Consider the following 115,343-nt stretch of genomic DNA (forward strand, 5'->3'; position numbering starts at 1 on the left):
ATTTTACTTTCTGAAAACAATAAAAATATTTTAGAGACAGTTTTATCTAGGGTAAAAAGTTATTACTTTGCTCCTATAGAAAGTTCAAAAATAATAGAATACTTAGTTGATAACTATAACATTACTGACAAAGAAGCAAACTTTTATGCCAAGTATTCAAACGGCTCAATTGGGTTGGCAATAAAAATGGCCAAAGACCCAGACTTTAATGAAAAAAGACTAAAAAACTTAGAAATATTTCACAGGGCCCTAATGGGGGAAAAAGACTTTGTTCTTAGTGAGATAAAAAGTTTTAAAGACCAAGACAATATAGACCTTGTCTTAGATATGTATCTTTCTTGGTTAAGAGACCTTTTAATTTATAAGGAAACTAAGGATAGGTTTTATTTATATAACTCAGACTTAGAAAAGAAACTTGTAGGCCAAAGTAATTTAGATTATGAATTTATAAACTATGTAAAAGAAAAAATTATAAAGCTAAAGTCAATATTAAAATTTAATGTAAATAAGGACTTGGCTTTAGACTTATTTTTTATTGATATATTGGAGGAATGTCAGTGAATAAGGCAATAGGTGTTAGGTTTAAATGTGCCGGAAAAGTTTATTACTTTTCACCTAACGGTTTAGATATAAAAAGAGGAAACAAGGTAATAGTTGAAACATCCAGGGGAATTGAGTACGGCTCATGTGTTACAGAAATTCTAGATGCAGATATTCTAAAACTTGAAAGTCCTCTTAAAGATGTAATTAGAATAGCCAGTGAAGAAGATAATCAAACTCATTGGGAAAATTTAAAAAAGGCCAAAGAAGCTGAGAAAATTTGTAGGGAAAAAATAGAAGAACATAAAATAGATATGAAACTATCATCTGCAGAATATACTTTTGATAACAACAAGCTTTTATTTTACTTCACCTCTGACGACAGAGTAGACTTTAGAGAACTTGTAAAAGATTTGGCAGCTATTTTTAAAACTAGAATAGAACTTAGACAAATTGGTGTTAGAGACGAGGCGAAAATAATTGGAACTATGGGCTACTGTGGTAGAGAATCATGCTGCTCAACTTTTCTTTGCGACTTTAATCCAGTGACAATTAAAATGGCCAAAGATCAAAGTTTTTCCCTAAATCCAAGTAAGATTTCAGGTATTTGTGGCAGGCTAATGTGTTGTCTTGCTTATGAACAAGAAGCCTATGAATACGCCCTAAAGAAAATGCCAAAAATTGGAACTGTTGTTAATACAAAATTTGGACCAGGAACTGTGGCCCAAGTTTCCCCACTTCAAGAAATGATAAAGGTAAAATTTGTTGAAGATGACGAAATTAATATAGAAAACATTCATCTAGATGACCTAATTACTGACGACGAAATTGATAACAACAATCAATTCTAAACCAGTTAATTACACAGATTTTACTTGAAAAATTTTAGACTCTGTTGTATAATGTAATCAACAAAAATAATAGGAGGTATGTTAATTATGGCATATGTAATTCATGATAACTGTACAGCATGTGGAGATTGCAAACCTGAATGCCCAACTGAAGCTATTTCAGCAGGAGACATTTATGTAATTGATCCAGATACTTGTATCGATTGTGGAATGTGTGCAGATGTTTGCGCAGTAGGAGCACCACAAGCAGAATAATTAAAAAGTACTTATAAAAGATCAGCTTAAATTTTTAGGCTGATTTTTTTGTTGGGGAACTTTGCTAAAAAATTAAAAACACTTTACATACAAAAATCACTATTGTAACAAAAACGTAATAATGGATGACATTGCCAATGCTACAATTAAAGTATAAGAAAATCTTAATATAAAAAGAAAACTTTTAAAGATTTGCAAACGTTGAAAAGAAAAAGAATATGGAGGAAGAAAGATGAGCAAACTTATTAAAAAAGAAGTAAAAATAATGTCAGCAATAATTTTCGCTTTGTTAATGGTTTTTACTTCAAGTCTAATTAATGTTTTTGCTATGGATAAGACACTAAAAAATGTAGAGTTAGATTATTTTGCAAATACAATAATTGACTTAGATAATTCTGAATTACCAGCAGAGAATAATAATATTGATATTGAAAATAATTCAATAATTCCAGTTGAAAATTCATTATTAGAAGTAAATTTAACTAAAAAGCCTATATCATTAAGGAGTGGCAATCCTTTAGAAGAGAAAGCAATCACTCTTATTAAAGAAAGAGAAGCCATTGGCGACTACGACACTTTAAATCAAGCCATCAACAAAATGTATGAGCTTACAAACGGCGGCTCGAAATTCAATTTTATCGTTCAGGTAAATAAGGACATTGACTTATCGGAATACACTCAGTTTGGCTTTCCCTACGGTACAGCGACATTAACAAGTAAGGACCCGGCGAGCCCTAGGACCATCAAGGCGAAAAATTTAGTAAACGATAGAGTGTTTGATGTTGTTAACGGGGCTCATCTCACCGTGGAAAATATTATTATCGACGGAAACAAAGAAAAGCGTCTGCTTTGGGTGGATGGCAGTGAAAAAAATCCTACCGACCTGACCATCAACAAGGGCACCGTTTTGCAAAACGGAAAAGGTGACAATGGAGGTGCTATCTTTTGCCAAGATGTAGGCAATGTGACCATCAACGGCGGGGAAATTAGAAATAATGAAGCCACAGGTAATGGTGGTGCCATTTGCTATATCGGCAAGGGAACCTTGACCATTAACGGCGGCGAAATCTATGGTAATAAAGTCCCGTCAGGAAATGGCGGAGCAATTGTTTTACAAGGAAAAGGTTTAATTAACGGCGGTAAAATATATGAAAACGTCGCGAGAAACGGAGGAGGTATTTCCACAGGCAATAACGCAAACCTTGATATTACAGGCGGCGAAATCTATGGGAACTCCGCGTCCTATGCCGGCGGTGGAGTTTATTGTGGAGGTAACTCAAAAGTTAAGCTTTCCGGTGGACAAGTTTCTAAAAACACAGGAAAATACGGCGGTGGCGTAACAGCCGTATATAACAGTGAGTTTATTATGGAAGGCAACAGTGTTATTTCAGAGAATGAGGCCGAAAGAGGAGGAGGCATTTATGCTTGGGGAAGTAAATATGGGCAACCTACTTGTAATCTGAAATCCGGAACAATAGAAAAAAATGGTGCACCTTATGGGGGAGGCATCTTTCTACAATCGCAGAATGCTACAATAAGCGGTGTCGTAATTCAAGAAAACGTCGCAAACTTTGGCGGCGGTATTTATTCAAGTTTACCTGCCGGCGAAACCCTAACTGTTGACGGTGCGAAGTTATATAAAAATGAAGCGAGATCCGGTGGAGGAGTGTGCTTAACTAAAAAAGGCGGCAGCTTGAACTTTAAAAATGCTGAATTTAAAGAAAACAAAGCCTATTATGGCGGCGGCATCTGGACGAGTAACACCATGACCATAGAAAATACAACTTTTACAGGCAATGAGGCCATGAAATCCGACGAACCTGGAGATGCTGAAGGAAATCCTCAAAATTTAGGCCACGGGGGAGCTATTTATGTAAATACAAGATTGGCTGACGACGGAGTCGTTACGGTAGACGGCTGTACATTTACCAATAACAAGGCTGATAAATCAGGCGGAGCTATTTCTGTCGATGAAACCCACGGGCTATTAAAAGTAATCAACAATACTGTTTTTGATGGAAACCAAGCAACTGGTGAATTGGGACACGGCGGTGCAATATATAGTAATCTTCATGCCTATATGCCAGAATATGATGACGGATCTACAGGTGGTCTGGTACAACCACCGACAGCAAAAGATTATTATTATAATATAAATACAGATGCAACAACTGTATTTAAAAATAATAAGGCCTTTAAAACATTTACACCACCAAGTACAAAGGATGAATTTGTTAAACTTTTATACAAATCAACATCTCATCCAGGCACTAAATATGATCATCCTCTAAATAATGATGATGTCAATTTAATTGTATTTAAAGAAGTAATATTTGATAAAAATTACGATACAGAAAATCCGATTCATGATGCATTTTTATTATTAGAAAAGAGCAAATTAGAAGATTTTCCTGTTGATCCTGTAAGAGATGGATATATTTTCAAGGGATGGAACACTCAAAAAGACGGCAAAGGCACAGAGTTTAAACCGGGCACTGTCATTGAAAATGACATCACTGTTTATGCTCAATGGGAAGAAGAGAAAAAACCAAAGCCACAACCAGAGCCAAAGCCAGAACCACAACCACAAGAAAACTATATAAACTACGACTTTATCTTTAGTCCAGTCTTAAACCTAGAAGATCACTACCAATATCTAATAGGCTACGAAGACCAAAGCTTTAGGCCAGAAAACAATATGACTAGAGAAGAAGTAGCAGTGATGTTTTCAAGATTACTAAAAAACAGACCAATCAAAGGAAAAGTTTACTCTTATGACTATTCAGATGTTGAAAATGACAGATGGTCAATAACAGCAATTTCATATATGAACGAGCTAGGAATAATAAAAGGCTATCCAGACGGAACTTTTAAGCCTACAAGGAGCATAAGCCGTGCAGAATTTGCAGCAATAGCAACAAGATTTTCTAAAATCACTGGCGGAAACAAAATATTCTCAGATCTTTCAAAGGACCATTGGGCCTATGACCTAATTCAAAAGGCCGCAACAGCAGGTTGGATATCAGGCTACCCAGACGGAACCTTTAAGCCAGACAGAGAAATAACAAGAGCAGAAGTAGTAACAATAACAAACAGAATGTTAAATCGCTACGCAGACGAAAACTATGTAGATAGGAACCTATATAAAATTATCCACTACACAGACATGGATAAAAGCCACTGGGCCTACTATCCAGTAATCGAAGCCTCAAACGGCCATAAATTCGAACGCAAAGCAAACGGCAAAGATGAAAAATGGACTGAAGTAAACGATAGAACTTTTGTCTATGACAAGTAAAAATATTGTAAACAAATAAGCAAAAAGACTCAGCACAAACCTGGGTCTTTTTTAATGACTCTTTGTCAAATAGTGTTGATGAAGAGAAAATAACTAATAAATGGCTCAGGCAAAAGCATCTGGGCCAATTTTAATTTAGCAAAACTTTTCAATTAGCAAAATAAATTTTTAATTTATAAAAATTCCTATGAAGAAAATTATTAAAGAAGATTAAAATTAGAAAAAGCAAAATCCTTAGACAAAATCTGAGATTAAAAGATTTTTGCTCTAAAGTAATTCTGTAAGGAAGTTTTATTTATGGTAAAATATAAGTAAGAAATAAAAGAAAGTAGGAAAAATAATTGAAGGGAATTTATTTATGTCCAACTCCAATTGGAAACTTAGATGACATTACTTTAAGAACTTTAAAAACTTTAGAAAATATAGACATCATCGCCTGTGAGGATACCAGAGTATCTAAGGCCTTGTTAGACCATTATAATATTAAAAAGCCTTTAATTTCCTACCATAAATTTAATTATATGACTAAGATTCCTGAAATTATAAATGACCTTGAAGATGGAAAGACCTATGCCTTTATTTCAGATGCAGGTATGCCAGGAATTTCAGATCCAGGAACAGAAATTTTATCTGCTTGTATTGAAAGAGACATTCCAATAAACGTGTTACCTGGTCCAAGTGCCTTTGTAGTTGGCCTAGTTCTTTCAGGATTATCAACTGATAGATTTACTTTCATTGGATTTTTGCCAGAAAAGTCCAATCAAAGAATTAAAGAATTAGAAGAATTAAAGACCAAAAAGGAGACCCTAATATTTTATGAGGCTCCACACAGAATCCATAAATTTTTAAAAGACCTTTATCAAGTCTTTGGCAATAGGAAAGTTTCAATTTCCAGAGAAATAAGTAAATATTACGAAGAAACTATTAGAAAAGACTTAGTTGACCTAGTTGAAGATGAAGACTTAGTCAAAGCCAAGGGAGAGTTTGTAGTTGTTGTTGAAGGCTACCAAGAAAAAGAAATAGAAGTCAATATAGAAGCCGAGCTTCAAAAGTTATTAGACCGTGGTCTTTCAAAAAAAGATGCAGTCAAAGAAGTTTCTAAGAACTTTAATATAAAAAAGAATTTAGTTTATGAAAAGAGCCTTGACCTATAATGGAAAGTTTAAATATAAAATTAGCAGAAAAAATGAAAGAATTAAATAATAAGCTTGGCTATGACCTAAGTAATATTAAGAACTTTAACAGAGATTATTTAAGGGACCAACTTAAATGTTATGGCAGTTTTATTAATTTAAGAAAACTTGAAAGAGACGAGCTTGAAAAATTTTCTAAAATGGCTTGCATTGACGGGTCAGTAAATAGGTTTGGGTCATCTCATCCTCACTATATAGATGTTTATCAGGGCCTTGCTAAGGTTAGTAAGTCCTCTTTAGCAGATGTAATTTTATCAGATGTTTATAGCCCTTTAACTTCTAATCTTTCTGATGACGAAGAAGACTTAAAGAAAAAACTTTTAGCCAGGATTGAAATTTTAACAGGCCTTGAAACTTTAAAGACCTATGACCTAGATTATCTCTTAATGGATGGAAATTTAATTCGCTATACCATTGAAGACAAGGAAAATTTTGACAAGTTAATTGGCCTGTGTTTAGAAAAAAATGTACTCCTAGCAGGTTTTATTAAAGAGCCAAAGACCAACATTCTTGGCGAACTTATTTTTAAAGACAGCCAGGAAATAAAACTTTATGACAAAGACATTCTATATGGAATTTTAAATGAAGGAGAAGGGTATATTTTAGATGACAGCTACAATAAAAAAGTAGACCAAGGCTTTTCGTCAATGTTTTTAAGGATGGCATCTTATCCAGGTGTAACTGGCCTTGAAGTTTTAGAAGGACAAAGGGCAAACCTATATAATATTGCCAACCTTTGTTACAGCCTAACTCCACAAATGTCTAGGGGAGTTCCACTTATAATTGACATGGTAGACAAGGAAGTAAAAATAGACGATAAGTTAATGCGAGAAATCGTTTTAGCATATTTAGATAGTGACCTAGTAGAAAGATTTTTTAGAAGTGAAAGAAGTATGAGGAGATAAATGGACGATATGAAAGTTCTAGGGCTTACAAGTTCATCTGAGTTTTATGTAGGCTCTAAGGAGAGAAATTTTAGAATAAATGAATACCTAATTGTTGAAGACAAGAGACAGGGAAGTCTAGTCTTTGAAGTTATGGAAGCAAATACCTATAACAGGTACCTGCCTTTAAATATTGGTGGGGACTTAGTTGACTCCTCTGTAATAGAATCCCTTCAAGCCATTGGCTATATAGTTGACGACGAAACAGTTTACATAGGTAAGTGCCGATTATTAAATGAAGCTTCTTATCCAATTGAAACTGGGTCTAGGGTTAGAGAACCAAAATTCGATGAAATAAAATCTTTTTTATTAAATGGCAACTTAGACTCATCCTTACTTTTAGGGGCCATAAAAAACACAGACAAGGTCTATAACCAAATGGATGAAAGTTTAAAAAATCTCTACCATACCTTAGAAGATAGTATTTCTTATCAAGGAGATGTTCCATTTTTATTTAATATAAACGAGATGAATCAATATCCTCATATTGGAGTCTTTGGAGGATCTGGATCAGGAAAGTCTTATGGCCTTAGGGTCTTTATAGAAGAATTAATGAAAAAGAGAATACCAACAATAATCTTTGACCCTCATTATGAAATGGACTTTCAACTGAATTCTGAAAATCCATCGGCAAAAACTTCTTATGGCGACAACTATAATACTTTTGTTATCGGCCAAGATGTTGGAATTGACTTTAAAGATGTTAGGCCAGCTGATTTAAAGAGACTGCTTTCATCAACTAGCCAACTAACAGAGCCAATGGAGTCTTCAATAGACTTACTTTATAGCCACTTTGGCCTAGGTAAGGGACCTGCTGATATAAGGACCTTTGAATTATTAATTGACGATCTTTTAGAAATGAAGAGCTTTTCATCTGCTGATGCTATCCAAACTGAAATTAACAATAGCACAGGAGAAACTCAGGCTAAATACAATAGACTTTTAAGCCTCTATAAAAAGTATGATAAAAAAACCAACGAAAGTACTTTGAGAGGCTTATCGTGGAGGATTAGGTCTTTAATAAACGATGGAGTATTTACTAGAGATTCGCAGGAGGTTGCTGAGACTTTATTTGCAGGAAAAACTGCAGTAATCCAAGGTTCAACAAGACTTTTACAAGTTTATGGTTCTTACCTAATGAGTAAGTTTTATAATAACAGAAGGTCTTACAAGGACAAGGACCTAGATTATTTTCCACCATTTGTAATTGTTACAGATGAGGCCCACGAGTTTGCACCTAAGGGTCTGCCTAAACCTTCAAAGTCAATTATAAAAGAAATTGCCCAAGAGGGGAGAAAGTATGGAGTATTTTTAGTCTTAGCAACTCAAAGACCAACTCTCTTAGATGAAACAGTTACTGCCCAATTAAATTCTAAATTTATTTTTAGAACAGTTAGGGCCACAGACATTCAAACTATTAGAGAAGAAACTGATATTTCATCTGAAGAGGCAAAGAGACTGCCTTATTTAAAAACAGGTGACCTTTTTGCATCTATTGCATCAATGGGCAGGACAATATTTTCTAGGGTTAGACTGGCAGAGACCATAAAACCAAATATGGAAAATCCTTTTGATGAACTTAGAAAAATGGCAGACGAAACAGATGATAAATTTTTTAAACTTATTGAAGGAGAGCTACCGATTTCATCAACAGACCTACTACCTCTAATAGAAATTTTAGAGAGAAATGGTATGAAAATGAACGTAAATATTTTAGAAGACAAACTTAACGACCTTGTATCTAAGGGCAGGTTAGAAAAAGAATCTGGCATATTTGGAGATGAATTTAAACTTAAAAAATAGGAGGAGGTCCTATGGAGTTAAACTATCACTATGAAAGAGATATTTCTTATGAAGCCTATCTCTTTAACCAAGGAAAAAATTTTGAAGCCTATAAGTTTTTAGGGGCCCACAGAGAAAAAACTGGAGTGTCTTTTAGCCTTTGGGCACCAAGAGCAGCGGAAGTTTATTTAGTTGGAGACTTTAACAACTGGGAGGACACAAGTCTACCAATGCAGAGATTTGAAACTACTGGTATTTGGCAAATCGTCCTTGAAGGTGTTGAAGTTTTTGATGCCTACAAGTATAGGATTATAACAGAAGCAGGGGAAGTTTTATACAAGGCAGACCCCTTTGCTTTTCACGCTGAAGAAAGGCCTAAGACAGCTTCAAAATACTTTGATATTAATGGTTACAAGTGGACAGACAAAACCTGGCAAAAAAATAAAGAAAAGACCAACCTTTATAAGAGTCCAATAAATATTTATGAAGTAAATCTTTTATCTTGGAGGAAAAATCCAGATGGCAGCCAGTACTCTTATGAAAAATTAAAAGATGAGCTAATAACCTATGTAAAAAAAATGGGCTACACTCACATAGAGCTAATGCCAATAATCGAACATCCCTATGATGGATCTTGGGGCTACCAAGGAACAGGTTACTTTGCTCCAACTTCTAGGTTTGGAACTCCCTTTGACTTTATGGACTTTGTAAATGCCTGCCACAAAAATAATATTGGCGTGATTATGGACTGGGTTCCAGTTCACTTTGCAGTTGATGACTTTGGCTTGAGAAAATTTGACGGGACCTATCTTTACGAATCACTAGACCGAAGCAAGGCCAACAATGAAGCCTGGGGATCTTATAATTTTGATTTTACAAAAAACCAAGTCAGATCTTTTTTAATATCTTCAGCTATATTTTGGCAAGATTTTTATCACATTGACGGCCTAAGAGTTGATGCAGTTGCCTATATGATTTATGAAGACTTTCCTCATCAACAAGATAACTTTAAGGTAGATGAGCCAGCTATAAGGTTTTTACAAGAACTAAATACTGAAGTTTTTAAAAGATTTCCTTACAGTCTAATGATAGCAGAAGAATCTTCTGCCTGGCCAAATGTTTCTAGACATGTAGACATTGGCGGCTTAGGTTTTAATTTTAAGTGGAACATGGGTTGGATGAATGACATTTTAGACTATATGGAAACAGACCCGATTTATAGAAAGGACATGCATAACCAACTAAGATTTTCCTTTACCTACCAGTACAGCGAAAATTATATTCTGCCATTTTCTCACGATGAAGTCGTCCACGGCAAAAAATCTCTTTTAGATAAAATGCCAGGTACCTATGAAGAAAAGTTTGCATCTTTGAGATTGCTTTTAGCCTATATGATTGGCCATCCTGGAAAGAAACTTTCCTTTATGGGTAATGAATTTGGACAATTTATAGAGTGGAATGAATGGAAGGAGTTGGATTGGTTTTTACTTGACTATGATAGCCACAAAGGCATTCAAGACTTTGTAAAAGACTTAAATAATTTTTATAAGGACAATTCGGAATTTTTCCAAGAAGACTTTGACCCTAAAGGCTTTGAGTGGGTAGAGCACGAAAACGCCAATGAAAGTATTTTAGTCTTCGATAGGATAAATACCAAGGGAGAAAAGATCACTTGTATTTATAATTTTACCCCAGTTGACAGGCCAGCTTATCCTATTGGAGTAGACTACCAAGGAACTTATAAGACTCTTCTTTCAACAGACAAGAAAAAATACGGAGGAAAAACTCCAAGGGTCAAGACCTATAAGACAAAAGATGAAGCATTTAATGGACGAGATTACGGCATAAGAATTGATATACCAGGCCTAAGTGCCTTGTTTTTAAAGCATAAAAGCTAAAGGAGGAAAAATGGGAAAAAAGAAAATGGTAGCCTTGTTATTAGCAGGTGGCCAAGGCTCAAGACTAAAATTACTTACTAAGGACATTGCTAAACCTGCTGTAGCCTTTGGAGGCAAATACAGAATTATAGACTTCGCTCTTTCTAATGCAACTAATTCAGATATTTCTGACATTGCAATTCTAACCCAATACAAACCCTTTGAACTAAATTCCCACTTAGGCATAGGTGCTCCTTGGGACTTTGATACCAATGCTGGAGGACTGGTAAAACTTTCTCCTTTTGCTTCAGAAAGTGGCGGCAGGTGGTTTACTGGAACAGCCAATGCAATTTATGAAAATATAGACTCTATTGATTTAATGAATCCAGAATATGTATTGATTTTATCTGGCGACCACATCTATAAGATGAATTATAAAAAAATGCTAAACTACCACATTGAAAACAAGTCTGACTGTACAATTGCAGCTATTGAAGTTCCAATGGACGAGGCATCTAGATTTGGGATTTTAAATACTGATGAAAACAATATGGTTTACGAATTTGAAGAAAAACCAGAGCATCCTAAAAACAATCAGGCTTCTATGGGAATTTATATTTTTAAATGGGACAAACTAAAAGAATATCTAATAGAAGACGAAAATGACAAAACTTCTGCAAATGACTTTGGAAAAAATATTATTCCAAAGATGTTAAAGGCAGGAGAAAGACTTTTTGCCTTTAACTTTAAAGGTTATTGGAAGGATGTTGGAACAGTTAGGTCTTATTGGGAATCTAATTTAGACCTTTTAGACGAAGACAATAATCTAGATATTTTTGATAGGTCTTGGAGAATTTATACCAACAACTTAAATCTTCCGCCTCAATATATAGCTCCATCAGCTTATGTAGACCAGGCCATGATTAATGAAGGCTGCTTTGTAGCAGGTAGGGTAGAAAACAGCGTATTATTTTCAAATGTCACCATTGAAGAAGGAGCCCAAGTAAAAAACTCAGTTCTTCTTTCCAATTCAGTAATAAAATCTGGTGCCAAGGTATACAATGCCATTATTATGGAAGATGTAATAATTGAAAAAGACAGAATTGTAGGTAGTGAAAATGATGACTTGGTTCATCTTCTTTCACAAGACGAAGAAATTAGCGAATAGGAGGCAGCTATGGACAATTGTTTTGGTTTAATATCTTATAACAACAAAGATGGAGAATTTGCTTCTCTATGTAAAAGCAGACCATCCTATATGCTTCCCTATGGCAGCAGGTATAGGCTAGTAGATATAATAATTTCTAATATGGTAAATAATGGCATTAGAAGTGTCGCCTTATATACAGGAGAAAAAATAAGGTCAACTATGGACCACCTATCTGATGGCAAACCTTGGTCTTTAAACTCAAGATTCCACGGTTTATTTCTCTATCCGCCTATTAGACAAAATAGTCTAATAGAAAGATTAGGAGACATTGCAGACTTTTATTCAACCTTAAACTTTTTTAAAGTCTTAAGGGAAGAAAACGCCCTTATAGTAAAGTCAAATGTAGTATTTATGGAAGATCTTGACCAGGCCTATAATGAGTTTATTTCATCAGATTCAGATATAATGCTATTTTATGTTAGAAAAAATGATGAAAAAAAAGAATTTGTAAATACAAATAAACTCCACTTAGATGAAAATGGTTTTGTTACAAATATAGGAGTAAACTTAGGAACAGAAGATTCTTTCAATATGTTTGCTGAAGCTATGTTTATAAAAAAAGATGTTTTAGTTTCCCTAGTAAAAGAAACTGTTGAAAGGGGAAATGCAAATTCCCTAAAGGATGCAATTATTAAAAACAAAAACTCATTAAAAATAAACTCTTATGAACTAAATGAGCCTCTTGTTTTAATAAATGATATTAAATCATATTATGATGCAAATCTTCATCTTTTAGACAGGGAAAACTTTAATGATATGTTTATTAATAATGGCAAGGTAATGACAAAGACCAAGGACGAACCTTCAACTATTTATAAAAACAACCCAGAGGTTAAAAACTCACTAATTGCCAATGGTTGTATTATTGAAGGAGACGTAGAGTCTTCTATAGTCTTTAGAGGAGTAAAAATTGGCAAGGGTGCCATAGTTAAAAACTCAATAATTATGCAAAAATCAGAAATCCAAGAAGGCGCCGTTGTTATAAATTCAATTATAGACAAATATGCAGTTATTGAAAAAGACGTAAGTTTAGTTGGTTCAACTAACCAACCTGCAATTATTGAAAAATATGGAAAAGTACAAAAGGAATAAGCTATGAATATTTTTTATATGACTTCTGAAGCCAGCCCCTTTATAAAAACAGGGGGGCTAGCTGATGTATCTGGCTCACTGCCAAAAGAATTTAAGAAAAAAGGCCATGAAATTTCTGTAGTCTTACCTCTTTATGGCCAAATTCCATTTGAATACAAAGAACAAATGGAATACTTAGGCTACTATTTTGTAGACTTAGATTGGAGAAGGCAATATGCTGGAGTCTTTAAAATAAATTATGACGGAGTAAATTTTTATTTTATAGACAATGAATTTTACTTTAAAAGACAAAGCCTTTATGGCCAAGGAGACGATGGAGAAAGATTCATTTTTTATTCCAAGGCCTGTGTTCAACTTTTAAGATTCTTAGATGTTAAATTAGATATAGTTAATGCTAACGACTGGCATACTGGCCTAGTTCCTCTTTATATAAAAGACTTTGCCAGAGGCGATGACTTTTATTCTAAGATAAAAACAGCCTATACCATTCACAACATTAAGTACCAGGGAATTTTTCCTAAAGACATTATGTCTATAACAGGACTTTCTATGGATTATTACAATGAAGATGGCCTAAAATACTATGATGGAATAAATATGATGAAGGCAGGAATTGTCTATTGTGACCTTTTAACTACTGTGTCAAAAACCTATGCCAATGAAATTACCTATCCATATTTCGGCGAAGGTCTTGATGGCATAATTAGAAAAAATAAGCATAAGTTAGTAGGAATAATAAATGGCATCGACTATGACAAGTACAATCCAAAAAAAGATCCACTAATTCCTTATAATTATTCTGCTGATGATCTGACAAGTAAGGCTAAAAATAAAACTGACATACAAAAACTTTTTAATCTGCCAGTAAATGAAAATATACCAATGTTTGCTATGGTAACAAGACTCGTTGATTTAAAGGGGATTGATCTTTTAGATTTTATTATATCTGAACTAATGGAAGAGGACATTCAACTGGTAATTTTAGGAACTGGAGATAGAAGATACGAAGACATGCTAAGATTTTATGAAAGATGTTTTCCAAATAAATTAGCAGCGAGAATTTATTTTGACGAAGCTCAGTCTCATAAAATTTATGCAGGGGCAGACTTTTATTTAATGCCATCTATTGCAGAACCTTGTGGAATTTCTCAACTTATAGCAATGAGGTATGGAACTTTACCAATAGTTAGAGAAACTGGCGGTCTAAGAGATACAGTTGAACCTTATAACAAATACACAAAAGAAGGAACGGGTTTTTCATTTTCGAATATAAATGCCCACGAGCTTTTATTTACAATTAAAGATGCCATTAATCTTTATAGAAACAAGGAAGACCTTGACACTCTTATAAAGTCAGCTATGACAAGAGATTTTTCCTGGGATGTTTCTTGTGACGAATATTTAGAAAATTATAAGAAAGTTTTAAAAAATAAATTTTAAGAGAAAGATAGTATGATAGAAGAAGAATTATACAAGACTTATGTAGACTTAGACACAAAACTTGGTCTAGACTATTCTAAAGACCAAGCGACTTTTAAGGTTTATGCACCTAGCTTAAAGTCCTTAGCCTTAAGAGTATTTAAATCAGATTCAGATATTGTTGGAAAGACATATGAAATGGGAAAAGACCCTAGTGGAATTTTTTCTCTTAAACTAGAAGGAGATTATGACGGATTTTTCTATTCATATATTACAGATTCTTCTTTAGAAATTTCTGATCCTTATTCTATAGCCTCGATGATAAATTCAAAAAAATCAGCTATTGTAGATTTAGGAGACACAAATCCTGAGGGGTTTTTAGACCACAAAAAACCAGATACAAAAGCAGATGAAGCTATTATTTATGAACTTCACATAAAAGACTTTACCTATAATAAAAACTCTGGAGTAACAAACAGAGGAAAGTATCTGGGACTTTTGGAAGAAAATACTAATTATGAAAATGAAAAAACAGGCTTAGATCATTTAGTTGACTTAGGTATAAGTCACGTTCATCTCATGCCAGTCTATGATTTCTTAACAGTTGACGAAGACGAAGATAGCTTTTATAAAGACGACAACTACAATTGGGGCTATGACCCAAAGTTTTATAATGTTCCAGAAGGATCATTTTCTACAAGTCCAGTAGATCCAAAAAATCGAATAAGAGAACTAAAGTCATTAATTATGGCCCTTCACTCTAAGGGCTTAAAAGTAGTTGTCGATGTAGTTTACAACCACACTTATAGGGGAGAAAAATCCAACTTTCAAATGCTCTGCCCAAACTACTATTACAGAACTGACGACCAAGGAAGGTTAACTAACGGCTCAGGCTGTGGCAACGAATTTAGAACTGAAGCAAAAATGGCCAGAAAGTTTATTTTAGATTCAATAAAATTTTGGCTTGAAGAGTATAAGGTTGATGGCTTTAGATTTGATTTAATGGGCCTTATTGATATTGAGACAATGAAAGAAATATCTAGCCTAGCTAGGTCAATAGATCCAGATGTTTTACTTTATGGCGAGCCTTGGCTAGGGGGAGACTCTCCACTTCCATTAGAATTAAGAACTCTTAAAGGTAGCCAAAGATCCCAAGGATTTTCTTGTTTTAATGACGATTTTAGAAATGCAGTTAAGGGAAGCAATAGAGGCTATGGAATAGGCTTTATAAGTGGAAAGTCAGAAGAGAAAATTTCTGTTGAAACGGGAATAACAGGCTCAATAGATTTTGATGCCAACCACAAAGGATTTGCCAACGAACCGAGAGAGTCAATAAATTATTTAAACTCCCACGATGATTTAATTTTATGGGACAAAATTGACCTAAGCCTAGGGTCTAGGTCTTTTGAAGATAAAAAAGATATTTACAAACTGGCAAATTCTATTTTATTTTTATCCTTTGGCCTACCTTTTATCCACGAAGGCAATGAATTTTTGCGAACAAAACAAGGAAGAGCCAATACCTATAAGGATCCTATTTCAATAAATCAAATTGACTGGGACTTAAAAGTAAAAAACCAAGATGTCTATAAATTTTTTAAAGATCTAATTTCTCTTAGAAAAAGCCTTAAATTTTTTACAAGCTTTTCAGCTGCTGACATAAGAGAAAATTTAATTTTTTTAGACCTTGGCCAATTGCCTACAATATCTTATGTAATTAGATATGGAGATAAATTTTATTTTATTTCCCATAACAGCGGCCAAGAATCCCAAACTATTAACACAGAAGAACTTATAGAAACAATAAATGCTAAGTTTAAAGAAGAATTAAAAATGGAAAAGATTGACCTGAGAAGGATTTTCAATAAAAATGGATCCACAAATGAAATTATTGAAGATACTAATAAGCTAAACATAAACCCTCTAGGAAGCGAGCTAATAATTATAGAAAAAAGATGTGATTAAAGTATGAAGTTAGATGTCTCACTAAAGCAAAGTCAAAAACTTGCAATGACAACTGAATTAAGACAATCTATAGAGATTCTACAATTTAACATACAAGAACTTCAGGAGTTTTTATCTAATCTAGCCTTGGAAAATCCAACCATGGACCTTGAAATAAAAAGAAATAGTATAGAAGACTATTCCTATAAAAAATCAAGAAAAAGCCAAGACGAAGACGAAGATTATTTTTTTGAAAAATATATATCTCAAGAAGAGACCTTGTTTGATTACTTGTATGAGCAGCTTTTATCCTTGAAATTAAATAAAACAGAGAGACAAATAGGAAGATTGCTTTTAGAAAATATTGACGACAAGGGCTATATAATAATTGACCTCTATGAATTTTCTAATAGATACAAGTTTTCCTTTAGTTCAGTTTTAAAGGTTTTAAATCTCATGAAAGATTTCTTACCTGTAGGTATATGTGCATCTAGCTTAGAAGAATGTCTTTTAAAACAAGCCCAAGCCAAGGGCCTATCAAAATTAACTCAGGCTCTTATAAATTGGAATCTTGTAGACCTGGCAGAAAATAGAGTTGGACTTTTAGCTGGCAAATATGGAGTTGAAAACGAAGAAATACAAAAGTCTTTTGACGAAATTAAAAAATTAAATCCAAAACCTGGTAGCTTTTTAAATAGAGACCCAAAACCTACAAAGTTCATTATCCCCGATGTGATTTTAGAATTTGAAGGCGAGGAAATAAAATTATATTTAAATGAAGAAAATAAAATTTCTATTGCTAGAAACCAAGACTATTTAAATATGTTTAAAGCAGACGTTGATTTAGAGACTAGAACTTATCTTAAAGATAAATTTAAAGAGACCAATTGGATTATTAGATCTCTTAGACAAAGGGGAGAGACAATTTTAAAGGTAGCTGGAGCCCTTTGCCATATTCAGAAAGACTTTTTATTAAGTAAGGGTCCATTAAAGCCCTTGACTATGAAAGAATTAGCTAATAAACTAGACTTACATGAGTCGACAATTTCTAGGACTTGTAATGGCAAATATATTCAAACTCCGAATAAAGTTATGGAGTTAAAAGAATTTTTTACAAGAGGGCTAACTAGCGACCAAGGTCTAGTTTCAGCAAATGAATTAAAATTGTATATAAAAACTGCCATAAAAACAGAAGATAAAAGAAAACCTCTTTCTGACCAAAAGATTACAGATGACCTAAATGCCTTAGGCTATAATATCTCTAGAAGAACTGTACAAAAGTACCGTGATGAAATGGGAATCTTGTCGTCAACGAAGAGAAAAAGGTTTTAATGATAAAGTTTATTAAAATTGGGTATAAAAACCCTAGGAAAATTTGATATGAGGAGGAAATAAAATTATGTCTATTAAAGTTGGTATTAACGGATTTGGAAGAATAGGAAGAGATGTAACAAGAGGATTTTTTGAAGGCGGCAGAGAAGGCCTTGAAGTAGTTGCAATTAACGCAACTGGCCCATACGAAACTTTTGCCCATCTTTTTAAATATGACACTCCATACGGAAGATTTGATGGAGAAGTTGAAGCTTATGAAGAAGGTCTAATAATTAACGGCAAAAAAGTTAAATTCACTGACCACAGAGACCCAGCAGAAATTCCATGGAAGGACTTAGGAGTTGATTTAGTAATTGACTCAACAGGCGCCTTTAGAAACATGGAAGGTCTAAAGAAGCACCTTGATGCAGGAGCAAAAAAAGTAATTTTAACAGCACCTGGCAAAGACGTAGACAACACAATTGTTATGGGAGTTAACGAAGAAACTTATGACCCAGAAAAGCACAATATTATTTCTAATGCTTCTTGTACAACAAACTGCCTAGCACCTATTACTAAGGTTATCTTAGAAAACTTTGGCATTGAAAGAGGTTTAATGACTACAATCCACGCCTACACCAATGATCAAAACATTATGGACAACAAACACAAGGACCTTAGAAGGGCAAGGGCAGCAGCTCAAAATATTATCCCAACAACAACTGGAGCAGCCAAGGCAGTTGGCCTAGTTATTCCAGAAGTAAATGGCAAATTAACAGGTTTTGCTGTTAGAGTTCCAGTTATAACTGGTTCCCTAGTAGATGTAACCTTTGAAATCTCAAAAGACGCAAGTGTTGAAGAAATTAACAAAGCAATGAAAAATGCAGCAGAAAATGAATTGAAGGGAATTTTAGAATATACAGAAGAACCTTTAGTTTCTACTGACATTATTAAAAATTACAACTCTTCAATTTTTGACTCTAGCCTAACTTTAGTAAAAGATAGAATGGTTAAGCTAGTAGCTTGGTATGATAATGAATGGGGATACTCACAAAGAGTTTTAGACCTAGCAAAACTTGTTGCGGACAAAATGTAAGTAATAATGCTGTAGGATCTTAGATTCTACAGCTTTTTTTTGGAGGTTTATATGAACAAAAAAACTTTAAAAGATTATGACTATGCAGGTAAAAAAGTTCTAGTTAGATGCGACTTTAACGTTCCACTTGCAGATGGAAAAATAACAAATGACAAGAGAATTGTAGAATCACTTCCTACAATTAAATTTTTAATAGAAAACAAGGCTAGAGTAATACTTTTATCTCACTTAGGCAGACCAAAAGGCCAAGCAAAGCCTGAATTTTCTTTAAAGCCAGTTGCCGATAGATTAGAAGAATTACTAGGCCAAGAAGTTTTCTTCCTTGCAGACGACAAGGTTGTATCTGACAAGGTAAGAGAAGAAGTCAATAAACTAGCAGACGGCCAAGTTGCCCTTTTAGAAAATACTAGATATGTAGCTGGAGAAGAAAAAAACGATCCAGAATTTTCTAAGGACCTTGCTAGCCTTGGAGACTATTATGTAAATGACGCCTTTGGCACTAGCCACAGGGCCCATGCTTCAAATGTTGGCCTAGCATCAAATCTTCCTTCAGCAGTAGGATTTTTAGTTCAAAAGGAAATTGATATAATGGCCAAGTCCATTGAAGAACCAAAGAGACCTTTTGTAGCAATTTTAGGGGGAGCCAAAGTTTCTGATAAAATTGGCGTAATTGAAAATCTGCTAAAGAAAGTAGATAAAATAATTATTGTTGGCGCCATGGCAAATACTTTTCTAAAGGCTCAAGGTAAGGAACTAGGCAAATCTTTAGTTGAAGATGACAAGCTTGATCTAGCTAGAGAATTAATGGAAAAAGCAAAAGATTCTAAGGTAGACTTACTTCTTCCTGTAGACGCTCTTGTTGTAGATGAAATAAAAGAAGGAATAGCCTCTCAAGTTGTTAGCGTAGACCAAATTCCAGCAGATAAAATGCTAGTAGATATTGGACCAAAGACTCTAGAAGAAATTGAAAAGGCTCTAGCAGGAGCGAAAACTGTTGTATGGAATGGTCCAGCAGGAGTTTTTGAAGTTGATGACTTTGCCAAGGGAACCTTTGGTATAGCTAAGGCTTTAGCAGAATTAGATGGAACTACTATTATAGGTGGTGGAGATTCTGCTGCAGCTATAGAAAAAGCTGGCCTTGCAGACAAGGTAAGCCACGTTTCTACTGGTGGTGGAGCTTCACTTGAACTTCTTGAAGGCAAGGACCTACCGGGAATTTCAGCAATCGAGGACAAATAATGAGACAAACACTAATAGCAGGAAATTGGAAAATGAATATGACTACAGCAGAGGCTGAAAACTTTGCTGATGAGTTATTAAAGTTAAATCCTAAAAAAAATGGCGAAGTTTTAATTTGTCCACCCTTTACAGATCTTTATGCCCTAGGAAAAAAATTAGCAGGCAGTGGAATAAAACTTGGTGCTCAAAATGTTTTTGCAGAAGACTCTGGCGCCTATACAGGAGAAATTTCTCCAGCCATGCTCCTAGACCTAGGAGTTGAATATGTCATAATAGGTCACTCTGAAAGAAGGCAAATTTTCAACGAGTCTAATGAATTAATAAACAAAAAGCTTTTAAAACTCCAAGAAAAAAATTTAAAGCCAATTTTGTGTATTGGTGAAACCCTAGAAGAAAGAGAAGCAGGCAGGGAATATGACCTAGTAAAAAGCCAACTTTCAGCTTGTTTAAAAGACGTAAATGCAAATAAGTTAAAAGACTTAGTTATTGCCTATGAACCAATTTGGGCCATAGGAACAGGCAGGTCTGCATCAGCTAATGACGCTGAAGCCATATGCAAGTTTATAAGACAAGAGCTAGAAAAGAACTTTGGAGACCTTGCTAAAGAAATTAGAATTCTCTACGGTGGATCAGTTAAGCCAGCAACTATAAATGACATAATAGCCAAGGAAAATATTGACGGTGCCTTAGTTGGTGGAGCTAGTTTAAAAGCAGCAGACTTTGCTAAACTAGTTGCTTATGAGGTTTAAAATGACAAGTAAAAATAATATGCTTATAATTTTAGATGGTCTAGGTCTAGGAAAAGACTATGAAGGCAATGCCTTTTATCTGGCAAAGACTCCAACAATAGATAGACTTTTTCGAGACTATCCAACTAGTGAGCTTGTAGCCAGCGGCGAAGGTGTAGGTCTTCCAGCTGGTCAAATGGGAAATTCTGAAGTTGGCCATTTAAACATTGGAGCAGGAAGAATAATTTATCAAAACCTATTAAAAATAAATAATGCAATTAGAGATAAGTCTATTTTTCAAAATATAGTTTTAGAAGATGCAATACTAAAGGCCAAGGAAGCTAACAAGGCCTTGCACCTAATTGGACTTTTAAGTGAGGGGGGAGTTCATTCCCATCAAGACCATTTATTTGCCATAATGGATATGGCCAAGGAAAGTGGTCTAAATAAAGTTTATATCCACGTAATTTTAGATGGCAGAGATGTGTCTCCTTATGCAGGAACTGAATCAATTAAGGCCTTGGAAGAAAAAATTAAAGACTTAGATTTAGGTCAAATTGCTACTGTTGCTGGTAGATATTATGCCATGGACAGGGACAAAAATTGGGCCAGGACTGAAGAAGCCTATGATAAAATAGTTTCAGCCTCAGCTGATCCTATTGATGACCTAGACCTTTATATAAAAAATTCCTATGCCAATGACATTACAGATGAGTTTATTGTCCCTAAGACTTTAAAAGGCTATCATGGAATGGAAGATGGAGACTCAGTAATATTTTATAATTTTAGACCAGACAGGGCCAGACAACTAACTTGGGCTCTAATGAACAAGGACTTTGATGGTTTTCAAAGAAAGAGAAAAGTTGATCTAAATTATGTCACAATGACAGAATACGATAAGAACATTACAAATGTAAGTATTGCCTTTAAAGATGAAATACCAAAAAACACCATGGGAGAATATATTTCATCTCTAGGACTAAAGCAACTGAGAATAGCAGAAACAGAAAAGTTTGCCCATGTAACTTATTTCTTTAATGGAGGCAGGGAACTTCCTTTTGAAGGAGAGGACAGGATCTTAGTTCCATCTCCTAAGGTTGCTACATTTGACTTAGAACCTCAAATGTCTGCTTATGAAGTTACAGATAAGGTAGTGGCAGCCATTGATGAAGACAAATACAATCTTATAGTTTTAAACTTTGCAAATTGTGATATGGTTGGTCATACTGGAGTGATTCCAGCAGCAGTCAAGGCAGTTGAAACAGTAGATTATAATTTAAATAGGGTACTAACAAAACTCAAAGAAAAAAATGGTCAAGCCCTAATTACAGCTGATCATGGAAATTGTGAATTGATGTTAGATGAAAACAAAATGCCAGTAACTAGTCACACAACAAATCCAGTTCCACTAATTTTATTTAATTACCATAAAGATGCAAGTCTAAAATTTGGTGGAAGACTTTGTGACCTGTCACCAACATTATTAGAAATGATGGATTTGGAAAAGCCAGAAGAAATGACTGGCAGTAGTTTACTTGAGAAAGGAAGAGATAAAAATGAGTAGTATAATTGAAGTTTATGCTAGAGAAGTCTTAGACTCTAGAGGAAATCCAACAGTTGAAGTTGAAATTTATACAGAAGACGGAGCTTTTGGAAGAGCTATTGTTCCATCAGGAGCATCTACAGGAGCCCATGAAGCAGTAGAACTTAGAGATGGAGATAAGACTAGATATTTAGGCAAGGGAGTTAGCCAAGCAGTTAACAACGTAAACGAACTAATTGGACCAGAAATTGTTGGCTTTGATGTTTGTGACCAACTAGCAATTGACAAAACTCTAATAGATTTAGATGGAACTGAAAACAAGGGCAAACTTGGAGCTAATGCAATTCTAGGAGTTTCAATGGCAGTAGCAAGGGCAGCAGCAGATGAATTAGGCATGCCTCTATATGCCTACCTAGGTGGACCAAATGCTAAGAACCTTCCAACACCAATGATGAATATCTTAAATGGTGGAGAACATGCTGACAACAACGTAGATATCCAAGAATTTATGATTATGCCAGTAGGAGCTGGATCCTTTAAAGAAGCTCTAAGAACTTGTGCTGAAATCTTCCACAATCTAAAGGCAGTTTTAAAGGACAAGGGCCTAAGTACATCTGTTGGCGACGAAGGTGGCTTTGCGCCAAACCTATCTTCAAATGAAGAAGCCTTAAAGACAATTGTAGAAGCTATTGAAAAAGCAGGTTACAAGCCTGGAGACCAAGTAAAAATTGCCATAGACGTAGCAGCAACAGAACTTTATGACAAAGAAAGAAAAATTTATTCTATAAAAAGTGAAGGCAAAGAACTAACATCAGATGAAATGATAGCCTGGTATGAAGAGCTTGTTTCAAAATATCCAATTATTTCAATTGAAGACGGTTTAGACGAAGACGATTGGGATGGCTGGAAAAAATTAACAGAAAAACTTGGCAAAAAAATTCAAATAGTTGGAGACGACTTATTTGTTACTAATGTTAAGAGACTAGAAAAGGGTATAGAAAATTCAATTGCAAACTCTATTCTTATAAAGTTAAATCAAATTGGAACAATAACAGAAACTCTTGATGCAATTGAACTTGCAAAGAGACACGGCTATACAGCAGTAATCTCTCATAGGTCAGGTGAAACTGAAGACACAACAATTGCCGACCTAGTTGTAGCAACAAACGCTGGCCAAATAAAAACTGGCGCCCCATCAAGAACAGATAGGGTTGCTAAATACAACCAACTTCTAAGAATAGAAGATGAACTTTATGGGGTATCAGAATATAAAGGTGGCGACAACTTCTATAACTTAAAGTAAAATTTAAAGTCAAAAAGCAAAATAGTTTTTAAAGCACAGGTGGATAAAATCTGCCTGTGTTTTTATAATTATTTGTTAGGAGCACATTTGTGAAACATCTATTTATTTGAAAAAGTGTTTTACTGATTGAATATTTTAAATAAAAGTGGTATAATCAGTTTAAGTGAAAAGCTTTTCCTAAGAAAGGCTAATTAGCAATTATACATTAGGAGGTATTTCTATGAAAAGAAATAGTAAATTAGCATTATTATTAGTATTAGTAATGCTAGCAACAGTTTTTGTAGCTTGTAATAAGCAAGAGGGCGGATCAAGCTCTGAAGGTCCTAAAGAATCTACAGAATCTACAGAATCTAAGGAAGCTGGCGGAACTCAAAACATTATTATGGCTACTGGTGGAACAACAGGTACATACTACTCATTAGGTGGTACCTTAGCTCAAATTATGAACTCAAATGCAGAAGGCGTAAATATCACTGCTCAATCTACTGGTGCTTCAGTTGAAAACGTAAGACTACTAGCAACAGGTGATGCAGAATTAGCCCTTCTACAAAACGACGTATTAGACTATGCTTATAATGGTAAAGAATTATTTGATGCTAAAGTTGAAAACGTTAGAGCAGTTGCTTCTCTATATCCAGAAATCATCCAAATCGTTGGTAGAGAAGACATTAAAACTCTTGAAGACCTTAAAGGCAAAAAAGTTTCTGTTGGTGCAGCAGGATCAGGTACAGAAGCAAATGCTAAACAAATTCTTGCAGCAGCTGGAATTTCTTATGATGATATTGACGATCGTTACCTTACTTTCTCAGAATCAGCAGATGCTTTTAAAGATGGTCAAATTGACGCCTTCTTTGTAACAGCAGGTATTCCAAATGCTTCTATCCAAGATATTACAGCCCAACATAAGATTTCTATTATTGATATTCCAACTGAAGTTGCTCAATCAGTAATAGCTGACTATCCATTCTACATTGAATTTACAATTCCAGCTGGAACTTATCCAGGCGTAGATACAGATATTAACACTGTAGCTGTACTTGCAGTACTTGCAACTAATGCTGAAGAATCAGAAGATACAATTTATAATATTACTAAGGCTCTTTATGAACATTTAGATACTCTAGCTGATTCTCATGCAAAAGGTAAAGAAATCATGTTAGAAAAAGCAGCTGATGGTATTTCAATTCCATTCCATCCAGGTGCAGAAAAATATTTAAAAGAAGCAGGCGTTTTAAAATAGAATAAGCAAAAGGGCTAGTGGACTAGCTAGCCCTTATTTATTTTTAGGCATTTTACATGAAAAAACTTATTGGTCTTTTATTTTTATTAATATTACTTTTGTTTTTGCCAATTTTTAACTGTTTTACAATTTCTAATGGGTCTACAGACCAGCTAGTTTTTGTAGGTAAAATAAAAGATTTTGAAAACTTTGATGTTGATTTTACCCATTCGGTAAATAAAACTCCAGTAAAGGAATTTTATAAAATTAAAGGCAAGGGTTTTAATCTTTATAAGGCAGAGTTTTCTTCATATGGAGCTGGCATGTCTGATGGAATGGATATAGACAGAGCCAAGATTTCTCATGGAGAAAACAATGAGATCTACTTAGATTTAGATGATGACTTTGAAATTATTACCTATTATGTAGGAACTGTAGCAGATCATAGAATAAATTATAAGGATAAGACACTTCATTTAAACCAACTTTTAGAAGTAAAAAGTCCTGCTGTTTTAGCTCTTAAGAGACTATCAATATTTGATATTTTAAAGGTTGGCAAATAAAAAATATTAGTAAAAGCAAGAGGACCTTAAAAAAGGAGAAAAAATGAGTAAAAAAGACTTAGAGAAAGATAAAATTTCTCCTCAAGATGTTGAAAAAGAGGGCATGACTCAAGAGGAATTAGACGAATTTTTATCTTCTATAGACAAGGAGTCTTCATATAGGAGACTAGAAGGCTGGCAAAATAAGCTAGTAATATTTATTGCTATAGCTTTTTCAATCTTCCAATTATATACATCAATTTTTGGAATGTTACCAGCCCAAAAACAAAGAAATATTCACCTTTGTTTTGTATTAGTGTTAGCTTACTTAATGTATCCAGGAACTTCTAAAGGCAACAGGAAGAAGTTTGGAGTAATTGATGTTATTGTTGCATGTCTTGGAGCAGCAGCTACCCTTTATTCTGTAATAAACTACGAACCACTTATTCGTAGGGCAGGTATGCAAACTCAAGTAGACATTGTATTTGGTGTTATAGGAGTTATTTTAGTCCTTGAAGCTGCTAGAAGAGTAGTAGGTACACCAATTGTAGTAGTTGCATCTGTATTTTTCTTATATTGTTTCGCAGGACCATACTTACCAGGATTTTTAAATCACAGGGGTTATTCTTTTACTAGGGTAATTTCTCATATGTGGTTTACAACTGAAGGTATAATTGGTACACCACTTGGAGTATCATCTACCTTTGTATTCTTGTTTATACTCTTTGGATCCTTCCTAAATGAAACAGGTATAGGAGAATTCTTTATAGACATAGCTAATGCTATTGCAGGTTGGGCTAGAGGTGGTCCAGCTAAGGTTTCTGTTATTTCTTCAGCCTTAATGGGAACAGTTTCTGGTTCATCAGTTGCAAATACAGTAGGAACTGGATCATTTACTATTCCACTAATGAAAAGACTTGGCTACCATGCAAACTTTGCAGGAGCTGTAGAAGCAACTGCTTCAACTGGTGGACAAATTATGCCACCGATTATGGGTGCAGCAGCCTTCTTAATGGCAGAATTTGCAGGTGTTCCTTATAAACAAGTAGCAGCAGCAGCTATTATTCCAGCCTTACTTTATTTTACAGGAATTTGGCTATCAGTTGACTTTGAAGCAAAAAAACTTGGCTTATCAGGTATGACCAAAGAAGAACTTCCAAAGCCAGGAAAAGTATTTAAAGAAAAAGGTCACTTAGTTTTACCACTTATTGGTATTATTTATTTCTTAGTATCTGGTGCTACTCCACTTAGAGCAGCCTTAGCTGGTATTGTACTATCAGTTGTAGCAGCGGCTTTAAAGAAAGATACTAGACTTTCTTTTAAACAAATATTAGGATGTTTAGAATCAGGTGCCAAGGGTGCTCTTTCTGTTGGTGCAGCTTGTGCTTGTGCTGGTATTATAGTAGGATCTGTTACTCTAACAGGACTTGGTCTAAAATTAGGTAACGGTCTTGTAGAACTAGCAGGTGGATCACTACTTCTAACTATGGTATTTACAATGATTTCTTGTATAATACTAGGAATGGGTATTCCAACAACTGCTAACTATGTAATTACATCTACAGTTGCAGCTCCAGCTTTAATGCAATTAGGAGTTCCAACTTTAGCAGCTCACATGTTCTGCTTCTACTTTGGTATAGTAGCAGATATTACTCCACCAGTTGCCCTAGCAGCTTATGCAGGATCTGGTATTTCTGGAGGAGACCCACTTAAGACAGGCTTCCAAGCAGTTAGACTTGCTATTGCAGCCTTCTTAATACCATACTTGTTTGTTTATAATCCAGTAATGTTATTAATTGATGCCAACTTCTTAAGAGTAATAACAGTTGTTATTTCTGCCCTAATTGGTATGGTTGGTATTTCAGCTGGTTTATCTAACTACTTTGTAGCTAAAACAAATATTGTAGAAAAAATAATTCTACTAGTAGGAGGATTTGGCTTACTAGTACCTGGAACTGTTACCGACATAATGGGTGTTGCAGCTCTAGTAGTAGTATTCTTCTTACAAAAAGTTAGAACTAAAAAAGCTAATTAAAACAAGTATATTTTAAATAAAATCAAGAAGTTAACTATTAATTTAGTTAGCTTCTTTTTTATAAAGAGAAATTTATTTCTAAGTAAAGGTCACTTTAGAAAAATCAAAATTAAATAAAAATATAGGGTCATAGACTTGATTATTAATGGCCTATATTGTATAATTTTACAGTATCTTAAATACGCACTCTTTTCTACGAAGGGAGGGATTTAGATGTCTGAAATTAGAGTTGGAGAAAATGAGTCATTAGACAATGCTCTTAAAAGATTCAAAAGACAATGTGCAACAAGTGGTATTCTTCGTGAAATTAGACAAAGAGAACACTACGAAAAACCTAGCGTAAAGAAAAAGAAAAAAGCTGAAGAAGCACGTAGAAAGAACCGTAGAAATCGTTAAGAAGGTGATCACATGTCTTTAAAAGAAAAACTTATGGAAGATTTAAAGACTTCCATGAAGAATAAGGACATTCTAAGAAAAAATACCATAACTATGGTAAGAGCTGCCATCAAACAAGAAGAAGTTGATAAAAGAATTGACTTAGATGATGAAGGCATTATCCAAATAATGGGTAAACAGCTCAAAGAAAAGAGAAACTCAATTGAAGAATTCCAGAAGGGTAACAGACAAGACTTGGTAGACCAAGCTGAAGCTGAAATTGCCATCCTCCTTGAATACTTACCAAAACAATTAACCGAAGAAGAACTGACTGAAATAGTAAAAGAAGTTCTTGACCAAGGTGGCTATACATCAATGAAAGACATGGGTAAAATCATGAAAGATGTTATGCCTAAGGTTCAAGGAAAAGCTGACGGCAACATGGTCAACCAAGTTGTTAGAAAAATTTTAGCCTAATCTTCAATAAGCGTAGGGTTTATGACCTTACGCTTTTTTTATGGGAAAATTAAAAATATTATTGACTGAAAGAGTTAAACCGTTTATACTGTATATATAAAACATATACAGACATAAATAGAAATAGGTAGCTTATGAAAATAATAATATCAAATGCAAAAAACCAGCCAATTTATGAACAAATTTATGAGCAAATAAAAGAACAGGTATTAACAGGGACCTTAAAAGAAGACCAGGCTCTGCCGTCAATAAGGACCTTGGCCAAAGACTTAAAAATATCTGTTATTACGACAAAAAGGGCCTATGACGACCTAGAAAGAGATGGATTTATATACACAATTCCATCTAAGGGATCCTATATTAAAGGAGCCAACTTAGACTTTATTAAAGAAGAATATCTTAGACTTATGGAAGAATCACTAAGGCAGGCCAAAGACCAGGCCAAGTTTGCAGGATTAGACAAGGACCAGGCCCTTGAAGCTTTTAAATTTATTTGGGAGGAAGAAAATGACTAAGGCTATAGAAATTAAAGATTTAAATCTTAGGCTAATAAGCAAAGACCCTAGAGATCAAGACTTTGAACTTAAAAATATTAATCTAGACATTCCCCAAGGAACTATAGTAGGTCTAATTGGAAAAAATGGAGCAGGAAAGACTACTTTAATTAGGGCTATAATGAATGCGGTAAAGGCTGACCAAGGGACCATTAAAGTATTTGGAGTAAACAATAAGATTAAAAACTTTGCTAAGGTGAAAGAAAATATTGGCCTAGGCCTAACAGACTTGCCTTTTTCAGGAAAAAATAACATTTATGAGCTAGATGAATTTTATTCAAAAGTTTATAAATATTGGGACAGGTCATTTTTTTTAGATCTTGCCAGAGAATTAAAAATTCCTGCATCTAAACAGGTTAAAGAATACTCTACAGGAATGAAAAAGAGCCTTTCTTTGGCCTTGGGTCTTGGCAACAAACCAGATTTATTAATTTTTGATGAAATTACTGCAAACTTAGATCCCTTTGCTAGGGATAAGATTTTAGATATCATTTATGATTATTCTAGAGATCCAAAGAAGACAGTTTTAATTTCTTCTCATATCCTTTCTGACTTAGAAAAAATTTGTGACTATATTATTTATTTAGACAAGGGCCAAGTTAAACTTTTTGAAGAAAAAGATAGGCTCATGGAAAAATATGTCTTAATAAAAGTAGGCAAGGAAACTTATGAAAAGATCGACAAGGGAAAAATCATAAGTGAGAAAAAATCTCCCTATGCCTATGAACTTTTAATGGAAAGAAAAGACCTTCCTCAGGGAATAGACCCAGAATTTATTTCTTTAGATGACTTATTTATTAGATTGTTTGGAGGTTCAAATGAAAACAAAGGCAATTAGAGAATTTGAAAAAAGCCAGGGCTTAGGAAGTTTAATTGATAGACTTTTAATTCTAACTATATTTGTTATGCCATCATTTGCTTGGAGAATGGGATTATTTTTTCTTTATATGATTATATTGTTCTGGAGAGACATGAAAGCAAAAAAAGAAAGGTCTGAAAACTTGTTAGTAGAAGCTATATATTATTATTCATATTTTCCCTTTGTAAAGGAAGATTTTTTAAAAGCATGGTTTATCGATGACATTGAAAGACTTATTCTTATAATTATAATGGCCTTTAATATTAGAATTTTTTCAATGCACAGAATCACATCTTATAAACCTGTACTTGAATTTATGAGCCTATTTTTATTTTTTCTTGGGATTTTTAAGCCAGCAAAAATTTATAGCATATTTTATAATGAGAAGAAAAAGACTACTTTATACAAAGTTTATCTTATAGTAAGTGTAATTTTACTTGTTCTAGGAATAATTTATACCTTAGCCTTTATCATCAGCATTAATTCTAATCAAAACATCTTAGTTGAAAAAATAATTACAAGACAAAACCTAATAGGAGCAAGTGTTATCTCTTTTGCTATTTATATTTTTGGAAATAATTTGGCTCTAGTAGATTGGGATAAGACTTATAAAGAAAAGTAGTAAAATTCCGCATAGAAACTAATAAGTTACAGATAAGTTCTTTTAGCAACCAGGGCTTTATGGTAGACTATAAGCAAGTAAAGCACAAAAAGGAGGAAGTTTATGGCTAGAATTGGATATGCTGAGTTACTTATATTATTGCCATATTTAATATTTATTGTTTTAGGTATATATCTGTTTATACTTATTGTCAAGGCTTTAAAAACCTATATAAAAACAAATAACAAAACAGGAGATCCTCAAGTTAAAAAAACTATAGGTCAAATAATTAAATCTTATAGGACCGAAAACAATATGACTCAAGAATACCTAGCAGAAGCCCTAGGTATTTCTAGGCAGTCAGTTTCAAAATGGGAACAGGGAATAACAGAACCTTCCACATCAAACCTTTTGGCCTTGGCCAAGGTCTTTCATGTTTCGCCAGAAGAACTTTTAAAAAATTTAGAAAAATAAATTTTAATTTGTCATAAGAGCCTTTGTAATTCAAGGGTTCTTTTTTTATTTTCATACTTAAAAAAGTAAAACTCGTCTAGTTCAAGAACTTTTTTAAAATCAATTTGATATTGTAATTTATAAGGGAAAAATTCATCAGATAAAATCGAAAATAATCCCCAATTTGTCGACTCTATAGGTTATAATTAAAAAAGAGACTTTATATTTTTACAAAGTTAGTTTATAATAAAAAACAGAACATTAGTTTGCTAGGAGATAATATGAAAATTAAAATTATAAATAAAAGTACAAATGATCTACCAGCCTATAAGACGCCAGGTTCTGCTGGTATGGATATAAGGGCTTTTTTAAAAGAACCTCTTAAACTTAAAGTAGGAGACATAGCTTTAGTTCCTACAGGTTTATATTTAGAAATTCCTGATGGCTACGAGGTCCAAGTTAGAGCAAGATCTGGACTTTCTCTAAAAAACGGAATCACCCTTGCTAATGGCATAGGAACAATTGATTCTGATTATAGGGGAGAACTAGGTGTAATATTAATTAACCTAGGCAAGGAGGACTTTGTTATTAACAATGGAGATAGGATTGCTCAAATGGTAGCTATTAAGTACGAAAAAGTTCAAATAGAAGAAGTATTAGAATTAGAAGAAACTCAAAGGGCTGACGGCGGTTTTGGCTCTAGTGGAATAAAATAAAATGGCAAAGAGAAAAGTAAGGAAAAAACAAAAATCATTTAATTTAAAAAATTTTGAAATAAGTAATTTGGCCAGGGGCATTATGGTTGTAATTGCAATTTTATTGTGCCTATGTTTTTATTCTGCTGGCATGGGAGCCATAGGCTTATTTATAAAGAGGTCTTTTTACTTTTTATTTGGATCTGGATCAGTGGGTATTCCTATTTTACTTATTTTTATTGCTATTAATTCATATTTAAATTCAATTGAAACCTCAGACTTTTCTTTAATCTTTGCAGGCCTTGGAATTTTAATTGTTCTATCTATATTTTTAGATACAATTTCTTCCCAAGCTGGAATTTATGTCAATAGGTTTTTCTTTGATATGGATCCTAGACTTTTAGGAATTAATGGAGGATATTTAGGCGCATATTTTAGCTCATTTTTATTAAATCTATTTGGGTCTCTAGGCCTAAGTATAGTTTTATTAATAACTTTTTCTCTTCTCTTAGTTGTATTTTTTAACTTAGACTATGAAGCAATTGCCCTTGGTCTTATGGACTTTTTTGCAGGCCTTGGACAAAGTTTAAAGTCAGGCTTTGGAAGTATTAAAGACAAGGCCATAGCTACTAGAGAAAAAAATAAAATTAACAGAGAAGTTAGGGAGCTGGAAGAAGATAATGAAAGAAGTCAAATTAAAATAAACTCTGGATCCTTAATGGATTCTAGTCAGGCCTTTGAAGAAGAACCAACAAAGAAAGAAAGAGTTTTAGACTTTAAAATTAATAGCAAGGACTTTGATCAAGATGACTACAATGTAGCAAGCAGGGAAGATGTATCGCTTGAAGAAATAAAGGCCAAGGAGGCAGAGGAAGAAGAAAAAATTTCTAAGGTAAGTACAGCTGATAAAATCCTCTTAGAAAAAGAAATTTCTGACAAGACTGAAGAGAAAATTGACTATGAAATCCCACCTCTTTCTCTTTTAAATAAACCAATGAAAAAGGGAAAGATTAACACAGATGAAATCTATGAAAATAGCAAGATTATTGAAGAGACTATGGCAAACTTTGGCATCTCAGCCAAGGTTGAACAAGTAAACTCAGGACCTGCAGTAACTTGTTATGAACTAGTTCCTGCTGCCAATGTAAAGCTATCGAAAATTGTTGGCCTAGCTGACAACCTAGCATTTTCACTGGCTTCATCTGATATTAGAATTGAGGCTCCTATTCCAGGAAAAACTGCAGTAGGCATTGAAATTCCAAACAGGGTTAAGTCAATGGTAACTTTAGAAGAAGTTATTGCCTCCAAAGAGTTTAGAGAATATGACTCTGACCTGCCTCTTGTTTTAGGCAAGGACACAGAAGGCTCTGTTGTCATTTCATCAATTGACGACATGCCTCACTTACTAGTAGCTGGTGCAACTGGCTCAGGTAAGTCTGTTTGCATAAACTCAATTATTATTTCACTCTTATATAAGACTTCGCCTGAAGACTTGAGAATGATTTTAATTGACCCAAAAATCGTTGAACTTGGTGTATATAATGCAATTCCTCACATGCTTATTCCAGTTGTAACTAATCCAAAAAAGGCAGCTACAACTTTGGCCTGGGCAGTTGAAGAAATGGAGAGAAGGTACAAGACCTTTGCAGAAAATTATGTTAAAGACATAAAGTCCTACAATGAAAAGATGGCTCCTTTTGGAGAGAAAATGTCAAAAATTGTAATTATAATTGACGAACTTGCAGACCTTATGATGGTTGCCTCTAATGAAGTTGAAGACTATATAGCCAGACTGGCTCAAATGGCTAGAGCTGCTGGTATGCATTTGATTTTAGCAACTCAAAGACCGTCAGTTGATGTTATTACAGGTGTGATTAAGGCCAATATTCCATCTAGGATTTCCTTTGCTGTAACATCTCAAGTTGACTCTAGAACTATTTTAGACTCTTCTGGAGCTGAAAAACTTTTAGGAAAAGGAGATATGTTATTCTATCCATCTTCTTATCCAAAGCCAAAGAGAATCCAAGGCTGCTTTGTTTCTCAAAAGGAAGTTGATAGGGTAATAAAATACTTTACAGACAAAAACTACGACCTTGCCCACAATGAAAATATTATTGAAGAAATAAAACAAGTTGATGCGACAAAAAAACTTGATGCTGATCCGCTAATGATGGATGCACTTAAGTTAGTTGTCTATGACGACCAGGCCTCAATTTCTTATTTACAGAGAAAACTTTCTATAGGCTATTCAAGGGCAGCTAGAATTGTAGACCAACTTGAAGAGCAAGGTTATGTTGGTCCAAGCAAGGGCTCAAAGCCAAGAGATATATTAATTACAGAAGAAGAATATTTACAACTAATGGGAGAAGATTTTGAATAAAAAAAATGTATATTTTACAACTCTAGGATGTTCAAAAAACGATGTTGACACAGACACTATGAGAACAATTTTAGAGGACAAAAACTATAGGTCAGTTTATCAACCAGACCAGGCTGATATTATTGTAGTAAACACCTGCGGCTTTATTGACGCAGCCAAAGAAGAATCTATTGGAGAGATTCTTGAAATGGCAGACTATAAGGCCGATTCTGAAAAAAAACTTTTAGTATCAGGTTGTCTGGCCCAAAGATATGCCAAGGAACTTTTAGAAGAAATTCCAGAAATCGATGGGATTATTGGAACTGGTCAAATAAAAAACATAGAAGCCTATATAGAACAAATAGACCGTGGAGACAGGATTAGTGAAACTGGAAATATAAATGCTACCTATGAAGAAGGACTTTATAAAAAAGATGTCTCTAAGACTGAATATGTAAAAATCGGTGAAGGCTGTAATAATTTTTGCTCCTACTGTATAATTCCAAAACTTAGAGGAAAAAACAGGTCGAGAAAAATTGAAGACATCTATAATGAAGTTTCATATTTAGTTTCTAAGGGAGCTAGAGAAATAATTTTAATAGCCCAAAACACAACTGACTACGGTATAGACAACTACAAAGACTATAGCCTAGCAAGACTTTTAAACAAGTTAGAGGAAATCGAAGACTTAAAGTGGATAAGGGTTTTATATTTATATCCAGATAACTTTACAGACGACCTAATAGAAGCCTTTAAAAACAATAAAAAATTAGTTCCCTATGTTGACATACCCCTCCAGCATATAAACGACAGTGTCCTTAAAAATATGAACAGGTCAACTGACAAGGCAACTATTATAAAATTAATAGAAAAACTTAGAAGAGAGGTTCCCAACATTGTAATCAGGTCAACCTTTATTGTAGGCTTTCCTCAAGAAAGCGAGGAAGATTTTTTAGAACTTGTTGACTTTTTAAAAGAAGTAAGGCTAGACAAGGTTGGAGTTTTTGAATACTCTCATGAAGAAGGAACCAAGGCCTATGACATGGACGGCCAAATTCCAGATGAAATTAAGGCCAAGAGAAAGTCTTATATAATGGAAGTTCAAGAAGAAATTTCAAATGCAAATATGGAAAAGTATTTAAATAAGACCTATGAGATGTTAGTAGAAGAAATTTATGACGATCTTTTAGTAGGAAGGACCATAATAGACAGTCCAGAAATTGATGGAGTAAGCTTAGTTTATGGGCCCTTTGACAAAGCCTACCAGCTTGGAGATTTTATAGATATAAAAATTATTGACCACTTAGAACACGATTTGATTGGAGAAATTTATGAACCTAGCAAATAAAATTACCTTAACCAGACTTTTTATGGTCCCAGTATTTATGGTTAGCATGTATCTTTTACCTGAAACTAGCCCAGTGCCTTTAATAATTTTTTCTGTAGCAGCACTGACAGATGCCTTAGATGGCTATGTAGCTAGACACTACAATATGATTACAACTTTTGGGAAATTTGTAGACCCTCTTGTAGACAAAATTTTAGTTCTTTCTGCTTTTTGTCTAATGCTAGAAAGACAGGCCCTTGCTGGTTGGATTTTAGTAATTATTGTTGCCAGAGAACTAATTATAACAGGTTTTAGGACCATAGCAGTTGAAAGGGGAATAACTATAGCAGCATCTCCCTTAGGAAAAATTAAAACTATTTCCCAAATGCTTGCAATTGTAGTTTATTTCTTAAGCCTAATGGTCCCAAGCCTTGCAGGCCTTTATAGGTTTTTAATTTACTTTGCCATGGTGGCTACAGTAGTTTCTGGGCTGGACTATTTAATTAAAAACAAAAACGTGCTAGAAGGTTAAGTATGAAAGTTGGAATTTTAAATATAGGTAATGAAGTCCTTTTAGGCCACACTATAAACACCAATCTTTCCTTAATAGCAAAAAAGCTTAGAGACTATGGAATTTTAGTTGGCGAGCAAAGGTGTGTTGAAGACAGAGAAGCAGATATAATATCTAGCTTAAAAGACCTAATGGCTAAATACGATTTAGTTTTTACATCTGGAGGTCTAGGACCAACTGATGATGATCTTAGCTCTCAGGCAGTAGCCAAGGCCTTAGGCAGGGACTTTGTATTTAATGAAGAAGCCTATGCCGATGTAGAAAATTATTTTAAAATATCTCACAGGGAAATGAGCCCTAACAATAAAAAGTTAGCCTACTTTCCACAGGGCGCAAACATTTTAAAAAACGATTTAGGAACAGCTGCTGGATATTATATAGAAGATGGGGGAAAGACCATAGTAGTTTTACCTGGACCACCAAGGGAAGTTGAAAATATTTTAGACAAGTTTTTAAAAAATCTTCCTAAAGAAGACATGCTTTTAACTACAATAAACACCTTTGGCCTAGGAGAATCAATGCTAGAAAATAGGCTAAGGTCATTAAATCTTTGTCCAGACTTATTTATAAACACCTATTTTAACTTTAACGGCGTAGATATTAAAATCTTAGCTGACGAGAAATACAAAGATGAATTCAATAAAGCTAAAGAAAAAATTTGCCTAGAATTTAAAGAAAATATTTACGACCTAGATTCTAAGTCAATTTCTAAGTCTCTACTAAATAAACTTAGGGAGAAAAATTTAAAAATTGCCTTTGCAGAATCTTGCACAGGTGGAAAGCTTGCTTCAAACTTTGTAGAAAATCCATCTGCATCAGATGCTCTACTTGCATCTCTAGTTACTTATAGCGAAGAGGCCAAGATGAAAGTATTAAAGATAAAAGAAGAGACACTTAAGGCTTATACAGCTGTAAGTGAAGAAACTGCAAGAGAGATGTTAGAAGGATTAAAAAATATTTTTGATGCTGACCTCTTTGCTGTAACAACAGGTTATGCATCTCCAACTAATGACCCGAAAACTGAAGGTCTTGTTTATATAGGCATATATAGCAAAAAAGATGATAAGACCCTAATTATAAAAAACCACTACCAAGGTTCTAGGGTACAAATTATAGATAGAGTTACTGCTAATGTGTATTTTAATTTAATAAAATTGATCTAAAAGGAGGACTTATGACTGAGAAAAATGAAAAGGCCAAGGCCTTAGACTCTGCCATTGCCAAAATTGAAAAGGAATTTGGAAAAGGGTCTATTATGAAAATGGGACAAGATACAACTAGGGAAATGGAAGTTATTCCAACTGGGTCTATAGAATTAGACATAGCCCTAGGAGTTGGTGGAATCCCACGTGGTAGAATTATAGAAATTTATGGTCCAGAATCTTCAGGTAAGACAACAGTGTCCCTACACATTGTTGCTGAAGCCCAAAAACTTGGCGGCAATGCTGCCTTTATTGACGCAGAACACGCCCTTGATCCAGAATACTCTAAGAGACTAGGAGTTAACATGGAAGAGCTTTTAGTTTCTCAACCAGATACTGGAGAAGAAGCTTTAGAAATTGCAGAAATGTTAGTAAGATCCAATGCTGTAGATATAATTGTAATTGACTCTGTAGCAGCTTTAGTCCCAAGAGCAGAAATTGAAGGAGCCATGGGAGACTCTTTTATCGGCCTTCAAGCTAGACTTATGAGCCAGGCCCTTAGAAAAATTACTGGAGCAATTTCAAAGTCAAACACAACTGTAATCTTTATTAACCAACTAAGAGAAAAAGTTGGAGTAATGTTTGGAAATCCTGAAACAACAACAGGAGGTAGGGCCCTTAAGTTCTATTCAAGTTTGAGAATAGAAGTTCGTAAGGCTGAAAACATTAAAAAAGGCGACGAATTTTTAGGCAACAAGGTTAGGGCCAAGGTTGTAAAAAACAAAGTTGCTCCACCATTTAAGACAGCAGAGTTTGATATTATGTATGGCGAAGGAATTTCAAAAATTTCTGGAGTAGTTGATGCTGCAGCCAATGCAGATATTATTCAAAAATCTGGATCTTGGTACAGCTACAATGACGACAGAATGGGCCAAGGAAAAGAAGCAGCCAAGGCTTATTTAGAAGAAAGACCTGAAACACTAAGAGAAGTTGAACTAAAGGTGAGAGAATTTTATAACCTAAATATCCCTCATGAACTAAAAGAACAAATTCAATCTGACCAAGAAGTTGATCAAGCAAAGAATAAAGAAGAACAAATAATATTTACAGAGGAAGAGTAGCAATGAAACTACTCTTCTTTACTGATACTCATATAAGACCATCTAATCCAAGAAATCGGTTAGATAATTTTTATGAATCAGTTTTGAAAAAGCTAGAAGAAATTAGAGATTATGCCAATTCCCATGACATTGACTATGTGATTCATGGGGGAGATATATTTGATAGGCCAGACTGTCCTATTAAGGCAACATCTCAAGTTGGTTTAATTCTAGCTTCTTTTAAAATGCCCATTTATATTGTAGTAGGCAACCACGATATTTTTGGCTACAACTTAGACACACTAGACAGGTCTATGCTAGGACTTTTAACTAGCTTTGGAATTTTAAAATTAATTGACAAGGATGGAGAGCTTTTAGAAAAAAAAGGCCAAAGAGTTTTGCTTTTAGGGAAAAACTTTTCAGCAGACCTTGATACAAGTAAAGATAATTATATTTTAAAAGACTCAGACATTAAATACCAAGCAGACAAGATTATAAATGTTGTCCATGGATTTTTAACAGACAGGCCTTTTATTAAATATGTTGACCATACATTAGTAGGAGAGATTGTTGACACCAAAGCTGACTTAACCTTGTCAGGCCACTATCACACAGGTTTTCCTATCCAAAAAATAGATGGAAAAATATTTGCAAATCCAGGGTCAATAGTTAGAATTACAAACTCCCTTGCTGAAATTAAAAGAAGGCCGAAATTTTTAGAAATTGAAGTCACTAAAGATGACGTAGAAGTTAGAGAAATATATTTAAAGTCAGCTAAGGCTGGCGAAGAAGTTCTAGACAGAAGTAAACTAATAGAAGACCAATACAAGGACCAAAGGCTAATGCTTTTTGCTGATAGCATTGACCAGTCCATTGATTTAGATTTAATTGACTTAGATGCAATTATTGATTCAATAGCAGGAGCTGAAGACTTTGACCAAGAAATTAAAAGCCAGGCAAAAATTAGAATTGAAAAAGCCAAGGAGATTATAAATGCTGACAATTAAAAGGTTAACTTTAGAAAATTTTCAATCTCATAAGTTTACTATAATAGACTTTGATGACGGCTTAAATGCAATAGTTGGACCTACAGATTCAGGCAAAACTGCAATTCTAAGGGCTATAAAATGGGTCTTATATAACGAACCACAAGGTGACAGCTTTATTAGACAAGGGGAGAGCCAAAGCAGTGTGCAAATTCTCTTTTCAAGTGGAGTGGTCGTAAAAAGATATAGGACCAAGTCAAAAAACGGCTATGAAATAACCTATGCAGATGGAAGCACAACAAGCTTTGAAGGCTTTGGCAGCCAAGTTCCCCAGGAAGTTCTCGAAGCTACGAAAATGCCTAAAATAACTTTGAGACAGGGAGAGACCAGGTCATTAAATATGGCAGAACAATTAGAAGGTCCCTTTCTCTTAACAGATAATCCTAGTTTAAAGGCAGCAGCAATTGGTAAACTAGTCCAAGCTGATGTAATAGACTATGCCCTAGGCCAAGTGAACCTAGACCTAAGAAATAAGAAAAAAGACTTTAGAGACCTAGAAGATGAATTAGAAAATTTAAACAAAGACTTAGAAGGCTATGCTTATTTAAAAGATCTTAGAAAAACTATTGCAGACTTAGAAAAAATCCAAGAAACTTTAAAGTCTAGGGAAGAGAAGTTACAGAAATTAATAGATCTTAGAGAAAACTACAACAAGATTCAAGACTTAATAGGCAAATTAGAAAACATAAAGACAAGTCTTAAAGATTTATCAAGTGTTGAAAACTTCTACTTTGAAGCATTTAATAAAATTGGACTTTTAAATAACCTAGACCATGTGGCTAAGGCGTATATCTTAAATAGAGAAAGGCTAAAGGCTACAGAAAGTATAAAAAACAAGTTAAAAGAAGTTGACCTAGCAGACAATACAATTAATAATCTAGGCAATAAAATTGCACACTTAGACCAGCTTAAGAATTTATTTTTAAACTTAGAGTCAAATAAAAAAAGAAAGACAAGTGTTGAAAAGGCTTATATAAAGCTAGGCCAAGTAGACCAGGCTCTAGAACTTTATAAGCTAGCATATAAGCTGGAGGGAAAATACAGGGACTATAGCACCGCTAGGACAAATCTACTAGTTTTAAAAGACCGAATAAAAAATGGCAATGCCTATATAAGTAATTTTCAAGATCTAGAAAAATCAGATGAATTATATGGTCTTATAAAACAAAGATTAGAAAAGGTTAAATTATTAGAAGAGAGAAAAACTCAACAAGATCTTAATAAAAATAAAATCTTAAAAGAAAAATCTACTATTAAAATTACAGAAGAGAAAATTAAGGACATTGAAGAATCTTATAAAAATTTAATAGCTGAGATGAAAATTTGTCCAACCTGTAAAAGACCCTTTGATTTAACAAATACAGATGAAATAATCAAACACCTAAGCGAATAGAAGAGGTAAAACATGAACTACGACCAAGAACTTAAAACTTTAAAAGAAGACCTAGACCAGGCAAAAAATTTAAAAAATAAGGCAGAAGGAACCTTAGAAGAATTAAAAAAACAAGAAGAACAAATTTTAAAACAACTAGAGGACTTAGGAGTAAATCCTGAAAACTTAGAAGATGAAATAAATAACTTGAAAAAAGAAATTGAAGATTTACTTGAAAAAGCCCAAGGAATGATTCCTAAAGACCTAATTAAAGGAAAATAATATGGACCTAAGCAAAGACTTAGCCCTATTAAAAGAACATTTTTATAGGGAAGAGACTAAGAAGAACATTTTAGAAGAAAAGAAAAAATCTCTAGATGATTCTCTTGAAAAAATTAAAAAAGAAACAGATACTCTAGAAAAACTTACAATTTTATTTCAAAAGACATCTAGGTATGCTAGAAACCAAGGAAAAACACAAATTGAAAGTCTAACAACCAGGTCGTTAAAATATATTTTTAAAAGGGATTATGACTTTCAAATTGAAATTAGCGAAAAGAGAAATACCTCTTCTGCTGATTTTTTTGTCCTAGAAGAAACTGATAATGGTCTAGTAAAAACTAAACCAGAAATTTCTAAAGGCGGAGGAATAGTAGACATAGTTAGTCTGGCACTTAGAATGGCTTTTTTAGAAAACTATAGGCCAAAAGTAGAAGGCCCATTAATTTTAGACGAGCCTGCCAAGCATGTAAGCGAAGAGTATATTTTTGATATTGGAGACTTCCTCCTACAATTTTCTCAGCAGATGAATAGGCAAATTATTATGATCACTCATAACAACCATCTAGCCAGTCTTGCAAAAACATCTTATAAAGTAAGCCAAGAAGATGGAATTTCTCATGTAGAAAAGATTCAAGCATAGAAAAAAATAATATTAAAAATAAAAGAATAAAAATCCATAAGCAACAACAAACAATTCTGATATTGACAACGATTTACTATTGACTATGTCTTAAAAAAGATATAAAATGAAATAGTATAGTTAATAAATTTTATACTGAGAATTAAATTTGAAACTTGAAAACTAAATATTGAAGGAGGTGTTCTTCATCGAATACGTTTACTATATTATTATGATTGTAGCAGGAGTGGCTATTGGATATTTTATTAGAAAAAGTGCTGCTGAAAAGAAAATCGGATCAGCAGAAGCCCATGCTAAAAATCTTATAATAGATGCAGAAAGACAAAGTGAATCAGTAAAAAAAGAAGCCTTATTAGAAGCTAAAGAAGAAATCCACAGGATGAGAACTGAAGCTGAAAATGAAAACAAGAGAAGAAGAGATGAAAACTCTGAACTTGAAAAGAGACTTCTAAACAAAGAAGACCAATTAACTAAAAAGGAAGACCAGCTTGATAAAAGAGCTACTAACCTTGAAAGAAAAGATCAATCAATAGCTGATAGGACAAAAGCAGTTGAAGCCAAAGAAGTTGAAGCTGAAAATCTTTTACAAAAGAGAATTTCAGAACTTGAAAGAGTTTCAGGCTACAGCACCCAACAAGCTAAGGATGTCCTTTTAGAAGAACTAAAAGGCGAAGTCATTCACGAATCTGCTGCTATTATTAAGGAATATGAAAACAGAACGAAAGAAGACAGTGAAAAAATTGCAAGAAATATTATCGCATATGCAATACAAAAATGTGCACCAGACTATGTTTCTGAGCTGACAATTTCTACAGTATCCCTACCTAATGATGATATGAAGGGAAGAATTATTGGAAGAGAAGGAAGAAACATTAGGGCTATTGAATCTCTAACAGGAGTTGATTTAATTATCGATGACACTCCAGAGGCGGTAACTCTTTCTAGCTTTGACCCAGTTAGAAGAGAAGTGGCGAGAATTGCTTTAGAAAGGCTAATTATAGACGGAAGAATTCATCCAACTAGGATTGAAGAAGTAGTTGAAAAAGCCGAAAGAGAAATTGACCAAAGCATTAAAGAAGCTGGTGAAGATGCAGTGTTCGAATTGGGGATACACGACATCCATCCTGAACTTAAGAAGACCTTAGGACGTTTAAAGTATCGTACATCTTACGGACAAAACGCCTTAAGACACTCTATAGAAGTTGCTAAACTATCAGGTTTTATGGCTGAACTAATTGGAGCAGATGTAAAGATGGCCAAGAGAGCTGGACTTTTACATGACATTGGAAAGGCTATTGACCAAGAATCTGAACAAACTCACATTGAGCTTGGTGCAGACTTGGCTAGAAGATATAAAGAACCTGACCAAGTTTTAAATGCCATTCAGTCTCACCATGGAGAAGTAGAGTTTAAATACCTAGAATCTGTTTTAGTTCAAGCTGCAGATGCCTTATCAGCAGCAAGACCAGGAGCTAGGAGAGAAACTTTACAATCTTATATTGCAAGACTAGAAAAGCTAGAAGAAATAGCAACATCTTTTGAAGGTATTGACAAGGCCTTTGCTGTTCAAGCAGGCAGAGAAATTAGAGTAGTTGTAAAACCAGAAAATGTTTCAGAAGCTGAAATGGTTGTACTATCTAGAGATATTGCCAATAGGATAGAAAGAGAAATGCAATATCCTGGCCAAATTAAAGTCAATATAATAAGAGAAACAAGAGCAATTGAATATGCGAAATAATCAGTAAAAATTTAATTAAAGAGATACCTGTTGGTGTCTCTTTTTTAATTGAGAAAATAAAAACCCTCCTTACTGGTTTGTCCAGTAAAGAGGGTATAGATAAAAATCCAAAAGGGGAAGTTTTAAAATATTAATTTGTCTAAGACAGGCCAGAAAATTGTTGCTAGCAACAGTTCCAACAAAATTACTAGAACTGTAATAACTAAGGCGATAACTAAATACCAGCCAAAGAAAATGCCTACACCTTCTTTTTCTTTTATCTTTTTATAATTAGTTAGTAAAAGTAAAAAGGCTAAAAGTATAAAGACAACCATAGTCTTTATTTTTGGACTTAGAACATGTAAGAGAGATTCTAAACTTTGTTCATCAACTTGAGTGAAATAAATATAGATACAATCTATAAGTAAATAAACAAGTGTTTGAACTAAAACAAAGAAAGAAATTACAGATCTCTTTAGTCTAAGGCCTATTGATTTAAAGGCCGAATTAGTTGCAGTCTGTATGGTTAAATAAATAATAATATACTTTAATAAGGAGAAGAAAACTAAAAATCCTTTATTTGGAATTAACCAGGATATTGGCCACAGGCAAATAATAAAAGTTATTACAAGTAGGGGGAGAGTTAACTTGGCCCCATAGGACAATAACTTTCTGACGCTGCCGTGAATTTTTGCGTTAGATTTTTTTAGGACCTTACTTGCCTTATTTTTTCCCTGCCTCTTATCAATTTCCTTATTTAAAATATTTCTCTCTTCTTCTGACAAAATTAAAGGCATGGTATCAGAAGATTCAACCGGAGAAGACATAATAATATCGATGTTGTCTACATTGGTCTTTTTATTATTCTTTTGACTCATTGTAAAGAACTTTCCAATGGATTTAAAGAATTCTAAAATTGGCTTAAAGAATGATTTAAGATAATTCTTTTTTGGCTTGACTTCTTTTTCTACTTTTTCTTTATTAGCCTTTGGCTTTTCTTTGGATTTTTTTATTTTCTTTACTTTAAGCTCTTTATAAGTTTCTTCTTTAGTTTTTATAGGAGCTTCTGGACTAGTAGCCTTTAATTTTATGTCTACTTTCTCAGTCGCTTTTTCTATAGGCTTATTTTCTAAAGGGCTTGTATCTTCTATAAGATCATCAATTTTATCAAAGTCTTCAACTTTAAGTTCGCCTTTTTCATGTTTATCTAAAAGCGAATCAATAACTGTTTTAGAATATCTTATTGTTTGGCCTTTATCTTCAAAAGTATAAGGCTTTGAAGTAGTCCTTTTAATAGTATCTTCTGGATCTACTGGCAAAGGCTTGTCAAAGTCAACTTCTTCTATATCTTCTGATTTAACCTTATCTTTTTCAGTAAAAAATTCTTTTATAGAAGCAAGTAACTTATTTTCCTTTTTTTCTTTATTAACATCTTTAGACTTAGTGTTTATATTTTTTTCTTGGTCCAGGGAATCTAAAATTTCTTCATAACTTATATCTCCTTGACCCTTCATTAGCCTGCGGTAGTTATCGTAAGACAAATCTAAAAGTCTATCTTCGTCTTCTTCATTTAAGAAATTGGATATTTTTTTGAAAAGACTTGTCTTATGTGATCTATCTTTTTTTGTTAGTTCAGCTGAATTACTAGCAGAAGATGTTTTGTTTTTAGAAATTTTTGTTGTTTTAAGCTTTTTAACAGAATCAGCTTTTTTAACTTCTTCTTTTAAATTATCTAAAACTTTATTTTCAGAAGTGTCTTCTTTTTGGTCTAAGGTCTTTTTATCTTGAGTTTTATTAGTTTGGACCTTGTAAAAATCTTTTGGATCATCTTCAAGTTTTTCAATTTGTTTTTCTACATCTGGTAGGCTTGGTTTCTTTTCAAAAAATGACTTGTCATAAGTTTCTTCCTCCATCATATATTCTAAAAATCTCTTTAAAGTAGATTTATCTGAAGGAGACTTGTCTTTTTTCTTAGTAAGATTTTTCTTAGTAAGATTCTTCTTAGGACTTTCAGAAGTATTTTCTTTAATGAATTTTTTATTTTTAAAGACATTTTTTTCTTTTCTGTCTTTTTTATCCATCAATAAAACTGTATCATCTTCTAGATTTTCATCTAACATTGAAGAAAATTCACCAGAAGCCTTTACAGGTCTTTTAAAAGTAGCTTCATTTTTTTTAGCTAGTTTGTCTGAAGTTTTATTTTTTTTCTGGGTCTTGGCTTCTTTAAATAAAATTTCTATGTCTGAAACCTTGTTTCCACAAACATAACAAAAGTTACTATTATCAGGTAATTTAGCCCCACATTTATTACAATACATTTATCCACCACCTTGCATTATTATTCTTTTTCATTTTGGCAGTCCTTACAAACTCCATGTATTTCGAAAATATGCCCCTTTGATTTAAAACCACTTTTATTTATTTTTTCAAAGAAGTCATGATCAATAGGGCAGTGGTCTAATTCAATTTGTTTATTACAAGAATCACAAACCATATAATGAATATCCACTTCTTCAAGAGAATAATAGGCTATGCCATCTTGTCTAACAACCTTATTAATAAAGCCTATTTCAGCTAGAGTATTTAGATTTCTATAAACAGTTGCTAGATTTATGTCATGGTTCTTTGATAAGTATGCATAAAGCTCTTCGGCACTAATAGGCTTCTTTATGCATTCTAAGCCATCAATTATTATTTCTCTTGTTTTCGTTCTCTTTAACTTATATTTTTTAAACAAATCCATGATTTCACCTACAAATAATTGTAACACAAAAGCAGATAATTTACATTTATAAACTTACAAATAAAATTTGAAAAGTTTTTAACTTTTATTGACAAAAACAACTTGGTAGAATAATATTATAAATGCAAATTATTTGCAAGGAGGAGAAAATGAAAAAGAAAAGTACTATTTTAATCCTAATACTTGTATTGGGAATTTTATTGACTGCTTGTAAGAAAAATGAAAATACGACAACTATGACTAATGAACAAGTCAAAGAAGAAGTTAATGAAACCCAAGCTAAGAAAACTATTTATGTTAGCAATTATCCTTATTACGACCTTACAAAGGCTATAGTAGGAGACAGGGTAGATTTAGTTAACATTACTAAAAACCAAGGCTTCCACAACTGGGAACCATCTGCCAAAGACTTAGCTGACCTTCAAGAAGCTGATATGTTTATTTATTCAGGTCCAGGCTTAGAAAAGTGGGCCGATGATTTAATAGAAAAAGATTTAATTGGGGGAAGCATTCTTTCCCTATCTGACGGTCTAGATTTATTAAAATCAACTCACAGTCATGACCACAATCACGAAGAAGACCACGACCATGAAGAAGACCATGACCATGACTACGATCACGGAGAGTTTGACCCACATATTTGGTTAAGTTTAAAAAATGCCCAAGTTATTATAAAAAATATAAAAGATCAAGTAACTGAACTTGATCCAGCTAATGCAGATTTTTATGAAGCAAACTATAAAGACCTAAGCCAGAAACTAAAAGACTTAGACGATAAATACGAAGAGACTTTAAAAGACAAAAAGAGAGATGAAATTTTAGTTAGCCATGAAGCCTATGGGTATCTTTGTAGAGATTATAATATTAAGCAAGTTGGGATTGAAGGCATTAATCCTCAAGGCGAACCAAGTCTCCAACAAATTGACAATATTATAAAACTTTGCAAAGACAAGGACATCAAGGTAATTTTTTATGAAGAAAGTATAAGTCCAAAGGTAGCAGACTTAATTGCAAATGAAGTTGGAGCAAGCCTTGAACTATTAAGTCCTATAGAAGTTCTTAGCAAGGACCAAATGGACGCAGGCAAGGGTTATTTAGAAATTATGACAGAAAATTTAAAAGGATTGGACAAGGCGCTTAATGAATAAGGTACTAGAAGTAGAAAATCTATCATTTGCTTATAATAAAAACTTAATTCTAGAGGATATAAATTTTTCTATTAATAAAGGCGACTTTGTGGCTTTAATTGGTGACAATGGCCAAGGGAAAACTACCCTAATGAACTTATTAGTGGGAAAGCTTAAGGCGAATTCTGGAACTATTAATTTTTCACCAGGTGAAAAACTTTCTTATGTTCCACAACTTTCAGCTTCAACTTCTAATAACTTTCCAATTACTGTCAAGGAAATTTTGTCTTTAAATCTTTCTAGAAGGAGGATTTTTCCTAACAAAAAAGAGGAAGATTTAATAGACTCAACCTTAGATTTAATAGGTCTAAGAGATAAGAAAAACTTTGTCTTCCAAGATCTTTCAGGTGGACAAAAACAAAAAGTCATGTTAGGCAAAGCTCTTATTAGTAAACCAAGCTTTCTTTTATTAGATGAACCACTAATTGGTCTAGACGAAAAATCAAAAAAGTCTTTTTTAAAATTATTAATTGACCAATCAAAAATTCACTCTATGACAATAATTATGGTTAGTCACAACATTGAAGACATTAAAGAGGACATTAATAGAATATTTAAAATAGACAAGGGTAGGATGATAGAATGTTAGAACTTTTTCAATATGATTTTTTACAAAGGGCAGTTATTGTTTCTGCCCTTTTGGCTATAGTTATGCCTATGATCGGCATAGTAATTGTAAATAAAAATATTTCTGTTATTGGAGATGCCCTATCTCACACAGCCTTGGCAGGGGTAATTTTTGGTTTAATAATAGGAATTAATCCAATGATATCTACAATTATTGTCTGTCTTTTAGCATCTATCTTAATTGAATTTTTAAGGAAGAACTTTCCAGGCCACTCTTCAATTTCAGCTACAATTGTAATGAGTTTTTCAATTGGCCTAGCTTCAGTTTTAACAGATTTTGTAAAAGTAGGAACAAATTTAGAAGCCTTTTTATTTGGTTCAATTGTCGCAGTAGGCAAGAATGATTTATATATTGTGCTAGCCTTAAGCGTCCTAGTCTTTATATTTTCCCTGTATTTTTATAAGGACCTCCAACACATTTCCTTTGATGAATCATCTGCCAGGGTTTTTAATATAAATGTAGACCTGGTAAATTTTATTTTTACAATTTTAACTGCAATAACTATAGCAATAGCATCTAGGACCATTGGAGTAATGATAGTTTCTTCTATGCTAATTATTCCAGTTGCCTGTTCTATCCAGCTAAAGATGTCTTATTTTAAAACGATAATAGCTTCTTCAATATTTGGTTTTATCTTTATGATATTAGCCTTATTTATATCCTTTTACTTTAATCTAAAGCCTGGAGGAACAACTGTAATACTTGCTACACTAACTTTAATAATAATAACCTTATACAAAAACAAATAAAAAAATCGTTCGCTCTAAATTTTATAGAGGAACGATTTTTATTTTACTTAAACAGGGAAGCTATCCAATCAATTAAGTTTACTAAAAATTCTTTTAGGCCCTGTAAAAAAGATTGGCCTTGGTCTGACTTTAAAAACTCCGCTGCCTTAGAAGAATATTCAATAGCAGTATCAGCTAACTTATTCCAGTCAATATTTGCGTTTTTCATTTTCATAAACAAATCTGCAAGTTGGTCTGCCTGATCATCTGAAATTTTTACATTATTAGATTCAGCTAGATTTAAAATAAGAGTTTTTGCTTCTTCCTTGGTTTCAGGCATATTTTTTGCAAAATCAACTTTTATTATATTCATAAAGTCAGTAACTTCATCAGAAGAATTCATTTTACTAAGGTCATAGGTTAGGACTAACTCTTCATTAGAAATTTCCTTTACTTCTTCTGGTAGGTCCTTGCCAGTTAAGGCCTCATAGGATTTTAAAATTCCAGTCAAGGCTCCAGTGCCAGTAACTTCAAATGGAGCGCTAACGAGGACATCCGCATCAGTAATTCCAGCTGTTAATAAGGCGTTTCTAAACATATCTTCGTTAATATAAATTATCTTGTCTGAAACTTTTATGTTTAGACCAGAACCTTCTTCTCTAAGGGTTAACTTTGCATTTGAAAGGGCCTGGCTGCCGATTTTGTCTGCAGAAATAAATTCACCAAGGTACTTGTGTTCTTCTTCATTAGTAACTTCTATTATTAGAGAATCGCCAGCTTCAAATTCTTCTAAGATTACATTTTTTTGTTCATCAGTTAAATCTGCTCCTAGAGAAATTACTGAATTTACTGAGTCAGCATAAGTAGTATTGTTAATTCCTAATATTAGTAGAGCAAGAAGAAAAATTATTTTAAGATTTCTTTTCATAATAACTCCTTTTTTAAATTTTATTTTTTCAAGTATACCATAGATAAGACTAAAAAAAATAAAAACCAAGGAACTTTAGAAAAACTTTAAAAAACTTCACAGGATTTTCTAAAAGAATTATTAATGGATATTTCTTTAAACAATATTAGCTTAGAAACAACAAATGGCTCCTATAAAAAGAACTTGTAAAGAAAAGTCTTCTATGATAATATTACTTAAGTAAAAGCCACTGTGTCGGAACTGGCAGACGAGACAGACTCAAAATCTGTTATCCTTTGGGGTGTGTGGGTTCGATTCCCACCAGTGGCACCATAGATTTAGTTAGATGTTACTAGATAGCATCAGATTTTCAGAAAGGCTTAAAATACACGTTTTTAGGCCTTTTTATTTTTTGCAAATCTCACTAGATGTCACTGGATAGCACTGGATTTAAATCTACTTCCACACTTTCTCCACACTTTATTCAATGTTAAATTAGTCATTAAACTAAAAAAGTTAGTAAAAAGTATAAAAAATATTCCTTGTCAAATTTTTATAAAGCAATTGAATTTTATAAAATTTTAAAATAGCTTGCTTATGGAAAGCAAATATAGTAAAATCATATTTGAACTTTTGCTGTCATAGCTCAGTAGGTAGAGCGCTACATTGGTAATGTAGAGGTCGGGGGTTCAAATCCCCCTGATAGCTCCATATTTTTTAACCTTGCCACTATCATAGTGGTTATTTTTTTTGTAAACTTTTATTATCACGAAACTTTCACTTAATAAATTTTATATTTGTGTTTAGAAAAATTTTCCAGGGTATATAAGAGATAGTGGTATTAGCACTCAATCAAATAGACTGCTAACAGAGAAGGAGTTGATATGATGTTAGATGAAAGAAAAATGCTGATTCTAACTGAAATTGTGGATTATTATATTAGTTCTGCAGAACCAATTGGATCCAGAACTTTATCAAAAATCCCAGAAATAGGACTTAGCTCAGCCACTATTAGAAATGAAATGAGTGACTTAGAAGACTTAGGGTTTTTAACTAAGACCCACATTTCATCAGGTAGAATTCCTTCAAACAAGGCTTACAGAGAATATGTAAATCATTTCTTTAATGATGGATTAAAAGTTAATAAGAAATATGTTGCTTCCCTTAAAGAGAGCTTAGACTATGGCGGCGAGTCTTTAAAAAACTACTATGAGGCAGCAATTAAGCTTCTAGTAGAAAAGACCAATTACTTAAGCCTAATAGTTTCACCAATTTCAAACACTAGTATTGTAGAGTTTGTAAAGGTTGAAGCCTTAGGTTCTAATAGAATTTTATTTGTTCTAGTAGGTAAATCAGGCCATACTGCTTCTTATATATTAGATAATAGGGGCATAGATGTTGAAACTTCAATTGACGACCTTGAGGACTTTATAAAAAGACTTGTTCTAAAAAAGGACATTGAGGAGATAAAAACAATTATTAAAACCCTTGATAGTGACTTAGTTAATCGAGATTTTTATTTAAAGGTCCTAAAGAAGACTTTAGATTTTTTAGAAGAAGAAGCTTCTTATAATATATATTTAAATGGAATAGGCAATGTTATTAACTACTATGAGGAAGAAGACCATGTAAAATCTTTAATTGATTATTTAGAAGACGAGGCCAATATAATCAATATGTTTTTAAACAACGAAGGAAAAGATGTCCTTAATATAAAAATTGGGGCAGAAAACGATGAAGATATACTAAAGGAATCTTCATTAATATATAGTAATTATGACAATGGTCTAGGACAAAGAGGAAATATAATCCTAATTGGCCCAACTAGAATGGACTATTTGAAAATTGCAAATATTATTTTTAACTTTTCTAAGGCCTTAAGTAATAATGAATAAAGAGGTGATTAAATATGACGGAAGATAAAATTCTCAACGAGGAGGACCTTACTGAAGAAGACTTGTCAACTGAAGAAACACAGAATGAAGATAAGAAAAGCGAAACTTTAGATGAGGAGCAAAAAGAAGACCAACTAATAGAAGATGAGGAAAGCATTTCAGAAGAAGTATCAGTAGATGTAGAAGAATTAAAAAATCAATTAATTAGACTTCAGGCAGATTTTTCTAACTTTAAAAAGAGAGTTGAAAAAGAAAGGGAAGGCTATATTGAACTAGGGGTAAAGAAACTGGCTATAGATTTGTTACCAGTTTTAGACAACCTAGAGAGAGCTTTAAAATCCATTGAAGACTATGCTGGTGATAGCGAAATCTTCAAGGGTATTAATATGATAGATGACCAAATCGTCGATGTTTTAAAAAAGAACAACATTGTAGAAATTAAGGCGGAAGGAGAGAAGTTTGATCCTAACCTTCACCATGCAGTTGCTGTAGTTGAAACAGACGATTTAGATGAAGACATGGTAGTCGATGTATTTCAAAAGGGCTACCAAATAAAGAATAGTGTAATTAGACCATCAATGGTTAGAGTTTCAAAAAAATAAATAAAGGAGAGAATCAATTATGGGAAAAATTATTGGTATAGACTTAGGTACAACAAACTCAGCAGTAGCAGTTATGGAAGGTGGATCACCAGTTATAGTTGCTAACATAGAAGGCAATAGAACAACTCCATCAGTTGTAGCTTTTACAAAAGATGGTGAAAGACTTGTTGGTGAAACAGCAAAGAGACAAGCTATTACAAATCCAGATAGAACTATTTCATCTATAAAAAGAGAAATGGGAACTGACCACAAAATTACAATAGACGGTAAGGACTACACTCCACAAGATATTTCAGCTATGATTTTACAAAAACTAAAGGCTGACACAGAATCTTATTTAGGAGAAAAAGTTACTGAAGCTGTAATTACAGTTCCAGCTTACTTTACAGATGCTCAAAGACAAGCAACAAAAGACGCAGGTCTTATAGCAGGCCTAGATGTAAAGAGAATTATAAACGAACCAACAGCTGCAGCCCTAGCTTATGGTATGGACAAAGAAGAAGGTCAACACAAGATTATGGTTTATGACCTTGGTGGAGGAACCTTTGACGTATCTATCCTTGAACTAGGCGACGGAGTTTTTGAAGTACTTTCAACAAGAGGAAACAACAAACTTGGTGGAGATGACTTTGACCAAGTATTAATTGACTATATAGCAGAAGAATTTAAAAAGGAAAATGGCGTAGACCTTAGAAATGACAAGATGAGTCTACAAAGGGTAAAGGAAGCTGCTGAAAAAGCTAAGAAAGAATTATCATCAGCTTTATCAACTAACATCAACCTACCATTTGTTACTGCTAACGCATCAGGACCACTTCATTTAGACATGGACATTACTAGGGCCAAGTTTAATGAACTAACAGACTTCCTAGTAGAAAAAACTGTAGGACCTGTAAATGATGCTCTTAAAGATGCAGGCCTAAAGGCTTCTGAAATTGAAAAAGTATTACTAGTTGGTGGATCTACAAGAATTCCAGCTGTCCAAGAAAGAGTAAAGAAACTTGTAGGCAAAGAACCACAAAAAGACATTAACCCAGACGAATGTGTAGCCTTAGGTGCTGCTATCCAAGGTGGAGTTTTAAGTGGTGAAGTTAAAGACCTATTACTTCTAGACGTTACCCCACTTTCACTTGGACTAGAAACAATGGGCGGAGTTACTACAAGATTAATTGAAAGGAATACAACAATTCCTACAAAGAAATCTCAAATCTTTACTACTGCAGCTGACAACCAAACATCAGTAGACATTCACGTTCTACAAGGTGAAAGAGAAATGGCTAGAGACAATACAACTCTAGGAAGATTCCAACTTGATGGAATAGCACCAGCAAGAAGAGGAGTTCCACAAATTGAAGTAACCTTTGATATAGATGCCAATGGTATTGTTTCAGTATCAGCAAAAGACCTAGGAACAGGTAAGGAACAATCAATTAAGATAACTGCTTCTTCAAACTTAAGCAAGGAAGAAATTGACAAGAAAGTAAAAGAAGCTGAAATGTATGCTGAAGAAGATAAGAAAAACAAGGAAGCAATTGAAGTTAAAAACAATGCCGACTCTGCAGTATACCAAGCTGAAAAGACCTTAGAAGAAGCTAAAGACACAATTGATGCAGCAGACAAGGAAAAAATAGAAGGAATCATTGCTGAATTAAAACCATTAATTGATAATGGCTCAACAGAAGAAATTAAGGCAAAGACTGAAGAATTAACCCAAGCCTTCTATGCTGTAAGCGAAAAAATGTACCAACAAGCTCAAGCAAGCCAAGACCAAGGTCAAGCAGGATCTGAAACAGTAGAAGATGCAGACTACGAAGTAGTAGACGAAGACGACCAAGAATAGAAAATAAAAACATAAGGCTAACTTAGCAGATTTTTATAATTTGCTAAGTTGCTTTATTTTTTTTTACATATCTATTATAATTATTTAATGGAGAAAATTAAGGAGAAACAATGAGAGACTTTTATGAGATATTAGGCATTGGAAGAGATGCTGATACAAATGAAATAAAAAGAGCTTATAGAAAGCTAGCAAAAAAATACCATCCTGACTTAAATCCAGGAGACGAAGAAGCAGAAAAAAACTTTAAAGAAGTTACTGCTGCCTACGAAGTCCTAGTAGATGAAGAAAAAAGATCAATATACGATAGATACGGTGAAGACGGATTAAGGTCTAACTATTCTGCCAGCGATTTTTCAGGCTTTGGAGATATATTTGACGACCTCTTTGATATATTTGGCGGAGGCTTTAGTCAAACTTATAGGACTAGGGACACAAATGGCCCAAGGCGTGGCGCAGATTTGCAAGTGCCACTAAAGATTTCCTTTAAAGAGGCTATGTTAGGAGCAGAAAAGGAAATAAAAGTTCACAGAGAAGAAGAGTGTAAGACCTGTCACGGCAAGAAAACAGAAGATACAAGCTCCATCCACACCTGCCCAAAGTGCAATGGTAGAGGAACTATAAACCATGTACAAAACTCTATCCTTGGACAAATGATTCAAACAGTAACTTGTCCAGATTGTAATGGAAGTGGTGAAATTGTAGATAAGCCATGTAAGGACTGTAATGGAAGTGGTAGAGAAAATGTTAAAAAGACAATTAAAGTTAGCATTCCTAAGGGAGTAGATACTGGATCAGTTATATCCCTAGGAGGCCAAGGCAACCAAGGTATTAATGGAGGTCCAGCAGGAGATCTTTTAATTTATATAGAAGTTGAAGAAGACCAAGTCTTTAAAAGAAGAGGGGCAGACCTTTATGTAGAAGTGCCAATTGCCTACTCTCAAGCAGTTCTTGGCGGAACAGTAAAAGTTCCAACAATATCTGAAATGATAGAAGAAAAAGTACCTAAGGGAACTGAATCAGGAGATATAATAAAAATTAAAGGCAAGGGAGCTCCTTATTTAAGAGGCTCTGGCTCAGGCGACCTTTATGTGTCTTATAAAATTCACGTACCAAAAAAGGTTTCAGAAGAAGAAGAAAAACTTTTAAAGGACCTTCTAGTTGCCCAAGGTGGACAGATAGAAAAGAGCGAAAAAGGATTTTTTGAAAAGATAAAGGATTTTTTTGATTAATGGAAAATAAATGGAATGAACTAACAATAATATGCCAATATGATCTTTGGCCAAGGCTAGAAGAATTTTTATATGAAAAAGATTTATATTCATTTGAACTAATTGACCCAAGAATGGAAAATATTGACAATGACTCTAACCGTTGGGACTTTATAGAAGAGGATATTTTTAAAGATGCCTTTGACGGTATTACTGTAAAATTATATTCTTCAGATGATGACGCCCTTGACCTAAAAGAAATTTCTAAAGAAATAGAAAATAAAAAATTAGGCAAGACTTATTTAGAATTAATTGATGACCAAGACTGGCGAAACAACTGGAAGGCCTTTTATGAAGTTCAAGAAATTGGCCCAAAAGTTGTTATAAAACCTTCTTGGGAATCTTATGACAACAAAGAAGACAAGGTAGTTATTGAACTTGATCCTGGCATGGCCTTTGGAACAGGCGGCCACGAAACTACAAGAATGTGCCTAGAACTTTTACAAAAGTATTTAAAGGCAGATGACAAGATTTTAGATATTGGTTGCGGATCTGGAATTCTATCAGTAGCTGGAAAACTTCTTGGTGCTTCTAAAGTAATTGGAGCAGACCTAGATGAAAAGGCTGTAGAAATTTCTAAGAAAAACGCTGACCACAATAAGGCAGATGTTGATTTTAAAACTTCAAATTTATTTTCAGAAATTGACTCTAAAGGAGACCTTATAATTGCAAATATTGTTGCAGAAATTATAGTCGTCCTTATAGACCAAGTTAGAGACTACTTAGAAGCAGATGGTACTCTTATTTGCTCAGGGATTATAGAGGAAAAGTCAGCCTTAGTTGAAGAAGCCTTAGAAAAAAATGGCTTTGAACTTGTAGAAAAGATGACAGAAAATGAATGGGTTGCCTTAGTAGCGAGGGATAAACATGCATAGGATTTTTGCAAATACCACTAACATTGATGGAGATATTTTTATCATTCCAGAAACTGACCAATTTCATATGGAAAGAGTTTTAAGGTTTAAAGAAGGAGAAAGCTTTGAAGCTGTTGTTGGTGATACCTTATATGAACTAATTTATTTAGAAACAGACAAGGCAAAAATTATTTCTTTTGAAAAACTTGACCTGATAAAAAAACCAAATATAAACTTGTTTTTCTCAATTTTAAAGGGAGACAAGACAGATTTTGTCTTACAAAAATGTACAGAAATTGGTGTTACCAATTTTTATCCTATGATTACAATGAGAACAGTTGTAGACATTAGAGGCAAGGAAAAAAATAGACAAGACAGATGGCAGAGAATTGTAAACGACGCCAGCAAACAGTCTAAATCAACTTTTATTCCAACTGTTCATTATCCAATAGAGATAACAGGTGTCTTTGATAAAATTTATAAAAATGATTTTTCTATAGTTCCTTACGAAGGTGAAAAGAGAACTACAATAAAACAAGCCTTAGATTACTATAATGGAGGCGATATTAATATTTTTATCGGTCCAGAAGGTGGCTTTGACGATATTGAAATAAAGGCTTTAACCAGGTCAGGAATTAGGTCTGTCTCCCTAGGGGAAAAAATTTTAAGGGCCGAAACTGCATCTATGGTTGCATTGGTGAATATAATTTATGAACTTGACTTATAAAAACAAGGTAAAATTTCATACTCTGGGTTGTAAGGTAAACCAATACGAAACAGAAGCGGCCAGTGAACTTTTTGAAAAAGCTGGCTACGAAGTCATAGAAGAAGACTTTCCAGCTGATGTTTATGTTATAAATACCTGCACAGTTACTTCCTTGTCTGATAGCAAGTCTAGGCAGATTATAAGAAGGTCTAAAAGGGAAAATCCAAATTCAATTATGGTTGTAATGGGATGTTATTCCCAGGTATCTGCTGAAGAAGTTGCTGACATTGAAGGTGTCGATATAGTTATTGGCACAACAGAGAGAAATGAAATAGTTGAACTTGTTGAAAAATTTAAAAATAAAAAAGAACAAATTAATATAGTTAGAGATATAAAAAAGGATAAGACCTTCCAGCCTTTAGACATTAAGGCAATTAAAAATATGACTAGGGCCTATTTAAAAGTCCAAGATGGCTGCAACAGATATTGTTCCTACTGTATAATTCCCTATGCCAGAGGAAACATTAGGTCTAGAGATCCAAGGGATGTAGTTGCTGAAGTAGAAATGCTTAGCCAAAACGGCTATAAAGAAGTTGTCCTAACTGGAATTCATGTTGCATCATACGGTAAAGACTTAGATAACTTTGATCTTTTAAAGCTAATTGAAGTCATTCATCCAATTGAGGGTATAGAGAGAATAAGACTATCATCCCTAGAGCCAAGACTGATAACAGAAGAATTCTTACAAGGAGTTTCAAAACTTCCAAAATTCTGCGACCACTTTCACTTATCCTTACAAAGTGGATCTAACACAGTTTTACAGAGAATGAATAGAAAATACACTAGAGAAGATTATTTAGAGACCGTTGAGAGAATAAGACGCTACTATCCTAAGGCTGGAATAACAACTGACATAATAGTTGGTTTTCCAGGAGAGACAGAAGAAGAATTTCAAGAGACCATTGACTTAGTAAAAAAAGTTTCTTTCTCAAGAGTCCACATATTTAAATATTCTATTAGAAAGGGAACTCCAGCTGCAACTATGAAGGGGCAAGTTAATGGCAAGGTAAAAAACGCCAGGTCTAGAGAATTAATTGCCCTAACTGAGTCTTTAAGATCAGACTTTGAAAGTTCATTTATTGGCAAGGACATGGAAGTTTTAGTCGAGAGAAAAACTGACGGACTTTATCATGGCCACACTAGTAACTATGTTGAAGTATTTTTTACAGGCAAGGGAGATTATTTTAATACGTTAGTAAAAGTAGAAATAACAGATTTTATAGATGGCAAACTAAGAGGAAGGGCCAAAGGAGGAAAAAATGACTGATTGTATATTTTGTAAAATTATAGGAGGAGAAATTCCTTCTAAGAAAGTCTATGAAGACGAATTTGTTTATGCCTTTAATGACTTGGAACCACAAGCACCAGTTCACGTTCTTGTAATTCCAAAAAAACACATTTCTAATGTAGACGAAATCGTAGAAGAAGACAAAGAGCTAATTGGCCATATTTATTTATCAATTAGCAAAATCGCCAAGGACCTTGGACTTGAAAAGGGATACAGGGTTGTAGTTAATAACAAAGAACACGGAGGCCAATCTGTAAGTCATTTACACTTCCATCTACTAGGTGGCAGACAAATGACTTGGCCAGCAGGTTAATAAGTTTTTAAAATGACTGAGATTTTATCTTGGTCATTTTTTTGTAAGAAAAAACTTTTCGGGTATAAGTGTCTATATAAAGTTGTGAAATCTTGTGATATACTTTTGTTAGGTGAAACAATGGAGAGAAAAAATATTAAATCAGACTTTATAAATATAAATACAGAAGATAAATCATATTTTGGTGGATCAGTCGATCTTTTAGAATACGACTTAGACTTAAAAGATTTCTCTAAAGCCCAAGCATCAGGATTTTTTGCCCTGACAGACCTTTTAATTTACGAATTTGCAAAATATTCTGAGACCAAGGGAACTAGGGGAGACCTTAATTTTGATTTTGACTCTTATAGTAAGTTTTTAAGAAACTACATAGACTCAAAAGCCTACAGGTATTTTGGGTTTTTAAGTCTTAGGTCAATTGAAGCTTACATTAAAAGACTGGCAGACAAGAGAAGGATTGAAATAAAAGCTAACTACTATGCTAATTTTATTTCACAAAATATTTTTATAAAAATTATAGACCAGGCTCTTGAGAGAGACCATCCGCTTTTAATGGAGCTTGGGCTAAGGCAGGGCTTTGACTATCCAAAGTATGCCTTAATTATAGGAAGAGAAGACGACAGTTTAATACTTGCATCTAGGGGAGAGAAGAAAGTAGAAAAAATTTCAAACATTTTTTCCTATTCTGATTATCGTCTAGGTTTACTTTATATTGAAGCGTATTTATAAAATCTACAGGGAGGTTAAAGATGGATTACAAAAAAACTTATGAAAAATGGTTAAATTCAAAAACAATAGACCAGGCTACAAAAGATGAACTAAAAAATCTTACAGACCAAGGAGAAATTGAAGATAGGTTTTATAAGAACCTAGAGTTTGGAACAGCAGGCCTACGTGGAATAATTGGAGCAGGAACAAATAGGATGAACAAGTACACAGTAGGCAAGGCCAGCCAAGCCCTAGCTGAAGTTATAAAAGACTATGGTAAAGAAGCTATGGACAAGGGCGTTGCCATAGCCTATGACGTAAGAAACTACTCTGATGTATTTTCAAAACTTGCAGCAAGTATTTTAGCTGCCAATGGAGTTAAGGTTTATTTATTTAAAGGCATTAGACCAACTCCAATGCTTTCTTTTGCTATTAGGTATTTAAAAACCCAATCAGGTATAGTTGTAACAGCCTCTCACAATCCTAAAAACTACAACGGCTACAAGGTTTATTGGGAAGAAGGAGCACAAATTCTAGACGTTCACGCCAATCAAATTTCTGAAAAAATAAGCAAGCTAAACTTTGAAGATATTAATTGGGGGTCTTTTGATGACCTAGTAGACCAAGGAAAAATAATTCTAATAGGCGAAGAAGTTGACGAAGCTTATTACAAGGAAGTACTTTCAAGGAAAGTAAATGACGATGTCGATAAAAATGTAAATATAGTTTATTCACCACTAAATGGAACTGGAAATATACCTGTTAGAACTGTTTTAGACAGACGTGGTTTTACAAATGTAAATTTAGTAGAAGAACAAACACAGCCAGATGGAACTTTTCCAACTATTGAATATCCAAACCCAGAAGATACTAAGGCCTTTGAATATGGGTTAAACCTTGCGAAAAAAATTGACGCAGATATTATTATTGCAACAGATCCTGACTGCGACAGAGTTGCCATGATGGGTAAAAAGCCTGATGGATCTTATTATGCCTTTAACGGCAACCAAACTGGAGTTCTTTTAATAAACTACATCTTAAACGGCCTAAAAGACAATAATAAATTGCTATCTAATGGAGCCATTGTAAAATCAATAGTAACTGGAGAAATGGCCAAGGCTATTTGTGACGACTTTAATGTTTCTATGTTTTCAACCTTAACTGGTTTTAAAAATATTTGTTCTCTAGCAAATATTTGGGACCAAACAAAGGAATACGAATTTATTTTTGGCTATGAAGAATCAATTGGTTACACCTATGGAGACTATGTAAGAGACAAAGACGCAGTTATTTCATCTATGCTTATAGCTGAAATGGCTGGCTACTATAAAAAAGAGGGCAAGAGACTTTATCAAGTTCTATATGACCTTTATGAAAAGTACGGCTACTATAAGGAAAAATTAATTTCCTTAACCTTAAAGGGTATAGAGGGTTCAATGAGAATTAAAAAGATGATGGATGTAGTTAGAAAAGAACCATTTGAATCTATTGGTGATTTAAAAGTTTCTAGTGTCAAAGATTATTTGACAGACGATCCTCTAGTAGGAAAATCAAATGTATTAGAATACAGATTAGAAGATGGCTCTTGGTTTTCTGTAAGACCATCTGGAACTGAACCAAAAATTAAACTCTATATTTACTCTAAAGACAAGGAAGAAGCAAAAGCGATAGAAAAAATATCTATGATAGAAGATGTTGTTCTTGGTAGATTAAATTCAATTGAATAAAAATTTTAGAACCTGACCCTGTGTTAGGTTCTTTTTAATATAGCAAAACGTTTCTTTTTCTGCTATTATTTAATATATAAAGAGGTGATTTTATGAATTTAATTGTAGACATTGATCCATATTTAAAAAAAGCTTATAAGATTAAACAGTTTTCCTCAGCAGACGACCTAGAGGCAGAAGACTTTTCTATAGAAATAAACACTAGGGCCATTAATTATGCTAGAATTTTTTCTATGTTTGATATTTCATCTGAGATTTTTACTTATCTGGGAGGTTTTGTAGGAGACAATTACAGGGAGCTTTTAAAAAGAGAAAATACCTTGGGCCAAATTATAAATATTAAAGACTCAACTAGGGAAAAGCTTTTTATTTATGATGGAATAAGAGATTTAAAAATTTATTCAAAAACACCCCGTATTACTAATGACGAAAGAAATAATATTTATGAAGGCTATTTAGAAACTATAAGGAAAAGTGACTTTATAATTCTTCCTGAGACTAATAATTCTATTTATGAAGAAGAGTTTTATATAAACTTTATAAATGTTGCCTTTAAGGCTGGGAAAAAATTAGCTCTTATTACCAACAAAAATAACATTAATAAATTAATTTCTTATAGACCACACACAATTCTTGTAGACAGAAAGGCCTTAGAATCTTATGCCAAGAAAGAACTAAATTTTAACTGGGAGATTAACAATGTAATTAAGAACCTAATTGACCTTGGCATAAAATACGTTATCTATTATTCTGACAAGGCCACAGTTCAAGTCCAAGACAAAGATAATATAGTTACAAGTTTTGGGGAAGGCTTTGACTTTGATAGAAAAAACAAGGACAAGGTCCTGGCAGGTTTTATTGCATCAATAAATAAAAACTATGACCTTGAAATGGCAGCTAAAATTGCTCTAGCTGCAAGCAAGCTAGAACTAAAAAGAGAAGAACTAAATAGAGACGCTGGAACAATAAAGGCCAGCATTAATAATATAGAAATTGAGCAGGCAAATGTTAGAAAATAAAATAAAGATTCTCCATATAGCTGATGTTCATCTAGGAAGAGACTTTAATTTTTCTAGCAAAAAAGTTAATGAATCCCAGGTTCGTAAAGAAGAAATCTGGGATTCTTTTGAGAAGTCTTTAAGCTTTGCTGAAGACGAAGGAGTTGAAATAGTTTTAATTCCAGGTGATCTTTATGACAATGACAAAATTACTAAGTCAAACTTAGACAGGCTTTCCTTTATTTTTGAAAAATTTTCTAAAATGAGATTTTATATTAGCCTAGGCAACCACGACCACCTAAGTCCAAAGTCTGACTATTTAAAAAAGATTTCTTCAAATAACGTCCATATTTTTTCTGATTTTTTAGAATATAGAGAATATAAAAACATAAGGATTTATGGCTTTTCTTGGGACAGGGTTGAATATCAAAAAAATCCTCTAAGGTTCATTGACTTAGATAAGTCTTATACAAACATTTTATCAATTCACGGAACAGACTCGAGCCTTTCTGACTATTTGCCCTTGGATATAAAATATTTAGAAGACTTAGGCTTTGATTATATAGCCCTAGGCCATATTCATCAGCCCAAAAAAGCAGGCAGACTTTCTTATTATCCAGGATGTCTAGAGCCCCTATCATTTAATAACCTTGGTCCACACGGCGGACTTTTAGTAGAATTTTCTGGCAAGGAAGCCAAGGTTGACTTTATTAAAATGGCCCAAAGGTCCTATTATGATTTAGACTTTGATGTATCTGAAATCTCTGCCAATAAGGATTTGTTTAAGGGCTTGATGAAAATATTTACAGACATAAAGAGGACAGACATAATAAGATTAAATCTCTTAGGAAGAAAGTCTAAAAATCTAGATTTTGAAGAGTTAGAAACCATTCTTAAAAGAGACTATAGTCTAATTTATATAGTTGATAAGACAAGTCCGAAAATTAACTTTCAAAGACTTTTAGCAGCAAACAAGGACAACATTATTGGCAGGTACTTTGATTATGTCTTTAATAATTATGACGAAAAAGACCAAAGACAGCTAGTGAAAATTGGCCTTGAATCTTTTGACCTAGGTGATAGCTATGAAGATTAGAAAACTAAATATTTCATCTTATGGCCAACTAATAGACAAGGAAATCAACTTTAAAAAAGGTTTAAATGTAGTTATTGGTCCTAACGAGTCAGGCAAGTCTACTATTAGGTCTTTTATATTTAATTTATTTTTTGGGGGAACTCTTCCAGGGTCAACTCGAGCAGTTTATACCAAGGACTATGACAAATATATTCCATGGAACTCAAACCGCTATGAAGGATCTGGCCTAATAGAAGACGAAAAAAAGACCTATCACATTTATAGAAACTTTAATAAGGGCTTTGAAAAATTTTCTGTTTTTGATTCGGAGACAGGAAGAGACTCTAGAGACCATTTTAATATTGATACCAGTAGAAAGGTCCAAGCCTTTGACGAAAATTATTTTGGCATAAACGAATCGACTTTAAGAGATATTTTTGAAATAACTGACGACAATCAAATGAAAAACAGATTGTCCTATGATTTGAAAGATAGGATTATCAATCATTTCTCTAGCCAGTCTGAAGATATATCTATTGGACAAGTTATAGAAAACATCGAGACCAAGGCCTATACAAAAGAAGACAAAAAAGAACTTAAGCATTTGACCAGATCATTAGAAGATATTAATAGACAAATTAGTTTATCCTATGACAGGGAAGATACTGATGAGATTTTAATAAAGTCTATGGACCTAGATAGGGAAATCAACAAGCTAAAAGAAGATTTGGAAATCCTAGAAGAAGATCTTGACCAAAGTCTGAGACAAAGACCAGATACGGAAAGCAGACAAGAAGAGAGAAGACTTTTATTAGAAAAAATTAATACTGAAGACGAAATCAAAGACCTAGAAGAGTCTCTTTCTAGCAAAAGTTTTTTACAAATAATAAATTTTTCATTTGTTTTGCCAGCACTTATATTTTTTATTTACTTCTTTAAATATAAAAGTATGCAGCTTTTAATAACAGGCCTTGCATTAACTTTAATCCTTGGACTTTTGAGATTGTCTTATGGATATTTTAAGAGTAAAAGTCAGGAGAAAACCAAGGCTAAACTTCGAATTCTCTATAATGACTTAGACGGACTTATAGAAGCCTTAAAAATCCAAGAAGGATCTAATTTATATATAGAAGAAGATTCCTTGGATTTAATTGAAAAGATTAATAATCTTAAAGACACAATTAACGAAAGGGCCATTCAAAGAGAAGTTTTTTATAGCCAAGTAAAAGAAAGAGACAGGGACTTAGAAAATCTTAGGCTCTTAGACCAAGAGAAAAAAGACATCTTAGATAAAATTGCAGACTTAAATTTTAAAAGTCAGATGAAAGACACTGCCGTTGAAATAATTGAAAAGCTATCCAAGGTAAAATTTGAAACAGTTTCTACAAATCTAATTGAAGACTGTTCTGATTTTATAAAAATTATTACTAATAATAAATACAGCAAGCTTTTAATTAATGAAGATTTAGACCTTTTACTTTTTGATAATAGCTTACAAAAGTTTGTATATATAGAAGATCTGAGCAAGGCTACAATTGGTCAAGTTTATCTAGCCTATAGGTTAGGACTTATTGTAAATTCAGGTGTAGATTTTCCAATAATTATTGACGATGGTTTTTCTCTCTACGACATGAATAGAAATGAGGCCAGTTTAAAACTTTTAGAAAAACTTTCTGAAGATTATCAAATTATTTTGTTTACAAGTAATACAAGGGATTTAATTTTAGATCCAGCAAATATAAATATTATAAAATTATGGAGTTAAATATGATTTGGGCTATTGGAGATACTCACTTTGACCACACTAAAGACAAGTCCATGGATATTTTTGGAGATAACTGGAAAGACCATGACCAAAAGATTATAGATTTTTGGAAAGAAAATGTAAGAGATGACGACTTAGTACTTTTAGTTGGAGATATATCTTGGGCTTTGAAACTTGAAGAGGCGCTTGTTGATTTGAAAATGATTGACGACCTGCCAGGTATTAAGTGCATTATTAAAGGCAACCACGATTATTGGTGGTCTACAAAAAACAAACTAGACGGACTTGAACTAAAGACAATTCACTTCCTTCACAACGATACCTTTGTCTATAAGGACTATGTTATTTCTGGAACAAGAGGTTGGATGGCAAGAGACAGTGAAGATTTTTCTGAAGAAGATGAAAAAATTTTTAATAGAGAATTAGGAAGATTGAACTTATCTTTAAAGGCCTCAAGTGACCTAGAAGATAAAAAGAGAATATGTCTTATTCACTATCCGCCCTTTGATTCAAAAAAAGAGCCTAATGAGTTTTTGCACTTAATGAAAAACTACGATGTTTCTCTTTGTCTTTATGGGCACCTTCACGGGCCAGGTCATATTATGGTAAAAGAAGGAAACTTTTTAGATATAGATGTTAAATGTGTTTCAAGTGACTATGTAGACTTTAAATTGCAAGAGATTGGCTAAGAATAATTTTTTCAAAATTACACTAATAATGAATTTTTGTGATATAATTTTTTTAGAGGACTATGAAAGGAGACTAGCATGTCAAAGTATAGGTACATTAGAAAATTTAATGAAGTAGGTAAAGATGATATAGGCCTAGTTGGAGGTAAGGGAGCAAACTTAGGAGAAATGACCCAAATGGGTTTAGATGTTCCTCCAGGATTTTGTGTTACATCAACTGCATACAATTATTTTATTGAATATACTAATTTAGATGAAACTGTAAAAGTCTTGTTAGAAAGATTAGATGTAGATAATCCAGATTCATTAACTCAAGTTAGTGAGAAGCTTCAAGCTAAACTTAATGAAAGTAAAATTCCAGAAGATTTAGAGGCAGAAATTAGAGCTGCCTACAATGAATTTTCCAAGGATGTAAACTTAAATAATCCACAAGTAGCAGTTAGATCATCTGCCACAGCTGAAGACCTTCCAGATGCGTCTTTTGCTGGCCAACAAGACACTTACTTACACATAGCAGGAGAAGAAGAGTTATTAAAGCATATTAGAATGTGCTGGGCATCTCTTTGGACTGCAAGGGCAATTTATTATAGGGAAAAACAAAAATTCGACCACTTTGACGTAGCTCTAAGTGTAGTAGTTCAAAAAATGGTCAACAGTGAAAAATCTGGAGTTATGTTTACTGCAAATCCTATTTCTCAAAATATTGATGAAATGATGATTAATGCATCATATGGTTTGGGAGAAGCAGTTGTATCAGGTATGGTTACTCCAGATGAATATATTATAAACAAAAATACCAAAGAAATTATTGAAACTACAATTTCTGAAAAAAATGTAATGGTAATTAAAGCCGATGATGGCATAGGTACAAGAATTGTAAATGTAGCAGACTTCCTAGGCAATGGCGCTGTTGAAAATGAATGTCTAAGCACAAATGAATTAAACAAGCTAATTGATTACGGTTTAAAAATTGAAAAATCCTATAACAGCATCCAAGACATTGAATGGGGAATTGATGAAGATACCAATGACCTTTATATCCTTCAATCTAGACCAATAACTACAATTAAACCAGATGAAAAAGAAGAATTAATTGTATTAGCTAAAGGTCTAGCAGCATCACCAGGACTTGGTAGAGGTAAGGTTAGAATAGTAGAAGACTTAAATAACATTAATCAAGTAAAAGATGGCGATGTACTAATAACTGGAATGACAAATCCTGACATGGTTCCTGCAATGAGAAAATGTGCAGCAGTTGTCACTGAAGAAGGTGGAAGAACCTGTCACGCTGCAATAGTTTCTCGTGAGCTAGGAATTCCTTGTATAGTTGGAGCAAAGAACGCTATGAAAAACCTTAAAGAAGGTCAATTTGTAACAGTTGACTCAACTAGGGGAGTTGTTTATGACGGCAATGTTCTAAATAAAAAAGTTGAAGACCACAAAAAGGAAGAGGGCTCTGCTAACTTAGTTATGACCCAAGAACTAAAAACACTTTTAGCTCCAGTTACTGCAACAAAAATCTATATGAACCTAGGTCAACCAGACCTAATTGACAAACACAAACACCTACCATTTGATGGCATTGGCCTAATGAGAACTGAATTTATTTTTACTAATATGATTGGCGTTCATCCAATGTATTTAGTAAAAACTGGCCAAACTGACCTTATGGTTGACAAATTAGTTGAAGGAATTTATCAAGTAGCCTCAGCTATTTATCCAAAACAACTTACAGTTAGACTATCTGACTTTAGAACCAATGAATACAGGGGACTAAAAGGCGGAGAAGAAGTAGAACCAATTGAACAAAACCCAATGATAGGCTGGAGGGGAGTATCTAGATATATTTCTCCAGAATACGAACAAGGCTTTAGACTAGAATGCCAAGCAATTAAAAAAGTTCGTGAAGAACATGGACTAAAAAATGTTGTAGTTATGCTACCATTTGTTAGAACACCAGAAGAACTTATCCATGCTAAGAAGATAATGGCTGAAGAAGGTTTAGTTCAAGGTGTAGACTTTAAACTTTGGATTATGGCAGAAGTTCCATCAGTTGTAATGCAAGCCGAAGAATTTGCTCAATTAGTTGATGGCTTTTCAATTGGATCAAATGATCTTACCCAACTAATTATGGGATCAGACAGAGACTCAGAAAAGCTTAATAACATGGGTTACTTTGATGAGAGAAATGAAGCTGTAAAAAGAGCTGTAAAGATTTTAATTAATGCAGCAAAAAAATATGGCAAGACTTGTTCAATTTGTGGCCAAGGCCCATCTCAATATCCAGAGTTTGCAGAATTTTTAGTAGAAAATGGAATTACTTCAATTTCTGTAAACCCAGATACTGTTGAATATACCAGAAGGGTTGTTGCTCAAGTAGAACAAAAATTAATTTTAAATTCAATTAAAAAATAAATAAATCTTAGGCTGTCTTTATAGATGGCCTAATTTTTTTGAAAACTTTATATGCTAAAAATATTCTTGGGTATAAGTTTAATATAAAAATGAGAAGGAGGATAAAATGACTAGAGAATTAAAGAGAGCAGCAGTAATTGGTGGTGGAGTTATAGGTTCATCTTTTACCTTATTATTTGCTATGGAGAAAATGGAAGTTATTAATTTTAACAGAAGCAAAGAAGGAGAAGAAAGGTCAAAGGTCTTAATTGAAAACTATATAGAAAATCTAGTTGAAAAAGAAGTAATAGCAAGAGCAGACAGGAAAGAAATCCTAAGTAAGATTTCCTTTACCAACGACCTTGCCACAGCTTTAAAAAATGTAGATTATGTAGAAGAAGCCCTACCAGAAAACTATGAAGTGAAAAAAGACTTTGTGAAAAAATTTGAAGAATATGCAGATGAGGATACAATTCTTGGGTCAGCAACTTCAGGCCTATTAATTACAAAAATAGCAGAAGATGCCAAACATCCAGAGAGAATTTTTGGAGCCCATCCTTATAATCCTCCTCACTTAATTCCACTTATAGAAATTTCTCAAGGACAAAAATCTGATCCAGTTCTGGCAGAAAAAGTAAAAGAAATGTTTATAAGACTTGGCAAAAAACCAATAATTATAAAAAACGAAGTACCAGGATTTATTGCTAACAGACTCCAAGCCCTTGTCATGAGAGAAATTATGGACCTAGTAGACAAGGATGTTGTATCTATGGAAGATGCAGAAACAGCCCTTACCTTTGGCCCTGGAATTAGATGGGCAATTATGGGTCCAGGTCAAATTTTCCACCTAGGTGGAGGAGCCCACGGCCTTGAAGGACTTTTGCACCACATTGGACCATCAATGGAATCCTGGCTTAGCGATGCAGCAACTTGGACGACAATGAGTGAATCAAGTAAGAAAAAAGCTGTAGATGGAGTCAAAGAAGCCATTAAAAATAGACCAAAAGAAAAAGGCAACACTGACGAAAATCTAGCCAAATATAGAGATGAAATGTTAATAGAAATATTAAAACTCCATAAAAAATTAGAAGTCTAAAATAAAAAAATGGGCTAGGTCATAGTTGATCTAGTCAACTTTTTCTTTAAAGCAATTTTTCTAAGTCATCATTAAAGAATTTTAAAACTTCGTCTTTATCATTACTTATAATTAGCCCTTGTAAAAATTTTTCTGATCCGCCGGCCTTGAGTATAAACTTATCTTCTAAGTAGGATTTAATCTTTTTCAAATCAGCTTTCAGATTTCCATTTATACTTATAGAAAAGTTACAAATTTCATTTTCATACTTATAAAGAGCCAAGATAATATTTTCATCTTCAAGTTTTTTTACCAGTAAATTAACTTGGGAAAAATCCAGGTCATCAAAGACTTTAGAATAAAAGTTTTTTGGATTTTTCTTTGCCTGGACAATTAAGTTCCCAGCATATAAGTCTAAGTAAGAAGATTTTAATTTACTAAAGGCCTCTTCTAGGCTTTGATTTTTTTTCTTAAAGCTTGTGTATTTTTCTAAAAGATTATTTGTATTTGCAGACAAGTCCTTGGAAATATATTTAAACATTTCGTTCTTTATCCTATAATCTTCTAATGCATCCCTTCCAACTTTTACGAAAATTCTAAGCTTGCCATTTTGTTTGGCCCAGTCTACTATTTTTATTAGTCCTAACTCTCCAGTTCTTGAAACATGGGTTCCTCCACAAGGAGAGTAGTCGAAGCCATCAATTTCTATAACTCTTAAATTTTTTTCAACTTTAGGTTCTCGTCTTAGGGAAATATTTTCAAGTTCTTTATCGCTAGGGAAATAGGCCTTAACTTTAAGATTATTTTGTATTATAAAGTTTGCTAAGTCTTCGACTTCCTTAATTTGTCTTTCTTCTATATCTTCTGTATCAAAATCAATAGTGATATGGTCATCAGATGCATGAAAGCTAAGAGTATCTATGGCATAAAGCCTATAAAAACAAGCTGAGACCAAGTGCTGACAAGTGTGTTCTTGCATAATGTGAAGTCTGTTTTCCCAATTGATTTTCAAAAGCACAGAGTCTGAATCAATTCTATTTTTAACAACATGATAAATCCTAGAATTTTTTTCATAGGCTTTAATTACTTCCTTGCCATTTATTGTGCCAATATCGCCCTTTTGACCACCTAGTCCTGCAGGATAAAAAATTGTCTTATCTAATAAAATATGGTAGTTGTCTTCAATTTTTTCAGCTGAAATAATATTAGCCTGGATTTCTGTTAAGTATTGATTGAAAATATATAGTCTGTCTTTCATAGTATCACCAAGATAATTTTACCATAAAAGACATATATTAGCAGCCTATAAATATGATATAATCTAACTATGGAAAGAAATATATTTTTTACTTTACTTGGCCTAATTTTGGCGATAGTAATTTATAATCTTTTTAATATCAATATCTTATTTTTATATATTTTGCTAATAAGTATTTTTGCTTTTACTAGTTTTGATAAAAGTAATAAATTTTTATTATTAGCTTCTCTTGTTGTTGTCATTAACATTTTTTTAGGCAGAGCTGGAGCAAAATTTTATGAGCCTGGGACTATTTTATCTGTTGACGGTCAAGTTATAGACCTTAAAGACTACGACCAAGGCTATAAGAGAATTTTAGTTAAAGACAAGTCTAAGAAAAAATTTTACATTGGCGGAAAAAACTTAGGTGAAATTAATAGGGGCGACTTTATAAAAGCTGAAGTTGAAATTACAGAAATTAGCGAAAGCAAAAATTTTAATCTGCCATCTATAAAGTCTTATTACCAAAGAGAAAATATTTGGGGATCTTCAAAGGCCCTGACACTTAGAAAATATGAAAACACAAAACTTCTATCATCAGGTAAATATAAATTACTTGAAAAAATAAACCATTCAATTGAAGAAAATTTATCCTATGAAAACTCGTCAATTATTAAAAAATTAGTTTTAGCTGATTCGAGTTCTCTCGATGCAAACACCCGTCAGGCTTACTCTGATGCAGGCCTTGCTCATTTATTGGCGATTTCAGGTCTTCACATATACATAATAATATTCTGCCTAGACTTTATTTTAAAGAAGATTAATATAACTTATAAGCTTAGATTTATTTTCCTTATGGCAGCCTTAACTTTTTATGCCTATATTTTAGACTTTACACCTTCTGTTACAAGGGCTATTTTGATGTACTTTTTAAAGGGGATTTTTGAAATCACAAACAAAAAAGTTTCTAATTTTTCAGTAGTCTTTATTTCACTAATAATTATTTTAACTTTAAAGCCTATGGCGATTTTTGACTTAGGCCTTCAACTTTCGTATCTGTCAGTACTTGGGATATTAATTTTGAATCCTAGATTAAATCCAAAAAGAGAAGATGGTCTTTATGGTTTATTTACTCTTTATGCCAGTGTAAATATAATGATTCTGCCACTTCTAATTTATAATTTTAACAATTTTAATATTTTTTCCTTTCTTATAAACTTACTTTTAAGTCCAGTAATTATTTTTATTTTGATTTTATCTTATCTGGCTATTATTTTTGATTTAGTTTTTTCTTTGAACTTTTTTTATCTATTTATCGATCAAATACTTACTGTCAGCAACTTTTACTTGCAGGTATTTTTAGAAAAATTTGATTTCTACTTGAGACTTTATCAGCCAAGCTTATACCAAGTATTTTTATACTATATATCCTTGTTTATTTTACTAAAAAAATCTCTACACAAAAAAATTTACCAGTATAGGCCTCTAGCTTATAGTATTTTTGCTCTTATTCTTTTAATAAATTCCTATAACTTATTAAACCCAAGATTAATTGTTGGATTTTTTGACGTTGGCCAAGGTGACTCGGCCTACTTGTCTTATAAAAATACTTATATTCAAATTGACACAGGCGGCTCAACTTATTCAGCTTACAATCCAGGCATTGAAGTTACGAAAAAGGCCATTAAAAAACGTGGCCTTAGAAAAATTGACCTTCTTATCCTAAGCCATTTTGATGCTGACCACATCCTTGGAACTAGAAGTCTAATAGAAGACGGCCTAGTTAAGGCTCTTTTAATTAACGCTCCAGAAGAAAACGATCCAAATTACAAAGAAATTGTAGATACTGGTGTAGAAATATTTTTTCCTAGGGATAAATTATTTATAGACAAGAATTTTTACTTGGAATTTTTAAATACTGATATAGAAAATGTTAGAGAATCAAATGACAGGTCTCTAGTAGTCCTTTGCAATTATAAGGGAAAGAAGATATTATTTACTGGAGATATTAGTGAAAATATAGAGAGAAAACTTAAGGGGCAATTTGGACCAGTTGATATTTTAAAAGTCTCCCATCACGGATCAAAATATTCTTCAACAAAAGAATTCTTGAGAGAAACTAGGCCAGGCTATGCAATAATTTCCGTAGGAGCGAAAAACTCTTATGGTCATCCAGCCCCAGATGTATTAACAAATCTATCTTTTATAAATTCAAAAGTTTTAAGGACAGACCAAGTAGGTGAAATTGTCTTTGAAATAGGAGATGAAATTAATTACATTACAGCAGGATCTAAGAAGAATAGTATATTTGCTTATGAAAGGCAAGTATTTTTTGTTATAATATTTGTAGGCAGTCTTTATTATATAAAACAAAAAGAGGAAGATAATGATTTACAAAGATTTTAAAAATATACTTTTAAGTAAAAAGTTAGGAGGAGCCTACTTATTTTTAGGCTATGAAGCCCTGGCAATAGAGAGAACCATTGACTATATTATAAAATCCTATATTGATGGACCCTTTAGAGACTTAAACTTCACACATGTTCACGGCTCAACTATTGATTTAAAAAACTTCTATGCCTACTTTGAAACCCTTCCTTTTATGGCTGATAAAAGGCTGGTATTAATTGATGAGCTAGGTCCAATGCTAGGAAAAATTGACCTGAGCCAAGACCTTTTAGACACCTTAGAAAATTTAAGTGAAGACACTATAGTAATTTTTCACGACTCAGACCAAGACTTAAAGAAGAATACTAAGTTTTATAAGTTTTTTAAAAAGATAAATCGAGTTGTTGAATTTGAAAAGTTTTCTAATATTGAAGTTAGAAACTTTATAAAAAAAGAATTTAATTCCAAGAAAAAGAAAATAAGAGATGACGATCTTTCTTATTTTTTAATGCTAACAGGTTATTTAAATAAAAAAATTGAAAAAAATCTCTATGACCTAGTGACAGAAATAGACAAGGTAGTTTTTTATAGTGATGGAAGTGAAATCACAAGGGCAGATATAGATAAGATAGTTGAAAAGTCTAAAGATTCAAATATATTTAATCTCTTAGATTCACTGGCAGACAAAAATTCAAAAGCAGCAATAAATTACTTACATGACCTCTATGAAAAAAATGAATCTATGCCAGGCATCCTCTATATGATCCAAAGAAGGTACAGCCACTTTTATCAATATGTATCTCTTTTTGAAATGAAAAAATCAGATGCATTTATAAGGTCGACTATAGGAATTTCTGACTTTGAATATAAGGTAATTCAAAGGTCTTCTAGAAGATTTACTCCTTGCAAACTTAGAGAAAACTTAGAACTTATTTTACAAACAGATAAGAGACTAAAGTCAACTTCTTATTCTGATTTATTTTTAATGGAATATCTCTTAGTCAGTCTTTGTAAGTAGATATAAAAAAATCCCCTAGCTTAGGGGATTTAATTAATTAGACATTGCGTTAAATTTGTTAGTAAGTTGTCCAATTTTTCTAGAAATATTATTTTTATGCATTACATTTTTTGCTTCAGCTTGTCTGTATTTCTTTTCAGCTAAGTCAAGATATTTTTTTGCATCTTCAACTGAATTTTCAGCAACAGCTTTTTCAAATTTTTTAACATAAGTTTTAATTTCTGATTTTATTGCTCTATTTCTAGCTTCATTTCTTCTAGCTATTTCAACTCTTTTAATAGATGATTTAATATTAGCCATAGTCCACCTCCAAGATAAAAATTATTTCGTATACTTTATTATATGTTACTTGTCTTATAATTTCAAGAAAAATAAGTTTTTTTTCGAAAAATACCAGCAAATTTATAAGATTAGACTTTCAAAAATAGCTTTTATTAGTAGATACTTTATAATTTTACGATTTTCTGATAAAATAGACAAGTATTAAACTAGTATTTAGCAGGATCTTCTCCCTAAATATATTTTTTAAAGGAACTTTGTTTGATTAATATAAATATAGAGATTTAATAAGAGGAGTAAAAAAATTTTATGGACAAAAACATTAGAAATTTTTCTATAATAGCCCATATTGACCACGGCAAGTCAACACTTGCTGATAGACTTATTGAAAACACAGGAACTATGGCCGCAAGAGACATTTCTGACCAGGTTCTTGATAGTATGGATCTAGAAAGAGAACGTGGTATTACAATTAAATTAAAGGCAGTGAGACTAAACTATAAGGCCAAGGACGGCAAGGATTATATTTTTAATCTTATAGACACTCCAGGTCATGTAGACTTTAACTACGAAGTTTCAAGATCTTTAGCTGCATGCGAGGGGGCTATTTTAGTAGTTGATGCAGCTCAAGGAATAGAAGCTCAAACTTTGGCCAATGTATATCTTGCTTTAGACCAAGACCTTGAAATTATTCCTGTTATTAATAAAATCGACCTACCATCAGCAGAACCTGAAAGAGTAAAACATGAAATCGAAGACATAATTGGCTTAGATGCATCTGACGCTCCATTAATTTCTGCAAAAACAGGACTAAATATAGATGATGTCCTAGAAGCCATAGTTGAAAAAGTTCCAGCTCCATCAGGCCAAGACGACGGTCCACTAAAGGCTCTTTTATTTGATTCAATTTATGATTCATACAGGGGAGTAATTTGTTTTATTAGAGTCTTTGATGGAAATATTAAGCCAGGCTCAATGATTAAATTTATGGCCAATGGTGCAGAATTTGAAGTTGATGAAGTAGGTTATGTTTCTGATGGACAGATTTTAACTAACGAGCTTAAGGCAGGTGAAGTAGGATTTTTCACTGCCTCAATAAAAGATGTTAAATATGCTAGAGTTGGAGACACGATTACTAATGCAAATAATCCAACGGCTCAGGCTCTTCCTGGTTATAAGGAAGCAGTGTCTATGGTTTATTGTGGAATTTATCCTGCTGAGGGAGAAGAGTTTACAAACATTAGAGATGCTCTAGAAAAACTTCAAGTAAATGATGCCTCACTTTCTTTTGAACAAGAAACATCCCAGGCCCTAGGTTTTGGATACAGGTGTGGTTTCTTAGGTCTCTTGCACATGGAAATTATCCAAGAAAGACTTGAAAGAGAATTTAATTTAGATATTATTACAACAGCTCCATCAGTAATCTATAAGGTTCACAAAACAGATGGAAGTGTTCTTGAAATTCAAAATCCATCGAACCTTCCACCATTAACTGAAATTAAAAAGATGGAAGAACCAATAGTAAATGCAACTATTATGTCTCCCTCAGACTATGTAGGAACAATAATGGAGCTTTGCCAAGGAAAGAGGGGAGTTTTCAAAAATATAGAATACTTAGACACAACAAGAGTTGCTGTCCACTACCAGTTACCACTTAATGAAGTTGTCTATGACTTTTTTGATGCTTTAAAATCAAAAACTTCAGGATACGCCTCCTTGGACTATGAAATGGCAGGCTATGAAGAAAGTGATTTAGTTAAATTAGATATTTTAATAAATGGTGAGCTAGTAGATGCTTTATCATTAATAGTCCATAGAGAAAAGGCCTACGAAAGAGGAAGAAATATTTGTGAACGCTTAGTTGATGAAATTCCTAAACACCAATTTGCAATTCCTATCCAAGCGGCAGTTGGCAACAAGATTATTGCCAGAGAAACTATTAGGGCCTTAAGAAAAGACGTTTTATCTAAGTGTTATGGTGGAGATATTTCTAGAAAGAAAAAACTTCTTGAAAAACAAAAAGAAGGTAAGAAGAGGATGAGACAAATTGGCTCAGTAGAAGTTCCTCAAAATGCCTTCTTAGCTGTTTTAAAATACGATGAAAAGTAAGTTAGGACTTTATATCCACATACCTTTTTGCCAGCAAAAGTGCAACTATTGTGATTTTAATTCGTTTAAATCATCAGCAAGTGAAAGAAGTATTTATATAGATGCTTTAATAAAAGAAATTTTTATGCAGGGACCATCCTATAAAGATTATTTAGTTGATAGTATTTTTATAGGCGGAGGAACGCCATCGATTTTAGATGAACGAGAAATTATTAGAATTTCAAAAGCTTTAGAAGATAATTTTTCTATAGCTAGTGACCTTGAATTTACTATTGAACTCAATCCAAACTCTGTTAACTTAGAAAAATTTAAAGCCTACAAAGAAGCAGGAATTAATAGACTAAGTTTTGGCGGTCAGTCTTTTAACGACAAGGAACTAAAAGACCTAGGTAGAATCCACCAGGCTTCAGATATTTTCACTGCCATTAAATTAGCTAAAAGTATTGGTTTTAAAAATATTAGTCTAGACTTAATGCTAGGTATTCCTGGTCAAAGCTTAGAGTCCTTAAAGGATTCTTTAAAAAAGGCAATGTCTTTAGACCTAAAGCACTTGTCAGTTTATTCTTTAATTTTAGAAGCAGGGACAAATCTTTATGATATGGCTACAAGGACTAATAAACTTAACCTGCCAGATGAGACATTAGAAAGGGACATGTATCATTTTACAAAAAACTTTTTAAAAGATTTTGGTTTTTATCAATATGAAATTTCAAACTTTTCAAAAGAGGGTTTTGAATCTAGGCACAATTTAAAATACTGGTCCTTTGAAGATTATTTAGGCCTAGGCCTATCAAGCTCTTCTAAAATTGGCAATAAAAGATTTGCAAATGTAGATGGCTTTTCTTCTTATATAAAAGCATTAGAAAATAATTTATTGCCAGTAAAAGAAAAAGAAGTTTTAACTAGACAAGATCAAATTAACGAATATATATTTATGGGCCTTAGAAAAACTGTGGGATTTTCTTACAAAAAATTAGAAGAGATTTTTTCTCTAGATTTTCTAAGTGTCTATGAAAATGAAATTGAAAAGAACTTAAATTTAGGCTTAATAGATGTAGACGATAATTACCTAAGGCTAACAGAAAAAGGTTTAGACTTAGCCAACCAAGTAGAAATAGACTTTTATAGATTATAGGAAGGATTTTATGCTAACAAGCAATTTTGTAAATAAGAGAAATAATTTTGAGATAAAAGAAATTTGGAACTACCTGCAGAAGCACGGAGTAGCCTATGACAATCCTGAAGCCAGCGTAGTTGTTAGAGACCAGGGAAAGATAATTGGAACTGGGTCACTTGACGGCAAAGTTATGAAGTATTTCTTTTTAGAAGACGACTATAAGGGGCAGGGGATTTTAGCCCAAATTTATAATATGCTTTTAACATACCTTTTAGACCTAGGTGTCACTGAACATTTTATATTTACAAAACCTGAAAATTATTATATCTTTAAAGGAATTGGTTTAAAAAAAGTAATCGAAACTGAAAAAGTCCTTTTACTAGAAGGTGGCTTTAATACTTATAAAAAGTGGGTAAAATCTATTAAAAATCAATTAAATCCTAAAGCCTCTACTAGGGGAGCAATTGTAGCTAATTGCAATCCAATGACCAAGGGCCATAAGTATCTTATGGACTATGCAAAGTCAAAAGTCGATGAACTTATAATATTTGTAGTTGAAGAAAATAAATCAGCATTTCCTACTGAAGTCAGGTATAATATAGTAAAAAATGAATATAAAAATGACCCAAAGGTTTTAGTGGTAAAAGGTGGTAATTATATTATTTCTCAAGGCACCTTTCCAACTTATTTTTTAAAAAAAGTTGACGATTCTTTAGATATTTATACAGAATTAGATGCAAAAATATTTTCTGAAAGAATAGCCAAGGACTTAGATATTGATATTAGATTTGTTGGAGATGAACCAATAGATAGACTTACTGCCAAGTATAATGAAAAACTATATAAATCTACCCTAGGCGTGAAACTCAGGTTAAAAAAAATTGATAGAAAAGTAGAAATGGGTAGTCCTATATCTGCTTCAAGAGTTAGAAGTCTTATTAAAGAAGGAAAGACTGAAGAAGCCTATCCACTACTTGTAGATAGTACTATAGAATTTTTACAAAGCCCTGAAGGGGAAAAAATTATAAAAATAATCCAAGAGAGTGAGAGTTAACTATGAAAAAATTAATTGTATTTTTACTAATTCTTCTGTTAATGTTTGGAGGAGTATATGTATTCTTTTTTAGAAATGGTGAATCAGATGATACATCAACACTTTATACAGATAACAGATTAATTTATGAAGGAGACCTTCAAGATGAATCTTATTTAAAGGTCATTGATGGCCAAGTTTATATTTCCTTAAACTTTATTAAAGAAAAAATAGACGAAAATGTTTTTTACGACAGCAATGAACAAACAGTAGTCTTTACTAATGAAAAATCTGTTAGAAGATATAAGCTAAACGAATCTACAGGAACTAGTAATGATGTAGAAATCTCTTTAAGAGCTCCATTAACAGAAATTGATGGTGAAGTTATGGTTCCTATTGAAGCCTTTGTCTATGACTACCCAATAGACTTAAAATATAACTCTGAAGAAAAGGTAGTTACTATTGACAGGACAGATAAAGAATATATGACTGCTAAAGTAACAGTAAACACTTCTTATCTAAGAGAAGAAGCCAGTTCAAAATCTCCAATAGTAAAAATAATGTCAAAAGATGACAAGGTTTATGTTTACGGAGAAACGGCAGAATGGTATAAGGTAAGACAGCTAGAGGGAAAAACTGGTTATATGAGAAAGAGACACTTAGAGCTTTCCTATGACCTAAAAGAATTTTCTAGAGAAAAGGATCCTTTAGAAACAGCCAAAGAAGAAGAACAAGAAAAAATAAATCTTCTTTGGGACTATACTTCAGTAAAAACTCCAAATGGCGATTCAGTTGAGAACTTAGTAGGCGTTAATGTTTTATCGCCTACTTGGTTTTCTTTAAATGAAGATTTTTCAATTGATGATAGGTCAAATTATGAATATGTAAAAAAAGCCCAAGGTTATGGGATGAAAGTTTGGCCAATGTTTGACAATTCTTTTAAAGAAGGGCTGACAGAACTTGCTTTAAAATCAACTAGTAGAAGGCAAGAAATAATAGCTGACGTTTTTAAAAAATGCCAGGACATTGGAGTTGATGGAATTAATATAGACTTTGAAGATATTAATGTTGAGACTAGGGATAATTTCTCACAATTTGTAAGAGAACTTTATCCAATTTTTTCTGAAGCAGGAATGACTGTAAGTGTTGATGTTGTTCCTAGAATTTTTTCTGAAGTAGAAAAAGAACCTTATGACAGAAAGGCATTAGCTGACATAGCAGACTATATAATGTTGATGGCTTATGACCAACACTGGTCTTCAAGTCAAACAGCTGGATCAGTTGCTGAATATTCTTGGGTTGAAGCTAATACAAATGTCTTATTTAGGTCAATTCCAATGGAAAAGTTTGTTCTTAGTTTACCACTATATACTAGAATTTGGTTTGATAAAGGAGGACAAGTAAGCTCTCAATCAGTTTCTATGGAAGTTGCTAACGAATTTATAAGCAAAAATAATATTGAAATGGAATGGGACACTAAAGCCAAGCAAAAAGTTGGTCACAAACAAATAGGTGATTCACTAGTTTCAATTTGGCTAGAAGATGGCCAATCTATAAAGGCCAAAACATCTCTAGTAGAAAAATATGGCCTAGCTGGAGTTGCCTCTTGGAGAAAGGGTTTTGAAACCTTAGATATTTGGAGTGTAATAGACGAAAATATTTAAAATTTTCACAAAGATTTAACTAAATATTCTCAAACACTTATAGTTTATCTAGTACTATAAATTTAAAGAAAATATAAAGGGGTGGTTCCAATGCACGCACAAACCCACAAACTTATAAGCCAAAACTTATATGAATTTGTATCAGAAAATTACGACATTGAACTAAACAAGAAGATGCTAGATTGGGGTTCTGTAGCTCCAGATATTTTACCAAAATATAAGTTATACAGACACTACTATGACAACAGCATTGATTATATAATATACAAGATTGTAAAAATAATATTTTTAAATAGGTTTTTAGATTTTACAAATGGATCTTATTTAAACTTAAAGGCTTTTTCTAGAGACTTGGGAATCATATCTCACTATCTATCAGATTTTACATGTAGAGCCCATGCTGACAGGTGGGAGTTTCCAAAGTCTTTAGTAAAGCATGTTAAATACGAAATAGATTTAAATGATTATTCTAAAGATCATGAGTTTTCTCATATCGATATTGAATTTGAACCATTTGAATCTGGTGCTGCTTCTAGCTTAGAAGAGATTTTAATAATTAAGAAAAATATTGAGAAGGTAGTTAATTCTTATTTAGAAAAAGAGCCTAATTTCCAAACCGATTTGGATTATGCACTTGCACTTAACAAGGCTGTTTATCAATTTATAATTGAAAGCATTTTATCTTATAGCTATAAAGAATCTACAGACCTTGCATTTGGATATTAAAAAGTTTCCTTCGGGGAACTTTTTTTATGAAATAAATTATTTTTCTAAAAAAATATTTTCAAATAAAATAAATTGTAAAAACAAGATTAAGACTGTCTTATAAAGGTGTAATAGAAACTTAATATAGAAAATTATTCACTTTTTCCTCACAAAGTGCAAAAAATATAGTATAATATTTTTACTATAGGAGGCATATTGTGTTAGCAAATAGTAATAGAGATGTTTCTAACAGTCTAAAAAGAAAGTTCTTGTATGATAAAGACTTAAATAGCATACATTTATTAATAGATATTTTAAAAACTGAAGATTCTATTGGCAGCATAAGCCCAAACTATACTTCTTTGAGGGATTTTAAAAAGTATATAAAAAGATCTCTTAGAGGAAGAGAAGGAAAAGATTTAGCTGCAAAAAACATTGGAGAATTAATCCACGATGATCTTAATAGGCTAGAACTTTTACTTTATTTAGAAGGTTACAAAGCTGGATACAGGTCTACTAAGTATGTAAATCTAATAGAAAAAAGTTTTTTAAACAACTTTGAAATAGTTTCTATCTATTCTCAAGACCGTATTTACAAAGAGCTTAATAAAAATCCAGACTTAATAAATTTAAAAACAAAGCTTCAAAATAAGTTTAAAAGAGAAATGAAAATGAGCCTTGGTTTAGAAAAACTTGTAAAATCTTACAGTAGACGAGTTATTAAGCCGAAAATTTTTTCAATAAATAAAAATCTTGATAGACAAGTTAAAATGTACGAAGGTTCTGATGGCAAGGCCATACTTAAATATGAAAATAGACTTTTTAAAAAGTCTGAAATTACAAGTTTATATAGAAGTATAATTAAATTTATTTCAGAAGATAGTATTAGAATTTTGGCAGATGCTTATTGGAATGGATTAATTGAAAAAGTATTAAGGAGATATAGATAGGCTAAGTTTTGTACTTAGCCTTTTCATTTATGAGAATTTTAGGTATAGATCCAGGACTTGCTTTAGTAGGTTTTGGAATAATCGATTGTATAGGAAATTCATATAAGTTAGTAGACTATGGAGTTATTGAAACAAAAGCAGGACTACCTCTGCCTTCTAGGCTGGAAAAGATTTATAAACTAATGGACCAACTTATTGAAACTTATAAACCTGAAGAAGTTGCCTTTGAAGAATTATTTTTCAATAAAAATGTCAAAACTGCAATTGCTGTTGGCCATGCAAGAGGAGTAGAAATTTTAGCTTGTAAGAATAAGGGCTTAGATATTTTTGAGTACACTCCCTTACAAATTAAACAGGCAATTACAGGTTATGGTAGGGCTGATAAAAAACAAATTCAAGAGATGGTAAAACTTTTGCTTAATATGGAAAAGATTCCAAAACCAGATGATGCTGCAGACGGCCTAGCTGTTGCAATAACCCATGCAAGTTCCCTTAATTTTAAAGATATGTTTAGGATGAGATAAGATGATTGAATTTATTTACGGACAAGTTGAATACAAGGAAGATGGCTATGTAGTTATAAACAATGCCAATATTGGCTACAAACTAATGGCTTCTTTAAATACATTAGCAGCCCTAGAAATTGGCAGCCATGTAAAAGTTTATACTGACATGGTTGTAAGAGAAGATGATATTTCCCTTTATGGCTTTGCTAGTAGAGATGAAAGAGAAGTATACAGACTTTTAACTACAGTAAAAGGTATTGGACCTAGAATTGCTATTGGAGCCTTGTCTGGTTTAAGTGCAGATACTATTATTGCTGCTATTAGGTCAGAAGATGTTGGCGTTCTAACTAAGGCCCCAGGCATTGGCAAGAAAACTGCAGAAAGAGTGATTTTAGAGCTTAAAGATAAGACTGACCATATGAATGTAGAAGCAAGTATAGAAGCTTTAAATTCACCAATTTCTGAAGCTGAAGAAGCTTTAATTCAATTAGGCTATACTTCCTACGAGGTATCTGACATGCTTAAGTCGATTTATAAAGAGGGTATGACAGTAGAAGATTTAATTAGGCTTGGCCTTAAGGAAATGATGAGGTAGGTTTTAGATTTGAATACAGAAAACAGAATTGTTTCTTCAGTTGAAAGAGACGAGGATTTAGAATTAGAAAAAGATCTTAGACCCAAGTGGATTCAAGATTATATAGGACAAAGTAAAGTAAAAGACCAACTTGGCATTTTTATAAAGGCAGCAAAGTTGAGAAAAGAATCTTTAGACCACACTCTTTTGTATGGACCACCAGGGCTTGGAAAGACAACACTTGCAAATATTATCGCCAATGAAATGGGAGTTAATATAAAAGTAACATCAGGACCTGCTATTGAAAGACAAGGAGACCTGGCATCTATTTTAACTAACTTAGTTGAAGGAGATGTTCTTTTTATCGATGAAATTCACAGGTTAAATAAGTCTATAGAAGAAATTTTATATCCTGCCATGGAAGACAATGCCTTGGATATAATTATTGGCAAGGGTCCAACTGCAAGGTCTGTTAGACTTGATCTTCCTAACTTTACCTTAGTTGGAGCAACTACAAGAGCTGGACTTTTAACATCTCCACTTAGAGATAGGTTTGGAGTTATTTTAAACTTAGAACTTTATAATATTGAAGACCTAGTAAAGATTGTAAAAAGGTCTGCAAGTATTTTAAATATACAAATTGACCAAGATGGAGCAGAAGAAATTGCTAGAAGGTCAAGGGGAACGCCAAGAATAGCCAACAGACTTTTAAAAAGAGTTAGAGATTATGCAGATGTAATTGGCAATGGCTATATAAATTTAAGTTTAGCAAAAAAAGCCTTAGACTTAATGGAAATTGACAACCTAGGTCTGGACAGAACAGATAGAAAAATAATTCAAACAATGATAGAGTCTTTTCCAAATCGTCCAGTTGGTATAGACACCTTGGCAGTTGCAACTGGTGAGGACAAAACCACCTTAGAAGATGTTTACGAGCCATATTTAATAAGAATTGGCTTTATGTCAAGGACTCACAGAGGAAGAATTGTAACAAAAAAAGCTTATGACCACTTAGGTTTAGAGTATTTAGTAGATGATAATGATTAGAGGTTAAAGCAGTGAAAAAATCAGATTTTTATTTTGATTTACCAGAAGAATTAATTGCCCAACACCCTATAAAAAATAGGGATCAATCAAGGTTACTTTTAGTAAATAGAAAAAATGGGGAAATTTCCCACAAGCATTTTAAAGATATAGTTGATTATTTAAACGAAGGAGATACTTTAGTTTTAAACGAAACAAAAGTAATGCCAGCTAGAATTTATGGCCACAGACCAGATAGAGATGAAAAAATCGAAGTTCTTTTATTAAAAAGACAAGAAGACACCTGGCAGTGTTTAGTTAAACCTGGCAAGAAAATGAAAATTGGAAATGAAATAATTTTTTCTGATAGGTTAAAGGGAAAAGTTGTAGATATAATTGAAGATGGAATAAGGATAATAGAACTAAGTTATAGTGGAATTTTTGAAGAAATCTTAGATGAAATTGGTCAAATGCCACTTCCACCTTATATTCACGAAGAATTAAAAGACAAAAATAGGTATCAAACTATTTATGCCAAGTATTATGGATCAGCTGCTGCACCAACTGCAGGCCTACATTTTACAGAAGACTTATTAAATAAACTAAAAGAAAAAAATGTAAATATTGCAAAACTAACTCTTCACGTTGGTCTAGGTACCTTTAGACCAGTAAAAGAAGATGACATCTTAGACCATAAAATGCATGAGGAAGTATATAAAATAGACAAGGAAAATGCTGACCTTATAAGACAAACTAGAGAAAATGGAAAGAGAGTAATAGCAGTTGGAACTACATCTGTTAGGACTCTAGAATCAGTTTATAAAAAGTACGGAACAATAGTTGAAGACTCTGGCTCTACAGATATTTTCATTTATCCAGGTGTTGAAATCAAAGCAGTTGATGGTATCATTACTAATTTCCATTTACCTGAATCAACTTTGATTATGTTAGTTTCTGCTTTTTGGGACAGGGAAAATATTTTAAAAGTTTACGACCAAGCAGTTAAAGAAAAGTACAGGTTCTTTTCTTTTGGCGACGCAATGTTTTTATATTAGGAGACTTATGTTTAAATTTGAATTAATAAAAGAAGAAAAGCACACCAAGGCTAGACTTGGAAAAATAACTACTGACCATGGAGTAATTGAAACTCCAATTTTTATGCCAGTAGGAACAAGAGCTACAGTGAGGACCATGACCCCAGAAGAGGTAAAGGACTTAGGAGCACAAATTATATTAGGCAACACCTATCATTTATTTTTAAGACCTGGTCACGATATAGTGGCAGAAGCAGGTGGCCTTCATAAATTTATGAACTGGGACAAGCCAATTTTAACAGACTCTGGAGGTTTCCAAGTTTTTTCTCTAGCTAATAACAGAAAAATAACTGAAGAAGGAGTTGAGTTTAGGTCTCATATTGACGGCTCCAAACAATTTATTTCTCCAGAAAAGTCTATAGAAATTCAAAATGCCCTAGGATCAGATATAATGATGGCCTTTGATGAGTGTGTTTCCTATCCAGCAGACTATGACTATGTAAAGCAGTCTATGGAGAGAACAACTAGATGGGCAGAAAGATCAAAAAAAGCCAATAAAAATCCTGATCACCAGGCTATGTTTGGAATTGTTCAAGGCGGTATGTTTAAAGACCTAAGAGAGCAAAGTGCCAAGGACCTAGTTGCCATGGATTTTGAAGGATATTCAATTGGCGGCCTTTCTGTAGGTGAACCTCTAGAGCTAATGAATGAAATGCTAGACTTTACACTAGACCTACTGCCTAAAGACAAACCTAGATATAATATGGGAGTTGGGACACCAGATTATTTATTTGAATCAGTTATTCGAGGAATAGATATGGCAGATTGTGTTTTGCCAACAAGAATAGCTAGAAATGGAACTGCTCTTACGTCAAGAGGAAACTTAGTAGTAAAAAACGCAAGTTATAAAAGAGATTTTACTAAGTTAGACCCTGAGTGTGATTGCTATACATGTAAAAATTATTCAAGGGCCTATATCAGACACTTATTTTCTGTAAATGAAATTCTTGCTTACAGGCTTTTAACTATTCACAACTTATATTTCTTATTAAAAATGATGGAAAATATAAGGGAAGCGATAAAAAATGATACTTTATTAAAATATAAAGATGACTTTTATAGAAAATTCGGCTATAATATTTAATAGAATAGGAGGGATAGTATGCCACAACAATATTCAGGAATAATTATGATGTTAGTAATGATGGTGTTTTTTTACTTATTCTTAATTAGGCCACAGAAAAAGAAAGAAAAAGAATTTGAACAAATGAGAAATTCTCTAGCTGTAGGCGACAATATCATTACTATTGGAGGTATAGTTGGTAAAGTAGTTATTGTAAAAGACGACTATATTACCATAGAAACTAGCGGTATGAACACTAGGTTAGAAATTACTAAATGGGGCGTAAGCGCTGTAATTAAATAGTGGAGGAAATTATGGAACACATTAAAACATTAACTGGAAAGTCTTTAAAAGAAACAGCTTCATATGCAGGCTGTGGCGAATGCCAAACTTCATGCCAATCAGCATGTAAAACTTCTTGCACAGTTGGTAATCAAAAGTGCGAAAATGAAAAAAAGAACTAATTTGAAGTGGTTTACCACTTCTTTTTAGTTAAGGGAGAAATTAATGATTCATAAATACTTTTTAAATGATAAATATATAGTTCTAGACGTTGCCAGTGGATCAGTTCACCTAGTAGACGAACTTACTTATGACCTACTAGATGATTATCAAACAATGTCCAAGGAAGAGTTAATTGATAAATACAAAAACAAATATGAAGAAAATAATATTAAAACAGCTCTGGGAGAAATTAAAAGTTTAGTTGACCAAGAACTTTTATTTACAGAAGATGACAACTCCTTAGATGATGTAGAATATAATCCTACAAATATTATTAAAGCCATGTGCCTACATGTTGCCCATGACTGTAATTTAAAATGCAAATACTGTTTTGCAGCCCAAGGAAACTTTAAAGGACAAAGGTCACTAATGGACTTAGAAACTGGGAAAAAAGCCTTGAAGTTCTTGTGCGAAAATTCTGGTAATAGAAAAAACTTAGAAGTTGACTTTTTTGGTGGCGAACCATTAATGAACTTTGAAGTAGTTAAAGACCTGGTAAAATATGGCAGAGAAATTGAAAAAGATTACAACAAACACTTTAGATTTACAATAACAACAAATGGCCTTTTACTTACAGATGATAAAATTGACTTTATTAACGAAAATATGGACAATGTTGTTTTGAGTCTAGATGGCAGAAAAGAAATAAATGACCCTATTAGACCAACTTTAAATGATAAGGGAAGCTACGATATTATAGTTCCAAAATTTAAAAAGCTAATAGAAACTAGAGGTGACAAGGACTATTACATTAGAGGAACCTACACATCCTTTAACAAAGACTTTAGAAAAGATTTGTTAGACTACTATGAAAATGGCTTTAAAAAAGTTTCTATTGAACCAGTAGTTACAGATCCAAAGGAGCCTTATGCAATAAGAGAAGAGGACTTAGATGAAATTCTAAAAGAATATGAAGAATTTTCTAAAGACTATCTTTCAATTAGAAAATATGACAAGGACTTTTTGTTCTTTCACTATATGATAGACCTAAACCAAGGTCCATGTGTTGTAAAGAGAATGGTTGGATGTGGAGCAGGTAGCGAATATATTGCAGTTACTCCTGAAGGAGATATTTATCCTTGCCACCAATTTGTTGGAGAAAAAGATTTCTTATTAGGAAATCTTGATACAGGAATTATTAGAGAAGACCTAAGAGATGAATTTAAATGCGCCAATGTAATGAACAAAGATGAATGCAACTCTTGTTTTGCAAAATATTATTGTTCAGGTGGTTGTCATGCAAATGCATATTTCAATAATGGAGATATTTTAAAACCCTATGAAATTGGCTGTAAAATGGAAAGAAAAAGAGTTGAATGTGCTATTTCTATTTTAGCCAATGAAATTTAAAAATATACTCAAAAAATGTTGACATTTTGCCTATGAAATGCTAACATTAATTGGTATGAGCCGCTCTGACAAGGTTTATAAACTATTTAGTACCTTTGAAGGCGAGACTGGATAAGAGGAGGTGTCCGTTAATGTATGCAGTAATTGAAACTGGCGGTAAGCAATATAAAGTTGAAAAAGGCGATATATTAAGAGTTGAAAAACTTGATGCTGAAGTTGGCGATAAGGTAGTTATTGATAAAGTATTTTTAGTTGCTAATGGCGACGACCTAAAAATTGGTGCTCCATATGTAGAAGGATCAAAGGTTGAAGCTGTTGTGAAGAAACACGACAAAGCTAAAAAGATTATAGTTTACAAATACAGAGCTAAGAAAAACTATCGTAAAAAACAAGGTCACAGACAACCTTATACTGAAATTGAAATCGAAAGTATTAACTAATGATAGAAGTAAAGCTAATTAAAGAAAAGAATAACTTTAAGTCTGTGCTTATTACAGGTCATGCAGGTTATGCAGACTCTGGCTATGATCTAGTATGTGCTTCTGTAAGTTCTTTAGCCATGGGCCTAAGTAACTACTTATTAGAAGTTGAAAAAATATCCATAGATGACTTAAATTTTCATGCCATAGAAAATGAAGAAGCTTCTTTATTTTCAATAAATATTGATGATCCATCTATTTATAATAGACCAGGAGTTCAAAGTGGCTTTAAATTTTTTGAAATTTCTATTTTTTCTTTAATTCAAGATTACAAGGATTATTTAAAACTAGTTTACCGGGAGGTGTAGTGATGATAAAATTAAATTTACAGTTTTTTGCCTCTAAAAAAGGTGTTGGTAGCTCTAGAAATGGTAGAGATAGTGAAGCCAAAAGATTAGGTGTTAAAAGATCTGATGGCCAATTTGTTAATGCAGGAAGCATTATAGTTAGACAAAGAGGTACTAAAATTCACCCAGGTACAAATGTTGGACGTGGTGGAGACGACACTTTATTTGCCCTAGTTAGCGGAGTTGTTAAATTCGAAAGAAAAGGCAAGAAACATAAACAAGTAAGCGTATATGATGCTTAAATAAAATAATTATTAAACCAGGCTTATAGCTTGGTTTTTTTATTTTTATTTGTTAGCAATAATTTTTCGTGGTATTATAAAAATAAAAAGGTGATTTTATGTTTATAGATGAAGCAAAAATTACAGTTACTGCAGGCAATGGAGGAAATGGTGCTGTTGCTTGGAGAAGAGAAAAATTTGAACCAGCAGGAGGACCAGCAGGAGGCGATGGAGGCGATGGAGGCTCCATTATTTTACTTGCCTCTGACAATATTCACACCCTAATGGACTTTAGATATAAAAGAGTCTATAAGGGTAACAATGGAGAACAGGGAAGAAATAAAAAACAATTTGGCAAGGCTGGCGATGATATTACCCTAAAGGTTCCTGTTGGCACCCTAGTCAAAGACCCTCTTAGTGGCAATGTAATTGTTGACTTAAAAGAAAATGGCCAACAATATACCATAGCCAAAGGTGGCAAAGGTGGCAAGGGCAATGCAAGATTTAAAACTCCAACAAGAAGGGCTCCTAACTTTGCCCAGCCAGGAAGGTCAGGCGAATCAAGAGAAATAATTTTAGAATTAAAATTATTAGCTGATGTTGGCCTAATTGGCTTTCCAAATGTTGGAAAATCTTCTTTACTATCAGTTATTTCTGCTGCCAAACCTAAAATTTCTAATTATCATTTTACGACTCTAGAACCAAATCTTGGAGTTGTTAGATTAGAAGAAGAAAAATCTTTTGTAGTAGCAGATGTACCAGGGTTAATAGAGGGTGCATCAGACGGCATTGGTCTTGGGCATGAATTTTTAAAACATATTGAAAGGACCAATGTTTTAATCCACGTTTTGGATATTTCTGGCTCCGAGGCTAGGGACCCATTAAATGATTTTGATTTAATAAATGCAGAACTTGCATCTTATAATAGTAATTTGGAAGAGAAGACTCAAGTAGTCTATGCCAATAAAATGGACCTGCCAGGAGCAAAAGAAAACTTAAAAAGATTAGAAGAAAAATTAAAAGATACAGACATAAAGATATTTTCAGGTTCAGTAATTAAACACGAAAACCTACAAAGTATGATTTACTATGTGTGGGAACTTATAAGTAAGGTTGATAGGTCTTATAAAACCTATGATGAGGCCTATATTGAATTAAAAACAACAAATGAAGAAGAAATTAATGTAGAAGTAGTAGGAAATAACTATATTGTAAGTGGAGGAGACATTGAAAGGCTAATAGCTTCAATAAATTTCCAAGACAATGAATCAATAAAATATTTCCAAAATATGCTTATAAACAAGGGGATTATAAAGTTACTGGAAGAAGCTGGAATTTCTGAAGGTGATAATGTATTTATAGGCGATATAGAATTTGAATATATACCATAGGAGGCAAAATGATTAATAGTAAACAAAGGGCCTATTTAAAAGGCTTAGCAAATAAATTAAATCCTTCTTTACAAATAGGAAAGGAAGGTCTTACTGAAAATATCTTAAAAGAATTAGATATCCAATTAGAACAAAAAGAACTAATAAAAATTAGTGTTTTAGAAAATAGTCCTGTCTTAGTTGATGAAGTAGTTGAAGATATTTTATCTAGTACTCAGGCTGAATTTGTTCAAAAAATTGGCAGTAAGTTAGTAATTTATAGAGAATCTAAAGAAAACAAAAAAATTCAACTGTAAAATGAAAATAGGCATTATTGGGGGATCTTTTGATCCTATACACTTAGGTCACTTGGCTATGGCTGAGTATTTGAGAGAATTAAAAAACTTAGACAAAATAATATTTATTCCAACTGGAAATGCTCCTCACAAGACTTATGAAAGTCTAGCAGACCAAAGATTAGAAATGGTAAAACTTGCAATTGAAGACAATAAATATTTTTCTTTTTGTGAAATTGAGGTATTAAAAGAGACCACTTCATACACAGCTGAAACATTAAAAACACTAAAGGAAAAATGTCCAGAAGCTGAGCTTAATTTTATAATAGGAATGGATAATTTATTTTCTATCGAAAAGTGGTACAAGATAGAAGAGCTTGGTAAGTTAACAAACATACTAGTTTCTAATAGGATTTACAAAGAGGGAATTTCCCTAGGAGAAACTATGAAAAAATGTAGATATTTACAAGATGAATTTTCCTTAAAAATAGACATAGTAGACTCACCAATTTTTGAAATATCATCTTCAGATATAAGACAGAGAATAAAAAACAATAAAAGTATTAAATATTTATTGCCAAAAAAAGTAGAGGACTTTATAAAAGATAATGGATTGTATAAGTAGGGATAAGATAAAAAAATTAGAAGAGCTAATAGGTGAATATAGGTTTAATCATTCTTTAGGAGTTATGGAAACAGCTGAAAGATTTTGCAAAGCTTTAGGAGAAAATCCTGACAAGGGAAAAATTGCAGGACTGTTTCATGATTGTGGCAAGTTTCTAGATAAGAAAATGGCTTTTGAATTTATTAAAGATAATAACTTAGTCTATCCAGAAGAATATTTAGAAAACTTTCAACTTCTACATCCTCATTTAGGTGCAGATGTAGCTAGAATAGTTTTTGATATTAATGATGACTACATTTTAGATTCTATAAGGTATCACACAACCCTTAGAGAAAATCCTAGCCTACTTGATAAAATAATTTTTATTACAGATGCAATTGAACCAGGTAGGGACTTTGAGGGTGTAGAAAAACTTAGGGACCTTGCTAATAAAAATATTGATGAAGCAATTTTATTCTCTTTAGATGACACAATAAAAGCCCTAATAAACAAGGGAAAATATTTAGGTATAGATACAATAAAAGCGAGAAATTATTTCTTAAATATTGTAGAAAAATGAAATTGATTTTTTGACTTATTGGCCTAATTTTAATATAATAAACGTAAGATATTGTCATTTACAAAGGAGGAAAATTTGAAAGATACTTTAGATTATGTAAAAATAATTGAAAATTCTATTGACGACAAAAAAGGCTACGACACAGTAACTTTAAATGTCAGTGAACAAACTAGTATTGCTGATTATTTTATTATTACTTCAGCAGATTCATCTACCCAAGTTTCAGCAATTGCAGATGAAATTAATAGAAAGATGGATGAAGAAGGACTTAAACAGATAAATCGCTCTGGATATCAAAGTGCCAGATGGGTTTTATTAGATTATGGTAATATTATTGTTCATATTTTCCATAAGGAAGAAAGACAATATTATGATTTAGAAAGACTATGGGAACAAGTAGAAGAAAATTTTGATAACAAATCAGGAGATGATTAAGATGAAAATTTTACACACAGATAAGGCACCAGCAGCAGTAGGACCATACTGTCAAGCAGTTCAAGTAGGAGACATGATTTTTACATCAGGTCAGCTAGCTATTGATCCAGCTAATGGAAATTTAATTAATGACGATATTGAAAAGGCAACTAGAAGAAGTCTTGACAATGTTAAAGCTATTTTAGAAGAAGCAGGCTCAAGTCTTGAAAAAGTTGTAAAAACTACTATATTTTTAGACGACATGGACAATTTTGCTAGGGTAAATGAAGTTTATGGCGAATATTTTTCAGACCACAAACCAGCAAGATCTTGTATCCAAGTAGCTAGACTTCCTAAAGATGCTATTGTAGAAATTGAAGTAATAGCTCTAGCTTAATATATATAGAGCAGGCAAAGGAATTTGCTTGCTCTATTTTAAAATCTTTTTTGAGGTGGATTATGTTTAAGGACAAAGGAAAAAGCTTATTGATTATTTTATTTTACTTGCTTTTATTTTTAGCTTTTTTTCTTATAAAAAATAAAAACCAAAGTGAAAGTAAGCTAACTAATCAACTAAGTCTTAGTCAAAATTTAGAAGAAAATCCAATAGTTGAAGAAAACAATCAATCAAGCGAATCTGAAAATGAAGATATTTATATACATATTTCCGGCAACGTAAATTATCCTGGTCTAGTAAAAATGAAAGCAGGCCAGAGACTTTTTGATGCAATTGAACTTGCTGGAGGAATGACAGAAGAAGCTGATATAGACCAAATAAACCTATCACTTATTTTAAATGATCAAGATAAAATATACATTCCTGCCAAGGGAGAAATCGCAAACTTTATTCAAGAACCAGCAACTACTTTAGTAAATATTAATACAGCTAGTAAGGAAGAACTTACCAGCCTATCAGGTATAGGTGATAAAACTGCCGAAAAAATTATAAATTACAGGCAGAAAACACCATTTTCTAAAAAAGAAGACCTAATGAATGTGCCTGGTATTGGAGAAAATAAATACAAGGAAATAGAAGATAATATAACTATTTAAAAGGAGAGACAATGACAAACAAAGAAAACTTTATTAACACCTTTAAACTTGCCCTAAGATTAAGTTTTGGTAAAAACCTAGAGGAAGCCAGTGACTTAGAAAAATATACAGCTCTTTCTGAAACAATAATGGAATTTATTGCCGATAAATGGAAGGAAACAGGAGAAGTCTATAAAGACAAAAGACAAGCCTACTATTTTTCTGCTGAATTTTTAGTTGGCAGGTCCCTATATAACAATTTAGTCAACTTACTTTTAGAAGAAGATGTAAGAGAAATTTTAGAAACTTTAAATATGGACTTAGATGAAATTGCCGACCAAGAAGAAGATGCAGCCTTAGGAAACGGTGGCCTAGGAAGATTAGCAGCTTGCTTTATGGAATCAGCTGCAACTTTAAACCTACCTTTAACTGGTTATGGTGTTAGATATAGGGAAGGGCTTTTAAAACAATCTATAGTTAATGGTTTTCAAGTAGAGTCTGGAGACTCTTGGACAAAAAATGGAGATCCATGGTCTATTAGAAAGTATTCAGAGTCACAAATTGTTGAATTTAAAGATATGAAAGTAAGGGCTGTTCCTTATGATATGCCTATAATTGGCTACGAAGGAAAGAGTATTAATACCCTTAGGCTTTGGCAGTCTGAGGCACTTTTGGACTTTGACTTTGAAAAATTTAACAACTTTAAATATGATGAAGCCTTAGTTGGGAAAAATAGGGCAGAAGATATAACTAGAGTCTTATATCCAAATGACGATCAAAGGTCAGGAAAAGTTTTAAGACTTAGACAACAATATTTTTTCTGCTCAGCATCTATAAAGGATATAATAAAAAAACATTTAGAAAAATATGAAAGTCTAGACAATATTGACGACTTAGTTAGAATTCAACTAAATGACACTCATCCAGTAATTGGAATTTCTGAGTTTGTAAGAATTTTAGTTGATGACTATTCTTATGATTTTTTACAAGCCCTTGAAAAGACCCAAAGAATATTTTCCTATACAAACCATACTATATTACAAGAGGCAATGGAAAAATGGGAAGAGTCAATTGTCGAAGATACCAACCCAAGAAACTTAGAAATAATAATGGCAATTGATGAAGTTCTTTTAGAAAAATTGAAGGATAAAAATGCAACTGAAGAAGAAATTCAAATAATGCGAATATACAAAGACGGTCACATTAACATGGCCAACCTAGGAATATTTTTGTCCCATACTGTTAATGGTGTTGCAAAACTTCATACAGATATATTAAAAGCAGATGTTCTAAAAGAATGGTACAAATATTATCCAGAAAAGTTTCAAAATAAAACCAATGGAATAACACCTAGAAGATGGCTATTAATGTCAAATCCTGAACTATCAGCTCTTATTACAAGGCTTTTAGGATCTAAAGACTGGGTTAAAGACCTATCCCAACTAAAAAAGCTAGAAGAATTTATTGATGATGACAAAGTATTAGAAGAACTAATGGAAATAAAATTCCAAAAGAAAAAGCAACTTGCTGATTATATTTATAAACATGAAGGAATTAAAGTTGATCCTGCATCAATTTTTGATATTCAAATTAAAAGAATTCATGAATATAAAAGACAGCTAATGAATATTTTCCAAGTAATTTATCTTTATCAAAGACTTAAGGAAAATCCTAATTTAGATATTTTACCTAGGACCTTTATCTTTGGAGGAAAATCTGCTCCAGGTTACTTTAGAGCTAAGGCAATAATAAAATTGATAAATGAAGTTGCCAGAGTTATAAATAATGATTTAGAAATTAAAGGCAAGATTAAAGTTATCTTTGTAGAAAATTATAGGGTAAGTTATGGAGAAAAACTTTTCCCAGCTGCTGACATTTCTGAACAAATATCTACAGCAGGAAAGGAAGCATCGGGTACAGGTAATATGAAGTTTATGCTAAATGCTACTCCAACAATTGGAACATACGATGGAGCCAATATAGAAATTGTTGAAGAAGCAGGATTTGAAAATAACTTTATCTTTGGTGCCAGAGTTGAAGAACTTAGGGAAATTGAATCAACTTACCAACCTATGGAAATTTATTTAAACGACTACCAAATAAAACAAGTTGTAGATACACTTTTAAATGGGACTTTTGTAGACAATGATAGCTATATGTTTTTAGATATTTATAATGGACTTTTTAAAGAAGATTGGTCTAAACCTGATTCTTACTTTATATTAAAAGACTTAAGGCCATATATCGAAGCTCAAGGAGAAGTTGACAGAGCCTATAGAGACCAAAGATATTGGGCTCAAAAATGTCTAATGAATCTAGCAAATGCAGGTAAGTTCTCTTCTGATAGAACAATTAAAGATTATGCGGAAAATATTTGGCATATAGAGTCAAGTTTTATATAAAAAGGAAATGAGCCACTTATAGACAAGAGTGGTTTTTTTCTTTATAATAGTAAGAAGTAATTAGAAATGTTTTTATAAAAGTACCTTAACTATAAAGGAGAGATTATTTTGAAAGAAAGAGTATTTAGTGGCATCCAACCTTCAGGAAACCTAACTATAGGAAATTATTTAGGAGCCTTAAAAAACTTTTCTGTCCAACAAGATTTATATGATTGTATATACTGTGTAGTTGACATGCATGCGCTTACAGCAGGTATTAAAGCAGAAGATTTAAATAGATATTCTTATGAAATTCTGTCACTGTATTTAGCAGCAGATTTAGATCCTGAAAAATCTATTATTTATTTTCAATCTCATGTTCCAGCCCATACAGAGCTTCAATGGATTTTAAATTCAATAACGCCACTTGGCCAACTATCTAGAATGACCCAATACAAGGCCAAGGCAGAAAAACATGCTGACAATATTTATGCAGGCCTATTAAACTATCCAATTTTAATGGCGGCAGACATAATGCTTTTTGATGCAAAATATGTTCCAGTAGGAGATGACCAAAGACAACACTTAGAGTTTACTAGAGATTTAGTTGAAAAGTTTAATTCTATTTATGGAGAAACTTTTGTTATGCCTGAAATGCTAGCCACAAAAACTGGAACTAGAATTATGAGCTTGCAAAATCCAGCTGCAAAAATGAGTAAATCAGATGAAGATATAAATGGAGCAATCTATATTCTAGATTCTGAAAAAGATATTAAGAAAAAAATAATGAGAGCCGTAACCGACTCAGTTGGTGTTATTGCCTATAATAAGGACCAAGCAGGATTAAAAAACCTTATAGATATATACTCTTCATTTACTGATTTAAGTCCAGATGACATTGTAAAGAAATTTGACAACCAAGGCTATGGAACTTTTAAAAAAGAACTTGTTGAAGTTGTAGTTGATGGGTTAAGACCAATTCAAAATCGATACAATGAATATATGTCTAACAAAGATCAACTAGAAGAAATTTATAGGTCTGGAGCGAAAAAAGCTAGAAAATTAGCCAATGCAAAAATTAAAGAAGTTTGTGACAAAATAGGACTTATTGAATTATAAAGGGGGACCAATGAAAGAATTAGCAAAAACTTATAATCCTAAGGATTTTGAAAATAGATTATATGACTTTTGGATGGAGAACAAATATTTCCATGCAGAAGTTGATGAAAATAAAAAACCATTTACAATAACAATGCCACCACCAAACGTTACTGGAAATTTACATCTAGGTCATGCCATGTATGTCCTACAAGATATATTAATTAGATGGAAGAGGATGGATGGATATTCAGCTCTTTGGGTTCCAGGAACTGACCATGCTAGTATTTCTACCGAAGCTAGAGTTGTAAATAAAATTCGCAACGAAGGAAAAACTAAGGAAGAACTTGGCAGAGAAAAATTCTTAGAAGAAGCTTGGGACTGGACGGAAAAATATGGTGGAAACATTAAAAACCAACTTATGAAAATGGGCTTTTCTTGTGATTGGGACAGGGAAAGATTTACCTTAGACCATGATCTTTCTGATGCAGTCCTTGATGTTTTTGTTAAGTTATATGAAAAAGGTTATATTTATAGAGGCGACAGGATTATAAACTGGTGTCCAGATTGTAAAACTTCAATTTCTGATGCAGAAGTAGACCACGAAGAAACTCATAGCAAGATTTGGTATTTTAAATATCCACTAGTTGATGGAGATGGTTTTGTTACTATTGCAACAACTAGACCTGAAACTATACTAGGAGACCTTGCAGTAGCAGTTAATCCAGCAGATGAAAGATACACAGACTTAGTTGGCAAGAAAGTTATGCTACCACTAATGAATAGGGAAATACCAATTATTGCTGACGACTATGTTGAAATGGATTTTGGTACAGGTGTAGTTAAGATTACTCCTTCTCACGATCCTAATGACTTTGAAGTAGGAGCCAGACACAATTTAGGTCAACTTGTAATTTTAGATGAAGAAGCAAAAATAAACGAAAATGGTGGAGACTATTGCGGTTTAGATAGATACGAAGCTAGAAAGAAAATCATTGAAGACTTTAAAGACTTAGGCCTATTTGTCAAAGAAGAAGTTAGAGAAAACTCTGTAGGTCATTGTGAAAGATGTAATACTGTTGTAGAGCCAATAATTTCTAAACAATGGTTTGTTAAAATGAAAGAAATGGCAGAGGCGACATTAAAAGAATTTAAAGAAAACAACTCTCCAGAATTTGTGCCATCAAGATTTTCAAAAATATATGAACAATGGTTAGAAAATATTAGAGATTGGAATATTTCTAGACAACTTTGGTGGGGCCATAGACTCCCTGTTTACTATATTAATGGCAAAGATGAATATGTAGTTTCAAAAACAAAACCTGAAGATACAGATGAAATAAAATATGTCCAAGATGAAGACACATTAGATACTTGGTTTTCTTCAGCCTTATGGCCTTTCTCAGTATTAGGTTGGCCTAAAGAAACAGAAGATTTTAAATATTTCTATCCAACAGATGTATTAATCACTGGTTATGATATTATATTTTTCTGGGTAATTAGAATGGTATTTTCAGCTATAGAACATACTGGGCAAGTTCCATTTAAACATGTTTTAATAACAGGTATAGTTAGAGATGAACAAGGAAGAAAAATGTCTAAGTCTCTTGATAATGGTGTTGATCCACTTGATGTAATCGACCATTATGGAGCTGATGCTCTAAGATTCTTTTTAGTAAATGGCAACAGCCCAGGAAATGATTTAAGATATTTTGAATCTAGAGTTGAAGCATCTAGAAACTTTGCCAATAAGTTATGGAATGCATCTAGACTTGTTCTAATGAATGTTGATGACAACTTTAGGGAAAAGAGTATTGAAGATATTAATTTAAAATCAGAAGATAAGTGGATTCTTCACAAACTTAATCAAACAATTGTATCAATTGATAAGCAACTTGATAAGTTTGAAATCGGCTTATATTCAAATGAAATTTATGAATTTATCTGGTATGAGTTCTGCGACTGGTATTTAGAAATGGTTAAGTACCGTCTTTATGACGAAGATGTAGATGTGAAAAATGATGCAGTAAATGTTTTAATGTATCTCTTAGATAAAATATTAAAACTACTTCATCCAATAATGCCATTTATTACTGAAGAAATCTACCAACATCTGCCAGTAAAAGACGAAGCCTTAATAATTGCATCTTGGCCAAAATACCAAGAAGCTTTTGAATTTAAAGAAACTTATGATGAAATTGAATTTACAAAAGAAATAATAAAGTCAATAAGAAATATTAGGGCAGAAATGAATCTTCCTAATAAGAAAAAGACTAATATGCTTTACTACACAGAAGACAAGTTTGAAAAAGCTGCTATAGAAAATAACAGCCAACAAATTCTTACTTTAGCTAATTGTCAAACAGTAAAATTTGAAGACAAGGCAAATATTGATCCAGATGAACATTCAGTATTGCTAGTAGGTAAGGCAGAAGTATTTCTTCCACTGAAAGAATTAATAGATAGGGAAAAAGAAATAGAAAGACTTACTAAAGAAAAAGAAAAAGCTATTTCTGAAATTGAAAGAGTTAATTCAAAATTAGCCAACCAAGGTTTTGTAAGCAAGGCTCCAGAAAAATTAATTAATGAAGAGAGAGCAAAAAAAGAAACTTATGAAACTATGTTAAAAAACATTAATTTACAGCTTGAAAAATTAAATAAATAAAACAAAATCGACTGAGTCTTTTTAAGAAAATCTTAAAGAGACCAGTCGATTTTTATTTATCTTAGTTGTCTAGTATAACTTTTAAAAGTTCGTGATAAAAAGATTTGTTTTTATTAAGCCAGTTTTCTCTTAGCCTTTTAAAATCTCTATCATTATCTAGGGTAAAGGTCATAGAAAAGTTTTCGTCTAAGGATCCTTTAATTGCAAGTTTAACAATGGTTTTGTCTTTATTAAGGGGAATTAGTTCAAACTCTGGATTTTCAATATCCATAGTCTGAGGGGAGAAGATATTATCTACCTTTTCTTTTAAAATAATATCTATATTGTCTTCTAAAAGTTCTAGAATTTGAATGGAGAAGTCAGAAAGAATTAAAATTCTTCCGTCATCTGAATTAAAAAACTTTGAATTTTTTAGTTCATTAAAATATTCCACAAAGGTAAAGTAGTCCATTAATTCATTTTCTAGTATTAAACTCGACAATTGTTCAAAGCTTAATTTGCATTTAGATTTTTTTATTATATAGAGAATAAGTAGTTTGTCATTGGCTACTTTTAAATTTAAATTATTATCCATAGTTACCTCCATTGCAATTATAACACAAATAACAGATAATATAAGAAGGTGATGACAATGAATTATTTAAAATTTGCAAAAATATATGACAAGTTAATATATGACGTAGACTATGATAAAATAGTTGATTTTATAAATAGAGAAAAAGAAAAATATAATATTAAGGGGAATAGCCTTTTAGAGTTAGGTTGTGGAACTGGAAATATTACAAGCAAATTAAATGGGTATAATATCATAGCCATGGACAATTCTGATGAAATGCTTTCCTTGGCTAGGGAAAAATCATTTGGAAGGAGAAATATTAGATTTCTTCAAGGAGACATTAGAGATTTTTCTTTAAACAAAGACTTTGATATGGCAATAGCTGTCTTAGATGTATTTAATTATATTACTGAGTATGACGACTTGTTAAAGGTATTCGATTTAGTCTATAAGCATTTAAAAAAAGATGGACTTTTTATTTTTGATGTCAACTCAGCCTATAAGATTAGCGAATTTATTGGCAATAATATTTTTTCAGATGAAGTTGATGACACCCTTTATGTTTGGCAGGGATCTTTCGATGAAGAGACAAAGATTAATGAGTACTTGCTTACTTTTTTTCAAAAAGTTTCAGGAAGTAGCTATGAAAGATTTGATGAAACCCATAGAGAAAGGGCCTATACTTTAGAAGAAATTTATAAGGCTTTGGACCAGAAAGGATTTACTGAAATTAAGGTATACGACTCTTATACTTATAAAGAAGTCAGCGATAAAACATTGAGATTAACATTTGTAGCAAGAAAGGATAAAGATGAATAGAGATTATTTAATTAGAGGAATTGAAAAAGAAGGAAAGTTTAAATTTGTAGCAGTTAATACTACTGACATAGTAAATGTTTCAAGAGACAAACACCAAACATCTAAAACTGCTTCAGCAGCTCTAGGTAGAACAATTTCTGCTGCAGCACTAATGTCAACTATGTTAAAAAATAGAAATGACTCTCTTACATTAATAATTGCAGGAAATGGAATAGCTGGAAATATTTTAGTTTCTGCAAATAACAAAGGTGAAATAAAGGGTTATATAGAAAATCCATCAGCAGATTTGCCATTAAATGATTTAGGAAAATTAGATGTAGCAGGAATAGTTGGTAGGTCAGGTTATGTTAAGACTATAATGGACCTAGGTATGAAGGAAGCCTATGTTGGCCAGTCAGAAATTATTTCAGGAGAAATCGCTGAAGATATAGCCTATTATTTTCTTCAATCTGAACAAACAAATACAGCTATTGCCTTAGGCGTTTTAGTAGATAAAGACCTTTCAATAAAACATTCTGGCGGCTACATGATCCAACTTTTACCAGGCTGTACAGAAGAAGATATAAGTAAATTAGAAAAATCAATTGGAAGTAAAAAGTCTATGACAGAGCTTATGGATGAAAAAGATTCGCTAGAAGATATTGTTTCTTATATTCTAGAAGACTTTGAAATTGAAATATTAGAAGAAAAAGACTTAGAATGGAAGTGCCTATGCTCTAGAGAAAGAACAATCCAAACCTTAAAGGCCTTAGGCAAAGACCAATTAAGTGAAATTATAGAAGAAGATGGAAAGGCAGAAGTAGTTTGTCATTTTTGTAATGAAAAATATAACTTCAACAAAGACCAGCTTGTTGAAATACTAAATGAGATTAAATAAAAATTGTTTTTTTAGGTAAAATAAAGCCGAAAATTAAAAAGCTGTAAAAATCTTAAAAGTATATTAAAATTCTTTGGATTTAATTTTTTATTAGTTATATATAGTATAATGTAACTAAGGAGGCCTTATGAAGATTTTAATAACTACAGACCTGTACAAACCTTCTATAAATGGAGTAGTGACATCAGTTTTAAATTTATCTGAAGAACTAAGTAAAATGGGGCATGATGTAAAAATTTTGACCCTGTCTAGAAATATTCATTCTCATAAAAGCGACAATGTTTATTATATTAAAAGTATTCCAGTTAATGTTTATCCAGATATTAGGGCAACTGTTTTACTTTATGACCAATTAATTAATGAATTAATATCCTGGAAACCAGATATAATTCACAGCCAATGTGAGTTTTTTACCTACACTTATGGTAAATATATATCTAAAAAAACTAAGGCGCCAATAGTTCACACCTACCATACCATGTATGAAGATTATATTTCGTATTTGAAAATAAATAAAAAGTATAGCAGACAAGTAGTTTCTTTTATGTCAAAAAACAGGCTTAAAGATGCAGCAGTAATTATTGCACCAACAAATAAAGTGAAAAAAACTTTACTTGCCTATGATATTACAAAGGATATAAAAGTAATTCCCACAGGATTAAACATACTATCTTTTGAAAGTAACTTTGACGACAAAGACAAAGAAATTCTTAGAAAGAAATATTCTATTCCAAGTGATGCAGACCTTCTTTTATATTTAGGTAGAATTGGAGAAGAAAAAAATATTAGAGCATTACTAATTAACTTTAAAGCCTTAGTAGCAAGGAGAGACAATATTTATCTACTTGTTGTTGGTGGAGGACCTTATGAAAAAACTCTGGCCCAAGAAATAATAAACTTATCATTAGAAAATAAAGTAATAATGACAGGAATGGTAGATCCTAAGAAAGTCTCTCTATTTTATAAGTCAGCAGACATTTTTGTTTCAGCTTCTCAAAGTGAAACCCAAGGCCTAACTTATATAGAAGCTTTGGCAAGTGGTTTGCCCCTAGTATGTAGGTATGACGAGTGCTTAGAAAAAGTATTAATTGATGGTTATAATGGTTTCTATTATAAAGATGAAGAAGGCTTTATAAATAACATAGAAAAAATTTTAGATAGTAAAACTTTAATGGAAACTATGAAGAAAAACTCCTTAGAAACTTCAAAATATTATTCAAAAACTTATTTTGCAAAGTCAGTAGAAAAAGTTTACAAACTTGCCCTTAGTATAAGTAAGACAAGACCAAGATCTAGAAGGATTATAAGAAGCAGTCTTCCAGCATTTTTAGACTTTAAGAATCACTTAATTAAATAAAAAATAAAATTAAAAATAAATGGAGGTATAGTAAAATGGAAAATTTTGAAAGAAAACTTGATGAATATGCAAATCTAATTGTATCATTTGGAGCAAATGTACAAAAGGGCAAGCCTGTAAAAATTAAAGCACCAGTTGAGGCAATAGATTTTGTAAGACTACTGGCAAAACACGCCTACGAAAGAGAAGTAAGTGAAGTTATCGTAGTTTGGTCAGATGATATTTTAACTAAAGAAAAATACTTACATGCAGCTGAAGATGTTTTAAAAAACTACCATGACTTTCAAGTAGAAGAAATGGAATATTATTTAAAAAATGACGTTACAAACATCTCTATATATGCTGAAGACCCAGAGTTATTAAAAGACGTAGACCCTGAAAGAATAAAAATGGCTACTGCAGCTAGGCAAAAGAAGACCAAACACCTAATGAAATATACAATGAATGATATGGTTTCTTGGCTTGTAGTTTCAATTCCTACACCAGGCTGGGCAAGAAAAGTTTATCCAGACCTTTCAGTTGACCAAGCTGTTGAAAAACTTTGGGATGATATCTTTAACTTCTGTAGAATTTCTGGTGATGGAAAAGCTATAGAGAAATGGGAAGACCATATTGAAACCCTAAATAGAAGAGGAAAACTTTTAAATGAAAAACAATTTAAAGAACTAAGATACAAGTCTGACAATGGAACAGATTTAAAAGTTGGCCTATGCAATAACCACATTTGGATGACTGCAGCTTCTTATAATGACAACAATGTCCGCTTTATACCAAACATGCCTACAGAAGAAATCTTTACAGCGCCTGATAGAAATAATATCAACGGTAGATTAAAATCTACTAAGCCACTTTCTTATAATGGCGTTTTAATTGATGGCATGGATTTAACTTTTAAAGATGGTAAGGTTGTAGAATTTTCTGCAGAAAAAGGCGAAGAAGCCTTAGCTATGCTTTTAAAAATGGATGAGGGAGCATCTTATCTTGGAGAAGTTGCTTTAGTTCCATTTGATTCCCCAATTTCAAACTCAAATACAATTTTTTACAACACTTTATTTGATGAAAATGCATCTTGTCACTTTGCCTTTGGCAAGGCCTATCCAACAAATGTAGAAGGTGGAGAAAAAATGTCAGATGAAGAGCTTGTAGCTAATGGAATTAATGATTCTGCAGTTCACGAAGACTTTATGGTTGGATCATCATCACTTTCAATAATTGGTATAGCAGAAGATGGATCTGAATTTGAAATATTTAAAAATGGTAACTTTACTTTTTAAAATTATATAAGAATTTGAAAAAGTGCTTGTATTTGTAATGTATACAAGCACTTTTTTATTCAAGAAAATTCTATCCGTACTTTATTAATTTTAAAAATATTCTTAGTCTTTTAATTTTTTGAAATCTTCAATATCATAGGGATTATAAAAATTTTCCCCATCAACTAAAAGACTTGGGATGCCAACCATATTTTCTTTTTTTATTTGTTCAAAATATGGATGAGAGTCTCTTAGTTTTAAAAACTCCTTTAATTCTCTCATAGAATTAGTAATATCTACTTTTCTATAATTTATATTTTCATTTTCTAACTTTTCAACTATTGGCGGACAGTCTGGACATAGTGGTGACATAAATAAAATTACTTCTTTCATAAGTCTTCTCCTTCTTCAACATTTTTATGCTATTAACTACATTTTCATTCTTTATATAGCCATTTTATGTTATTATTATTCTAGGAGGAACCATGAATTTTATTTTTTTATTTTTATTAATTTTAGCTATTTTTGGAGCTTTGGGAAAAATATTTAAATTATCTTTAAAGCTTATGGCTAAGTTATTTTTAAATGCCATTGCTGGTTTTATTTTGTTGTATATTTTAAATTATTTTGGTAGCTTTATAGGGCTGAGTATAGAAATAAATATTTTTTCTACGATTTTTGTAGGAATATTTGGAATATTTGGAATTATCGTTTTATTAATTTTAGGCAGGTGATAAGATGAAAGACAGAAAACAAATTAAGGTTTTACAATTTATTTTAGTTATTTTAGGTTTAGTAATGCTCTATGCGGCTATTGCAGTTTTGCCTCAGTTAGTTGACTTTTCTATTGAAACTTATAGGGAGATTGCCTACCTAGCAAAACCTGTAAATATTTTAGTTTTAATTTCTGCTTTTCCATTTTTTGTGGTACTAATAGAATCTTTTTTTCTAACAACTTATATTTTATCAGATGATATTTATACTGCTAAGCCGCTAAAATCACTAAATATTGTAGCTATTTCTAGTATTACAATATTGGTTTTATTTATTATCATAACCATATTATTTATTTCTAATGACTATTTTACTCCTTTACTTGCAGTTATTCTTTTTCTAGTTATTATTTCATCTTTGGTGATAGCAGTTTTTTCTAGAATTTTATATATTTTAGTTAAAAAGGCAACCATTCTCAAAGAAGATAATGACTTAACAATATGAGGTGAGTGAATTGATTATTGTTAATTTAGATGAAATGTTAGAAAAAAGAAATATGTCTGTTACAGAGTTAAGTGAAAGAGTGGGAATCACCATGGCAAATATTTCTATTTTAAAAAATAACAAAGCCAAGGCCATTAGGTTTACTACCCTAGAAGCTATATGCAAGGTCCTTGAATGCCAGCCAGGTGATATTTTAGAATTTGTAGATGATGAGGAATAGATTATGAAAATAGTATTTTTGTGTATAATGGGTTTTGTTGCAGCAATTGTCGATGCTATTGCAGGTGGAAGTGGTTTAATAACAATACCTGCCTATATGATTGCTGGCCTTGACCCTCACGTTCTATTGGGAACAAATAAATTTGCTTCAGTTGCAGGAACATCTATGTCGACCTATACTTATGCAAGGTCTGATAAAATAGATTGGTCTTTAATGCTAAGGCTAGCTCCATTTTCTTTAATAGGGGCAATGTTAGGGGTAAATACTGTTTTAAAAGTTGATTCAACTATTTTAGAGCCAATAATTTTAGTTATTTTAATTCTGGTTGGGATATATACAATGTTGAAAAAAGACATTGGTCTCGTGAATAATTATCAGGGCTTTAATTCAACTAGTTTAAAAAAAGGAATTCTTGTGGCCTTGGCTCTAGGCTTTTATGATGGATTTTTTGGACCAGGAACTGGAACCTTTATTATTTTTTCCCTTATTAAAGTTTTTGGCTTTTCATTTGTGATGGCTAGTGCAAACTCTAAAGTTTTAAATTTATCATCTAACTTTATGAGTTTAATCTTATTTGCAATTAATAAAAAAATAAATTACTCTATAGGAATACCTGTTGCAATTTCTATGATGCTTGGTGCCTTTGTAGGTTCTAGGCTAGTAGTAGACAAGGGAGATAAATTTGTAAAACCGATTTTTATTATTATGGCCCTTGCAGCAGCGGTAAAAGTTTTTTATGGGATGGTATTTTAATTTTATGAAAAGATTTTTTTTGATTTTAATTTGTGCTTTAACTTTGACTTTAACTTCTTGTCAAAAAAAAGAAGTAATAGAGGATAAGTACACTTATAATTTTTTTGGAACTTTTGATACAGTAGTTTATACAGTTATGTATGCAGAAAATGAAGAAAAAGCCAAGGAATATAATGATTTTATAGAAAAAAGATTTAACGACTTGCACAAAAAATTTGACAAGTATAACAACTATGACGGAATTAATAACTGCAAGACCATTAACGATATGGCAGGAAAGGAAGCTGTAAAAGTTTCTGATGAACTTTTTGATCTTATTGAAAAGTCTATTAAATACTATAAGGACTATTCAGATGAAGCTGATATATCCTTAGGTGCACTTTTAAATGTTTGGTCTGACTATAGAGATTTAAACCAAAATTTAGATGCAAGTGATGATATAAAAGATGATGACCTTTTGCCAAGCCAAGAAGAACTAGAAAAGGCAAATTCTTTTACAGGAATGGAGCAGATCCATCTTGATCCAGAAAATAAAACGGTTTATATAGATAATGACAATACTCAGATTGACCTAGGTGCAATTGCTAAAGGTTATGCAGTTGAGCTTGTTTGTAGAGAAGTAGAAGAACTAGGATGTGATTCACTACTAATTAGCGCAGGAGGCAATGTAAAGTCTATTGGTCATCCTAATGACGGAATTAGAGCAAGATGGGGAGTAGGAATTCAAAATCCAGATATATTATTTCCTAAAGAAGGTGAATCTAATATACTTGAAACTATATTTGTATCTGGTCAAAGTGTTGTTACTAGTGGAGACTATCAAAGATATTTTGTAGTTGATGGAAAAGTTTATCACCATTTAATTGACAAAGATACCCTATATCCTGGTGATTATTTTAGGGCAGTAACTGTTGTAACAGAAGACTCAGCCCTAGCTGACTTTATGTCCACAGTTATTTATTTAATGCCATACGAAGAGGGCAGAGCCTTAGTAGATAACAATAAGGATGTTGATGCTCTTTGGATAATGAAGGATGGATCAGTTGTAGCCAGTGATGGAATGAAAGAAATTATGCTTTCAGAAGGGGCAACAGGTGCAAAATAGAATGTTTAAAAACAATATAAGAGTTTTCTTTTCATATTTTTTAATAATTCTTCTAAGCTTTGTCTTATTATTTTTTCTAAATAAGTTATTTGTAAATTCAATGATTAGACTTGATAACCTTTTAATCAAAGGGTTCTTCCTCTTAATTTATTTTTTATTTTTTTATTTATTAGGTAAAATAGTAAGCATAAAAGAAAATCCTAGGACTGACTTTTTTTCTTTTATTTTTGTTTTTATATTTGGCCTTATTGTTTTAGGTCTAGCTAGTTTGTCTGGAAGTCTAGCTATGGAGGACAATTTAAATATTATTATTTTGCCAGCCCAAGTTTTTTTAAGTCCTTATATTTTTGTTTTATCAATTTTTGGGAAGAGGATTGGCTTTATAAATTATATCATTTTATCTATATTGTTTTCGATTTTAATTGGATTTTCAACTAAGAGAAAGAGAGTTGTTCATAGGTATAAGAGATAAAAAAATCCCAGTTTTGAACTGGGACTTTTTATTTTTATTCACTTGCAAAATTATCAAAGTATCCTTGGACTAAGACAACTGGTGTGCCTTTGTCTCCTGAACCAGACATTAAATCACATAAGGATCCTAAAAGGTCTGTTATTTGTCTAGGAGTAGTTCCTAGAGATTCTGCTCTTGAAAATAAGTCTTGGTCTTTAGCGTAAATTTTTTGTTTTATCATGTTAACTGCTTCTTCTCCGTAGACATTTTCAAGTTCAGTATCTGCAATGTATTTAATTTTAATTTCATTTGGAATTCCCTTTAGTCCTTCAGTAAAAGCAGGGGACACAACTGGGTCAGCTAGCTCCCAAATTTTTCCCACAGGGTCTCTAAAGGCTCCGTCTCCATAAATCATAACTTCTACCTTAACTCCATAGAAGTCTAAAAATTTTTTTTGTATAGCTTCAACATATTGTTGGCCATCTCTAGGAAATAATTTTAGCTCATTATCAGAAGCTAGGTTAGATCCTAAAACTCCGTATTGAGGATTATAACCAGATCCATTTACTGGATTATTTAAAATATCATCAAGAGTGTAAACTTTTTTTGCTCCGGCTTCTTCTAGAAGTCTTTTTGTTCTTTTTCTAGTGTGAATGTCTGCAGCCAAAACTTCATCTGTATAGTCAAGGATTACTCTGGGATCATTGGCAAAAATAATTTCTAAATTATCTCCTCCAATGTCCTTGTACATTCTTACATAGTCAATGCCAGTAAATTCATGATAGACTTCTTTTCCGAAAAGATCTCTATAATCTTTTTCAGTTAAAATCTTATCATAGGGATTTATTTTAAGCTCATCTAACTTATCTAAACTCATTAAATGGTTACCAACTTCATCTGATGGATAACTTAGTAAGAGGGTAACTTTTTTCCCACTTTCGACAATTCCCTTTAAAATCAAAGAAAATCTATTTCTAGAAAGAATTGGGAAGACTACACCTATATGGGCATCAAACATATCGTCAATATCTTTAGCTATATCAGATGTTGTACAGTAATTTCCTTGGGCTCTAGCAACTAGAGATTCAGTAATTCCAATAACATCCTTATCTTTAAGCTGTAGTTTTTCAGCTTCAACTGCCAATGCAACTGAGTGAAAAACAATATCAACAACATTGTCTCCTTCTCTAACTATAGGAGTTCTTATACCTCTTGCAACTGTTCCTTGAGTTCTACTCATAATTATTTCCTTTCTATTGTTCTCACATCTGTTATAATTTCATCTAAACTAACATCGTGAGGTTCAAAGTCTACATGTTCAACTAATTGAAAATCAAAACAAATTCCAATTTTTTTAGCAGTTACGCTTTCTTGACTTAAAAATTTATCATAATAGCCACCGCCATAACCAATTCTATAAAAATTTTCTCCAAAAATCAATCCTGGTACAAGAACTAAATCTAGTAGCTTTGGATCGACAATATTAATCTTTTCTACAGGTTGGGCAAGAATATTATAATAACCAAGTTCTAAATCGTCAAATGAATTTAATTTGCTGGCGTACATTATATTTTTTTCTTCATCTATAAAGGGAATGTAAATATTTTTCCCTGATGAAGTTGAATTTTTGATGAAATCATGGGTAAATAATTCTGTACCAAAACTAACAAAGACAAAAATATTTTTTGAATTTTTATAATCATTACTAGCTATAAGCTTTGCAATAACTTGTTTTGACAATTCTTTTCTTTTTTTGACATCCAAGGTTCTTCTTTTTTCTTTCATTACTTTTCTTAACACATTTTTATTCATTTATCATCACCACTTTTAATTTTACCTTTATTATACTATAATATTGTGTGGATGACTATTATGAAGGGAAATTATGATTAGATTAGAAAATGTTTTAAAAAAATATGACAATGGTGTCATAGCCTTAAACAATATAAATTTAAATATAAAACTTGGAGAATTTGTATTTTTAATTGGTCCAAGTGGTGCAGGTAAGTCAACTCTGTTAAAACTATTGTCCCATGAAGAACTTCCAACTAAAGGAAGTATTTTTATAGACAATATAAATATTACAAAACTTTCCAGAAGACAGGTTCCATTTCACAGGAGAAAATTAGGCATAGTCTTTCAAGACTTTAAATTACTTCCTAATAAAACTGTTTATGAAAATGTAGCTTATGCATTAGAAATTGTTGGAGCCAGTGGGGCGGATATAAAAAGGCAGGTTCCAAATGTCTTGGCCTTAGTAAACTTATACGACAGGGCGAAATCATATCCAAATCAACTATCAGGTGGCGAGCTTCAAAGAGTTGCTATAGCAAGAGCAGTTGTAAACAAACCAAAGCTTTTATTGGCAGATGAACCTACAGGAAATTTAGACGAAGATACTGCATATGAAATAATGGAAATACTTGATAACATTAATAAAAATGGAACTACAGTTATTATGGCAACACATGCAAAGAATATAGTTGACCAGTATCAAAAAAGAGTTATAAGAATTGATAATGGAATTGTAGCTAGAGATGATATAGGAGGCTATTATTATGAGGAGCCTTAGATCTTTTAAGTCAATGCTAATTAACGGCTTTACAAGTATTTGGAGAAATAAGGCTATGGGCTTTATTTCTATTTTGACTATTTTTGCCGTAATGTTAATTATGGGAATTTTGCTTTTAGGTGTTTTAAATATAAATAACTATGTTAATAATATAAACCAAAGCTTAGACAAGATAGTTGTTTACTTTAACGATGATGCCAGCTTTAAACAAGTTGATAAATTAATGGAAAAGCTTAGTAAGAGAGAAGAAGTCGAAGAAATTGTTTATATTTCTAAAGATCAAGCCATGGTTGACGCAAAAGAAATGTTTAAAGAAAAAGGCTTTGTCTTAAATGGCATTGAAAAAAACCCTCTTCCATCATCTATGGAAATAAAAGTATCTGATATATCCTATGCTGAAGAGCTAGTTAATGAGCTAGAAGGCAATAAGCTAGTTGAAGACAGCAGGTATTTTCAAGATTGGATTAACAGATTTATTAAAATAGATAGAGCCATTAAAATTGGTTCCTTTGTAAGCTTTATAATAATTGTTAGCTTATCTGTTTTTGTAATATCAAATATTATTAAAGTTGCGATTTCATCTAGGGGAACTGAAATTGAAATTATGAAAATAGTTGGAGCAAGTGAATCTTATATAAAGGGTCCTTTTATTATGGAAGGACTTTTCTATTCACTGTTAGGAGCTATACTTGCTTTAGTGGCTATTATAAAACTTTATGAAATGTTTATTGGCCAATATGGACCTAGTATTTTTGAGTACTTGTCTTTTACTTTAGTAGATATAGCGGATATAAAAAGTGATTTAATTAGCATATTTATTGCAATTTCACTTGGAATTGGAACAATTGGAAGTATAGCTTCCCTAAGAAAATATTTAAAGGTGTAAATTTATGAAGTATGTAAAAAAGTTAATTTTATTTGTACTTGCCTTGGTGTTATTTACTAGTAATACAGTATTTGCTGATGCTAAACTTGATTCTCTTAAGGACAAGAAAAAGCAAATGGACGAAAAGGTTCAAAATCAAGAAAGTCAAATCCAAGGTCTTAATCTTCAACTGGACCAAGTCCACCAAGAGATTAGAGATTTAGACTTTAAAATAATGACATCCCAAGATGAATTAGATAAAATTAACCAGCAGCTTTTAGACTTAGAAGAATCAATTGCAAAAAATGAAGAAAACTTAGCCAAGGCCAAGGAAAAATTATCTTCAAAAGAAGAGGACCTTAACACTAGGCTAAGAGAAGAATACAAAAATGGGTCTTATGTGTTTTTAGAAATTTTAATGGACTCATCAAGTATTTCAGATATGTTAAAAAGGCTTGATGTTGTTACAAACATATTAAATCAAGATAGAGAGCTTTTAAAATTTACCAATAAGCAAATTGCTTATATTAGAGATACTGAAAATAAATTAAAGGAACAAAAAGCTGAGTACAAAGAAAAGCTAGCAGCTGAAGAAAGAAAAAAAGCAGAACTAGAAGCAAACAACAAAAAGAAATTAGAGTTTATGGCTATTCTTCAAGAAGACAAGGTTCAAGCTGAAGCTGAGTATAACGAATTTGTAAAGCTAACTCAGTCTTTAGATGCTGAAATTGTAAAGCTTGAAAAAGAATTAGAAGAAAAGAGAAAAGCTGAAGAAGCTAGGAGAAAAGCTGAAGAAGAAAGAAGAAAGGCAGCTGGTGAAGTTGTTCGCGGAAGTGGTCAACTTTCATGGCCAGTACCAGGATATTCTAGTATATCTTCTTATTATGGCTATAGAGTTCATCCCATTTTCAATACAAAAAAATTTCATGCTGGTATAGATATTCCAGCTCCAATGGGAACACCTGTTAAAGCAGCTATGAGTGGTATAGTAATATTTTCAGGCTGGCAAGGTGGTTATGGAAATGTTGTAATGATATCTCATGGTGGTGACCTTGTAACTGTTTATGCCCACAATTCTTCAAATAAGGTTAGTGTTGGCGATTACGTTGACAGGGGACAAACTATTTCTTTAATGGGTTCAACTGGATTTTCGACAGGTTCTCATAGTCACTTTGAAGTTAGAATTAATGGATCTACCGTAAATCCATTAGCTTATTTATAAGGAGTAATTGTGATGAAAAAAAGCAAAATTTTTTTATTGGTTTTAATAATTATTTTAACTAACCTTATAACCTTTAACCTTGGTAGAAATCTTAATTCTTATACTTTAGCTGCTAACAAAGGTGATGTTGATAAAATAGAAAGTGACCAAGTTAATAAGTTAATTTATCTAGAAAATTATATTAACAGTTACTATTTAAGAGATGTCACAAAAGAAGACCTATATACTGGCCAACTTAAAGGAATGGTTGCAGCCTTAAATGATCCTTATTCACAATATTTAACAGAAGAGGAATTTAATGAGTTGATGGAAGATACTACTGGAACATTTTTTGGCATAGGAGTTTATATAAGTTCTTCTAATGGCTATGTAACTGTAGTAAGTCCTATTAGAAATACACCAGCTGAAGAAGCAGGCCTATTGCCAGGAGATATTATTTTAAAAGTTGATGGAGTAGAGGTAAGTGGAGAAGACGTCTCTAAGGCATCAAAGCTTATTAAAGGGAAAAAAGGAACAGATGTCTTACTTACCATTGTGAGAAAAGACGAAAATGAAAAGCCAAATACCTTTGATTTAAAAGTAAGACGAGATGAAATTGAAGTTATTACAGTAAATTCAAAAACTCTTGAAAATAATATTCTCTATATTAGTATTTCACAATTTAATGATAATACTTATAAAGAGTTTGCCCAAGCACTAGAAGAGATTAAAGCTGACACAAAGGGAATAATTTTAGATTTAAGATCAAATCCTGGTGGTCTTTTAGATGCTTGTAGGAATGTTGCAGATACTTTACTGCCTGAAGGACTAATTTATTATACCAAGGACAGGCAAGGACAAATTATAGATGAAGGTATTTCAGATGCTAACATGGTAGACCTGCCAATGGTAACATTAATTAATGGAGGATCTGCATCTGCTTCTGAAATTTTATCAGGTGCTCTAAGAGACCACAAGAGATCTATTCTAATAGGAGAAAAATCTTTTGGCAAAGGTGTAGTTCAAACAATAAATAGATTTTCGACAAGGGATGGAATTAAACTAACAATATCTGAATACTTTACACCAAATGGAATATCTATTCATGAAAAGGGTATAGTACCAGATGTAGAGGTTAAATTAGACGATAAAACTACAATAATTGGTGTAGAAAACTTAGAAAACGACAATCAACTACAAAGGGCTATTGAAGAATTAAAAAAGATTATTTAAGTCGGCAGTTTTGTCGACTTTCTTTATTGTTAGAAAATATTTAAAGACGATTAATGTTGACAAAATTTTTATAGTTAACTACAATAAAACAAATGTTCTAAAAAAGGAGGCAGGATATGAACAAATTTATTTTACACTCAGACTTTGAGCCTACAGGAGACCAACCACAGGCTATTGATTATCTTGCTAATTCTATAAATCAAGGAAACAAAGATCAAATACTTCTAGGTGTAACAGGTTCAGGAAAAACTTATACTATGGCTAATGTAATAGAAAAAGTTCAAAAGCCTACTTTAGTAATAGCTCATAATAAAACCCTAGCATATCAATTAGCTAGTGAGTTTAAGGAGTTTTTTCCAGAAAATGCTGTAGAGTATTTTGTTTCTTACTATGATTACTATCAGCCAGAGGCCTATGTCCCACAATCTGATACTTTTATTGAAAAAGATTCATCTATTAATGATGAAATTGATAAGCTTAGACACTCGGCAACTCTTTCTCTTTTTGAAAGAAGAGATGTAATAATTGTTGCTTCTGTATCTTGTATCTATGGTCTTGGAGATCCAATTGATTATAAAGAGCTTGTTTTGTCATTAAGGCCAGGAATGATAAAAGATCGAAATGAAGTTATTAATAAGTTAGTGGAAATTCAATACGATAGAAATGACTACGACTTTAAAAGAGGAACCTTTAGAGCAAAGGGAGATACCTTAGAAATATTTCCAGCCTCATCGTCTGACAATGTTTATAGGGTAGAATTTTTTGGAGACGAAGTTGACAGAATTACAGAAATAAATTATTTGACTGGAGAAATTATTGGTTTTAGAAAACATATTTTAGTTTATCCAGCATCACACTATGCCACTACCTCAGATAAAGTTGAGAAAGCAATAATCACAATTGAAGAGGAATTAGAAGATAGAATTAAGTATTTTGAAGATAACAACAAACTTCTTGAAGCCCAAAGAATTGAACAGAGAACTAGATATGACTTAGAAATGCTAAGGGAAGTTGGATTTTGTTCTGGAATAGAAAATTATTCAAGACATTTAAGCCAAAGGGCGCCAGGTTCAAGGCCTTATACCTTAATTGATTATTTTCCAAAAGACTTTTTAACAATAATTGATGAGTCTCATGTTACAGTGCCACAAATTCGAGGTATGTATGCAGGAGATAGGTCTAGGAAAGAAACTTTAGTAGAATATGGCTTCAGACTTCCATCTGCCTTAGACAATAGACCCCTTCAATTTAATGAGTTTGAGTCTTTAATGAATCAGACAATTTATGTTTCTGCAACCCCTGGGCCTTATGAAAAAGAAAAGACAAATTTAATAGCTGAACAAATTATTAGACCTACAGGCCTACTTGATCCACTTATAGACGTAAGGCCAAGTAAAAATCAAATTGATGATTTAATAAATGAAATCAATATAAGAGTAGAAAATAAAGAAAGAACACTAGTAACTACTTTAACTAAAAAAATGGCAGAAGACCTTACCAAGTATTTAAAAGAAATGGGAATCAAGGTAACCTATATGCATTCTGATATTGATACTGTTGAAAGGATGGAAATAATAAGAGACTTAAGACTTGGAGAATATGATGTCCTAGTTGGAATTAACCTATTAAGAGAAGGCTTAGACCTACCAGAAGTTTCCCTAATTGCAATAATTGATGCAGACAAGGAAGGATTTTTAAGAAGTGAAACCTCTTTAATACAAACTGCAGGAAGGGCAGCTAGAAATGTTAATGGCAAGGTAATTATGTATGCAGACAGTCTTACAAATTCTATGGAAAGGACTATTTCAGAAACTAATAGAAGAAGAATTATCCAAGATACCTACAATAAAAAACACAATATTATTCCAAGGTCAGTATCAAAGTCAATAAGAGAAATAATAGATTCTACCTTAGTTGCTGATTCAAATGAATCATATAGGACTCAAGAAAGTCTTGATGATTTAACTGCTATGATAGAGGCAGCAGAAGTAAATATGTTGGAGGCAGCAGAAAAATTAGACTTTGAAAGAGCTGCTGAGTTTAGAGACAGAGGAAGAGAATTAAAAAAATTATATAACAAGGCGAAGAAAAAATATGACAGAGAAAAAAATAAAAATTAGAGGGGCGAAAGTCCACAATTTAAAAAATATAGATTTAGAATTACCTAGAGACAAGTTTATTGTCTTTACAGGGCTTTCTGGATCAGGTAAATCATCCTTGGCCTTTGATACTATTTACGCCGAAGGACAAAGAAGATATGTAGAAAGTTTATCCTCCTACGCCAGACAGTTCTTAGGACAAATGGACAAGCCTGATGTAGA

Annotated in this window: 111 protein-coding genes and 2 tRNA genes (2 of these 113 only partly in view); 104 read left to right on the top strand and 9 right to left on the bottom strand. The window is 32.6% G+C overall.

The window, feature by feature from the left end:
• The 38 genes from BN2667_RS03335 to rny all read left to right on the top strand — a co-directional run.
• Positions 1-561, top strand: the 3' portion of a protein-coding gene (locus tag BN2667_RS03335; RefSeq protein ID WP_054251904.1) for a DNA polymerase III subunit. It extends 420 nt beyond the left edge of the window; 561 of the gene's 981 nt are visible here — the last part of the coding sequence; the start codon falls outside the window, past its left edge; its stop codon occupies positions 559-561.
• Positions 558-1,391, top strand: a complete 834-nt coding sequence (locus BN2667_RS03340; protein WP_054251905.1) for a PSP1 domain-containing protein — start codon at positions 558-560, stop codon at positions 1,389-1,391. Before BN2667_RS03335 ends, BN2667_RS03340 begins: the two co-directional genes overlap by 4 nt.
• An 87-nt stretch (positions 1,392-1,478) precedes the next feature.
• Positions 1,479-1,646: a DUF362 domain-containing protein gene (locus BN2667_RS09150; protein ID WP_075967864.1), complete on the top strand. Its 168-nt coding sequence runs from the start codon at positions 1,479-1,481 to the stop codon at positions 1,644-1,646.
• Positions 1,647-1,878: 232 nt separating this feature from the next.
• On the top strand, positions 1,879-4,944 hold the full coding sequence (locus BN2667_RS03345) for an S-layer homology domain-containing protein (RefSeq protein WP_054251906.1): 3,066 nt from the start codon (positions 1,879-1,881) through the stop codon (positions 4,942-4,944).
• A gap of 341 nt (positions 4,945-5,285) precedes the next feature.
• Positions 5,286-6,098, top strand: coding sequence for a 16S rRNA (cytidine(1402)-2'-O)-methyltransferase (gene rsmI, locus BN2667_RS03350; protein ID WP_202903552.1), 813 nt, complete (start codon positions 5,286-5,288; stop codon positions 6,096-6,098).
• A 32-nt stretch (positions 6,099-6,130) separates the two neighbouring features.
• Entirely contained in the window at positions 6,131-7,042 is a 912-nt protein-coding gene (locus tag BN2667_RS03355; RefSeq protein WP_162200275.1) for a DNA double-strand break repair nuclease NurA, read from the top strand.
• Entirely contained in the window at positions 7,043-8,884 is a 1,842-nt protein-coding gene (locus BN2667_RS03360) for an ATP-binding protein (protein WP_202903553.1), read from the top strand.
• An 11-nt stretch (positions 8,885-8,895) separates the two neighbouring features.
• Positions 8,896-10,761, top strand: coding sequence for a 1,4-alpha-glucan branching protein GlgB (gene glgB, locus BN2667_RS03365; RefSeq protein WP_054251908.1), 1,866 nt, complete (start codon positions 8,896-8,898; stop codon positions 10,759-10,761).
• A gap of 10 nt (positions 10,762-10,771) precedes the next feature.
• Positions 10,772-11,908 (top strand): glucose-1-phosphate adenylyltransferase, encoded by a 1,137-nt coding sequence (locus BN2667_RS03370; RefSeq protein WP_054251909.1) that lies wholly within the window; start codon positions 10,772-10,774, stop codon positions 11,906-11,908.
• A 9-nt stretch (positions 11,909-11,917) separates the two neighbouring features.
• Positions 11,918-13,042 carry a glucose-1-phosphate adenylyltransferase subunit GlgD gene (gene glgD, locus BN2667_RS03375; RefSeq protein WP_054251910.1) on the top strand — a complete coding sequence of 375 codons (1,125 nt, stop codon included), beginning with the start codon at positions 11,918-11,920 and terminating at the stop codon, positions 13,040-13,042.
• Between the two features lie 3 nt (positions 13,043-13,045).
• Positions 13,046-14,482, top strand: coding sequence for a glycogen synthase GlgA (glgA, locus tag BN2667_RS03380; protein WP_054251911.1), 1,437 nt, complete (start codon positions 13,046-13,048; stop codon positions 14,480-14,482).
• Positions 14,483-14,494: 12 nt separating this feature from the next.
• A complete protein-coding gene (gene pulA / locus BN2667_RS03385; RefSeq protein WP_054251912.1) occupies positions 14,495-16,426 on the top strand; it encodes a type I pullulanase in 1,932 nt (643 codons plus the stop codon).
• 3 nt (positions 16,427-16,429) lie between these two features.
• Positions 16,430-17,737 (top strand): RNA polymerase factor sigma-54, encoded by a 1,308-nt coding sequence (rpoN, locus tag BN2667_RS03390; RefSeq protein ID WP_054251913.1) that lies wholly within the window; start codon positions 16,430-16,432, stop codon positions 17,735-17,737.
• Positions 17,738-17,804: 67 nt separating this feature from the next.
• The gene (gene gap, locus BN2667_RS03395; protein ID WP_054251914.1) at positions 17,805-18,812 is read left to right on the top strand and encodes a type I glyceraldehyde-3-phosphate dehydrogenase; all 1,008 of its coding nucleotides are present in this window, start codon (positions 17,805-17,807) and stop codon (positions 18,810-18,812) included.
• Between the two features lie 51 nt (positions 18,813-18,863).
• Positions 18,864-20,051 carry a phosphoglycerate kinase gene (locus BN2667_RS03400; protein WP_054251915.1) on the top strand — a complete coding sequence of 396 codons (1,188 nt, stop codon included), beginning with the start codon at positions 18,864-18,866 and terminating at the stop codon, positions 20,049-20,051.
• The gene (tpiA, locus tag BN2667_RS03405) at positions 20,051-20,800 is read left to right on the top strand and encodes a triose-phosphate isomerase (protein WP_054251916.1); all 750 of its coding nucleotides are present in this window, start codon (positions 20,051-20,053) and stop codon (positions 20,798-20,800) included. The genes BN2667_RS03400 and tpiA overlap by 1 nt, the downstream gene beginning before the upstream one ends.
• Before the next feature lies 1 nt (position 20,801).
• On the top strand, positions 20,802-22,343 hold the full coding sequence (gene gpmI, locus BN2667_RS03410; protein WP_054251917.1) for a 2,3-bisphosphoglycerate-independent phosphoglycerate mutase: 1,542 nt from the start codon (positions 20,802-20,804) through the stop codon (positions 22,341-22,343).
• Positions 22,336-23,625, top strand: a complete 1,290-nt coding sequence (gene eno, locus BN2667_RS03415; RefSeq protein ID WP_054251918.1) for a phosphopyruvate hydratase — start codon at positions 22,336-22,338, stop codon at positions 23,623-23,625. The genes gpmI and eno overlap by 8 nt, the downstream gene beginning before the upstream one ends.
• 220 nt (positions 23,626-23,845) lie before the next feature.
• Complete coding sequence (locus BN2667_RS03420) at positions 23,846-24,865, top strand: TAXI family TRAP transporter solute-binding subunit (RefSeq protein ID WP_054251919.1); 1,020 nt, start codon at positions 23,846-23,848, stop codon at positions 24,863-24,865.
• A 56-nt stretch (positions 24,866-24,921) separates the two neighbouring features.
• Complete coding sequence (locus BN2667_RS03425; RefSeq protein WP_054251920.1) at positions 24,922-25,407, top strand: DUF1850 domain-containing protein; 486 nt, start codon at positions 24,922-24,924, stop codon at positions 25,405-25,407.
• Positions 25,408-25,450: 43 nt separating this feature from the next.
• Positions 25,451-27,421: a TRAP transporter permease gene (locus BN2667_RS03430; RefSeq protein ID WP_154865143.1), complete on the top strand. Its 1,971-nt coding sequence runs from the start codon at positions 25,451-25,453 to the stop codon at positions 27,419-27,421.
• Positions 27,422-27,634: 213 nt separating this feature from the next.
• Positions 27,635-27,817, top strand: coding sequence for a 30S ribosomal protein S21 (gene rpsU / locus BN2667_RS03435; RefSeq protein WP_054251921.1), 183 nt, complete (start codon positions 27,635-27,637; stop codon positions 27,815-27,817).
• Between the two features lie 12 nt (positions 27,818-27,829).
• Entirely contained in the window at positions 27,830-28,273 is a 444-nt protein-coding gene (locus BN2667_RS03440) for a GatB/YqeY domain-containing protein (RefSeq protein ID WP_054251922.1), read from the top strand.
• Positions 28,274-28,407: 134 nt separating this feature from the next.
• Positions 28,408-28,788, top strand: coding sequence for a GntR family transcriptional regulator (locus tag BN2667_RS03445; RefSeq protein ID WP_054251923.1), 381 nt, complete (start codon positions 28,408-28,410; stop codon positions 28,786-28,788).
• Positions 28,781-29,665, top strand: coding sequence for an ABC transporter ATP-binding protein (locus BN2667_RS03450; RefSeq protein WP_054251924.1), 885 nt, complete (start codon positions 28,781-28,783; stop codon positions 29,663-29,665). The genes BN2667_RS03445 and BN2667_RS03450 overlap by 8 nt, the downstream gene beginning before the upstream one ends.
• On the top strand, positions 29,646-30,308 hold the full coding sequence (locus BN2667_RS03455) for a hypothetical protein (protein WP_054251925.1): 663 nt from the start codon (positions 29,646-29,648) through the stop codon (positions 30,306-30,308). The genes BN2667_RS03450 and BN2667_RS03455 overlap by 20 nt, the downstream gene beginning before the upstream one ends.
• Before the next feature lie 102 nt (positions 30,309-30,410).
• Positions 30,411-30,761 (top strand): helix-turn-helix domain-containing protein, encoded by a 351-nt coding sequence (locus BN2667_RS03460; RefSeq protein ID WP_054251926.1) that lies wholly within the window; start codon positions 30,411-30,413, stop codon positions 30,759-30,761.
• Between the two features lie 260 nt (positions 30,762-31,021).
• Positions 31,022-31,456, top strand: coding sequence for a dUTP diphosphatase (gene dut / locus BN2667_RS03465; protein WP_054251927.1), 435 nt, complete (start codon positions 31,022-31,024; stop codon positions 31,454-31,456).
• A 1-nt stretch (position 31,457) separates the two neighbouring features.
• Positions 31,458-33,815 carry an FtsK/SpoIIIE family DNA translocase gene (locus BN2667_RS03470; protein WP_054251928.1) on the top strand — a complete coding sequence of 786 codons (2,358 nt, stop codon included), beginning with the start codon at positions 31,458-31,460 and terminating at the stop codon, positions 33,813-33,815.
• Complete coding sequence (rimO, locus tag BN2667_RS03475) at positions 33,808-35,142, top strand: 30S ribosomal protein S12 methylthiotransferase RimO (protein WP_054251929.1); 1,335 nt, start codon at positions 33,808-33,810, stop codon at positions 35,140-35,142. The genes BN2667_RS03470 and rimO overlap by 8 nt, the downstream gene beginning before the upstream one ends.
• On the top strand, positions 35,126-35,653 hold the full coding sequence (gene pgsA, locus BN2667_RS03480) for a CDP-diacylglycerol--glycerol-3-phosphate 3-phosphatidyltransferase (RefSeq protein WP_054251930.1): 528 nt from the start codon (positions 35,126-35,128) through the stop codon (positions 35,651-35,653). The genes rimO and pgsA overlap by 17 nt, the downstream gene beginning before the upstream one ends.
• A gap of 2 nt (positions 35,654-35,655) precedes the next feature.
• Positions 35,656-36,855: a nicotinamide-nucleotide amidohydrolase family protein gene (locus BN2667_RS03485; RefSeq protein ID WP_054251931.1), complete on the top strand. Its 1,200-nt coding sequence runs from the start codon at positions 35,656-35,658 to the stop codon at positions 36,853-36,855.
• A gap of 11 nt (positions 36,856-36,866) precedes the next feature.
• Entirely contained in the window at positions 36,867-37,955 is a 1,089-nt protein-coding gene (gene recA / locus BN2667_RS03490; RefSeq protein ID WP_054251932.1) for a recombinase RecA, read from the top strand.
• A gap of 2 nt (positions 37,956-37,957) precedes the next feature.
• Entirely contained in the window at positions 37,958-38,941 is a 984-nt protein-coding gene (locus BN2667_RS03495; RefSeq protein WP_054251933.1) for a metallophosphoesterase family protein, read from the top strand.
• Complete coding sequence (locus BN2667_RS03500; RefSeq protein ID WP_054251934.1) at positions 38,928-40,373, top strand: AAA family ATPase; 1,446 nt, start codon at positions 38,928-38,930, stop codon at positions 40,371-40,373. Before BN2667_RS03495 ends, BN2667_RS03500 begins: the two co-directional genes overlap by 14 nt.
• Positions 40,374-40,385: 12 nt before the next feature.
• Positions 40,386-40,634: a hypothetical protein gene (locus BN2667_RS03505; protein WP_054251935.1), complete on the top strand. Its 249-nt coding sequence runs from the start codon at positions 40,386-40,388 to the stop codon at positions 40,632-40,634.
• A gap of 1 nt (position 40,635) precedes the next feature.
• Positions 40,636-41,274 (top strand): ATPase, encoded by a 639-nt coding sequence (locus tag BN2667_RS03510; RefSeq protein ID WP_054251936.1) that lies wholly within the window; start codon positions 40,636-40,638, stop codon positions 41,272-41,274.
• Between the two features lie 187 nt (positions 41,275-41,461).
• Complete coding sequence (gene rny / locus BN2667_RS03515) at positions 41,462-43,012, top strand: ribonuclease Y (RefSeq protein WP_242848714.1); 1,551 nt, start codon at positions 41,462-41,464, stop codon at positions 43,010-43,012.
• 122 nt (positions 43,013-43,134) lie between these two features.
• Here rny and BN2667_RS03520 read toward each other — a convergent pair whose 3' ends face one another.
• Positions 43,135-45,309, bottom strand: coding sequence for a zinc ribbon domain-containing protein (locus tag BN2667_RS03520; protein ID WP_054251938.1), 2,175 nt, complete (start codon positions 45,307-45,309; stop codon positions 43,135-43,137).
• 20 nt (positions 45,310-45,329) lie between these two features.
• Positions 45,330-45,734 (bottom strand): Fur family transcriptional regulator, encoded by a 405-nt coding sequence (locus tag BN2667_RS03525; RefSeq protein WP_054251939.1) that lies wholly within the window; start codon positions 45,732-45,734, stop codon positions 45,330-45,332.
• 149 nt (positions 45,735-45,883) lie between these two features.
• Here BN2667_RS03525 and BN2667_RS03530 point away from each other — a divergent pair, with 149 nt between their 5' ends.
• From BN2667_RS03530 to BN2667_RS03540, 3 genes are read left to right on the top strand one after another with little or no spacing between them, the layout of a single operon-like run.
• Positions 45,884-46,882 (top strand): metal ABC transporter solute-binding protein, Zn/Mn family, encoded by a 999-nt coding sequence (locus BN2667_RS03530; protein WP_054251940.1) that lies wholly within the window; start codon positions 45,884-45,886, stop codon positions 46,880-46,882.
• Positions 46,875-47,510 carry a metal ABC transporter ATP-binding protein gene (locus BN2667_RS03535; RefSeq protein ID WP_054251941.1) on the top strand — a complete coding sequence of 212 codons (636 nt, stop codon included), beginning with the start codon at positions 46,875-46,877 and terminating at the stop codon, positions 47,508-47,510. Before BN2667_RS03530 ends, BN2667_RS03535 begins: the two co-directional genes overlap by 8 nt.
• Positions 47,504-48,298, top strand: coding sequence for a metal ABC transporter permease (locus tag BN2667_RS03540; RefSeq protein WP_054251942.1), 795 nt, complete (start codon positions 47,504-47,506; stop codon positions 48,296-48,298). The genes BN2667_RS03535 and BN2667_RS03540 overlap by 7 nt, the downstream gene beginning before the upstream one ends.
• Positions 48,299-48,341: 43 nt before the next feature.
• Here the strand turns inward: BN2667_RS03540 and BN2667_RS03545 are convergent, their stop codons facing one another.
• Positions 48,342-49,205, bottom strand: a complete 864-nt coding sequence (locus BN2667_RS03545) for a DUF1002 domain-containing protein (protein ID WP_054251943.1) — start codon at positions 49,203-49,205, stop codon at positions 48,342-48,344.
• 225 nt (positions 49,206-49,430) lie between these two features.
• Between BN2667_RS03545 and BN2667_RS03550 the strand changes: the two genes are divergently transcribed.
• The 18 genes from BN2667_RS03550 (at position 49,431) to BN2667_RS03635 (ending at position 68,462) form a co-directional block, all read left to right on the top strand.
• A tRNA-Leu gene (locus BN2667_RS03550) sits at positions 49,431-49,517 on the top strand.
• Positions 49,518-49,819: 302 nt separating this feature from the next.
• Positions 49,820-49,895 (top strand) — tRNA-Thr (locus tag BN2667_RS03555).
• Between the two features lie 173 nt (positions 49,896-50,068).
• Positions 50,069-51,079: a heat-inducible transcriptional repressor HrcA gene (gene hrcA / locus BN2667_RS03560; RefSeq protein WP_082380180.1), complete on the top strand. Its 1,011-nt coding sequence runs from the start codon at positions 50,069-50,071 to the stop codon at positions 51,077-51,079.
• Between the two features lie 14 nt (positions 51,080-51,093).
• Complete coding sequence (gene grpE, locus BN2667_RS03565; RefSeq protein ID WP_054251945.1) at positions 51,094-51,681, top strand: nucleotide exchange factor GrpE; 588 nt, start codon at positions 51,094-51,096, stop codon at positions 51,679-51,681.
• Between the two features lie 19 nt (positions 51,682-51,700).
• Positions 51,701-53,521 (top strand): molecular chaperone DnaK, encoded by a 1,821-nt coding sequence (dnaK, locus tag BN2667_RS03570; protein WP_054251946.1) that lies wholly within the window; start codon positions 51,701-51,703, stop codon positions 53,519-53,521.
• A 110-nt stretch (positions 53,522-53,631) separates the two neighbouring features.
• The gene (gene dnaJ / locus BN2667_RS03575; protein WP_054251947.1) at positions 53,632-54,750 is read left to right on the top strand and encodes a molecular chaperone DnaJ; all 1,119 of its coding nucleotides are present in this window, start codon (positions 53,632-53,634) and stop codon (positions 54,748-54,750) included.
• The gene (prmA, locus tag BN2667_RS03580) at positions 54,750-55,664 is read left to right on the top strand and encodes a 50S ribosomal protein L11 methyltransferase (RefSeq protein ID WP_054251948.1); all 915 of its coding nucleotides are present in this window, start codon (positions 54,750-54,752) and stop codon (positions 55,662-55,664) included. The genes dnaJ and prmA overlap by 1 nt, the downstream gene beginning before the upstream one ends.
• The gene (locus BN2667_RS03585; protein ID WP_054251949.1) at positions 55,657-56,370 is read left to right on the top strand and encodes an RsmE family RNA methyltransferase; all 714 of its coding nucleotides are present in this window, start codon (positions 55,657-55,659) and stop codon (positions 56,368-56,370) included. Before prmA ends, BN2667_RS03585 begins: the two co-directional genes overlap by 8 nt.
• Positions 56,354-57,676, top strand: a complete 1,323-nt coding sequence (gene mtaB, locus BN2667_RS03590; protein ID WP_054251950.1) for a tRNA (N(6)-L-threonylcarbamoyladenosine(37)-C(2))-methylthiotransferase MtaB — start codon at positions 56,354-56,356, stop codon at positions 57,674-57,676. The genes BN2667_RS03585 and mtaB overlap by 17 nt, the downstream gene beginning before the upstream one ends.
• Positions 57,669-58,010 (top strand): histidine triad nucleotide-binding protein, encoded by a 342-nt coding sequence (locus BN2667_RS03595; protein ID WP_054251951.1) that lies wholly within the window; start codon positions 57,669-57,671, stop codon positions 58,008-58,010. Before mtaB ends, BN2667_RS03595 begins: the two co-directional genes overlap by 8 nt.
• 120 nt (positions 58,011-58,130) lie before the next feature.
• Positions 58,131-58,739 (top strand): hypothetical protein, encoded by a 609-nt coding sequence (locus BN2667_RS03600; protein ID WP_054251952.1) that lies wholly within the window; start codon positions 58,131-58,133, stop codon positions 58,737-58,739.
• Between the two features lie 20 nt (positions 58,740-58,759).
• Positions 58,760-60,445 carry a phospho-sugar mutase gene (locus BN2667_RS03605; protein WP_054251953.1) on the top strand — a complete coding sequence of 562 codons (1,686 nt, stop codon included), beginning with the start codon at positions 58,760-58,762 and terminating at the stop codon, positions 60,443-60,445.
• Positions 60,446-60,537: 92 nt separating this feature from the next.
• A complete protein-coding gene (locus BN2667_RS03610; protein ID WP_054251954.1) occupies positions 60,538-61,464 on the top strand; it encodes a carbohydrate kinase family protein in 927 nt (308 codons plus the stop codon).
• Positions 61,451-62,539 (top strand): metallophosphoesterase family protein, encoded by a 1,089-nt coding sequence (locus tag BN2667_RS03615; protein ID WP_054251955.1) that lies wholly within the window; start codon positions 61,451-61,453, stop codon positions 62,537-62,539. Before BN2667_RS03610 ends, BN2667_RS03615 begins: the two co-directional genes overlap by 14 nt.
• Positions 62,529-64,283 carry an ATP-binding protein gene (locus tag BN2667_RS03620; RefSeq protein WP_054251956.1) on the top strand — a complete coding sequence of 585 codons (1,755 nt, stop codon included), beginning with the start codon at positions 62,529-62,531 and terminating at the stop codon, positions 64,281-64,283. The genes BN2667_RS03615 and BN2667_RS03620 overlap by 11 nt, the downstream gene beginning before the upstream one ends.
• A 2-nt stretch (positions 64,284-64,285) precedes the next feature.
• The gene (locus tag BN2667_RS03625) at positions 64,286-64,972 is read left to right on the top strand and encodes a metallophosphoesterase (RefSeq protein ID WP_054251957.1); all 687 of its coding nucleotides are present in this window, start codon (positions 64,286-64,288) and stop codon (positions 64,970-64,972) included.
• Between the two features lie 78 nt (positions 64,973-65,050).
• Positions 65,051-67,387: a phosphoenolpyruvate synthase gene (gene ppsA / locus BN2667_RS03630; RefSeq protein ID WP_054251958.1), complete on the top strand. Its 2,337-nt coding sequence runs from the start codon at positions 65,051-65,053 to the stop codon at positions 67,385-67,387.
• Between the two features lie 106 nt (positions 67,388-67,493).
• Positions 67,494-68,462, top strand: coding sequence for a 3-hydroxyacyl-CoA dehydrogenase family protein (locus BN2667_RS03635; protein ID WP_054251959.1), 969 nt, complete (start codon positions 67,494-67,496; stop codon positions 68,460-68,462).
• A 46-nt stretch (positions 68,463-68,508) separates the two neighbouring features.
• Here the strand turns inward: BN2667_RS03635 and BN2667_RS03640 are convergent, their stop codons facing one another.
• Positions 68,509-69,699, bottom strand: coding sequence for an alanyl-tRNA editing protein (locus BN2667_RS03640; protein WP_054251960.1), 1,191 nt, complete (start codon positions 69,697-69,699; stop codon positions 68,509-68,511).
• 69 nt (positions 69,700-69,768) lie between these two features.
• Between BN2667_RS03640 and BN2667_RS03645 the strand changes: the two genes are divergently transcribed.
• Together BN2667_RS03645 and holA are read left to right on the top strand one after the other, a co-directional pair.
• Positions 69,769-72,084, top strand: coding sequence for a DNA internalization-related competence protein ComEC/Rec2 (locus BN2667_RS03645; protein ID WP_054251961.1), 2,316 nt, complete (start codon positions 69,769-69,771; stop codon positions 72,082-72,084).
• Positions 72,065-73,084 (top strand): DNA polymerase III subunit delta, encoded by a 1,020-nt coding sequence (gene holA / locus BN2667_RS03650; protein ID WP_054251962.1) that lies wholly within the window; start codon positions 72,065-72,067, stop codon positions 73,082-73,084. The genes BN2667_RS03645 and holA overlap by 20 nt, the downstream gene beginning before the upstream one ends.
• 33 nt (positions 73,085-73,117) lie before the next feature.
• On the opposite strand, the gene rpsT is transcribed toward holA, so the two are convergent.
• Positions 73,118-73,384: a 30S ribosomal protein S20 gene (gene rpsT / locus BN2667_RS03655; RefSeq protein ID WP_054251963.1), complete on the bottom strand. Its 267-nt coding sequence runs from the start codon at positions 73,382-73,384 to the stop codon at positions 73,118-73,120.
• 288 nt (positions 73,385-73,672) lie between these two features.
• Here rpsT and lepA point away from each other — a divergent pair, with 288 nt between their 5' ends.
• From lepA to BN2667_RS03790, 27 genes are all read left to right on the top strand, one after another.
• Positions 73,673-75,472 (top strand): translation elongation factor 4, encoded by a 1,800-nt coding sequence (gene lepA, locus BN2667_RS03660; RefSeq protein WP_054251964.1) that lies wholly within the window; start codon positions 73,673-73,675, stop codon positions 75,470-75,472.
• On the top strand, positions 75,462-76,607 hold the full coding sequence (hemW, locus tag BN2667_RS03665; protein ID WP_054251965.1) for a radical SAM family heme chaperone HemW: 1,146 nt from the start codon (positions 75,462-75,464) through the stop codon (positions 76,605-76,607). The genes lepA and hemW overlap by 11 nt, the downstream gene beginning before the upstream one ends.
• Positions 76,608-76,617: 10 nt before the next feature.
• Positions 76,618-77,643: a nucleotidyl transferase family protein gene (locus BN2667_RS03670; RefSeq protein WP_054251966.1), complete on the top strand. Its 1,026-nt coding sequence runs from the start codon at positions 76,618-76,620 to the stop codon at positions 77,641-77,643.
• Between the two features lie 2 nt (positions 77,644-77,645).
• Entirely contained in the window at positions 77,646-79,286 is a 1,641-nt protein-coding gene (locus BN2667_RS03675) for a glycosyl hydrolase family 18 protein (protein ID WP_054251967.1), read from the top strand.
• Between the two features lie 90 nt (positions 79,287-79,376).
• Positions 79,377-80,012: a zinc dependent phospholipase C family protein gene (locus BN2667_RS03680; protein WP_054251968.1), complete on the top strand. Its 636-nt coding sequence runs from the start codon at positions 79,377-79,379 to the stop codon at positions 80,010-80,012.
• A gap of 197 nt (positions 80,013-80,209) precedes the next feature.
• Complete coding sequence (locus tag BN2667_RS03685; RefSeq protein WP_054251969.1) at positions 80,210-80,941, top strand: hypothetical protein; 732 nt, start codon at positions 80,210-80,212, stop codon at positions 80,939-80,941.
• 29 nt (positions 80,942-80,970) lie between these two features.
• Positions 80,971-81,465, top strand: a complete 495-nt coding sequence (gene ruvC, locus BN2667_RS03690; protein ID WP_054252160.1) for a crossover junction endodeoxyribonuclease RuvC — start codon at positions 80,971-80,973, stop codon at positions 81,463-81,465.
• Between the two features lies 1 nt (position 81,466).
• A complete protein-coding gene (gene ruvA / locus BN2667_RS03695) occupies positions 81,467-82,042 on the top strand; it encodes a Holliday junction branch migration protein RuvA (protein ID WP_054251970.1) in 576 nt (191 codons plus the stop codon).
• 9 nt (positions 82,043-82,051) lie between these two features.
• Positions 82,052-83,068 (top strand): Holliday junction branch migration DNA helicase RuvB, encoded by a 1,017-nt coding sequence (gene ruvB, locus BN2667_RS03700; protein WP_054251971.1) that lies wholly within the window; start codon positions 82,052-82,054, stop codon positions 83,066-83,068.
• Between the two features lie 11 nt (positions 83,069-83,079).
• Positions 83,080-84,099 (top strand): tRNA preQ1(34) S-adenosylmethionine ribosyltransferase-isomerase QueA, encoded by a 1,020-nt coding sequence (gene queA / locus BN2667_RS03705; RefSeq protein ID WP_054251972.1) that lies wholly within the window; start codon positions 83,080-83,082, stop codon positions 84,097-84,099.
• Between the two features lie 7 nt (positions 84,100-84,106).
• On the top strand, positions 84,107-85,222 hold the full coding sequence (tgt, locus tag BN2667_RS03710) for a tRNA guanosine(34) transglycosylase Tgt (protein WP_054251973.1): 1,116 nt from the start codon (positions 84,107-84,109) through the stop codon (positions 85,220-85,222).
• Between the two features lie 18 nt (positions 85,223-85,240).
• Complete coding sequence (yajC, locus tag BN2667_RS03715) at positions 85,241-85,504, top strand: preprotein translocase subunit YajC (RefSeq protein ID WP_054251974.1); 264 nt, start codon at positions 85,241-85,243, stop codon at positions 85,502-85,504.
• 11 nt (positions 85,505-85,515) lie between these two features.
• Positions 85,516-85,665, top strand: a complete 150-nt coding sequence (scfA, locus tag BN2667_RS03720) for a six-cysteine ranthipeptide SCIFF (protein WP_054251975.1) — start codon at positions 85,516-85,518, stop codon at positions 85,663-85,665.
• A 43-nt stretch (positions 85,666-85,708) separates the two neighbouring features.
• Complete coding sequence (scfB, locus tag BN2667_RS03725; RefSeq protein ID WP_054251976.1) at positions 85,709-87,055, top strand: thioether cross-link-forming SCIFF peptide maturase; 1,347 nt, start codon at positions 85,709-85,711, stop codon at positions 87,053-87,055.
• Between the two features lie 131 nt (positions 87,056-87,186).
• Complete coding sequence (gene rplU / locus BN2667_RS03730) at positions 87,187-87,495, top strand: 50S ribosomal protein L21 (RefSeq protein WP_054251977.1); 309 nt, start codon at positions 87,187-87,189, stop codon at positions 87,493-87,495.
• Positions 87,495-87,842: a ribosomal-processing cysteine protease Prp gene (locus BN2667_RS03735; RefSeq protein WP_054251978.1), complete on the top strand. Its 348-nt coding sequence runs from the start codon at positions 87,495-87,497 to the stop codon at positions 87,840-87,842. The genes rplU and BN2667_RS03735 overlap by 1 nt, the downstream gene beginning before the upstream one ends.
• Before the next feature lie 2 nt (positions 87,843-87,844).
• Complete coding sequence (gene rpmA, locus BN2667_RS03740) at positions 87,845-88,123, top strand: 50S ribosomal protein L27 (RefSeq protein WP_054251979.1); 279 nt, start codon at positions 87,845-87,847, stop codon at positions 88,121-88,123.
• Positions 88,124-88,221: 98 nt separating this feature from the next.
• Positions 88,222-89,493 carry a GTPase ObgE gene (obgE, locus tag BN2667_RS03745; protein ID WP_054251980.1) on the top strand — a complete coding sequence of 424 codons (1,272 nt, stop codon included), beginning with the start codon at positions 88,222-88,224 and terminating at the stop codon, positions 89,491-89,493.
• 8 nt (positions 89,494-89,501) lie between these two features.
• Positions 89,502-89,789 carry a ribosome assembly RNA-binding protein YhbY gene (yhbY, locus tag BN2667_RS03750; protein WP_054251981.1) on the top strand — a complete coding sequence of 96 codons (288 nt, stop codon included), beginning with the start codon at positions 89,502-89,504 and terminating at the stop codon, positions 89,787-89,789.
• Position 89,790: 1 nt separating this feature from the next.
• Positions 89,791-90,393: a nicotinate-nucleotide adenylyltransferase gene (gene nadD, locus BN2667_RS03755; RefSeq protein ID WP_054251982.1), complete on the top strand. Its 603-nt coding sequence runs from the start codon at positions 89,791-89,793 to the stop codon at positions 90,391-90,393.
• Complete coding sequence (gene yqeK / locus BN2667_RS03760) at positions 90,377-90,952, top strand: bis(5'-nucleosyl)-tetraphosphatase (symmetrical) YqeK (protein WP_054251983.1); 576 nt, start codon at positions 90,377-90,379, stop codon at positions 90,950-90,952. Before nadD ends, yqeK begins: the two co-directional genes overlap by 17 nt.
• Positions 90,953-91,027: 75 nt before the next feature.
• A complete protein-coding gene (gene rsfS, locus BN2667_RS03765; RefSeq protein ID WP_054251984.1) occupies positions 91,028-91,387 on the top strand; it encodes a ribosome silencing factor in 360 nt (119 codons plus the stop codon).
• Positions 91,380-91,763 (top strand): RidA family protein, encoded by a 384-nt coding sequence (locus BN2667_RS03770; RefSeq protein WP_202903562.1) that lies wholly within the window; start codon positions 91,380-91,382, stop codon positions 91,761-91,763. The genes rsfS and BN2667_RS03770 overlap by 8 nt, the downstream gene beginning before the upstream one ends.
• Before the next feature lie 62 nt (positions 91,764-91,825).
• Complete coding sequence (locus BN2667_RS03775; protein ID WP_054251986.1) at positions 91,826-92,419, top strand: helix-hairpin-helix domain-containing protein; 594 nt, start codon at positions 91,826-91,828, stop codon at positions 92,417-92,419.
• Positions 92,420-92,430: 11 nt separating this feature from the next.
• Entirely contained in the window at positions 92,431-94,800 is a 2,370-nt protein-coding gene (locus tag BN2667_RS03780; protein ID WP_054251987.1) for a glycogen/starch/alpha-glucan phosphorylase, read from the top strand.
• Positions 94,801-94,905: 105 nt separating this feature from the next.
• Positions 94,906-95,898 carry a tryptophan--tRNA ligase gene (gene trpS, locus BN2667_RS03785; RefSeq protein WP_054251988.1) on the top strand — a complete coding sequence of 331 codons (993 nt, stop codon included), beginning with the start codon at positions 94,906-94,908 and terminating at the stop codon, positions 95,896-95,898.
• Positions 95,899-95,908: 10 nt separating this feature from the next.
• On the top strand, positions 95,909-98,542 hold the full coding sequence (locus BN2667_RS03790) for a valine--tRNA ligase (RefSeq protein ID WP_054251989.1): 2,634 nt from the start codon (positions 95,909-95,911) through the stop codon (positions 98,540-98,542).
• A 61-nt stretch (positions 98,543-98,603) separates the two neighbouring features.
• Here BN2667_RS03790 and BN2667_RS03795 read toward each other — a convergent pair whose 3' ends face one another.
• A complete protein-coding gene (locus BN2667_RS03795) occupies positions 98,604-99,116 on the bottom strand; it encodes a DUF4364 family protein (RefSeq protein ID WP_054251990.1) in 513 nt (170 codons plus the stop codon).
• A 57-nt stretch (positions 99,117-99,173) separates the two neighbouring features.
• Here BN2667_RS03795 and BN2667_RS03800 point away from each other — a divergent pair, with 57 nt between their 5' ends.
• The 4 genes from BN2667_RS03800 (at position 99,174) to BN2667_RS03815 (ending at position 103,425) form a co-directional block, all read left to right on the top strand.
• The gene (locus BN2667_RS03800; protein ID WP_054251991.1) at positions 99,174-99,917 is read left to right on the top strand and encodes a class I SAM-dependent DNA methyltransferase; all 744 of its coding nucleotides are present in this window, start codon (positions 99,174-99,176) and stop codon (positions 99,915-99,917) included.
• Positions 99,910-100,794, top strand: a complete 885-nt coding sequence (hslO, locus tag BN2667_RS03805) for an Hsp33 family molecular chaperone HslO (protein WP_054251992.1) — start codon at positions 99,910-99,912, stop codon at positions 100,792-100,794. Before BN2667_RS03800 ends, hslO begins: the two co-directional genes overlap by 8 nt.
• Positions 100,795-100,921: 127 nt before the next feature.
• Entirely contained in the window at positions 100,922-102,151 is a 1,230-nt protein-coding gene (locus BN2667_RS03810; protein WP_054251993.1) for a glycosyltransferase, read from the top strand.
• Positions 102,152-102,186: 35 nt separating this feature from the next.
• Complete coding sequence (locus BN2667_RS03815) at positions 102,187-103,425, top strand: aminopeptidase (RefSeq protein WP_054251994.1); 1,239 nt, start codon at positions 102,187-102,189, stop codon at positions 103,423-103,425.
• 102 nt (positions 103,426-103,527) lie between these two features.
• Here the strand turns inward: BN2667_RS03815 and BN2667_RS03820 are convergent, their stop codons facing one another.
• A complete protein-coding gene (locus BN2667_RS03820; protein WP_054251995.1) occupies positions 103,528-103,797 on the bottom strand; it encodes a glutaredoxin domain-containing protein in 270 nt (89 codons plus the stop codon).
• Positions 103,798-103,889: 92 nt separating this feature from the next.
• Between BN2667_RS03820 and BN2667_RS03825 the strand changes: the two genes are divergently transcribed.
• From BN2667_RS03825 to BN2667_RS09320, 6 genes are all read left to right on the top strand, one after another.
• Positions 103,890-104,138: a pro-sigmaK processing inhibitor BofA family protein gene (locus BN2667_RS03825; protein WP_054251996.1), complete on the top strand. Its 249-nt coding sequence runs from the start codon at positions 103,890-103,892 to the stop codon at positions 104,136-104,138.
• Between the two features lie 4 nt (positions 104,139-104,142).
• Positions 104,143-104,622 (top strand): DUF2975 domain-containing protein, encoded by a 480-nt coding sequence (locus tag BN2667_RS03830; protein ID WP_054251997.1) that lies wholly within the window; start codon positions 104,143-104,145, stop codon positions 104,620-104,622.
• Between the two features lie 34 nt (positions 104,623-104,656).
• Positions 104,657-104,842, top strand: coding sequence for a helix-turn-helix domain-containing protein (locus BN2667_RS03835; protein ID WP_054252161.1), 186 nt, complete (start codon positions 104,657-104,659; stop codon positions 104,840-104,842).
• Positions 104,843-104,845: 3 nt separating this feature from the next.
• Positions 104,846-105,595: a sulfite exporter TauE/SafE family protein gene (locus BN2667_RS03840; RefSeq protein WP_054251998.1), complete on the top strand. Its 750-nt coding sequence runs from the start codon at positions 104,846-104,848 to the stop codon at positions 105,593-105,595.
• Positions 105,596-105,599: 4 nt separating this feature from the next.
• Positions 105,600-106,700, top strand: a complete 1,101-nt coding sequence (locus tag BN2667_RS03845) for an FAD:protein FMN transferase (RefSeq protein ID WP_054251999.1) — start codon at positions 105,600-105,602, stop codon at positions 106,698-106,700.
• A 286-nt stretch (positions 106,701-106,986) separates the two neighbouring features.
• Positions 106,987-107,172: a hypothetical protein gene (locus tag BN2667_RS09320; RefSeq protein WP_154865144.1), complete on the top strand. Its 186-nt coding sequence runs from the start codon at positions 106,987-106,989 to the stop codon at positions 107,170-107,172.
• A gap of 34 nt (positions 107,173-107,206) precedes the next feature.
• Here the strand turns inward: BN2667_RS09320 and BN2667_RS03855 are convergent, their stop codons facing one another.
• Positions 107,207-108,391, bottom strand: coding sequence for a coenzyme F420-0:L-glutamate ligase (locus BN2667_RS03855; protein WP_054252001.1), 1,185 nt, complete (start codon positions 108,389-108,391; stop codon positions 107,207-107,209).
• Between the two features lie 2 nt (positions 108,392-108,393).
• Positions 108,394-108,963 carry a 5-formyltetrahydrofolate cyclo-ligase gene (locus BN2667_RS03860; protein ID WP_054252002.1) on the bottom strand — a complete coding sequence of 190 codons (570 nt, stop codon included), beginning with the start codon at positions 108,961-108,963 and terminating at the stop codon, positions 108,394-108,396.
• Between the two features lie 73 nt (positions 108,964-109,036).
• Between BN2667_RS03860 and ftsE the strand changes: the two genes are divergently transcribed.
• The 6 genes from ftsE to uvrA all read left to right on the top strand — a co-directional run.
• Positions 109,037-109,723 carry a cell division ATP-binding protein FtsE gene (gene ftsE / locus BN2667_RS03865; RefSeq protein ID WP_054252003.1) on the top strand — a complete coding sequence of 229 codons (687 nt, stop codon included), beginning with the start codon at positions 109,037-109,039 and terminating at the stop codon, positions 109,721-109,723.
• Entirely contained in the window at positions 109,710-110,609 is a 900-nt protein-coding gene (gene ftsX / locus BN2667_RS03870; RefSeq protein ID WP_054252004.1) for a permease-like cell division protein FtsX, read from the top strand. The genes ftsE and ftsX overlap by 14 nt, the downstream gene beginning before the upstream one ends.
• A gap of 4 nt (positions 110,610-110,613) precedes the next feature.
• Positions 110,614-111,810: a murein hydrolase activator EnvC family protein gene (locus BN2667_RS03875; RefSeq protein WP_054252005.1), complete on the top strand. Its 1,197-nt coding sequence runs from the start codon at positions 110,614-110,616 to the stop codon at positions 111,808-111,810.
• Between the two features lie 12 nt (positions 111,811-111,822).
• A complete protein-coding gene (locus tag BN2667_RS03880; protein WP_054252006.1) occupies positions 111,823-113,022 on the top strand; it encodes a S41 family peptidase in 1,200 nt (399 codons plus the stop codon).
• 116 nt (positions 113,023-113,138) lie between these two features.
• Positions 113,139-115,142 carry an excinuclease ABC subunit UvrB gene (gene uvrB, locus BN2667_RS03885; RefSeq protein WP_054252007.1) on the top strand — a complete coding sequence of 668 codons (2,004 nt, stop codon included), beginning with the start codon at positions 113,139-113,141 and terminating at the stop codon, positions 115,140-115,142.
• Positions 115,117-115,343, top strand: partial view of an excinuclease ABC subunit UvrA gene (gene uvrA, locus BN2667_RS03890; RefSeq protein ID WP_054252008.1) — the beginning only. Its footprint extends 2,596 nt past the window's final position; 227 of the gene's 2,823 nt are visible here — the first part of the coding sequence; the start codon lies at positions 115,117-115,119; its stop codon lies off the right edge, out of view. Before uvrB ends, uvrA begins: the two co-directional genes overlap by 26 nt.

This window comes from Neofamilia massiliensis (genome assembly GCF_001299475.1).
Classification (GTDB): Bacteria; Bacillota; Clostridia; order Tissierellales; family Peptoniphilaceae; genus Neofamilia; species Neofamilia massiliensis.

Excerpts from the sequence above, each read along its gene's own strand:
- BN2667_RS09150 (WP_075967864.1), top strand. The coding sequence starts at position 1,479 with ATGGCATATGTAATTCATGATAACTGTACAGCATGTGGAGATTGCAAA.
- BN2667_RS03345 (WP_054251906.1), top strand. The coding sequence starts at position 1,879 with ATGAGCAAACTTATTAAAAAAGAAGTAAAAATAATGTCAGCAATAATT.
- BN2667_RS03355 (WP_162200275.1), top strand. The coding sequence starts at position 6,131 with ATGAAAGAATTAAATAATAAGCTTGGCTATGACCTAAGTAATATTAAG.
- BN2667_RS03360 (WP_202903553.1), top strand. The coding sequence starts at position 7,043 with ATGGACGATATGAAAGTTCTAGGGCTTACAAGTTCATCTGAGTTTTAT.
- glgB (WP_054251908.1), top strand. The coding sequence starts at position 8,896 with ATGGAGTTAAACTATCACTATGAAAGAGATATTTCTTATGAAGCCTAT.
- BN2667_RS03370 (WP_054251909.1), top strand. The coding sequence starts at position 10,772 with ATGGGAAAAAAGAAAATGGTAGCCTTGTTATTAGCAGGTGGCCAAGGC.
- glgD (WP_054251910.1), top strand. The coding sequence starts at position 11,918 with ATGGACAATTGTTTTGGTTTAATATCTTATAACAACAAAGATGGAGAA.
- glgA (WP_054251911.1), top strand. The coding sequence starts at position 13,046 with ATGAATATTTTTTATATGACTTCTGAAGCCAGCCCCTTTATAAAAACA.
- pulA (WP_054251912.1), top strand. The coding sequence starts at position 14,495 with ATGATAGAAGAAGAATTATACAAGACTTATGTAGACTTAGACACAAAA.
- rpoN (WP_054251913.1), top strand. The coding sequence starts at position 16,430 with ATGAAGTTAGATGTCTCACTAAAGCAAAGTCAAAAACTTGCAATGACA.
- gap (WP_054251914.1), top strand. The coding sequence starts at position 17,805 with ATGTCTATTAAAGTTGGTATTAACGGATTTGGAAGAATAGGAAGAGAT.
- BN2667_RS03400 (WP_054251915.1), top strand. The coding sequence starts at position 18,864 with ATGAACAAAAAAACTTTAAAAGATTATGACTATGCAGGTAAAAAAGTT.
- tpiA (WP_054251916.1), top strand. The coding sequence starts at position 20,051 with ATGAGACAAACACTAATAGCAGGAAATTGGAAAATGAATATGACTACA.
- gpmI (WP_054251917.1), top strand. The coding sequence starts at position 20,802 with ATGACAAGTAAAAATAATATGCTTATAATTTTAGATGGTCTAGGTCTA.
- eno (WP_054251918.1), top strand. The coding sequence starts at position 22,336 with ATGAGTAGTATAATTGAAGTTTATGCTAGAGAAGTCTTAGACTCTAGA.
- BN2667_RS03420 (WP_054251919.1), top strand. The coding sequence starts at position 23,846 with ATGAAAAGAAATAGTAAATTAGCATTATTATTAGTATTAGTAATGCTA.
- BN2667_RS03425 (WP_054251920.1), top strand. The coding sequence starts at position 24,922 with ATGAAAAAACTTATTGGTCTTTTATTTTTATTAATATTACTTTTGTTT.
- BN2667_RS03430 (WP_154865143.1), top strand. The coding sequence starts at position 25,451 with ATGAGTAAAAAAGACTTAGAGAAAGATAAAATTTCTCCTCAAGATGTT.
- rpsU (WP_054251921.1), top strand. The coding sequence starts at position 27,635 with ATGTCTGAAATTAGAGTTGGAGAAAATGAGTCATTAGACAATGCTCTT.
- BN2667_RS03440 (WP_054251922.1), top strand. The coding sequence starts at position 27,830 with ATGTCTTTAAAAGAAAAACTTATGGAAGATTTAAAGACTTCCATGAAG.
- BN2667_RS03445 (WP_054251923.1), top strand. The coding sequence starts at position 28,408 with ATGAAAATAATAATATCAAATGCAAAAAACCAGCCAATTTATGAACAA.
- BN2667_RS03450 (WP_054251924.1), top strand. The coding sequence starts at position 28,781 with ATGACTAAGGCTATAGAAATTAAAGATTTAAATCTTAGGCTAATAAGC.
- BN2667_RS03455 (WP_054251925.1), top strand. The coding sequence starts at position 29,646 with ATGAAAACAAAGGCAATTAGAGAATTTGAAAAAAGCCAGGGCTTAGGA.
- BN2667_RS03460 (WP_054251926.1), top strand. The coding sequence starts at position 30,411 with ATGGCTAGAATTGGATATGCTGAGTTACTTATATTATTGCCATATTTA.
- dut (WP_054251927.1), top strand. The coding sequence starts at position 31,022 with ATGAAAATTAAAATTATAAATAAAAGTACAAATGATCTACCAGCCTAT.
- BN2667_RS03470 (WP_054251928.1), top strand. The coding sequence starts at position 31,458 with ATGGCAAAGAGAAAAGTAAGGAAAAAACAAAAATCATTTAATTTAAAA.
- pgsA (WP_054251930.1), top strand. The coding sequence starts at position 35,126 with ATGAACCTAGCAAATAAAATTACCTTAACCAGACTTTTTATGGTCCCA.
- BN2667_RS03485 (WP_054251931.1), top strand. The coding sequence starts at position 35,656 with ATGAAAGTTGGAATTTTAAATATAGGTAATGAAGTCCTTTTAGGCCAC.
- recA (WP_054251932.1), top strand. The coding sequence starts at position 36,867 with ATGACTGAGAAAAATGAAAAGGCCAAGGCCTTAGACTCTGCCATTGCC.
- BN2667_RS03495 (WP_054251933.1), top strand. The coding sequence starts at position 37,958 with ATGAAACTACTCTTCTTTACTGATACTCATATAAGACCATCTAATCCA.
- BN2667_RS03500 (WP_054251934.1), top strand. The coding sequence starts at position 38,928 with ATGCTGACAATTAAAAGGTTAACTTTAGAAAATTTTCAATCTCATAAG.
- BN2667_RS03505 (WP_054251935.1), top strand. The coding sequence starts at position 40,386 with ATGAACTACGACCAAGAACTTAAAACTTTAAAAGAAGACCTAGACCAG.
- BN2667_RS03510 (WP_054251936.1), top strand. The coding sequence starts at position 40,636 with ATGGACCTAAGCAAAGACTTAGCCCTATTAAAAGAACATTTTTATAGG.
- BN2667_RS03520 (WP_054251938.1), bottom strand. The coding sequence starts at position 45,309 with ATGTATTGTAATAAATGTGGGGCTAAATTACCTGATAATAGTAACTTT.
- BN2667_RS03525 (WP_054251939.1), bottom strand. The coding sequence starts at position 45,734 with ATGGATTTGTTTAAAAAATATAAGTTAAAGAGAACGAAAACAAGAGAA.
- BN2667_RS03530 (WP_054251940.1), top strand. The coding sequence starts at position 45,884 with ATGAAAAAGAAAAGTACTATTTTAATCCTAATACTTGTATTGGGAATT.
- BN2667_RS03535 (WP_054251941.1), top strand. The coding sequence starts at position 46,875 with ATGAATAAGGTACTAGAAGTAGAAAATCTATCATTTGCTTATAATAAA.
- BN2667_RS03540 (WP_054251942.1), top strand. The coding sequence starts at position 47,504 with ATGTTAGAACTTTTTCAATATGATTTTTTACAAAGGGCAGTTATTGTT.
- BN2667_RS03545 (WP_054251943.1), bottom strand. The coding sequence starts at position 49,205 with ATGAAAAGAAATCTTAAAATAATTTTTCTTCTTGCTCTACTAATATTA.
- hrcA (WP_082380180.1), top strand. The coding sequence starts at position 50,069 with ATGATGTTAGATGAAAGAAAAATGCTGATTCTAACTGAAATTGTGGAT.
- grpE (WP_054251945.1), top strand. The coding sequence starts at position 51,094 with ATGACGGAAGATAAAATTCTCAACGAGGAGGACCTTACTGAAGAAGAC.
- dnaK (WP_054251946.1), top strand. The coding sequence starts at position 51,701 with ATGGGAAAAATTATTGGTATAGACTTAGGTACAACAAACTCAGCAGTA.
- dnaJ (WP_054251947.1), top strand. The coding sequence starts at position 53,632 with ATGAGAGACTTTTATGAGATATTAGGCATTGGAAGAGATGCTGATACA.
- prmA (WP_054251948.1), top strand. The coding sequence starts at position 54,750 with ATGGAAAATAAATGGAATGAACTAACAATAATATGCCAATATGATCTT.
- BN2667_RS03585 (WP_054251949.1), top strand. The coding sequence starts at position 55,657 with ATGCATAGGATTTTTGCAAATACCACTAACATTGATGGAGATATTTTT.
- mtaB (WP_054251950.1), top strand. The coding sequence starts at position 56,354 with ATGAACTTGACTTATAAAAACAAGGTAAAATTTCATACTCTGGGTTGT.
- BN2667_RS03595 (WP_054251951.1), top strand. The coding sequence starts at position 57,669 with ATGACTGATTGTATATTTTGTAAAATTATAGGAGGAGAAATTCCTTCT.
- BN2667_RS03600 (WP_054251952.1), top strand. The coding sequence starts at position 58,131 with ATGGAGAGAAAAAATATTAAATCAGACTTTATAAATATAAATACAGAA.
- BN2667_RS03605 (WP_054251953.1), top strand. The coding sequence starts at position 58,760 with ATGGATTACAAAAAAACTTATGAAAAATGGTTAAATTCAAAAACAATA.
- BN2667_RS03610 (WP_054251954.1), top strand. The coding sequence starts at position 60,538 with ATGAATTTAATTGTAGACATTGATCCATATTTAAAAAAAGCTTATAAG.
- BN2667_RS03615 (WP_054251955.1), top strand. The coding sequence starts at position 61,451 with ATGTTAGAAAATAAAATAAAGATTCTCCATATAGCTGATGTTCATCTA.
- BN2667_RS03620 (WP_054251956.1), top strand. The coding sequence starts at position 62,529 with ATGAAGATTAGAAAACTAAATATTTCATCTTATGGCCAACTAATAGAC.
- BN2667_RS03625 (WP_054251957.1), top strand. The coding sequence starts at position 64,286 with ATGATTTGGGCTATTGGAGATACTCACTTTGACCACACTAAAGACAAG.
- ppsA (WP_054251958.1), top strand. The coding sequence starts at position 65,051 with ATGTCAAAGTATAGGTACATTAGAAAATTTAATGAAGTAGGTAAAGAT.
- BN2667_RS03635 (WP_054251959.1), top strand. The coding sequence starts at position 67,494 with ATGACTAGAGAATTAAAGAGAGCAGCAGTAATTGGTGGTGGAGTTATA.
- BN2667_RS03640 (WP_054251960.1), bottom strand. The coding sequence starts at position 69,699 with ATGAAAGACAGACTATATATTTTCAATCAATACTTAACAGAAATCCAG.
- BN2667_RS03645 (WP_054251961.1), top strand. The coding sequence starts at position 69,769 with ATGGAAAGAAATATATTTTTTACTTTACTTGGCCTAATTTTGGCGATA.
- holA (WP_054251962.1), top strand. The coding sequence starts at position 72,065 with ATGATTTACAAAGATTTTAAAAATATACTTTTAAGTAAAAAGTTAGGA.
- rpsT (WP_054251963.1), bottom strand. The coding sequence starts at position 73,384 with ATGGCTAATATTAAATCATCTATTAAAAGAGTTGAAATAGCTAGAAGA.
- lepA (WP_054251964.1), top strand. The coding sequence starts at position 73,673 with ATGGACAAAAACATTAGAAATTTTTCTATAATAGCCCATATTGACCAC.
- hemW (WP_054251965.1), top strand. The coding sequence starts at position 75,462 with ATGAAAAGTAAGTTAGGACTTTATATCCACATACCTTTTTGCCAGCAA.
- BN2667_RS03670 (WP_054251966.1), top strand. The coding sequence starts at position 76,618 with ATGCTAACAAGCAATTTTGTAAATAAGAGAAATAATTTTGAGATAAAA.
- BN2667_RS03675 (WP_054251967.1), top strand. The coding sequence starts at position 77,646 with ATGAAAAAATTAATTGTATTTTTACTAATTCTTCTGTTAATGTTTGGA.
- BN2667_RS03680 (WP_054251968.1), top strand. The coding sequence starts at position 79,377 with ATGCACGCACAAACCCACAAACTTATAAGCCAAAACTTATATGAATTT.
- ruvC (WP_054252160.1), top strand. The coding sequence starts at position 80,971 with ATGAGAATTTTAGGTATAGATCCAGGACTTGCTTTAGTAGGTTTTGGA.
- ruvA (WP_054251970.1), top strand. The coding sequence starts at position 81,467 with ATGATTGAATTTATTTACGGACAAGTTGAATACAAGGAAGATGGCTAT.
- tgt (WP_054251973.1), top strand. The coding sequence starts at position 84,107 with ATGTTTAAATTTGAATTAATAAAAGAAGAAAAGCACACCAAGGCTAGA.
- yajC (WP_054251974.1), top strand. The coding sequence starts at position 85,241 with ATGCCACAACAATATTCAGGAATAATTATGATGTTAGTAATGATGGTG.
- scfA (WP_054251975.1), top strand. The coding sequence starts at position 85,516 with ATGGAACACATTAAAACATTAACTGGAAAGTCTTTAAAAGAAACAGCT.
- scfB (WP_054251976.1), top strand. The coding sequence starts at position 85,709 with ATGATTCATAAATACTTTTTAAATGATAAATATATAGTTCTAGACGTT.
- rplU (WP_054251977.1), top strand. The coding sequence starts at position 87,187 with ATGTATGCAGTAATTGAAACTGGCGGTAAGCAATATAAAGTTGAAAAA.
- BN2667_RS03735 (WP_054251978.1), top strand. The coding sequence starts at position 87,495 with ATGATAGAAGTAAAGCTAATTAAAGAAAAGAATAACTTTAAGTCTGTG.
- rpmA (WP_054251979.1), top strand. The coding sequence starts at position 87,845 with ATGATAAAATTAAATTTACAGTTTTTTGCCTCTAAAAAAGGTGTTGGT.
- obgE (WP_054251980.1), top strand. The coding sequence starts at position 88,222 with ATGTTTATAGATGAAGCAAAAATTACAGTTACTGCAGGCAATGGAGGA.
- yhbY (WP_054251981.1), top strand. The coding sequence starts at position 89,502 with ATGATTAATAGTAAACAAAGGGCCTATTTAAAAGGCTTAGCAAATAAA.
- nadD (WP_054251982.1), top strand. The coding sequence starts at position 89,791 with ATGAAAATAGGCATTATTGGGGGATCTTTTGATCCTATACACTTAGGT.
- yqeK (WP_054251983.1), top strand. The coding sequence starts at position 90,377 with ATGGATTGTATAAGTAGGGATAAGATAAAAAAATTAGAAGAGCTAATA.
- BN2667_RS03770 (WP_202903562.1), top strand. The coding sequence starts at position 91,380 with ATGATTAAGATGAAAATTTTACACACAGATAAGGCACCAGCAGCAGTA.
- BN2667_RS03775 (WP_054251986.1), top strand. The coding sequence starts at position 91,826 with ATGTTTAAGGACAAAGGAAAAAGCTTATTGATTATTTTATTTTACTTG.
- BN2667_RS03780 (WP_054251987.1), top strand. The coding sequence starts at position 92,431 with ATGACAAACAAAGAAAACTTTATTAACACCTTTAAACTTGCCCTAAGA.
- BN2667_RS03790 (WP_054251989.1), top strand. The coding sequence starts at position 95,909 with ATGAAAGAATTAGCAAAAACTTATAATCCTAAGGATTTTGAAAATAGA.
- BN2667_RS03795 (WP_054251990.1), bottom strand. The coding sequence starts at position 99,116 with ATGGATAATAATTTAAATTTAAAAGTAGCCAATGACAAACTACTTATT.
- BN2667_RS03800 (WP_054251991.1), top strand. The coding sequence starts at position 99,174 with ATGAATTATTTAAAATTTGCAAAAATATATGACAAGTTAATATATGAC.
- hslO (WP_054251992.1), top strand. The coding sequence starts at position 99,910 with ATGAATAGAGATTATTTAATTAGAGGAATTGAAAAAGAAGGAAAGTTT.
- BN2667_RS03810 (WP_054251993.1), top strand. The coding sequence starts at position 100,922 with ATGAAGATTTTAATAACTACAGACCTGTACAAACCTTCTATAAATGGA.
- BN2667_RS03815 (WP_054251994.1), top strand. The coding sequence starts at position 102,187 with ATGGAAAATTTTGAAAGAAAACTTGATGAATATGCAAATCTAATTGTA.
- BN2667_RS03820 (WP_054251995.1), bottom strand. The coding sequence starts at position 103,797 with ATGAAAGAAGTAATTTTATTTATGTCACCACTATGTCCAGACTGTCCG.
- BN2667_RS03825 (WP_054251996.1), top strand. The coding sequence starts at position 103,890 with ATGAATTTTATTTTTTTATTTTTATTAATTTTAGCTATTTTTGGAGCT.
- BN2667_RS03830 (WP_054251997.1), top strand. The coding sequence starts at position 104,143 with ATGAAAGACAGAAAACAAATTAAGGTTTTACAATTTATTTTAGTTATT.
- BN2667_RS03835 (WP_054252161.1), top strand. The coding sequence starts at position 104,657 with ATGTTAGAAAAAAGAAATATGTCTGTTACAGAGTTAAGTGAAAGAGTG.
- BN2667_RS03840 (WP_054251998.1), top strand. The coding sequence starts at position 104,846 with ATGAAAATAGTATTTTTGTGTATAATGGGTTTTGTTGCAGCAATTGTC.
- BN2667_RS03845 (WP_054251999.1), top strand. The coding sequence starts at position 105,600 with ATGAAAAGATTTTTTTTGATTTTAATTTGTGCTTTAACTTTGACTTTA.
- BN2667_RS09320 (WP_154865144.1), top strand. The coding sequence starts at position 106,987 with ATGGAGGACAATTTAAATATTATTATTTTGCCAGCCCAAGTTTTTTTA.
- BN2667_RS03855 (WP_054252001.1), bottom strand. The coding sequence starts at position 108,391 with ATGAGTAGAACTCAAGGAACAGTTGCAAGAGGTATAAGAACTCCTATA.
- BN2667_RS03860 (WP_054252002.1), bottom strand. The coding sequence starts at position 108,963 with ATGAATAAAAATGTGTTAAGAAAAGTAATGAAAGAAAAAAGAAGAACC.
- ftsE (WP_054252003.1), top strand. The coding sequence starts at position 109,037 with ATGATTAGATTAGAAAATGTTTTAAAAAAATATGACAATGGTGTCATA.
- ftsX (WP_054252004.1), top strand. The coding sequence starts at position 109,710 with ATGAGGAGCCTTAGATCTTTTAAGTCAATGCTAATTAACGGCTTTACA.
- BN2667_RS03875 (WP_054252005.1), top strand. The coding sequence starts at position 110,614 with ATGAAGTATGTAAAAAAGTTAATTTTATTTGTACTTGCCTTGGTGTTA.
- BN2667_RS03880 (WP_054252006.1), top strand. The coding sequence starts at position 111,823 with ATGAAAAAAAGCAAAATTTTTTTATTGGTTTTAATAATTATTTTAACT.
- uvrB (WP_054252007.1), top strand. The coding sequence starts at position 113,139 with ATGAACAAATTTATTTTACACTCAGACTTTGAGCCTACAGGAGACCAA.